This window comes from Comamonas sp. 7D-2 (assembly GCF_022749555.1).
GTDB classification, from domain to species: domain Bacteria; phylum Pseudomonadota; class Gammaproteobacteria; order Burkholderiales; family Burkholderiaceae_C; genus Comamonas; species Comamonas thiooxydans.
Genome location: NZ_CP094238.1, coordinates 57,171 through 169,715 on the forward strand (window position 1 = coordinate 57,171; position 112,545 = coordinate 169,715).

The window sequence follows — 112,545 nt, forward strand, 5'->3', positions numbered from 1 at the left end:
CGCATTGCCCCCATCCATCGTGAAGTGCTGGTGCTTTACTACTTTGACGACATGCCCACGGCCCAGATGGCCGAGGCGCTGGATATTGCACCAGGCACCGTGCTCTCTCGCCTGGCGCGGGCACGTGAAGCGCTCAAGACGGCACTGCAGGAGCCGGCGCGCCATCCCGCCGGTGCCGCCACTGAATCTTCCGCAGCTGCCAGCGTGATACCGCTGAGAAAGCGCGCACCATGAAACACCAAGACCGCCCCGAAGACACCGATTTCGACCTGCGTGCCCGTGCCGAGCTGGCGCTGGCTTTCGAGCCCGGCGAGCCGCCGGCCCATTTGCTGCGCCACACGCCATGGCATGCCCGTCGTGGCCTGCAGGTGCTGTGTGCCGCAGTGATCGTCGGCAGCGTCGCTGCGGGCAGCGTGCTGAGCCTGCGCCCGCCGCAGATGGTGCGCTCGGCCATCGAGCATGAGTATTACGAGCGCACGCTGCGTGGTCAGTTCATCCCGGAGGCCGAGATTGCCAGGCATATGGACTGGCCTGTCGACCAGAAGCTGCCTGGTTATACCCAGCTCATGCGACCCTGCGACATCGACGGCAGTCGCGCCTATCACCTGACCACTTTCTTTGAAAAAGGCGGCATCGTTACCGTGCTGGCCTTCGAGCAGCCCCAGCGGATGGCCGACGGCCAGGGCTGGTGGGCCAACAGCTACTGGAAGGTGGTGCGTTCGAGAGAAGGCCGCCCGCTGGTGCTGATCGCACAGAAGAAACAGGCTCTGGCCGTGGCATCGCGCGCTCTGGGTGCCCCTGAGAAAGTCGATGGCTGAACCGGATTTTTCGCTCTGATCATTCACCAAAATTACCGAGGAGACCCCATGCAACAACCCACCTCTCTGCCACGTCGCCGCCTGCTCGCCGGTAGCGCCAGCGCGCTGGCTGCAGCCGGTCTGGCAAGCTTCCAGAGCCAGGCCATGGCACAGGCCGCTGCACCCGCAGCCAAGCCTCTACCCGGCTATGCCGGCTTCAAGAATGCCGATGCCGTGATCGTGCACAGCTCCACCACCATCGAGACCAAGCGCAGCGCGTTTGGCTCCAGCGTGGTCACGCCCACCAACCAGCTCTATGTGCGCAACAACCTGCCCACGCCTTCCGAGTCCATCGTGGCCGATCGCGATGCATGGGCGGTGCAGATTGATGGCGTGAAGAAGCCCGCCAAGCTGACCGTTGGCGAGCTCAAGAAGCTGGGCCTGGAAACTGTGACCATGGTGCTGCAATGCTCGGGCAATGGCCGCGCCTTCTTCCCCACCAAGCCCAGCGGCACGCAATGGACCGTAGGCGCTGCAGGCTGCGTGGTCTGGAGCGGCGTGCCAGTGCGCGAGGTGGTCAAGGCCCTGGGCGGCGTGGCCGACGGCATGGTCTACATGACGGGAACGGGCGGAGAGGTGCTGCCCGCAGGCCTCGATCCCAAGAGCGTGCTGGTGGAGCGTTCCGTGCCTCTGTCGGCCATGGAGGACGCGCTGCTGGCCTGGGAGATGAACGGCGAGCCCGTGCCTCTGGCCCATGGCGGCCCGCTGCGTCTGATCGTGCCCGGCTACACCGGCGTGAACAACATCAAGTACATCAAGCAGCTGGCCTTTACCGTCAAGGAAAGCGAAGCGCACATCATGTCCCACGGCTACCGCATCTCGCCCCCCGGCAGCAAGGGCGACCCCAGCCAGCCTTCGGTGCAGGAAATGAGCGTCAAGTCCTGGATCAACAGCCCCATCCCCGAAGACGGCAACCAGGCCTCTGGCCTGGTGCAGATTCAGGGCGTGGCCTTCGGCGGCATGAACGCCGTCAAGGGGGTGGAAGTCTCCATCGACGGCGGCAAGACCTGGAAGCAGGCTCGCCTGATTGGCCCCGATATGGGCAAGTACGCCTGGCGCCAGTTCGTGCTGCAGGCACAGCTGCCCAAGGGTACCTACACCCTGGCCAGCCGCGCTACCGACGTCAAGGGCAATGTGCAGCCCGAAACGCGTGGTGAAAACCAGAGCGGCTACAACAACACCAGCTGGGCCGACCACGCCGTGACTGTCACTGTGGCCTGAGTGTCGCAATCACTGCCCATGCCCCGTGCCGGAAGAAGGGACGCAGGGCATGGGATCCAACCCCGATGCATCGCATTTCTCCAAGAACAATGATGAAGACAAACCACACCCTCGCCGCCCTGCTCTTGACCGCCTTTGCGGGCACTGCAGCCCACGCCGATCAGGCTGCCCAGATGGCGCGCGGCAAAGAGCTGTTCACCACTGCTGCAGTCCCTGCCTGCGCGGTGTGCCATACCCTCAAGGACGCTGGTGCGGAAGGTGCCATAGGCCCGGTGCTGGACGAGTTGCAGCCCGATGCGGCCCGCGTGGCGCGTGCTCTGAAGGACGGCATCGGCTCCATGCCCTCCTTCAAGGCCACAATGAGCGAAGCCGATATCGCTGCCGTTGCTCTCTACGTGAGCAAGGCCAGCGGCGCAGCCAAATAAAGCGTCTCAGCTGCGTTCTGCGCCATCCAGCGGAATGGCGTAGATCCATACCTTGTGGCGGCTATTGCCTTGCAGGCATGCCGTCGCTTCCACGCCGGGCAGCTGGAAATCCAGGCTCACCAGCCAACTGCCGGGCTGCATCTCGGTGGCAGCCTTGACCGCGGCGCGGCCCATGCTTTCGGGCCGCTGGAACAGATAGACCAACTGATAGCCGCTCCAGTCGGCCAGCCAGATATCGCCACGCCGCACGCGTGCCCAGGGGCAGCGCAGGGCGCTGGCAATCACCAGTGGCCAGCTCCATTCCAGACCATTGAGGCGGGCCTGCGGCAGCGCGCTGCGCAGCGCGCGCAAGCCATCGCCCATGCCGCATCCGGCGTCCAGCACCAGCGCCTGCACCGGCAATTGCACGACCTCTGCCAGCCCTTTGAGTGCATTTAACGGCGTTGGAAAGAGCGGGGCATCACGCCATGCATTGAGCGGGTAGATCAGCAGCAGCAAGGCCAGAGGCAGCAGCCAGCCCCAGGCGGGCAACTGGCTGGCGCTGAGCACCAGAAACGACAGCGGAAACCCGGCCGCAATGATGAGCCTGCGCCACCAGTTGGGTCCGCAGAGACTGGCTGCCGTGCTGAAGCTGCCGGCGACCAGCAGGGCCAGCCACCAGGGCAGCAGGCGCGCCAGGCCCGCAAAGATCACCCAGGCCAGCAGCCAGACGAGCAGTGCAGGCAGAGGCCAGGTCGAGGCAAGCCATTTTTTTGTCATGAGTTTTTAAATGTATCCGTCAAACACAGGCTCCAAGACACCGCAGCACAGACAAGGCCTTGTCGGAGTTTTGCATTTTGTGCGGCATACCCCTCTTTGGTGGGGTATGCGTGTTGTCAACTCGTCGTAAAAATTACTGATTTTTGCTTATGTATACTTTTCGGCTTTCAGCGGCCGAGAATTCAGAGGAGACATCCATGCGCCTGCTCGCCCCCACCTTTTCATTGGCGGCTCTTGCATTGACAGCATGCGCGGTACAGACACCGCAGGAGCAGTTGGCACCTGCTTCGCCCACCGTGCGCCTGTGCGAAGGCAATAACTGTTCCGAGCTGCCGCGCAATGTCGCGACTTTCCGTGGCGAGCCCGTCAATCCCGAGGCGGAGCGCCGCCTGGCGGCACTGGTGCAAAAAGCCGAGGCCGATCCTCGCGCAGCCTATGACCTGGGACTGCGCTATCTGCGCGGCGATGGCGTGGAGCGCAACAGCTATCAGGCCATCGAGTGGATGCGCAAGGCCGGCGATGCCGGTAACGGTCAGGCCCAGTTTGCATTGGGCCGTCTGTATCTGCTGGGCTTTGAAGAAATGGGCCCGGACCCCGCCGAAGCCGAGGCCTGGCTGTCGCGTGCTGCCGCCAAGGGCTTCAAGGAAGCCAAGCGCCTGCTGCCCCAGGCGCAAGCCGCCAAACAGAATGCTCATGCACGCTATCAGGCCATCGAGGATGAGCGCAAGTCCTGGAATGGCTGGTATGTGGGCGCGCCCTACTACATGGTGTGGGGTTCGTCGGGTTGGTATTACCGCTGAGGCGCTGTGAGCGCTGCAGCATTTTCTATTTTTTTGAAAGCATCACTATGTCCAAGAAGACAACGCTGCGTCTGGCAGCTATCGCATCGGCCCTGGCACTGGGCGGTTGCGTGACCCCCGGCGGCGGCACCATTTCCACGGGTACGGCTCCCACGGCTGCCACTGGCGCGGCGGGCGGCGCAACCAGCGTGAATGCGAACTCTACGCTCGAGCGTTGCGATGCTCCTCTGGGTACGCTGGCCGTGGACGACGGTCGCGGCAAGGAATGGTATGCCAGCTTTGGCGCCGCCACCAAGATCACGACCATCGAGCCCCTGATCCGTCTGGCCGTGCAGCAGTCCAACTGCTTTGTGATCACCTCCATCGGCAACAACCGCACCGAAAGCAAGATGTCGGCGATCACCGACAAGCAGCGCAACTCCGGTGAATTCCGCGCCGGCTCCAAGCAGCAAAAGGGCCAGCGCGTGGCTGCCGACTACTACATGGAGCCTTCCATCATCATCGACAACGATGCAACCGGTCAGCTGGCAGCGGGCGTGGGCGGTCTGTTCGGCAATGTGGGTACGCTGATCGGCGGTGCCATGCAGAGCAAGGCTTCGGTGGTGACGCTGAGCATGTTCGACATCCGTTCTGGCGTGCAGATCTCCATCTCCGAAGGCAACTCCACAGCCACCAACTTCGGCGCAGCCATGGGCGCGTTCGGCGGTGGCGTGGGCGGAGGTCTGGGCGGCTTCTCGCGCTCACCCGAAGGCAAGGCCACGGTTGCCGCCTTCATGGATGCCTACAACAACATGGTGATCTCGCTGCGCAACTACAAGGCGCAGGAAGTCAAGGGCGGCCTGGGTCGCGGCGGTCAACTCAAGGTCGGCAAGTAAAGCGCCGATCCGAGAACAGAAAAGGGCCTGCAACTGCAGGCCCTTTTTCATGGTTTGCGCGTCTTCAGCAAGCGCGAGCGAGGCTCACTGCAGCTGAAAGATCTTGCCCGGGTTCAGGATGTTCTTGGGGTCCAGAGCCTGTTTGATGGCACGCATCATCTGCACCGCACCGGCTCCCGCCTCTTCGAGCAAAAAGCCCTGCTTGTGGATGCCGATGCCGTGCTCGCCCGTGCAGGTGCCGCCCAGCGCAATCGCGCGCGCCACCAGCGTGTGGTTGAGTTGTTCGGCCTGCTGGCGCTGGGCGTCGTTGTCGGGGTCGATCAGATAGCCGAAGTGGAAGTTGCCGTCGCCCACGTGGCCGACCAGGAAGTAGGGGATGCCGCTGGCATCGGCCTCGGTCACGCACTCCAGCAGCGCATCGGCCAGGCGGCTGATGGGCACGCAGGCATCGGTGGTGATGCAGCGGCATCCGGGCACGCTGGAAACGGCCGCGAAATAGGCGTTGTGGCGCGCGGTGAACAGACGCGTACGGTCTTCGGGGCGTTCGGCCCATTCAAAGGCATTGCCGCCGAGTTCATGGGCAATGTCCTGAACCATCTCGGCCTGCTCCTTCACGCCGGTGGGGGAGCCGTGGAACTCCATCAGCAGCATGGGCTCTTCACGCAGGGACAGCTTGCTGTAGGCATTGACCATGCGCACTGAATTCACATCGACCAGTTCCACGCGGGCGATGGGAATGCCCATCTGGATGGTCTGGATCACCGTGTGCACGGCGTTCTCGATGCTGGAGAAAGAGCAGATGGCTGCGCTCACCGCTTCGGGCAGCGGGTAGATGCGCAGCGTGATCTCGGTGAAGATGCCCAGCGTGCCTTCGCTGCCCACCAGCAGGCGGGTCAGGTCGTAGCCGGCGGCGCTCTTCTTGGCGCGGTTGCCGGTGCGCATCACTTCGCCGCTGGCCGTCACTACCTCCAGGGCCAGCACGTTCTCGCGCATGGTGCCGTAGCGCACGGCATTGGTGCCGCTGGCGCGGGTCGAGGTCATGCCGCCAATCGAAGCGTCGGCACCGGGGTCGATGGGAAAGAAGAAGCCGGTGTCCTTGATGGCCTCGTTCAACGCCTTGCGCGTGATGCCGGGTTGCACGGTGATGGTCAGGTCTTCGGTGTTGACCGAGAGCACGCGACTCATGCGGCTGACGTCGATGGTGATGCCGCCTTGCACGGCCAGCAGATGGCCTTCCAGCGACGATCCGGCGCCGTAGGCAATCACGGGCACGCCGTACTGGTCGCAGAGCCTGACGGCATCCTGCACGTCCTGGGTGGATTCGGCAAACACCACGGCTGCCGGAGGGGGCGCGGAAATCGCGCCTTCGTCGCGGCCATGCTGCTCGCGCACGGCCAATGCCGTGGAGCACTGGCCGCCGAAACGTGTTTGCAGGGCCTGCAGAAATTCTTCGGGGATGGGGCGCTGCACGAAATCGGGCTGCAGCGAGGTATGGGCAACAGGTGCGTTCATCGGGGTCTCCAGAGGAGAAAAAGAATACCACCAGGCCCGGTCCGGGCGTGTACGTATTGGGTACTAGGCCATGCCGCTCAAGGTCGCAATCGCTACGCATGGCACATGCCCATTGAAGCTGGCAGAGATCGCGGTTTCGTCGTGGCGCAGCCGTCTGGCGCAGGCACATAGATAAGTTCCGCCCTAGCTAATGAGAAATCAGTGTTTAGGGTTTGCTCCTGGTGTGCCTATATTGGCAAGCCTCATGGCGTGCGCTGCAGAGCTCGCTTCAAACCAAAAGCAGTTCGGAGGGCGGAGCTATGCGCGATACGGGTCGCAGATCATTCATACAGGGGCTGGCCGGGGTGTCGGCGGCAGGCATGCTGGGCGCGGCATGGCATGTGCGTGCCGCGCAGACGCAGGCCTGGCCGGTGCGGCCCATCAAACTGGTCGTGACATTCCCGCCCGGCGGCTCCAGCGATATCGTGGCGCGGGTGCTGGCTCCCGCGCTGGCCGAGAAGCTGGGCCAGAGCGTGGTCATAGACAACAAGCCCGGCGCGGGCTCGTCGATTGGCGCGCAGATCGTGGCGCACAGCGCCAACGATGGCTACACGCTGCTGGTATCGAATTCGGCGGCGCTGTCGATAGCACCATCGCTGCTGCAAAGCCCTGGCTACGACCCCTTGCGTAGCTTCGAACACCTGGCCTATATCGGCGCGGTGCCCACGGTGTTTGCCGTGCATCCCTCGGTGCCCGCCAACAGCCTGAGCGAGCTGGTGAGCTGGATCAAGGAGCAGCCTGCCCCCGTGGCCTTTGGCAGCGGCGGCGCTGCCTCGGTGGGGCATCTGGTGGGCGAGCAGTTTGCGCAGACGCTCAAGCTGTCCATGGAGCATGTGCCTTATCGCGGTGCCGGTCCCATGCGTGCGGATCTGCTCAGCGGCCATATCAAGCTGGCCATCGATGCGCTGCCGCAGAACATCGCGCTGCACAAGCAGGGCCGGCTCAAGCTGCTGGCGCTGACATCGCCACGCCGCGTAGCCCAGGCACCGGCGGTGCCCAGCGTGGCCGAACTGGGGCTGGCACAGCTGGTCTCCGAAAACTTCGTCGGCATTTCGGCTCCCGCCGGCTTGCCCAGGGCGCTGGCCGAAAGAATCGCCAGCGCGGTGCGGCAGATCAGCGCGCGTCCCGAGTTTGCACAGACGCTCGAAGCCCAGGGATTCGTGACCCGGGATATGGAATCCAAAGCCTTCACCCAGCTGATTGCGGACCAGCATCTGGCCTGGGGAGATATCGCGAAAAAGACAGGTGCAAAACTTTAAGCAGAAGAGACAACAATGAGCAGCGAGAAACTGTATTCACCCCGTAAGCCACGCTATGCCGTGGTGCTGTTTGGCCCCGAAGGGCAGGGCAGTTTCAACGAGTCGGGACTGCGCGGAGCCCACAAGGCCAGAGATGCCGGCCATGAGGTCGATGTGCTCTGGGTGGCCGGCCAGTCGGCGCAGCAGCGCGCCGCCGAAATGTCCGCATTGTGCGGCGGCCGCTATGCGCTGATTCTTGCGCATGGCGGTCAGGGTGACGGTCCGGTGCAGATCCTGGCCGAGCGCTGGCTCGAGCAGGCCTTTGCGGTCACGCAAGGCAGCTGGGCGGCAGCCAATGTGGCGCGTTACGAGGTGCTGCAGGAGCAATCGGCATTCCTCGCCGGCGTGCTGGCCAGCCAGTGGAGCAAGACGGGCAGGGTGGGGCATTTCTCAGGCGAGAAGGTGCCGCCGGGTCTGCGTGGCCGCGCGGCCTATGCGGACGGTCTCAGGCGCGCCGGCTTCGAGGGGCAGCTGGTCACCCAGTTCTGCGGTCACCAGCATCGCCCGGGCTGGGCCCGGACCTGTGTCTCGGCAATGGTCGAGCAGACGGGCCTGGACATTGTGTTTGCCATGCTGGATGGCGGCCGCCCCGGCGTCACGCAGGCCTGCCGGGCGCATGGCGTGGCGCAGATCGGCAATGTGCTGAACTGGGTGGAACGTGACCCCGAAGTGTTTGTGGCCTCGGCGATCTGCGATTCCGGCGAGGCCTTGTTTCGCGCCGTCGAGGACCATGCCCGGGGTCTGCTGCCGCTGGGTGGCTATCGTGCCTTTGGCCTTGAGGAGCCGAGCCTGGTGCGGCTGGAAATGGGGGGGCGGGTGAGTGCTGCGCAGCGCAATCTGGTCGAAGACTGGGCGCAGCGCTTGCTGCGCCGCGAGTTCGAGATTCACCTGGACTATGTCGGGGCAGAGTTCGCCTTGCCGCAGGAGGAGCTCGGCGCTGCGGCGTGATCAGGAAAGCGCCGCGGCAGGGCCTCAGTACTGCTGAGCACCCTTGTCGAATTCGGCGCGTGACAGCTGGCCGTTGCGGTCGCTGTCGATCTCTTCGAAGCGCTGGGAGATGACAGGCAGCTGGCGTGCTTCCTGCGCACTGAGCTGACCGTCGCGATTGGCGTCGGCACGCTCGAAGGCCGCTTGCACGCTGCTTTTTGCAGTCGGCGCCTGCTGCACGCCGGTGGCGGAACCCGACTGCACGATGCGCGCAGGCTCCTTGTTGTTGCCGGCGTTGCCGCCGCCGGTTTGCGCAAAAGCCATGCCCCCGCCCAGGGTGAGCGCAGAAAACAGCACCACGCTGACGACTTCGAATGACGAGACCTTGCAATTGAGCAGATTCTTCTTGTTCATGAATGGCATTCCTTCTCTATGCGATAACAGGAGTGCATTGCACCCTGTGAGGCGGCAAAGGGCCAGCACTTTTGCCTGCTGTTGCCTCAGACTACATTTGCCTGCGGGCTGTAACGCACAATGGCGGCAGTATCTGAGGGCCGCTCCGGCCCTGAAAACTCGCAGCTTTGACAAGGGATGACCCATGGGCAACCGCCTCACGCAAATCGCCACCCGCACCGGAGATGACGGAACCACCGGTCTCGGAGACAACACCCGCGTTTCCAAGAACAGTGGCCGCCCGCATGCCATGGGCGATGTGGATGAACTGAACTCGCATATCGGCCTGCTGCTGTGCGAGCCAATGCCCCAGGAGGTGCGCGACCTGCTGATCGACATCCAGCACCAGTTGTTCAATCTGGGCGGCGAGCTGTCCATGCCGGGCTATGAGCTGCTCAAGGACGATGCACTGCTGCAGCTCGATAACGCGCTGGCCCACTACAACGCACAGCTGCCGCGTCTTCAGGAGTTCATACTGCCGGCCGGCACGCGTGCTGCCGCGCAGGCCCATGTATGCCGCACCGTGGCGCGCCGTGCCGAGCGCCAGGTGGTGGCACTGGAGCAGGCCGAGGCCATGCGAGCCGCGCCGCGCCAGTATCTGAACCGCCTGTCCGATCTGCTGTTCGTGCTGGCCCGCGTGCTCAACCGCCTCGACGGCGGCGACGATGTGTACTGGAAGAGCGAACGCCTGGCGCGCGCGCAGTCCGAGTGAGGCGGTGGCGGGAGGCCGGGCATGCGTCTGCGACATATCGAGGTCTTCAATGCCGTGATGCAGACCGGCAGCGTCAGCGCGGCCGCGCGCCTCATCAACGTCACCCAGCCCGCAGTCAGCCGCACGCTGCAGCATGCCGAGTTGCAGATGGGCTTTGCGCTGTTCCAGCGCGCGCGGGGGAGGCTGACGCCGACCAATGAAGCGCTGGCCCTGTTTCCGCATATCGAGAAGCTGTTCGAGCAGCTCGACGAGGTGCAGCGCCTGGCCGCCAATCTGCGTCATGGCCAGTCGGCCGACCGGCTCAATGTGCTGACGGTATTCGCGCTCAGCCGCGAGGTGCTGCCGCGCGCCGTGGCGGGCTTCAGGCGTCGCCATCCGCAGGTCCAGGTGCACGTGCAGGCGCTGCACACGCCGCAGGTGGTGTCGGCCCTGCTGCTGCAGGAGGCCGATGTGGGCTTTGTGATCAGCTCCGTGGGTCAGCCCGCGCTGGAGCACGAGCTGCTGGCCGAAGTGGACATGTTCTGCGTCTTGCCCAAGGGACTGCTGCCGCCTTCGCGCGTGCGCGCCGAAGGCATGGAACTCAAGGACCTGGCCGATCTGCCCCTGGTCGCGCTCGATGCGCGCGACCCGCTGGGCATGCGCCTGGGCCAGGCCTGCCGCGAGCATGGCGTGGGGCTGTCGCCTGTGGTGACGGTGCAGACCTACCATGCGGCGCTGTCCATGGCCGAATACGGGCTGGGCGCGGCCATCATGGATGGTTGCACGGCCCTGGCGGCCGACCGGCGCCGAGTGCATGTGGTGCCGCTGCTGCCGCGCATCACCGTGGGAGTGAATGCGCTGAGCCTGCCTCAACGCCCGGGCTCGGTGCTGGCGCGCGCCATGACCCAGGAAATGCGCAAGGCCCTGCAGGAGCTTCTGAGCGCCTCCTGAGCGGCAGGCCCGCGCTCAGGCAGCGTGCATCTGCGCGACCAGCCGCTGTGCCGAGCCGAAAGCCAGCGTCAGTCCCAGCGCGCCATGCCCGGTCTGCAGCCACAGATTGCGCGGGCCGCCGCGCTGGCGGCCGGTGATGGGCAGGCCCGTGGGCGTGGCCGGGCGCATGCCGCTCCAGGGATGCAGCGAGCCCTGCAGCGGCAGCTGGGCAAAGACCTGCTGCGTGGAGCGGCGCAGGCTGTCGATGCGGGCCGGATCGATGCGTGTGTCGCGGCCGATGATCTCCACCATGCCGGCCACGCGCAGGCGCTCGCCCAGGCGCGCGAACACCACCTTGCGCGCGGTGTCGGTCACGCTCACGCGCGGTGCGGCATGGGCGTGGTCGGACCCTATGTCCACGGTGATGCTGTAGCCCTTGAGCGGATAGACGGGAAGGCGCAGGCCCAGCTGGCGCGCGTGGGCTGGGCTTTCCCAGCCGCTGGCCAGCACGTAGTGCTCGGCCTGCAGCAGGCCTGCGGCGGTGCGCAGGCCCGTGACGGCGTCGCCCTGGCGCTCGAAGCCCAGCACCTCGGTGTCGTAGCGCAGCTCGGCGCCGCGCACGGCCAGCAGCGCCGCCAGCTGCTCGCACAGCTGTCGGCAGTCGGCGGCGCTTTCGCTGGGGGTGTGAACAGCGCCCGCCATGCGGCCCCTGTAGCCGGCCAGCGCGGGCTCCAGGCGCACGGCGGCGGTGGCATCCACCACCTGCTGGCTGGCGCCGCCAAGGCGCGATTGCAGGGCCACCTGCCGGGCCGCGGCATCCAGGCCCTGCTGCGTGTCGTACAGCACCAGCTTGCCCGGCGTGTGCAATGCGCAACTCAGGGACTCCTGCGCCTGCAGGCTCTCGAAGGCCTGCCGGCTTTCGGCGGCCAGCCTCAGCAGCGCCTGCGTGCCGGCCATGGAGGCGCGTGCATTGCAGGCGCCCAGAAAGCGCAGCCCCCAGGCCCATTGGGCGGGATCGGCGCGCAGACGCAGGGCCAGCGGCGAGTCCTTTTCCAGCAGCAGCTGCGGCAGCATCTTCCAGATACCGGGATCGGCCAGCGGCTGCACATAGGAATAGCTGAGCTGCGCGCCGTTGCCGCCGCTGGCGCCCGCTGCAGGGCCGGGCCCGCGCTCCAGGATCGTGATGCGGCAGCCCGCGCGCTGCAGCGCATAGGCAGTGGCCAGGCCGACGATGCCGGCGCCCACGATGCAGACATGCATTGATCGTTTCTCCATGCTGCCGCACTGTAGGCCCGTACGGGGCTGCGCAGCCATGGCATTTGGCATGCAGGGTATGCACCCAGGTTATGGTCTGCCCGCGCGATGTCGATGTATGCATGCGGCCGGGAAGCCCTCGGTTGCGGTGTTTACCCGGAGCATGGCGGTGCCTGCGCAGCCACCCATAAACCAGGGGCATGGACCAGCCCGATATTGTCATCCTCCGGAGCCTGGCGCGCTTTCTACACTGGCGGCACATCCACCACCGAAGAGGAGACACCGCATGCAACTTCACTCCACCGTGCTTTGTGCGGCACTGGGCCTGGGTTTTCTGGGCGCTGCCCATGCCGACACCCTGGCCAAGGTGCGCGACAGCGGGCGCATCACGCTGGCCTACCGCGAGTCCTCCGTGCCCTTCAGCTACCTGGACAACGGCAAGCCCATCGGCATGACCGTGGAGCTTTCGCAGGCAGTCGCCGAAGCCGTGAAGAAGGTGCTGAACCTGCCCGCGCTGGAGGTGCGCTGGCAGGCCGTGACCTCGCAAAACCGCATGCCGCTGCTGGCCAACGGCACCATAGACCTGGAGTGCGGATCGACCACCAACAACACGGTGCGGGCCAAGGAAGTGGGCTTTGCCATCAACCACTTCTACACCGGCACGCGGCTGCTGGTGAAGAAGAGCTCGGGCATCCAGAACTATGCCGACCTCAAGGGCAAGACCGCGGCCATCACCACCGGCACCACCAATCTGCAGGTGCTGCGCAAGGCCAATGCCGAGCAGGGCTGGGGCATGAACATCGTCATGGCCAAGGACCATGCCGACGGCTTTCTGCTGGTCGAGAACGACCGCGCCGCGGCCTTCGGCATGGACGACATCCTGCTCTACGGCCTGATCGCCAACGCCAAAAATCCCAAGGATTTCCACGTCGTGGCCGATGCGCTGCAGGTCGAGCCCTATGCCTGCATGCTGCGCAAGGACGACCCGCAGTTCAAGCAGCTGGTGGATGGCGTGATCGGCGACATGATGAAGTCGGGCGCCTTTGCCAGGCTCTACGACAGATGGTTCATGCAGCCCATTCCTCCCAAGAACGCGGCACTGGGTCTGCCCATGAGCGAGCAGCTGCAACGCAACCTGCAGGAGCGCGGCGACAAGCCGGCGTTCTGAGATGCGGGCAGTGGGCATTCTCGGCGGCATGGGGCCTGCAGCGGGCGCGGATTTCGTGCGCCTGTTCGTGCAGGCCTGCACCCGGCACCTGCAGGACCAGGGCCTGCCCGTGCATGACCAGGCCTATCCCGAGCACTGGCTGGTGCAACTGCCCATGCCCGATCGCACACAGGCGCTGCGTCGCGATCCGCAGTCACCTGAGGGCCCGGCTGCGCATCTGCTGCAGGGCGCGGGCCGGCTCGCGGCCCTGGGCGTGCGCAGCGTGGCCCTGGCCTGCAACACGGCCCATGCCTGGCATGGGCAGATACAGGCGCTTTTCCCGCAGCTGCGCGTGCTGCACATCGCGCAGCAGACGGCGCTGTACCTGAAGGCAGGCGGCGCGCGCCAAGCCCTGGTGCTGGCCACGGATGGCACCTATGACAGCGGGCTCTACGACGCGGCGCTAGCCGATTGCGGCATTGCCGCGCTGCGTCCCGGACAGGCGGGCCGGGCCCGGCTCATGCAAGGCATCTACGAGGGCGTGAAACAAGGTGACATGCCGCTGGCCGTGCAATGCTTCGGCGAGGTGCTGGCGCCGCTGCTGCAGCACCACGGCGCCGTGCCCGTGATCATGGGCTGCACCGAGATTCCGCTGGCCCTGCCGCAGGCGCCGCAGGCCCGTGGCGCCGAGCTGGTGGACCCGGCCTGGATACTGGCCTGCGCGCTGGCGCAGGACGCCTACGCGCATTAGTAGCGGCGAGGGAGGGCCAGAGTCCTGTAAAAAGATGAGCTGCAATCGCCTGCCACACAATAGATAGGTATCGAATAACGGCCAGATCTGTTGATGGGTGTGCGGTGCCAGCTCATCTTTTAATGGTGGTTTGCCGGTGCGTGCTAGGACTTCCGGGCGTCCCGCATCTCCGAGTCCATGGCGGCCTTGTAGATGCTTTGCCGGGGCCGCTGCATCAGGCGGCGCAGCATGGGCTCGAATTCACTCAGAGGCAGGGTCTCGGCCCGGGGATCGAAGGCCGGGTTGTCATAGAGTTCGCAGAACTCGGCCGTGCGCTGGTAGTGCGGATGTTCCCGGAACTGCTCGCGCATGTCCCTGTCCAGGCCGATGTGATGGAAGAAGTAATGGCCCTGGAAGATGCCGTGATGCTGGACCATCCAGTGATTGGCCTCGCTCACAAAGGGCTGGAGGATCGCTGCGGCTATGTCGGGGTGGTTGAAGGACCCGAGGGTATCGCCAATGTCGTGCAGCAGCGCGCACACCACATACTCTTCGTCGCGGCCGTCGCGCAGCGCGCGCGTAGCGGTTTGCAGCGAGTGGGTGTAGCGGTCCACCGGAAAGCCGCCATAGTCGCCCTCCAGCAGCTTCAGATGGGCCATCACCCGCTCGGGCAGGCCCTGGCTGAACTGTGCAAATTCGCCGCCGATCAACTGCCAGTCTTCACGCGTGCTGTCTTGCATGCGCAGAAAGTTCGCCCGTGCATTCATGCCATGTCTTTCGTGGGTTATGGTCGTTGCACTGTAGGGCGCTGGCAGGGGCTGCGCTGTCAAGGGCATGACATGCAGCCGCTGCGTTGATGCGCGAATCCTGCTTGCCGTCCACAGGATTCGCGAGGGCTTGAGGCCTCAATAGGTTTCCAGGTGCAGACGTCCTTCGCGCTTGAGTCTGGCTCCCAGTTCCTCCCAGCCCAGGCCTGCTTGCTGGGCCACGTCGCGCAGGGCCAGCACGACGCCGTCCTCCATGCTTTTGAGACCGCATACATAGATGTGCGTGTTGTCGTCGCGCAGCAATTCCATGAGATCGGCCGAGCGCTCGCGCATGGCGTCCTGCACATAGCGCCTGGGCTGGCCGGCCACGCGAGAGAAGGCGAAGTTGATGTCGATGAAATCCTTGGGCAGGTTTTGCAGGGGGCCGAAATAGGGCAGCTCCTGAGGCGTGCGCGCACCAAAGAACAGCAGCAGCTTCCCGCTGTCGAACTTGCCGCTCTTGCGCAGGCGGCGGCGCCATTCCGTCATGGCGCGCATGGGCGCGCTGCCCGTGCCTGTGCAGATCATCACGATGTGCGAGCGCGGGTGATTGGGCATGAGAAAACTGCTGCCGAACGGGCCTATGACTTGCACCTTGTCACCCACCTGCAGATCGCAGAGATAGTTGCTGGCCACGCCGCGCACGGGCTGGCCCTGGTGATCCTCGACCACGCGTTTCACGGTCAATGCCAGATTGTTGTAGCCGGGGCGCTCGCCATTGCGGGCACTGGCAATCGAGTACTGGCGCGCCACATGGGGCTTGCCGCCGGCATCCACACCCGGCGGGATAATGCCCAGCGACTGGCCTTCGAGCACAGGGAAAGGCATGGCGCCGAAGTCCAGCACGATATGGTGGGTCTCGTTGTCGAAGCCGGCCTCCGTGCAGTTCAGATTACCCACCACCGTGGCCGTCACCGCAGCCTTGGGACCATGCAGATTGGTGTAGGCATGGGCGGCAGACCAGGGCGGTGTGGTGGCTCCGTAACTGGCTGCGCGAAAGACTTCCGCAGCGCCGCTTTCGGCCAAGCCGGCAGCGGCCGCGATCACGGCCTGGGCCTGGCTCAGATCCTGCACATCGCCGACATTCTCGGCCGTCTGCGCGGCGGCCAGCACATCGGCGGAAAGCTCTTCGGGCAGGCTCTCCCAGCCCAGTTGTTCGGCCACGCTGTAGGGCTTGGTTGCCGACACCAGCCGCCAGTTGTCGATGGAGCCGGTCGGGCAGGGCGAGATGCAGTCCATGCAGCCGTTGCACTTGTCCGCCATGACCACATAGTTGTTGTCGTCATGCGTGATGGCGTCCACGGGGCAGGTCGCCTCGCAGGTATTGCAGCGAATGCAGATTTCGGGGTCGATCAGATGCTGCTTCAGGATGCCGTTTTCAATCAGCGTGATGGTGCTCATTTCGTTCTCCAAACCGTGGCAACCCAACTCAGTGACATCGAGCAAGGGCCGCCCCGCCGCGAGGATGTCGTCCCCCTTGGGGGAAGCGGCTCAGCCGCTCAGGGGGGATCAAAATTTCACATACTCGAAGTCCACGGGCTGGCGATTGATACCCATGACCGGCGGGGCAATCCAGCCGGCAAACTTGCCCGGCTCCAGGCATGGCTTCATCAGCGATGCGACAAAGCTGCGGTCGTCGTCGCTGGCCAGCCACTCGCTCTTCCTGGTCAGCCATTCCTGCTCGCTCACGGGGCGGCCGTCGGGGCTGATGCGCACGCCTGCCAGCGCGCCGATCTGGCGGTTGAAGGCCTTGTGCGGCACCGTCAGGCGAAAGTCGATGCCGGCCTTTTCCATCACCTTGTTCCAGCGGCCCACACCGGCATTGCTGTCCTTGATGTAGTCGTCGCGCAGCACCTCGTTCAAGGCGTTGAGCATGGGCACTTCCTTCTCCTGCAACTTGCCGTCCACCACCTCCAGAACCTTGTAGTTCTGGTCGTGCAGCCTGTGGTCGTCCTCGCGCTTTCCCTCTTCGTAACGGCCCTTGAGGCCCGAGCTGTAGAAGGTGGCGGCATTGCTCGACTGGTCGGCACCAAACAGGTCGATGGTCACGCTGTAGTGAAAGTTCAGATAGCGCTGAATCGTGGGCAGGTCGATGACGCCCGCGCTGCGCAGCTTGTTCACATCGTCGGTCTTGAGTTCGTTCATGACCTGGCAGGTTCGGGCCAGCACGCGCGAGACGCCGGACTCGCCGACAAACATGTGGTGGGCCTCTTCGGTCAGCATGAATTTGGTGGTGCGCGCCAGCGGGTCGAACGCGGATTCGGCCAGCGCTGCGAGCTGGAATTTTCCGTCTCTGTCGGTGAAGTAGGTGAACATGAAGAACGCCAGCCAGTCCGGCGTTTTTTCGTTGAAGGCGCCCAGAATGCGAGGGTTGTTTTCATCGCCGCTCTGGCGCTCCAGCAGTGCCTCGGCTTCCTCGCGTCCGTCACGTCCGAAATGCTTGTGCAGCAGGTAGACCATGGCCCAGAGGTGGCGACCTTCTTCCACATTGACCTGGAACAGATTGCGCAGGTCGTACATGGACGGTGCGGTCAGGCCAAGGTGGCGCTGCTGCTCCACCGATGCGGGCTCGGTATCGCCTTGCGTGACGATGATGCGGCGCAGGTTGGCGCGGTGCTCGCCGGGCACGTCCTGCCAGGCTTTCTCGCCCTTGTGATCGCCAAAGTGAATGCTGCGTTCCTGATCCGCCGGATTCAGGAAGATGCCCCAGCGATAGTCACGCATCTTGACGTAGCCGAACTGCGCCCAGCCCTGCGGATCCACGCTCACCGCGGTGCGCAGATAGACATCGTAGTTGGTCGATCCTTCGGGGCCCACGTCGTCCCACCAGCGGATGAAATTAGGCTGCCAGCTCTCCAGGGCACGCTGCAACGTGCGGTCGCCGCTGAGGTCCACGTTGTTGGGAATCTTCTGGCTGTAGTCGATGCTGCTCATGGGGTGTCTCCTGTGATGTTTTGCCGATTCAGGGCCGTTGGCTCATACCCTGTTGAAATCGAAGCCGGCTTTCTGTCCGGTGCCGTAGAGCTTCAGCGCCCCTTTTTCGCCCACCGCGTTGGGGCGGTTGAAGATCCAGTTTTGCCAGGCCGACAGACGCCCGAAGATGCGCGTGACCATGTTTTCCTGGCTGGCAAAACGCAGGTTCGCTTCCAGACCCGTGAGCGCATCGGGCGACATCGCGGCGCGCTCTTCCATGGCGATGCGGATCTCGTCTTCCCAGTCGATATCGTCAAGCGCGGCGGTGACCAGTCCAAGCTGTTGCGCGGCATCGCCGTTGAGCGGCTTGCCCACCGCTGCGCGAGCGGCTTCCAGAGGCCCGGACTCCTCATAGAAGCGACGCTGCAGACGGCTTTGATCGTTGACCAGCGGCAGCAGGCCGAAGTTGAAGGCATCGAGCTCGATGACGGGCTCGCGCTCGGGCTCGTCGGGCAGCACCAGCATGTAGGCGCGGTCGGCGCAGAAGACCAGCTCGGCCAGCATGCCGGCAAAGCAGGAGCCGGGCTCGATCAGGGCGAACAGCGAGCGCGATGACACATCGAGGCGTGCAAAGGTTCGGCGCAGCAGGCCTGTGGTTTGCTGCACCAGCCAGTGATCCTTGTGCGCAATCAAAGACTGGTCCGCCGCCAGCACGGCGCGCGCATCGCCCTCGGTCTTGAGAATCCAGGTGCCTACATCGAGCTCGTTGGTGCGCAGATGCAGTATGGCGTCGTCGAGCTCGCGGCCCATGGCCAGCGGCCACCAGGCAGCACCTGCGTTTTCAATGGCTTCAATGCTGCCGGGCTGTTCGCCACGGGGAGCCTTGACCGTGATGGTGGCGCTGCGCTTGCTGCGATCGATTTGCACGCTGACGTGGCGATAGTGCAGGCCGTCCGGGCTTTGCTCGCGCTGCAGCCTGGCGAGCTGTATGCCTTTGGCGGAAGCCGGGCGCGGGCTGCTTTCGCCCAGGGCCGTGGCACGTTGCTGCACCACTTCGGCAAACTGTGCGGGCTTGGCAATCGCGTCCACCAGCCGCCAGTCCACGGCACGCTGGCCGCGCACGCCTTCCACGCTGGTACAGAAGATGTCGGCCAGGTCGTGGCGCACATGGCGCTTGTCGGTCACGCGCGTCAGCCCGCCCGTGCCGGGCAGCACGCCCAGCAGCGGAACCTCGGGCAGCGATACGGAGGAAGAGCGGTCGTCGATCAGCACGATGTCGTCGCAGGCCAGCGCCAGCTCGTAGCCGCCGCCCGCGCATGCGCCGTTGACGGCGGCGACGAACTTGAGTCCGTCGTGCCGGGAGCTGTCCTCCATGCCGTTGCGCGTCTCGTTGGTGAACTTGCAGAAGTTCACCTTCCAGGCGTGGGACGAGACTCCGAGCATGAAGATATTCGCACCCGAGCAGAAGATGCGTTCCTTGCCGCTGGTCACGATCACGGAGCGCACCTGCGGATGCTCAAAACGGATGCGGTTGAGCGCATCGTGCAGCTCCACATCCACGCCCAGGTCATAGCTGTTGAGCTTGAGCTTGTAGCCGGGGCGTATGCCTGCGTCCTCGGCGATGTCCAGCTTGAGCCGGGCGATATTGCCATCCACTTCAAACGACCAGTGCCGGTACTGGCTGGGCTCTGTGCGGTAATCGACGTTGGTTTGCTGCTGCATGCTCGGCTCCTGCTGAGATGAAAGATAGTGCAGTTACTGACTCGGTGTTGGCACAATTATGCAGATGCATTGAAAAAAAGCACGTCAATTTAGGCACTATGTTGCATGTTTCGCTGAAACCAAGGGAAATCCTTAGGTGCTCACAGTTCGCGGAACGGCGCCGGATTTGAAGTGTTTTGGCGGCTATTCCCTTGCTAGGAAAGGGCGAGTAGCTAGCAATTACTGAGCAACCGAGCCGGATGGCTTTGATTCGCAAACCCAGCACTGGCGCGGGGTGATGAGCTGCTTGCAAAATGGATCCACCATGCTGACCTTTGCAGATATCCAAGCCGCCGCTGCGCGCCTGAATGGCGCCGTCCTTCAAACCCCTTTTGTGGAATCACGCACGCTCTCGCAGATCACGGGGGCGCAGGTCTATCTCAAGTTCGAGAACCTGCAGTTCACTGCATCCTTCAAGGAGCGTGGCGCGCTGAACAAGCTGCTCATGCTCAGCGATGCCGAGCGCGCACGCGGCGTGGTCGCCATGAGTGCGGGCAACCATGCCCAGGGCGTGGCCTATCACGCTCAAAGGCTGGGTCTGCGTGCTGTCATCGTCATGCCGCGCTTCACTCCCGGTGTGAAGGTGGAGCGCACGCGCGGCTTCGGTGCCGAGGTGGTGCTGCATGGCGACACATTGGCCGAGGCGCGAGCCCATGCCTATCAGCTGGCGCAGGAGCAGCAGCTGACCTTTGTCCATCCCTATGACGACGAAGCGATTGCTGCGGGCCAGGGCACGCTGGCGCTGGAAATCCTGCAGGCACAGCCCGATCTGGATGCGCTGATCATTGCCATTGGCGGCGGCGGTCTGATTGCGGGCATTGCCACGGCAGCCAAGGCCATCAAGCCCGAGATGGAGATCGTGGGGGTGCAGACTCAGCGCTTTCCCTCCATGGTCAATGCGCTGCGCCACACAGATCTTCCCATGGGGACTTCGACGATCGCCGAGGGCATTGCGGTGACCCAGCCAGGCATCATCACCCAGGAGGTGGTGCAGCGCTGCGTGGACGATTTGTTGCTGGTGGACGAAGGAGATATAGAGCAGGCCGTGCTCATGCTGCTGGAGATCGAGAAGACCTTGGTCGAAGGCGCAGGGGCGGCGGGCCTGGCGGCCTTGCTGCGCTATCCCGCTCGCTTCAAGGGCCGGAAAATAGGTCTGGTGCTGTCGGGCGGCAATATCGACCCCATGCTGCTGGCTGCCATCATCGAGCGCGGCATGGTGCGCTCCGGTCGTCTGGCGCGTGTGCGTGTCAGCGCGCGCGACGTACCCGGCGTGCTGGCCCAGATCACGGCCACGGTGGCCGGAGCCGGCGCGAATATCGAGGAAGTCCATCACCAGCGTGCCTTCACCATGCTGGCCGCGCAGAATGTGGAGATCGAGTTCGTGCTGCAGACACGCGGCCACGCCCATGTGAGCGAGGTGCTGGAGCAACTGCGCCGCGCAGGCATGGAGGCGGCCCTGGTGTGAGGCTTGAGCCGCAGGCCTTGCTCAGGCCTGCAGGGGCGTGATCTTCTTGATCAGCGGGGTCACCAGGTCCATGGGCAAGGGGAACACCACGGTGGTGTTCCTGTCCGCGCCGATCACGGTCAGCGTCTCCAGGTAGCGCAGCAAGATGGCCTGAGGCTCCTGCGCCAGAACTTTCGCTGCCTGAGACAGTTTTTCCGAAGCCTGCAATTCGCCTTCGGCGTGAATCACCTTGGCGCGGCGTTCTCGCTCGGCCTCGGCCTGACGTGCGATCGCCCGGATCATGGATTCGGTCAGATCGACCTGCTTGATCTCCACGTTCGAGACCTTGATGCCCCAGGTGTCGGTTTGCGCATCCAGCGCCTGCTGGATGTCCAGGTTCAGCGATTCGCGCTCTGCCAGCATTTCGTCGAGCTGATGCTTGCCCAATACGGAGCGCAGCATGGTTTGCGCGAGCTGACTGGTGGCCTCCAGATAATTGACCACCTGGATCACCGCCTTTTCCGCATCCACCACGCGCAGATAGATCACGGCATTGACCTTGACCGAGACGTTGTCGCGCGAGATCACATCCTGCGCGGGGACCTCCAGGACCACGGTGCGAAGATCCACCCGTACCACCTGCTGGATGGCAGGAATGATGAAGATCAGTCCCGGCCCCTTGACCTTCCAGAAGCGCCCCAGCGTGAAGACCACGCCGCGCTCATACTCGCGAAAAATCCGGATCGACGCCGTCCCCAGGCCAATCACCAGCATCAGCAGGATCAGCCAGAACAGGAAAGAAGCGCTAACCATAGAAGCCATCCTTTCAGCGAGGGACTTCGGCGCTGCGATCTGACGCGGAACAGTGCACATCGATTTCTTAATCGGCGCCGGGTCGTCCGCAAGCCCAGCATATGCTGTTGCACTCCGAGTGCGAACTTATCTGCGCATGGTCGACATCGAAGAAGTGCTGTTCGCCATTGGCGGACATGGGATGCGGGTCTGAGCGCCAACAGCGGCTATGGCTTTCCCTGAGCCATGTCGCCAGGGCTGTGCCTAGAATGGCTGCAGAGCTTGCTTGTTTCACCGCCTGCTTTCAGGAGGAGCATTGATCACATGTCAGATGATTCCGCAGTGAACCACGAGGCACAGGACGCGGCCGAAGCCGTTGTGCCCTATATTCCCATCATCATTCCCGCCGCTGGCGCCGTGATGATGTTCCTGCTGGCCTTTATTGCCGTGAACATGGCCTAGGCATTCCAACCTTCTCGAGCCCAACCCCGCGACGCGGGGTTTTTTTACGTCTGCGCAGGTTATGAATGAATGCGATATGCATATATTGATGCGCAAAATGCATAGATATTGCCCATGATTTGCTGACAAATTCAAGGCCCCTACCTAAAATCGATCTCCCGCTGCTATTCAAAACAAGGTTGTTTTGACTATTTCAGACGGATTTCAGGCGCCAACAAGCGCTAGGGAAAGCAGGCGAGACACCTTCAAAAGCCTTTTTTCAAAGACGCAGCCGAGGATGCTTCTTTGAAAAACTGGTTTTTTAATTGAAGGACTTCCCCCATGAACGCCGCTGTGCAAAGCCTGAACATCCAGGCTCCCGACTACGTCAAGAACCCCAAGCTCATTGCCTGGGTCGCCGAAATGGCCGCGCTGTGCAAGCCTGCCCAGATCCACTGGTGCGACGGCTCGCAAGCCGAATATGACGCGCTGTGCCAGCAGCTGGTGGATGCCGGCACCTTCAAGCCCCTGGCCAAGCGCCCTGGCTCCTTCCTGGCCTGGACCGATCCTTCGGACGTGGCTCGCGTGGAAGACCGCACCTATATCTGCTCCGCCAAGAAGGAAGACGCAGGCCCCACCAACAACTGGATGGAACCTGCCGAAATGCGCGCCACGCTGAACCCGCTGTTCGACGGCTGCATGGCTGGCCGCACCATGTACGTGGTGCCTTTCTCCATGGGCCCGCTGGGTTCGCCCATCGCCCACGTGGGTATCGAGCTGTCCGACAGCCCCTATGTGGCCGTCAACATGAAGATCATGACCCGCATGGGCAAGGCCTTGTATGACGTAATCGGCACCAGCGGCGAGTTCGTGCCCTGCGTGCACACCATCGGCGCACCTCTGGCCGCAGGCCAGAAGGACGAGACCACCTGGCCTTGCAGCAAGACCAAGTACATCGTTCACTATCCTGAAACCCGCGAAATCTGGTCTTACGGCTCGGGCTACGGCGGCAATGCGCTGCTGGGCAAGAAGTGCTTTGCGCTGCGTATCGCCTCCACCATGGGCCGTGACCAGGGCTGGCTGGCCGAGCACATGCTGATCCTGGGCGTTACCAACCCCGAAGGCAAGAAGTACCACGTGGCTGCGGCCTTCCCCTCGGCCTGCGGCAAGACCAATTTCTCCATGCTGGTGCCGCCCAAGGCCTTCGACGGCTGGAAGGTCACGACCATCGGTGACGACATCGCCTGGATCAAGCCCCAGGCCGACGGCTCGCTGCGCGCCATCAACCCCGAGGCCGGTTACTTCGGCGTGGCTCCCGGCACCAATATGCTCACGAACCCGAACTGCATGTTGAGCCTGGACAAGAACGTGATCTTCACCAATGTGGCCCTGACCGATGACGGCGACGTGTGGTGGGAAGGCATGGAAAAGGACCAGGGCAAGCTGCCCGATCACCTGATCGACTGGCAAGGCAAGGACTGGACGCCCCAGATCGCCAAGGAAACCGGCGCCAAGGCCGCCCACCCCAATGCCCGCTTCACCGTGGCTGCGACCAACAACCCCGCGCTGGACGAAGCCTGGGACGATCCCGCCGGCGTGAAGATCGATGCCATGATCTTCGGCGGCCGCCGCTCCACCACCGTGCCTCTGGTGACCGAAGCCCGCGACTGGACCGAGGGCGTGTACATGGCAGCGACCATGGGCTCCGAAACCACGGCCGCCGCCTTTGGCGCGCAAGGCGTGGTGCGCCGTGATCCCTTCGCCATGCTGCCTTTTGCCGGCTACAACATGAGCGACTATTTCCAGCACTGGCTGGATCTGGGCGCCAAGATCGAAGGCCAGGGCGCAACCCTGCCCAAGATCTTCACCACCAACTGGTTCCGCAAGAACGCCGAAGGCAAGTTCGTCTGGCCCGGCTACGGTGAGAACATGCGCGTTCTGAAGTGGATGATCGACCGTCTGGAAGGCCAGGCTCAGGGTCAGGAAACCGCCTTTGGCATTGCTCCCCAGTACGCCGAAATCAACTGGAGCGGTCTGGACTTCGATGCTGCCCAGTTCGACAGCGTGACCAATATCGACAAGGCGGCCTGGGCCGAGGAAATGAAGCTGCACGGCGAGCACTTCGACAAGCTGGCCTACAACCTGCCCAAGGCCATGCTGGATACCAAGGCCAAGCTCGAAGAGCGTCTGTCCGCCTGAGCCTTTGACAGAATAAAAAAGCCCTGCAGGCCGTTGGCCGCAGGGCTTTTTGTTTTTGAACCGTTGTGTTGATAGCTGTTGGCGCCTGTCGGACAAGGGGTTGACGCCGATTTCATGAGACGCTGAGCGGGCATGAAAAAGCCGCTGGCCTTGTGGGCAGCGGCTTTCTTCGGAGAGGCGCGGAGCTTAGCGGCTCTGGCGATCCATCGCGCGGGCCAGATCGGCCATCAGGCGGGCATCTTGCAGCGCGGCGTTCCAGACGCGTTCATCGGCTGCAGCTTGCTGGCGGCTCTTGACCCAGGCGCGGTAGCCGGTGCGCACCAGATTGATGGCACGGCGTGCGGGAGTGGAGAAGAGGGCAATGCTGGCAAAAGCCATGGCCCACAGAACCATCCAGGCAGCCATCATATGACCGTCGCTCCAGGTTTCGGTGGCCTGGAAGACGCCGGCGGCCAGGGCGGCCAGCACCACAGCCAGCACCATCCAGTACGACCTGGACTGGGATTGCGCCTCGTGCTCGGCGGCAATGGCTGCCATGCGTTCATCGCTGGCTTGATAGATACGCACCACACCAGGGTGCTCGACACAGTAGGAGTTGTAAATAAAGTTGCTCATGGCAGTTAACCCTTTGACCCACGCTTTTGGCGAATTGCCCGGGGAATAGGTGTAACTATAGGGATTACCCTAGGTGTGTTCAAATTTATATTTTGAATCTGTAGCATTCACGGCAGTGATGTATTGGGTGATGCCATGTCTTTGAACTTTCGTTCTCTGGATCTCAATCTGCTGCGCGTCTTCGATGAGGTCATGTCCGAGCGCAGCCTCACGCGCGCGGCGCACAAGCTCAGCATCACCCAGCCGGCAGTCAGCAATGCCATGCGCCGACTGCGCGAGGTCCTGGGCGACGAGCTGCTGGTGCGCCAGGGACAGGGCGTGGAGCCCACGCCGCGTGCCCAGGCCCTGTGGCCGGTGATACGCGAGGCCTTGCAGCATCTGGAGGGTGCACTCGCACCCGATGAGTTCGATCCCGAGACGGCCGCCACCACGTTCGTGATCGCCATGGCCGATGCCACGGCTGCCACGCTGATTCCGCCGCTGTACCCGATTCTGGCGCGCGAGGCACCGGGCCTGGGCATACGCCTGCTGCCGCTGACCACGCGCGATCCAAGGCCCTTGCTCGATGATGGCGAGGCCGATATGGCCGTGGGCTATTTCCCCGCCGTACTGGCCGACCTGACGGCGCGTGCCCAGGCTGGCGGGCTGGTGGCGTTTGACAGCCGCCGTCTGTATGAGGGCGAGTACCTGTGCGTGATGCGCAAAGGCCATCCGCTGGCGCATGTTCCGCTGACGCTGGACAACTATTGCGCGGCACGCCATATGCTGGTCAGCTTTTCGGGCCGCTCCTTCGGCTTCATCGACGAGGCCCTGGCCTCGCTGGGACGTTCGCGCGAAGTGGTGCTCACCGTCAACCAGTTCTTCACCGCGGCGCGCGTGGTACTCAACTCCGATCTACTGACCATCTTGCCGCGCCATTTTGTGCCCGTGACCGGCATGAGCGACCAGCTGGAGCTGCGCGATCTGCCCTTCGATGTCACGCCCGTGCATGTGGATGCACTGTGGCGTCGGCGCGGCCCGCACCCGCAGGCCTATGACTGGCTGCTGAAAACGCTGACGCGCTCGGCCGAGATCACCTTTGCCAACGGTTCGGCCCAGGTCACTCACCATGGTTGACTAAACTAGCCACATGAAGATCCAGCTGCTGTCCGACCTGCACCTCGAAGTCCACCCCCAATTCGTGGCCCAGCCAGCCGCGGGCGCCGATGTGCTGGTGCTGGCCGGCGACATCGGCTCCTACCAGAGCAGTACCCAGGTCGACGGCGAGAACTTCGGGCTGGAGCGTTTCTCGCCGCTGCCGCAATACGCCAACTGGCCCACACCCGTGCTGTTCGTGCCCGGCAATCACGAATACGACATGCAGGACTTCGACGAGGCAAGGCTGCGCCTGCAGCGTGTGTGCGACAGGCTGGGTCTGATCTGGCTCGATCGTGAAACCGTGGTCATGGACGGGGTGCGTTTCATCGGCACCACGCTGTGGAGCGACTTCGACGCCATGGCCATGCATGAAGGCGTGAGTGATGCCACGCGCTTGCACAAGCTGCGCGAGAAGGCCTTTCGCGCCGCCAATTTCTATCTGCAAAAGACAGGTGGCAGTCGCCAGGGCGAGCCGTTTCTGGCCGCGCCCATGCGCGAGGAAAGCCTGCTCTGCCAGGACTGGCTGCGCGCTGCGCTGCAGCAGCCTTTTGACGGACCCACGGTGGCCGTGACCCACTTTGCGCCCAGCCTGCGCAGTGCCGATCCGCGCTACGGCCTGGTACCCGGCACGGCCGGTTTCTGCAATGTGATGGACGACTTTCTGCCCCATGCCCAGCTCTGGCTGCACGGCCATCTGCATTGCGCCAGCGACTACATCGCATGCGGCCAGCGCGAGGACGGTAGCGAATGGCAATGCCGTGTGGTGGCCAATCCCCTGGGCTATGCCCGCAAGGGAGAGCAGGATGACTTTCTGCCGGCATCGACAATTGACTTGAGCCAAGTCAAGATGCTGACTGTCCCCAGCCCTTAGGCTTGAGACATCAACAAGGAGAAATTGGTATGAAGATCTTGCTCGCCGTGGACGGCAGTGCCTATACCCAGAAAATGCTGGCCTATCTGACCTCGCATCAGGAGATGCTGGGCACGGGCCATGAGTACACCATCATCACCGTGCAGCCGCTGCTGCCGCCTCGTGCACGCGCTGCGCTGGGCAAGGAAGTGGTGGAGCAGTACTACGACGAAGAATCCGCCAAGATCCTGCAGCCCGTGCTGGAGTTCCTGAAGGGGCGTGGCGTCGAGGCGCAAAGCATCGCCAAGGTCGGCCCCATTGCCGACACCATCATCCATGCCGCCCAGGACGGCAAGTTCGACCTGATCGCCATGGGCACGCACGGCCACGGCGCGCTGGGCCGTCTGGTCATGGGTTCGGTCAGCTCGCAGGTGCTGGCGGGCTGCACCATCCCCGTGCTGCTGATTCGCTGATTTTCATAGCTTCTTGCGCTTGATTTACATACGTATCAGGCGTAAATCAGCTTAAAATCAAGGTTAGATGAGCGTCCACAGCTACAAAAACCAAAGTACCTCCGTTTGACATCAAGCTCTCAAGGCCGCGCTGCAAAGCACGGCCTTTTTTCTTGTCTGCATCAAACAGCTTGCAGCACTTGCCGGGCCTTGCCCAGCAAGGCCTGGCTGACACGGGCCAGCACGCGTGACTCCAGATTCCAGCAATGCCAGAACAGCGCGATGGACAGCGCATGGCCTGTTGCCACGTCGATCAGTTCACCGGCATCCAGTGCGGGCTGCACCAGCAACTGCGGCAGCACGCCCACGCCCCAGCCGGCACGCACGGCGCGCACCTGCGCCTCGCAGCTGGGCAGCAGAATCTGATGCTGCAGCGACACATTGCGCAGACCCAGGCAACGCGCCACAAATTCGGCCTGCATATCGTCCTTGCGGTTGAAGGATAGATAGGGCAGCTGGTTGAAGTTCTTGCGCGTCAGCCCCTGCGGCAGTCTTTGCTGCGCAAATTCGCTAGAGGCCACGGCCACATAGCGCATGGCGCCCAGAGGCTGCACGGTGCAGCCGCGCATGGCCTGACTCAGCGTGGTGACGCAGCCCATGACCTGGCCCGAGCGCAGCAGCTCCTGCGTGAAGTCCTGATCGTCGACCACCACCTCCAGCGGCAGGCCGCTCTTCACCAGCTCGTCCAGAGCCGTCATGGCCCAGGTGGCAATGCTGTCGGCATTGATGGCGATGGAGACGATTTCTCCGGCCAGACTCTGCCCGGTCTGCGGTGCCAGCTCCTGCAACTCATGAGCGAGATCGGCGCGCAGCAGGCGCAGCTGCTTGGCATGCTTGAGCAGCAGCCGCCCGGCGCTGGTGGGCTTGACGGGACGCGTGCGCTCCACCAGTACCGAGCCCACCTGGGCTTCCAGTGCACGCAGGCGCTGGGACACGGCCGACTGGGTGATGTGCAGCCTTTGCGCCGCGCGCTCGAAGCCGCCTTCTTCCACGATGGCGGCCAGGCATTCCAGCGCAACAGGGTCCCAGGAGCTCATGGCAACTTCATTAGCATTTCTGATGAAACTGCTGAAAATTTAATGCTGCTTTTGTTTGCCCGCAAGAGTGCAGACACTGGCCGCATGAACATCATCGTCCTGGGCGCCGGCATCATCGGCATCAGCACCGCCTGGCATCTGCGCGAGCGCGGTCATCAAGTCACCGTGGTGGACCGCCAGAGCGGTCCGGCCCTGGAGACCAGCTATGCCAATGGCGGCCAGATCTCGGTCAGTTACTGCGAGCCCTGGGCGAATCGCCAGGCACCCTGGAAGGCGCTCAAATGGATGTTCGACAAAGAGGCTCCTCTGCTGCTGCGGCCCCAGGCCGACAGCGCGCAATGGCGCTGGTGCCTGCAGTTCCTGGCCCAGTGCAATGACCGCGCCTTTGCGCGCAATGTGCAGCAGATCGTGGCGCTGGGCGCCTACAGCCATCTGGCGCTCAAGGACATGGTCCAGAAGACCGGTGTCGAGTTCGAGCGACTGGAGCGCGGCATTGCCCATTTCTACAGCAGCCCGCAGGCGTTTGCCGAGGCCGCCGAAGGCGTGGAGCTGATGCGGCAATACGGCGTGCAGCGTCGTCTGGTCAGCCGCGAAGAGCTGCTTGCCATCGAGCCTGCATTCACGCCCTATGCCGCGCAGATTGCGGGCGGCACCTTCACTGCCACCGATGAGTCCGGTGATGCGCGTCTGTTCACCGAAAAGCTGGCCGGTCTCTGTGCCCAGGCCGGTGTGCAGTTCCTCTACGGCCACGACATCCTGAGCCTGCAGCCGGCGCGCAGGGGCAGGCCTGCCCAGGTGCAGATTCGCGACCGCAGCGATGGCACCCCGCGCATGCTGAGCGCGGATGCCGTGGTGGTCGCCTGCGGCTCCTACACGCCGTTGCTGCTCAAGCCTTTGGGCGTGAAGGTTCCCATCTATCCGGGCAAGGGCTATAGCGCTACCTTGCCGCTGCTGCAGCCCGAAAAAGCCCCCATGGTCTCCACCATCGACGACAGCCGCAAGGTGGCCATGAGCCGTTTGGGCAACCGACTGCGGGTAGCCGGCACCATAGAGCTGGGAGGCTTCGATCTGAGTCTGGACACGCCCACGGCCAGGGCGCGCTGCGAGATGCTGGTCAGGCGCGTGGAGGAGCTGATGCCCGGCGTCTGCGACACGCGCCTGCCCGAGCAGGGTGGCGATCCGCAGTTCTGGTGCGGTCTGCGGCCCGCCACGCCCAGCAATATTCCCTGCATCGGGGCCACGCAGGCAAGAGGCATCTGGGTCAATGCCGGGCATGGCACCCTGGGCTGGACGCATGGAGCAGGCTCGGGCAAGGCCATGGCGGCGCTGATGAGCGGCGAGCGCCCGGCGCTGGATTTCCGGTTCTGGGATGAGCCGGCACCCGAGGTCGCTCGCGGCGCGCGGATTGCGTCGGCCTGAGACAGGGCACAGGACTGCAGGACGAGTACGGGCTGGCTGACTCTTTTGCCCGGATTGACGGTATCGCTGCGTGGGGCTCTTACATACAATTACGCCAGCAACTCGTCCATGCCATGATCCAGCACGACATCACTCCTGCCCTTGAAACCTCACGTTCCTTTGCGCGCTCATTGCCCATGGCTTTGCTCAAGGCCCGCGAGGCGGTCATGGTGCGCTTTCGTCCCTCGCTGCGTGCGCACGGCCTGACCGAGCAGCAATGGCGCGTGCTGCGCATCATGTGGGTGGCCGACAAGCGTTTGCGTCCCATGGAGCTGTCGCAGCTGACCTTCATCAGCATGCCCAGCCTCTCGCGCCTGCTCAAGACGCTGGAAGGACGCCTGCTCATCAAGCGCGGCCGCCATGTAGCCGATCTGCGGGGTTCCGAGTTCGCCCTCACGCCAGCCGGCCAGGAGATGGTGGCCCAGATCGTGCCGCATTTCGAGACCATCTACACCGAGATCGAGGAGCAACTGGGCAGCGCCGAGAGCGAGCAGCTGTTCCGCATTCTCGAGCATGTGGTGCAGAGCCTGGGTCTGCCCGGCGAAGACGAGCTGGGTCAGGACTGAGGCGCCTGCCACGGCAGAATGCAGTCATGAGTGCTGCGATTGCCGTCATCGACTTCGAAACCACGGGCATGACGCCCGCCCAGGGTGCCAGGGCCACCGAGGTAGCCATCGTGCTGCTGGAGCAGGGCCGCGTGGTGGACCGTTTCCAGAGCCTGATGCAGACCGGGGCCTGGGTCTCGCCCTTCATCACCGAACTCACCGGCATCACCAATGCCATGCTGCGCACGGCGCCGCCCGCCGCCGAGGTGATGCGCGATGCGGCCCGCTTTGTGGGCGCTGCGCCCATGGTGGCCCACAACGCATCGTTCGACAGCAAGTTCTGGCAGGCCGAGCTGGCGCTGGCGGGCGAAGCCGCCCCCCAGCTGTTTGCCTGCACCGTGCTGCTGTCGCGCCGCATCTACCCGCAGGCGCCCAGCCACAGCCTGGGCAATCTGGCACGCTATCTGCACCTGCCTTCCACGGGGCGCGCCCACCGGGCGCTGGCCGATGCCGAGATGGCGGCAGCCCTGTTGGCGCGCATGCAGCAGGACCTGTGCGAGCGACATGCCTTGCCCTGGCCCGAGCACGAGCTGCTGATGCAGCTGCAGCGCTGCAGCAAGGCCAGGGTCGGCAGCTGGCTGGCGCAGCAGGCCGGCCAAGGGCTGCTGGCAGTTCAGACCCAGGATTGATAGATTTTGGCCTGCAGGCCTTTGTGTTGCTGCGCAAGAAGCTATCAAAATTGATGATTCTGGCCTTAAGCCCTTACGGATTGTGACCGGCAAGGTTCAAGTTGATAATTGATCAAGTCCTGCAGATGCTCTTTGGGTCTGCTGATCTTGAACCGTGGCGCACCGTTGTGGTCGCTGACCTGAGCTCTGAATTTCGTGAACTCCGCCTTGCCTACCTCCGTCTTGCGTTCGGCCTTGCCTTTCTCGCAGCGCGAATTTCGCGATGCGCTGGGGCAATTTGCCACCGGCGTGACCATCATCACGGCGCGCAGTGCAGAGGGCCATGCGGTGGGCTCCACGGTCAGCTCCTTCAACGCACTGTCGCTGGCGCCCTCGCTGGTGCTATGGAGCCTGGGTCTGAAGGCCAACTCACTGCCCGTGTTCCGCCACTGCACGCATTACGCGATTCATGTGCTGGCGGCTTCGCAAAAGCCGCTGGCCGAGCTGTTTGCACGCAAGGGCGCGGACCGTTTCAGCCATACCCAGCATCATGACTCCGAGCATGGCGTGCCGCTGCTCGAGGGCTGCAGCGCGGTCTTCGAGTGCCGCAATCTGCGCCAGCATGAGGAGGGCGACCATCTGCTCTTCATCGGCGAGGTGGAACGCTGCGAGCACCATGCCGACCGCGCGCCGCTGCTCTACCACTCGGGCCATATGCACGCCCACGGCTTCGTCAGGTAAAGCCGGCTGCCGACTGGGAGCCCTACCTAGTCGGCTTGAACGATACCGATCTCCAAGGCCCGCCCTAGATTGCCCCCAGGCCTGCTGCGTCAGGCCCGAGGACAGTGGTTACAACGCTTTGGAGACACATCATGATTGATTGCGAAGACAGGCCGGCCCATACCCGGCTCAAGGTGGCCGCGGCAAGCAGGACGGGGATCGAGCTCAGGCGCATCTCCCCCGCCATCGGCGTGGAGGTTTCGGGCATAGACCTGCGCCAGCCCATGAGCGAGGAGCAGGCGCGCGAGCTGCGTCAGGCGCTGGTGGCGCACAAGGTGCTGGTGTTTCGCGAGCAGAACATCACGCCTGCCCAGCATGTGGCGTTTGCGCGCCGCTTCGGCGAGCTGGAGCTGCATCCGGTATTTCCCCATCACCCCGACCATGCCGAGCTGGTGCTGCTGGGCGGCAACAGCAAGATCCCGGGCACCGAGAACGTCTATCACACCGATGTCTCCTGGCGCGAGACGCCTTCCATGGCTTCGGTGCTGCGCTGCGTGGAATGTCCCGAGGTCGGCGGCGACACGGTCTGGATCAATATGGAGCAGGCCTACGAGCAACTGCCCGAGACGCGCAAGCAGCAGATCGCCGGCCTGTATGCCGTGCATGACATCCTGCCCTCGTTCGGCGCGCGCATGACGCCCGCGCAGCAGGCCCAGGCCCGCGGCAAATACCCGCCCGTGGTGCACCCGGTGGTGCGCACCCACCCCGAAAGCGGCCAAAAGATTCTCTACGTCAACGAGACCTTCGTCACGCATTTCGCCAACTTCAGCTCGAACTTCGACAGCTTCCGCTCGGCCAACGAAATTCATGCCCAGCAACAGGAGCTGATGAACTATCTGCTGCGCCAGCCTGCGATTCTGGAATACCAGATGCGTCTGCACTGGGAGCCCAACACCATTGCCATGTGGGACAACCGCTCTACCCAGCATTACGCGATTCAGGACTATTTCCCGGCCGTGCGCCGCATGCATCGCGCCACGGTCGTGGGCGACAAGCCGTTCTGAGCCGCCCGCCAATCAAACTGGGTCGTGCAGGTGGTTTAACGCTGCGTTAAACCACCTGCGGCAGTCTTGTCTTGTAGAGTTCAAAGCAGCAAGCATCTGCTTTGACCCTCCCAAACAGCGAGACAGAACATGCAGCAACAAGACTTTGATTACGATTTTCTGGTCATAGGCGGTGGCTCGGGCGGCGTGCGCGCCAGCCGTGTGGCTGCCGGCCTGGGGGCCCGTGTGGCTGTGGTGGAAGCTGCCCAATTGGGAGGTACCTGCGTCAACGTGGGCTGCATCCCCAAGAAGCTGCTCAGCCATGCCGCGCACTTCAGCCAACTGGCCGAGGAGGCCCGGGGCTTTGGCTGGCAGCTGGAGCGGCCGCGCTTCGACTGGCCCACGCTGATTGCCAACAAGGACCGCGAAATCGAGCGCCTGAACGGTGTCTACGGCCGCATGCTGGCCGGGGCAGGCATTACCCTTATCCATGGCCGTGCAGCGCTCTCGGGGCCGCATAGCGTGCTGGTGAACGGCCAGACCATCCATGCCCGCCATATCCTGATTGCAACGGGCGGAACGCCCAGCCTGCCCGATATTCCTGGCGTGGAGCATGCCATCAGCTCTGACGAGGCCTTCCATCTGCCGCACCTGCCCAGGCGGGTGGTGGTCGTGGGCGGAGGCTATATCGCCGTGGAGTTCGCCTCCATCTTCAACGGTCTGGGCGCCGAGACGACCCTGCTGCACCGCCGCCAGCAGTTGCTGCGCGGCTTTGATGCAGACCTGGGTCTGCATCTGGGCCAGGAGATGGCTCAGCTGGGTGTGAACTTTCGCTGGGGCGAAGAAATACAGGCCATCGACAAGCAGGCGGACGGCCTGCACCTGCAGCTCAAGAGCGGCGAGCAGCTGGTCGTGGACTGCGTGATGTATGCCACGGGTCGTGTGCCCCTGATCGAAGGCCTGGGGCTGGAGGCCGCGGGTGTCAAGGTCAACGACAAGGGCGCCATCGAGGTGGATCAGTATTTCTGCAGCAACCTGCCCTCCATCCATGCCGTGGGCGATGTGGTCGATCGCATGGCTCTGACGCCCGTGGCGCTGGCCGAGGGGACAGTGCTCGCCCATCATCTGTTCGGCCAGGGCGGCAAGAGCGCTCCCGACTATGAGCTGGTGCCGACGGCGGTGTTTTCCCATCCGCAGGTGGGCACCGTGGGCCTGTCGGAGGAAGTGGCGCGCGAGCGCTTCGGCGCAGTGCAGGTTTTCCAGTCCGGCTTCAGGCCGCTGACCAACCGCATGGGGGCCGAGCCCGAGAATGTCTTCCTCAAGCTCATCGTCTCCAAGGCCGACCAGCGCGTGCGTGGCGTGCATATGGTGGGAGAGGGCGCGGGCGAACTGATGCAGGGCTTTGCCGTGGCACTGCAATGCGGCGCGACCAAGCAGCAGTTCGATGCGACCATCGGCATACACCCGACCGTGGCCGAGGAGCTGGTGACCATGCGCGAGCCGGTGCGCGAATGAGAAACGACCCCCCGCGCTTTCGCAGGGGGCAGGGCCGCGCGGCGGCATCGCAATGAAAAATGGGCCTTTTCAGGCCCATTTCCTTGTCCATCAAGCGCTAGCGCTATGGATAGATGAGTTGGTATCAGCCGCGCGCGGCGTCCGGCAGCTCGATCTTGACTTCCAGAACCTCAAGGTTTTCCTGGCGCTCCAGCTGTACCTTGATGTCATTGGGGTTGATGTCCACATACTTGGAAATCACGGCCATCAGCTCTTTTTGCAGGGCGGGCAGATAGTCGGGCTTGCCACTTTCGCCGCCCACGCGCTCGCGCGCGAGAATGATCTGCAGTCGCTCCTTGGCGACCGAGGCGGACTTCTTCTTCTCTCCGAGCAGAAACGACAACATGGACATCAGGCTTACCTCCCGCCAAACATGCGCTTGAAGAAACCGGGTTTGACGGCTTCGGTAAAGCGCATGGGTTTTTCTTCGCCCAGGAATCGGGCCACCACGTCCTGATAGGCCTCTGCCACATCCGTGCCTTGCATGTGCACGGCGGGAATGCCCTGGTTGGAGGCCTGGAGCACGGTTTCGGATTCGGGGATCACGCCGATCAGCTCGATGCGCAGAATGTCCTGGATATCCTCCAGCGACAGCATCTGGCCGTCTTCCACACGATTGGGGTTGTAGCGCGTGATCAGCAGATGCTCCTTGATACGCTCGCCCTTGACCGCACGCTCCGTCTTGGAGCTGAGCATGCCCAAGATACGGTCCGAGTCTCGCACCGACGAGACTTCGGGGTTGGTCACCACCAGGGCCTCTTCGGCATAGTGCATGGCCATCAGTGCGCCGCTTTCAATGCCGGCGGGCGAGTCGCAGATGATGAACTCGAAGTCCATGGCGGACAGATCGTCCAGCACCTTCTTCACGCCTTCCTGCGTGAGGGCTTCCTTGTCTCGGGTCTGCGAAGCGGCCAGCACGAACAGGTTTTCGCACTGCTTGTCCTTGATCAGGGCCTGGTTCAGATTGGCTTCGCCCTGGATGACATTGATGAGGTCATAGACCACGCGGCGTTCGCAGCCCATGATCAGATCGAGATTGCGCAGACCCACATCGAAGTCAATCACTGCGGTCTTGTGGCCGCGCAGTGCGAGGCCGGATGCGAAGCTGGCGCTGGTGGTGGTCTTGCCGACACCGCCTTTGCCAGAGGTCACGACGACGATTTTGGCCATGTTTGCACGATTCCTTTAAGACAAATGGGGCAGGTTGATAGGGTGTCCGGTGTGTCTCTCATACCGGCTCGATAACGATTCTTTCTCCCTCCAGGCGCACCTTGGCAGCTTTGCCGGCGACGTCCTTGGGGAGATCGGTTTCAATTGTGCGGTAGATACCTGCGATGGAAAGCAGTTGCGCCTCCATGCAAGTGCTAAAAATTCTTGCGCTGGTGTTGCCGCTGGCCCCGGCCACGGCGCGGCCGCGCAGCGGCGCATAGACATGGACGTTGCCGTCGGCAATCACCTCGGCACCATAGCTGACCATGTCCAGAACCACAATGTCGGTGCCTTTGGCATAGACGCGCTGTCCCGAGCGCAGCGGCCGGTCCACGATGACGGCATCGGCCAGCGGAGCAGGCACCTCGACCTCCACTTCGCGAATGATTTCGTGGATTTCCGGCTCGGTGCGGCGCGTCGGCATGGCATCGGGGGCTGCGCTCAGACCAAGGGCCTTGGCTGCTTCCATCTGGGCCTCGCTGCCGCTGCGCACGGCAACGGGCACTGTGCGGTGGTTGCGCAGGGCCTCGATCAGGGCCGGGAAGTCGATTTCTTCCTCTGCTTCGCGCACCTGGCTGAGGTCGATCAGCACAGGGTCGTTGTCGAAGAAGTCCGGGTCGTCGGCAAGACGGCGGGCCAGATCCTGGGCCAGCGCCTGCATGTCGGTGCTGCGAAGTACCACGGAAAGCACCGGCAGTTGTGCGCTCTTGAGGTCAAAGCTGGGGCGCTCGGCGCCGGTCGATTCAACAGACATGGATGGGATCAGCGCACATCAGGTGCTCTATGAGGACGACAAAGTGTACCTGCCTACCGGTAAAAGATATGGTCACCGAGTGTTTGCACTGCAACACTTGATGCACCTCAGAGGCCTGTGTCTGTGCAGGTCTGGATGAAAATACAGTCATGTCTCCAGAGCTTTTGATCCAGGGCGCCTGTGCCAGCATCACCTTGCGCCGTCCCGAAGTTGCCAACAAACTGCTGCCCGAAGACCTGATCGTGCTGCGCCGTCAGATCGACGAGGTCAATGCCAGCCCCGCGGTGCTGGTGCTGACGCTGCAGGCGGTGGGCAGGCATTTCTGCAGCGGTTATGACATTGGCGAGATCGCCAACAGCCAGAACGAGGGCAGCTCCTTCGGCGAGATGGTGGATGCCATCGAGAACTGCCGTCCCGTCACCATTGCCGCGATTCAGGGCGGCGTGTTCGGCGGTGCCACCGATATGGCACTGGCCTGCGACTTCCGCGTGGGCGGGGCCAACAGCCAGATGTTCATGCCCGCCGCGCGGCTGGGCCTGCATTTCTACCTCTCGGGCCTGGAGCGCTATGTGACCCGCCTGGGCGTGGATACGGCCAAGCGCCTGTTCCTGAGCTGCGAGAAGCTGCAGGCCCAGGCCATGAAGGACTGCGGCTTTCTGACCGATCTGGTGGACGGCACCGATATCGGCGAGCGCGTGATGCAGCTGCAGACCACGTTGGCCGGCATGGCGCCGCTGGCCTTGCTGGGAATGAAGAAACATCTCAACGCCATTGCCCGTGGCGTGCATGACAAGGCGGGCGTCGATGCCGCCGTGCAGGCCACCATCGCCTCAGCCGATCTGAAGGAAGGCGGCGCGGCCTGGCGCGAAAAGAGAACTGCCCGCTTTCAGGGGCACTGATCCCCAAGAAGGGACGGTAATCCTTTGCAAGGCGGCGGAGGCCACTCAGGCCCTCGCACCGCGCCTGCTGTGTCAGGACACTGTGCCTGCTCCTGCCCGGGCCAGATATTCCCTGGCAAAGCCCTCGTACCAGTCCAGGCAGCCTGGGTTGGCCATGGCGTCCTTGTTGACCACCTTGGCCAGCGGCTGGCCCAGCAGCAGCTTCTTGATGGGCAGCTCCTGCTTTTTGCCGCTGAGCGTGCGTGGTATCTCGGCCACGGCAAAGATATCGTCGGGCACAAAGCGGGGCGACAGCGCCGAGCGGATGGCCTTGTTGATGCGCTCGCGCAGCGCCGCATCGAGCTCCACGCCCGGACGCAGGGCCACAAACAGCGGCATATAGCTGTCCTTGCCCAGATATTCGAGATCCACCACCATGCTGTCCAGCACCTCGGGCAGGGCCTCGACGGCGCTGTAGATCTCGCTGGTGCCCATGCGCAGGCCATGGCGGTTGATGGTGGCGTCGCTGCGGCCGTAGATGATGCAGCCGCCCTCGCCAAGCAGCTTGATCCAGTCGCCATGACGCCAGACCGGCCCCATTTCGGCGTCACCATCGCCGCCGCCCGGTTGGCGGCCATGGCCGGCCGGGTACATATCGAAGTAACTCGACAAATAGCGCTTGCCGTCCGCATCGCCCCAGAGAAACAGCGGCATGGAGGGAATGGGCTGGGTGCAGACCAGCTCGCCGACCTCGTCCATCACGGGCTGGCCCTGCTCGTTCCAGGCCTCGACGGCGGCGCCCAGCTGGCGGCACTGCATGACGCCGGGCACCAGGGGCAGATCGCGGTTGCCGCCAATGAAGGCCCCCGCGAAGTCGGTGCCGCCCGAGAGGTTGTTCCACCAAATGTCAGGGCGCCCAAGCTTGGCAAACTGCTCCGTCCCCCACTGCTGTACCTCGGCGGACAGCGGCGAGCCCGTGCTGCCCAGCCCGCGTATGCGCGACAGGTCGCCGCAGCTGGACAGCTCAAGACCGGCTTTCATGCAGTTGGCATAGAAGGCTGCGCCCGAGCCAAAGCTGGTCACGCCGGTCTCGGCCGCGAAGCGCCACAGCGTGCCCCAGTCGGGCTTGTCCTTGCTGCCGCCAGGGCTGCCGTCGAAGATCACGCAGCTCGTGCCGCCCAGCAGGCCCGAGACCTGGGCATTCCACATCACCCAGCCCGTGGAGCTGTACCAGTGGTAACGCTCGCCCCAGCTATTGGGCTCGTAGCTGCAGCCGATGTCGTTGTGCAAGGCCTTGAGCTGCAAGGCCACCAGCACCATGCCGCCATGGCCGTGGACTATGGGCTTGGGCAGGCCCGTGGTGCCGCTGGAGTAGACGATCCACAGCGGGTGGTCGAACGCCAGCCACTCGGGCTCAAAGGCAGCGGTATCAGCGTCATTTCTCGCTGTAACGCTTGTGTAGTCTGCGGTGTCGGCTATCTTTATCGAGGTATCCAGATTGGGCACCAGCACCACGTGCTGCACGCTGGGCAGGCCCTGGCGCAGCTCCTGCAGGACCTCGCGGCGGTCTATGTCCTTGCCTGCATAGTGCACCCCGTCCACGGCGATCAGCGCCTTGGGCGCTATCTGCTTGAAGCGGTCGAGCACGGCATGGGTGCCCATGTCGGGCGCGCAGATGCTCCAGATGGCGCCCAGACTGGCGCAGGCCAGAAAGGCGACGATGGCCTCGGGAATATTGGGCAGATAGGCCGCGACGCGGTCGCCCTTGGCAACGCCCTGGGCACGCAGATGCAGGGCCAGGGCCGCCACCTGGCGCTGCAGCTCGGGCCAGCTCAGCTCGCGCTGCAGGCCCTGCTCGTTGCGGCTGATGACGGCCGGCATGCCGGCGGCATGGGCCGGCTGGACATGGCGCAGCACCTGCTGCACATAGTTCACCTGCGCGCCCGGGAACCACTGCGCGCCGGGCATGGTGTTCCTGGCCAGCACCGCGCTGTGCGGCGTGGGCGACTGCAGATCGAAGTAATCCCAGATGCTTTGCCAGAAGGTGTCGAGATCGCTGGTCGACCAGCGCCACAGCGCGTCATAGTCGGCAAAGCTCAGGCCGCGCGTTTCATGCAGCCAGTTCTGGTACAGCCGGATCTGAGGGATATAGGGAGCAGGGTGTTGCGGTGCGGAAGACATGGGTCCAGCCTAGCGCTGCAGCCCTTGCAAGTCATTGGTGGTGGCCCCGTCAGATGTCACCTGTGCAGCAGCGCGGTCGGCTGTATGGGCGCACACGAGCACAGCTGAGCGGTCAAACCGATAATCGGGGCCTGTCTACACCGTCAACGGCGCATGCCGGCGACCCGCACCCCATGTCCGCTTTGCCCACCCGCGTGCTGGCCGTCATTCCGCCGATGACGCAGCTCAACACTCCCTACCCCTCCACGGCCTACCTGACCGGCTTTCTGCGCTCGCGCGGCATCACCGCCATGCAGGAAGACCTGGCACTGGCACTGGTGCTGCAGCTGCTCTCGCCCGATGGCCTGCGCGCAGTGGCCGAGCGCATCCAGAGTCTGCCTGCCAGGCAGCACACGCCTGCCGTCCAGTCCTTTGTCGCGCAGCAGGAGCGCTATCTGGCCACGATCGCGCCCACGATTGCGTTTTTGCAGGGGCGAGACTCCACGCTGGCCCATCGCATCGTGGGGCGCCACTTTCTGCCCGAAGGCCCACGCTTTGCCACGCTCGATGTGTATGAGGACGAAGAGGGCGGCGATCCGCTGGGATGGGCTTTCGGCGCTTTAGGCCTGCAAGACAAGGCCAAGCATCTGGCCACGCTATACCTCAACGATCTGGCCGATGTGCTGCGCGATGCCGTGGACGAGCGCTTCGAGTTCGTGCGCTATGCCGAGTCGCTGGCCGGCAGCCAGCCCAGCTTCGATCCGCTGGCCAGCGCACTGGCGGCAGAGCCGAATCTGGTGGACGAGGTGCTGGAGCGCCTGACGCTGGAGGCCGTGGAGCGCCACCAGCCCACGGTGGTGCTGCTGTCCGTGCCCTTTCCGGGCTCGGCCTATGCGGCGTTTCGCATTGCCCAGACCATCAAGCGGCGCTTCCCGCAGATCGCCACCGTGCTGGGCGGCGGCTTTGTCAACACCGAGCTGCGCGAGCTGGCCGAGCCGCGCGTGTTCGACTACTTCGATTTCGTGACACTGGATGCGGGCGAACGCCCGCTGCTGGCGCTGCTCGAGCATCTGCGCGGCGAGCGCGGCAGATCGCGTCTGGTGCGCAGCTTTGTGCGCGGCGACGACGGCAAGGTGCAGTACGTGAACATGATGGAGTCCGATATCGCGTTTGCCGAGGTCGGAACGCCCACCTGGGACGGCCTGCCGCTGGACCGATACCTGTCGCTGCTGGACATGCTCAACCCCATGCACCGGCTCTGGAGCGACGGGCGCTGGAACAAGCTCACCGTAGCCCATGGCTGCTACTGGAAGAAGTGCAGCTTCTGCGATGTGAGCCTGGACTATATCGGTCGCTACGAGGGCGCCAGCGCCGCCGTGCTGGCCGACCGCATCGAGGCCATCGTCGCCGAGACCGGCCAGACCGGTTTTCACTTTGTCGACGAGGCCGCGCCGCCCAAGGCGCTCAAGGCGCTGTCGCAGGAGCTGATTGCGCGCAACGCCGGCATCTCCTGGTGGGGCAATGTGCGCTTTGAGAAGACCTTCACGCCCGAGCTGGCCGAGCTGATGGCCGACAGCGGCTGCATCGCCATCTCCGGCGGTCTGGAAGTGGCGTCCGACCGGCTGCTGGCGCTGATGAAAAAAGGCGTGACCGTGGACCAGGTTGCACGTGTGACCAAGGCGTTTTCGGAGGCCGGCATCCTGGTCCATGCCTATCTGATGTACGGCTTTCCGACGCAGACCGTGCAGGACACGGTGGACGCGCTCGAGTATGTGCGCCAGCTGTTCCTCAACGGCTGTATCCAAAGCGGCTTCTTTCACCGCTTCAGCTGCACCGTGCACTCGCCCGTGGGCCTTAACCCCGAGGAATACGGCATCGAGCTGCCGCCGCTGCCCGAGGGCAACTTTGCCAAGAACGACCGTCCCTTCATCGACCCCACGGGCGTCGATCACGACGCACTGGGCGCGGCACTCAAGAAGGCCATCTACAACTTCATGCACGGCATCGCGCTGGAGGAGGATGTGCGCATGTGGTTCCCGTTCAAGGTGCCCAAGCCTACGGTCAAGCGCGATCGCATTGCGCGTGCGCTGCAGCAGAAGCAATGAATTTGATAGCTTTTTGCGCTTGCTGATCAATCACTTCATATCTATTTATCAATGAAATCATTGATGGGTTGGCGCTGGAAGCTATGTATTTGATAGTCTGACGTTCTGCCGCCGTTTTCCCGCGTGTGCAAGAGACCACAGTCCCTGGTTTACCAGTGCTTGCACGACCCCAGCGGGCAAGCACTGCTTGCCATAATCTGCTCCGTTTTTGATATCTCCAAGGAGCGATGGGATGGGAATGTTTCAATGGACGGAGCGATCGTCCGATGTCTTGCAGGGCGGTGGCGTCATCGGCCCCGATGAGCGACTGCCCTGGACGCAGACCGGTTTGATGGGTATCCAGCACGTGATCGCCATGTTCGGCTCCACCGTGCTGGCCCCCATCCTCATGGGGTTCGATCCCAATCTGGCGGTGTTGATGAGCGGCATCGGCACGCTGATCTTCTTTCTCATCACCGGCGGCAAGGTGCCCAGCTATCTGGGCTCTTCCTTTGCCTTCATCGGCGTGGTCAACATCGCCACCGGCTACGTGGCCAGCCAGGGCCCAGCCAACGCCAATATCGGCGTGGCGCTGGGCGGCATCATTGCCTGCGGCTTTGTCTACATGCTGGTCGGTCTGCTGGTGCAGATGGTGGGCACGGCCTGGATCGAACGCTTCATGCCGCCCGTGGTGACGGGCGCCGTGGTGGCCATCATCGGCCTGAACCTGGCCGCGATTCCCATCAAGAACATGGCGTCCAACAACTTCGAGTCCTGGATGCAGGCGCTGACCTTTGTCTCCGTGGCGCTGGTGGCCGTGTTCACGCGCGGCATGCTGCAGCGCCTGCTGATTCTGATCGGCCTGATCATTGCCAGCGTGCTCTACGCCGTCTTCACCAACGGCCTGGGCTGGGGCAAGCCGGTGGACCTGAGCGGCGTGCTCAATGCCGCCTGGTTCGGCATTCCCAGCTTCCATGCGCCGGTGTTCACCAGCAATGCCATGCTGCTGATCGTGCCCGTGGTCATCATCCTGGTGGCTGAGAACCTGGGCCATATCAAGGCCGTGACCGCCATGACGGGCAAGAACCTGGACCAGTACATGGGTCGTGCCTTCATCGGTGACGGCGTGGCCACCATGGTCTCCGGCGCAGCCGGCGGCACGGGCGTGACCACCTATGCCGAAAACATCGGCGTGATGGCGGCGACCCGCATCTACTCCACGGCCGTGTTCTTTGTGGCGGCCTTGCTGGCCGTGCTGCTGGGCTTCTCGCCCAAGTTCGGTGCGCTGATCCAGGCCATTCCCCTGCCCGTGATGGGCGGTGTCTCCATCGTGGTGTTCGGCCTGATCGCCATTGCCGGCGCCAAGATCTGGGTGGACAACAAGGTGGACTTCTCCGACACCAAGAATCTGATCGTGGCTGCCATCACCCTGATCCTGGGCACCGGGGAATTCACGCTGAGGTTCGGCGAATTCGCGCTGGGCGGCATCGGCTGCGCCACTTTTGGCGCCATCATCCTGTATGCGCTGCTGACCATGGGCGAGCGCAAATCTGAAACCAAGGTACAGGCCAAGTGAGTGCCAACATGTAATCGGGGGAACATTCCCCTGACAGCAGCGCGGGGCCTTTGCCAAGAATCCCGGTATTAATGTTCCGCGCTGGTAACATTTCTCTCTGGAGATATGCCGCCCTACCCGGGCGGTTTTTTTTGGAGGTGCCAGCCTGAGCGCCGAGCATGAGCCGCAAGAATGCCAGCGCGTTGGCGCCGGTCAGGCTCGCGTGCCGGGCCGGGGCCTCTGAGTTTGGAGCATGCAATGTCCATCGCAGATCGCGTACGTTACCCAGAATTCCTCTCGCGCGTCATGACGGCCGAAGAGGCCGCCGCCCTGATTCCCCACGGTGTCAATGTCGGCATGAGCGGCTTTACCGGAGCCGGTTATCCCAAGGCGTTGCCACAGGCCATAGCGGCCCGTGCCAAGGCCGAGCATGCCCAGGGCAAGCCCTACAAGATCAATGTCTGGACCGGCGCGTCCACCGCCGCCGAATGCGACGGCGTGATGGCCGAAGCCCATGCACTGGGTCAGCGCCTGCCCTTCAACACCGATCCCATCGCGCGCAAGGCCGTGAACTCGGGTGAGATCGACTTCATCGACATGCACCTGTCCCATGTGGCGCAGCATGCCTGGTTCGGCTTTCTGGGCCATATGAACATCGCCGTGATCGAGGTGCTGGGCGTGACCGCCGACGGCCTGCTGATACCGTCGACTGCCGTGGGCAACAACAAGACCTGGCTGGAGATCGCCGACAAGGTGATTCTGGAAGTCAACACCAAGCCACCCGCCCGGATGGAGGGCATGCACGACATCTACTACGGCACGGCCATCCCGCCGCGCCGCATGCCCATCAACATGACGCATGCCGACGACCGCATCGGCGATGCCTACCTGAAGGTGGACCCCACCAAGGTCGTGGCCGTGGTCGAGACCCACAAGGGCGACCGCGACAATGTGTTTGCCACACCGGACGAGAACTCCCAGAAAATAGCCGGCTACATCATCGACTTTCTGGCCCACGAGATGAAGATGGGCCGCCTGCCAAAGGAAATGCTGCCCATCCAGTCGGGTGTGGGCAATGTGGCCAATGCCGTGCTGGCAGGCTTGCTGACCGGCCCGTTCGAGAACCTGCTGGGCTTTACCGAAGTGCTGCAGGACGGCATGCTGGATCTGCTGCGCGCGGGCAAGATGAGCAAGGCCTCGGCCACCTCCATCTCGCTGTCTGCCGCGGCCTACAAGGACTTCGAGGACAACATCGACTTCTACCGCGAGCGCATCATCCTGCGCCCGCAGGAAATCTCGAACCACCCCGAGCTGGTGCGCCGCCTGGGCATCATCGCCATGAACTCGATGATCGAGGCCGACATCTACGGCAACATCAACTCCACCCATGTCATGGGCACAGGCATGATGAACGGCATCGGCGGCTCGGGCGACTTTGCTCGCAACGGCTATCTGTCCTTCTTTGTCACGCCTTCGGTGGCCAAAGACGGCAAGATCAGCTGCATCGTGCCCATGTGCTCGCATGTGGACCACACCGAGCATGACACCCAGATCATCGTCACCGAGCAAGGCCTGGCCGATCTGCGCGGCCTGTCGCCCAAGCAGCGTGCGCAAGTCATCATCGACAGGTGTGCCCATCCGGACTACCGCGCCCAGTTGCAGGACTATTTCGACCGCTCGCGCCAGCAGGGTGCACAGCACACGCCGCATATCCTGACCGAGGCACTGTCCTGGCATCAGCGCTTCATGGACAAGGGCGATATGCGTAGCTGAGCTACCCCCTGAGCCGCTGCACCTGGGCGGCTCCGCGGCTTCCCCCCAGGGGGACGACACCCTTGCTGCGGGGCGGCGGGGCCGCCTAGGCCCTTGCTTGGTGTCTCTGATCTGGTAGCTGGTGAACGGGTCGCCGTGTACTAGTCCGCTTGGTGCTGGCGTCTGCTGCTCCAAGTCCTTAGCATCGAAGGACGCTCTGCAAGGAGCGTCCTTTTTTCATGCACCACAAGGACTGGTATGGCGATCTGGACCCGAGAGCTCGATCTGAAAGCGCTGAACGCAGGCAGCGCAAACACTGCAATTTCCCACCTGGGCATTGAGTTCACCGAATACGGCGACGACTATGTGCGCGCACGCATCCATGTGGATGAACGCACCTGCCAGCCCTATGGCATTTTGCACGGTGGTGTCAGCGTGGTGCTGGCCGAGACGCTGGGGTCGATGGCCGCGGCCTGCAGCATTCCCGAAGGCTACCGCTGCGTGGGCCTGGGCGTGACTGCCAATCATGTGCGAGCAGGCCGCAAGGGCAGCTGGATCACCGCCACGGCGCGGCCCACGCACCTGGGGCGCACCACGCATGTCTGGGCGGTGGAGCTGCGTGATGAAGAGGGCAAGCTGACCTGCAACTGCATTCTGACGATGGCGATCCTGCCGCCAGAGGCCGCAAAGAATGTGCGACTGGATGCGGCTTCGTTGGGTGGGGTGCAGTAGGTTTTTGGTTTGCGAGACCGCTTTGTTTTGAGGATATAGGCCGGGGCGAGTCCCGGCCTCTGTCCATAAATCAGGTACCCAGTTTCACTCCAAACATCAAACAGAGGAGGTCTCAAAAGCTTATCTATCAGACGTGAACAGCTATCAAAACAAGACGACAGTCAAACTCCCAACAACGCCGACAGTTTCTCCGGCTGCTGCAGCAGATCCACGGACTGAGCCTGCAAGGCCAGTCGGCCTTTTTCCATCACCACGGCTTTGTCGGTATGGGCCAGCACCTTCTTGTAGTCCCGGTCCACGATCAGCGTGGAGATGCCGGTTTCCCGAATCTGGGCAATCACGCGCCAGATTTCGGCCACCACCAGCGGAGCCAGGCCCTCGGTGGCTTCATCCAGAATCATGAGGCGAGGATTGGTCATCAGTGCGCGGCCGATGGAGACCATCTGCTGCTCGCCGCCCGAGAGTTGATCGCCGCCGTTGGACAGTCGCTCCTTGAGACGTGGAAAGGTTTCCAGCACACGTTCGTAGGTCCAGCCCCGGCTGCCGTCCAGGCCGGCTCTGGCGCTCATTAGGAGGTTTTCCTTGACGGAGAGATTGGGGAATACGCCGCGCCCTTCGGGGACATAGCCAATGCCAAGACGCGCCATTTTCTCGGGGGCGGAATTCGTCACCTCCTTGCCGTCGGCAAACACCCGGCCCGAACGTGCCGCCACATAGCCCATCAGCGTGCGGATCAGCGTGGTTTTGCCCATGCCGTTGCGGCCCAGCAGGCCCACGGCCTGGCCCTGGGGCAGATCCAGCGAGATGCCGTGCAGGATATGGCTGTCGCCGTAGAAGCTGTGCACCTCTTGCAGGCTGAACATGGCATGGTTCGAAGCCCCGGAAAGTGGGCGCGTGCCTGTGCCAGAGGCACCAAGCAAGGGCTGCCCCGCAGCGATGGTGCCGTCCCCCGAGGGGGAAGCGGCAGAGCCGCTCAGGGGGGGCTTTGTTTCAAGCATGCTCTTCCTCTCCCAGATAGGCGGTGCGCACGACCGGGTCGTTGCGAATCTGATCGGGCGTGCCCGTGGCCACCACGCTGCCGTTGACCATGACGGTGATGCGATCGGCAATGCGAAAAACGGCATCCATATCGTGCTCCACCAGCAGCACGGCATGCGCGGATTTGAGCTCCTGCAGCAGCTCCAGCATGCGTTCTGTCTCTTCGGCGCCCATGCCTGCCAGAGGTTCGTCAAGCAGCAGCACGCGGGGTGCTGTGGCCAGACACATGGCGACCTCCAGCTGGCGCTTGGCGCCGTGGCTGAGGCTGCCGGCGATGCGCTCGGCATGCTGGGCAAGACCTGCGCGCTGCAGCGCAGATTGCGCCCGCTGCATGCTGGCTGCGCAATGCTGGGCCGATTCCCAGATGCGCCAGGGCCTTGGTAGGGCCTGGGCCTGGGCCGTGAGGCGACAGTTCTCCAGCACCGTGAACTCGGGAAAGATGGTGGTGCGCTGATAGCTGCGCCCGATGCCGGCCTTGGCGCGCTGCGGCTGCGGCATCTGCGTGACGTCCCGGTCTTCAAGCGCAATGCTGCCGCTGCTGGCCGCTATCTCGCCCGAGAGCATGTTGATCAGCGTGGACTTGCCTGCGCCGTTGGTGCCGATGACGGCATGGACCTCGCCCTGGTGCAGATCCAGGTCCACATTGTTCACGGCCACCAGCCCGCCAAAGCGCCGCGTCAGGCCGCGCACCGACATCTGGGGAGCATTTTCCGCATCAGCCATGATCTGCTCCTTGCTGGCCAGCGCTTGCCGACTGAGACTTCTGCGCTGCAGCCTTCTTCTGCCATTTGTCGTTGATGCCCACCAGACCCTTGGGCAGCAGCGCGACCAGCGCGATGATGGCGATGCCCAGCGTCAGCTGCCAGTGGTCTGCTGCATTGCCAACGATGGCATGTGTGCTCAGCAGCTCCTTGAGCAGCACAAAGGTGATGGTGCCCAGCACGGCACCGCGCAGCGAGCCCACGCCACCCAGAATCAGCATCAGCAGTACCTCGCCGGAGTGGTGCCAGGCCAGCAGCTCTGGGTTGACCACGGCATCGCGTGCGGCCAGCAGAAAGCCCGCCAGACCCGCCAGCGCACCGGCAATCACAAAGCCGGCGAGCTTGTAGCCGTAGGTGGCAAAGCCGGCAGCGCGCATGCGCTGCTCGTTGACGCGAATGCCGGCCAGCGCATGGCCGAAGCGGGAGTGGCGCAGCATGGCGATGAAGGCATAGACCAGCACCAGCGCGGCCAGTACCACGAAGTACTGCGTGCTGCTGCTTTCCATGTCCAGTGCGCCTATGGCCGGGCGCTGCATCAGATAGATGCCGTCGCTGCCGCCGAAATAGCCCACGTCGTGCACGACAAAGAAAGCCAGTTGAGCGAATGCCAGCGTGACCATGATGAAGTACACGCCCTTGGTGCGCAGACTCAGGGCGCCCACCACCAGCGCATACAGGCCCGAGACACCGACGGCGGCGCCGAGCATGACGAGAAAGTTGCTGCCGTCCTGGCCGGCGGCCTTCACCGCAGCATAGGCACCGAGCCCGAAGTAGGCCGCATGGCCCAGGCTGACCAGCCCTGCGCCGCCCACCAGGATATGCAGGCTCAGCGCAAAGATGGACAGGATCATGATCTTGACCACCAGATCGGAGAGATAGGCCGACCAGAAGGGCTGTGCGGCAGCCAGCAGCGCTGCAGCAGCCAGCGGCAGCACCACAGCTACCCACACGCTTTTGGCGCGAATGGGGCGGCTCTGGTTGGTGACGGCCGGTGCTTCTGCATAGGCCTGATTGGATTGCGGCAGCGGCGTATAGGAGGTATCGCTCATATCAGTGATCCTTGACACTGCTTGCAGAACTGGCGTGAGCCAAGCAGGGGACATGGGGCAAGGGCCTGGCCGGCCGCCCCGCAGCGAAGGTGTTGTCCTCCTCCCGCGTGGCGAGCGAGGGGGGAAGGCGCGAAGCGACTCAGGGGGAACTTCATCATCTCTTGCCCATCAGGCCTTCCGGGCGCCATACAAGGATCACGGCCATGAGCAGATAGATGCTCATGCCGCTGAGCTCCTGAAAGAACACCTTGCCGAAGGTATCCACAAAGCCCACTAGCAGCGAGGCAATCAGCGCGCCGGTGATCGAGCCTATGCCGCCGATGACCACCACCACAAAGCAGATGATGAGCACGCTGGAGCCCATATTGGGGTAGACCGAACTCATGGGCGCCGCGATCATCCCGGCCAGGGCCGCCAGGGCGACGCCCACGGCAAAGACGATGCGGTACAGGCGCTTGATGTTGATGCCCAGGCCGCGCACCATGTCGCGGTTGCTGGCACCGGCACGAATCATCATGCCCAGACGCGTGCGGTTGACGGTGTAGTACATCAGCAGCGCCACCAGCAGGCAGGCAGCGGCTGCAAACACGTTGTACCAGGGGTACTGCATCATGCCCATCAAAGGGAAGCTGCCGGCCAGCCAGGCCGGCTTTTCCACACCATGCACATCGTTGCCCACGAGGATGGCGCGCAGGCCTTCAAACACCAGAATCAGGCCATAGGTCATCAGCACCTGCTGCAGGTGATCGCGTTCGTAGAGAAAACTGAAGAATGCCCATTCGAGAAAATAGCCCAGCACCACGGCCAGCACCACGCCGGCCAGCAGCATGATGATGAAATGCTGGCCCAGGTACGGTGCGAGCGAGAACGCCACATAGGCACCAATCATGTAGAAGCTGCCATGGGCGAGGTTGATCACCCCCATGATGCCGAAGATCAGCGTCAGGCCAGAGGCCAGCAGAAACAGAAGCAGTCCGTACTGAACAGAGTTCAGACACTGCACCAGAAAAGTGGCGAGATCCACGGCAATCCTTGTTGAAGCAGGAGGCTGCAAAGCGAGACATACAGCCCGGCGAATCGTCGATTCGCGCTGGAGACGAGGCGCTCTGTCGCAGGCGGCACCGAAGGTGCGGCAGGACAGAGCAACCAGGTATCGAGGGCGGTATGGCTCGCGTCTATTACATGCGGCAGCCGCGGGCTGGGTCCGCCAGAGCCTTCACTGCCACGCTGATCTTCTTGTTCTCCTTGCCGTCAACCTTGCGCAGATAGATGTCCTGCACGGGATTGTGTGCCTTGCTCAAGGTGAAGTCGCCGCGCGGGCTGGCAATAGTGGCTTTCTCGATGGCTGTACGGAAGACGTCTTTCTTGCCGATGTCGCCACCGGCGGCCTTCAGGCCCACGGCCAGCATCTGTGCGGCGTCATAGCCTTGCACAGCATAGACATCGGGCTGCAGCTTGTAGTTCTTGGCGTAATTGGTGCGGAAGGCCTGATCGCGCGCCGTACCCAGTTCGTCGGCATAGTGCAGCGTGGTCAGCATGCCCTGGGCGGCCTCGCCCTGAGCGTCCAGCGTGCCGTCGGTCAGAAAGCCCGGTCCGTAGAGCGGAATGGTCTTGGACAGGCCCGAGGCGTGATAGTCCTTGACGAATTTCACGGCACCTGCGCCCGCGAAGAAGGAGAACACGGCATCGGGCTTGGCCGCTGCGATCTCGGTCAGCAGAGCCTGGAATTCGACGTTGGGAAACGGCAGCGTCAGCTGCTTGCTGACCTTGCCGCCGCTTTTCTCGAAGCCTTCCTTGAAGCCGTTGACGGCCTCTTCACCGGCGGCGTACTTCCAGGTCAGGGTCATGGCATTTTTCTTGCCTTCCTTGGCTGCGACCACGCCCATAGGGTAGGCCGTCTGCCAGTTGGAGAAGGAGCTGCGGAAGATATTGGGAGCGCACATGGGGCCGGTGACTGCATCGGCTCCCGCATTGGGCACGATGAGCACGGTGCCGCTTTCCTTGGCGGCCTTGGCCATGGCCATGGCCACGCCGGAGTGCACGGTGCCGACGATCACATCGACCTTGTCGCGCTTGATGAGGCGGTTGACGTTGTCCGTTGCCTTGGCGGGATCTGACTCATCGTCGACCTTGAAGTATTCGATCTCGCGCCCGCCCAGCTTGCCGCCTTGCTCGGCTACCTGCATGCGAAAGCCGTTCTCGATCGCCACGCCCAGGGCTGCATAAGTGCCGCTGAAAGGCAGCATGAAGCCGACCTTGATCTTCTCCTGCGCGATGGCGCTGCTGCCGCTTGCGGCGGCAGCCAGTGCGATTGCGCTCCATATTGCCCATTGCTTGCTCATGCTTGTCTCCTGCTGGTTGATGGACGAATGCCGGCTTACTCTCAGATCAACGGTTATGACTGGCTGTGGTGCTGGGGTTGGCACTGATGCACGAGCGCACTCTAACAACTTTAGGTTTAAAGCAATACCAGCGATTGCCCTAGTTTGTGACTACTGTTTTGATAGCTTCTTGCAACCTTGCGATAAGCAATTAGCGCGGCTTGGATTCCAGCTCACGCAAACGAAAGCGCTGGATCTTTCCTGTCGCGGTCTTTGGCAGCTCATCGACAAATTCAATGAGGCGCGGGTATTTGTAGGCGGCCAGCCGATTCTTCACAAAGGCCTTGAGTTCGGCCTCGCTGGCGCTCTGGCCGGGCTTGCACACCACATAGGATTTGGTCTTGGTCAGACCCTGTTCGTCGGTCACGCCGATCACGGCCGCCTCAAGTACGGCAGGGTGCTGCTGCAGCGTGGATTCGACCTCGAAGGGCGAGACATAGATGCCGCTGACCTTGAGCATGTCGTCGCTGCGGCCTGCATAGGTGTAGTAGCCGTCGGCATCGCGCACATATTTGTCGCCGCTCTTGAGCCAGGCACCCTGGAAGGTGTCGCGCGTCTTGTCGCGGTTGGCCCAGTACATCAGGGCCGCGCTCGGGCCCTTGATGTAGAGGTCGCCGATCTCGCCATCGGCCACGGGCTGTCCGTCCTCGCCGCGCAGCTCCACCGCATAGCCGGGCACAGGTTTGCCGGTGCTGCCGTAGCGTATATCGTCCGGGCGGTTGGAGAGGAAGATATGCAGCATTTCGGTGGAGCCGATGCCGTCCACGATATCGGCGCCGAAGTGGGTCTTGAAGCGATGGGCAATCTCGGCCGGCAGAGCTTCGCCCGCCGAGGAGCACATGCGCAGGCTGACCTGTTCGCGTGCAGGCAGGGTGGGGTGAGCCAGCATGCCCGCAAAGCCCGTAGGCGCTCCGAAAAACACCGTGGGCTGGTGTTCGGTCCAGCGCCTGAAGGTGGCTTCCGGCGTGGGGCGCTCGGCCATCAGCACCACGCTGGCTCCCACGCTCAAGGGGAATGTCAGGGCGTTGCCAAGACCGTAGGCGAAGTAGAGCTTGGCGGCGGAAAAGCAGACATCGTTTTCGTTCAGGCCCAGCACCGGTTTGCCATACAGCTCGGCCGTCCAGTAGGGGTTGGCGTGGGTATGCACCGCCCCCTTGGGTTTGCCGGTGGAGCCCGAGGAATACAGCCAGAAGCCGGGGTCGTCGCCCATGGTTCTGGCGGCATGAGCGAGCGGCGTTTGCTGCTGCAGCCAGGGCTGCAGCGGCTCGAAGGCCGGCGGCAGGCCTTGCGGTGCTTCATCGGGCCTGGCGACCCAGATATGGTTGACCTCATGCTGCGCCTGCTCCAGGGCCTGCTGCACCACGGCAACCAGCGCGCCATTGGTCACGATCGCCTGAGCACGGCAATGCTCGAGCATATAGGCATAGTCGGCGGCCGTGAGCAAGGTATTCACCGCCACCGGCACCACGCCTGCGTACATGGCTCCCAGAAATGAGACCACCCACTCGCGCATATCGTGCATGACCAGCAGCACGCGCTCCTCGCGATGGATGCCGGCAGCGAGCAGGCCATGGGCCAGGCGGCGCGCCTGCTCCTGCAGCTGGGCATAGCTGAGCGTGCCCTGGTCATCGGTGTAGGCGTTCTTGTCTCCCCGCAGCTGGTTGAGATCGAACAGATGCTGGGCGAAGTTGAAGGGCTGAGTGAAGTCGGTCATGGCTCATGCTCCCGTCGTTTCGGCCAGCGCCTGCAGAAGCTGTGGTGCGGCTTGTATGGCGCTTTTGCGATGATAGAAGTCCAGTGCCCGCAGGCCGCCGAGTTCGGAGCCGCCGCCGGCGCGGCCCGGACCGCCATGCAGGGACTGGGGCATGACATTGCCGTGGCCGGTATGCAGCCTGGCGACAGCGGGGGTTACTACATGCACGCGGCCATGGCTGGCTGCGAGATCGGTGGCGGCTGCGGCCAGTGCCTTGTCGTCATCGCCATAGATCGAGCAGACCAGCGAGCCCTGTCCGCGATGTGCAAGTGCCAGGCCATGTGCCAGGTCACGGTAGGGCATGAGAGTGGCCACGGGGCCAAAGACTTCCATGTCATGCACGAGTGCACTGCCATCGGGGTCCTGTGTTCCCAGCAGCACGGGCTGGGCGCAGGCGGCAATCGCCGGGTCGGCATCGATCAGCGCATTGCGCCGGCCGTCATGCAGGGCCGTGGTGTGCTCCAGCAACCGGCCCAGGCCCTGCTGCACGCTGTCGTACTGCTCGCGGTTGACCAGAGATCCCATGCGCACAGCGTCGTTGCGCGGGTTGCCTACGGTGATTTTGGCCAGTTGTGCACCGATGGCCTGGGCCACACCGTCGTACAGAGCTTGCGGTACCAGCACGCGGCGTATGGCCGTGCATTTCTGGCCGGATTTGACCGTCATTTCTCGCACCACTTCACGCGCCAGCAAGGCGCTGGCTTCGCTGTCCGGGCCATGGCCGGGCAGCAGCAGCGCGCAGTTCACGCTGTCGGCCTCGATATTGCTGCGCACCGAATGGCGGCTGATGGCCGCGTGAGAGCGTATGGTCGCAGCCGTCTCCGCAGACCCTGTGAACGAGACCACATCCATGGGCTGCAGCTGATCGAGCAATCCGGCGGCACTGCCGCAGATGACGGACAGCGCCCCCGGCGGCAATATGCCGGCATCGATCACATCCCTGACCATGCGCTGGGTCAGCCAGGCGGTGGCCGTGGCCGGCTTGACGATGACGGGCACGCCCGAGAGCAGGGCCGCAGCCGCTTTTTCCCACAGCCCCCAGGCAGGGAAGTTGAAGGCGTTGATGAACAGCGCCACGCCGCGTGTCGGGACCTGGATATGCCGGGACAGAAAAGCGCCGTCCTTGGCCAGCGCCACGGCTTCGCCGTCGCTCAGATGCTTCGCATCGCCGAGCGCCGCGCCCCATCTGGCGTATTGATTCAGGGTGTAGATGCCGCCATCCACATCGACGGCGGTATCGTTTCTGACGGTGCCGCTGTTGGAGGTGGAAATCTCGTAATACGCATCGCGCCGGCTTTGCAGCAGGGTCGCGATATCGGCCAGCAGTCTGGCGCGCTCCGCATAGCTCAGCGCGCGCAGCGCCTTGCCGCCAGTATCGCGTGCGAAGGCAAAGGCGGCGCCCAGATCAAGCCCTGTGGCATCGACACGCACCAGCTCTGCTCCCAGTACCGGGTCGCGTAACAAACTGCCCGGGCCGCTGCCGGTTTGCCAGCGGCCAGCCACATGGTTGGCTAGTAACTCGGTCATGGGGGTCTCCTGAAGTGCTGTTCTGATCAGCATCAAATCCTTGATGAAACATGCAATATTGTGCGTGCAATCAAAAGATAAATACGTGACAATGCAGTGTCAAGCAATATATTGCATGATTCGCGTTAACCCCGACTGTTTATCATTCACGGCCTCTGAGGAGCTTTATGGATCAGTTAGACATGGCATCCGCGTCGGTTGCGGAAGGGGATGAAGCGGGCAAAAGCCCGCTGCTGCAGGCCTTGGGCGAGAGGGTGCGCAATCTGCGTGCGCGTCGCGGTCTCACGCGCCGCGGGCTGGCTTCGGCGGCCGTGGTGTCCGAGCGCCATCTGGCCAATCTCGAATACGGCACGGGCAATGTCTCCATCCTGGTGCTGCAGCAGATCGCGCATGCACTTCAGTGCAGCATGGCCGAGCTGCTGGGCGATGTGACGACGGCCAGTGCCGAATGGCTGTTGCTGCGCGAATTGCTGGAAGGCCGCAGCGAGGCCGATTTGCAGCGCGTGCGACTGGCGGCCGGAGAGATTCTGGGAACGGCGCCCATGGGCGATCCGCACCGGGCTTCGCGCATTGCCCTGATAGGCCTGCGTGGCGCGGGCAAGTCCACGCTGGGGCGTATGCTGGCAGAGCAGCTGAATGTGCCGTTTCTCGAGCTGAACCAGGAGATCGAGCGAGTGGCCGGTTGCAGCGTGCGCGAGATCTATGACCTCTATGGAGCTGGCGCCTATCGTCGTTACGAGCGCCGTGCACTGGAAGAGGCCGTACAGATCTACAGCGACGTGGTGATTGCCACGCCGGGAGGCATTGTCTCGGACCCCGCGACCTTCAACGAGTTGCTCAGCCACTGCACCACGGTCTGGCTGCAGGCCCAGCCCGATGAGCATATGAGCCGTGTCGTGGCTCAGGGCGACACGCGGCCCATGGCGGCCAATCCCGAGGCCATGGATGATTTGCGCCGGATTCTGGACGGCCGATCGGCCTTTTATTCCAAGGCTGACCATGTGCTGGACACCAGCGGAAAGAGCGTGGCGCAAAGCCTCAAGCAGCTGAAAGTGCTGGTCGCAGCCTGACGGTATTCACAGGGGCAGGGCACGCTCCAGCACGGCGGCGATGTCCAGCCCAGCCGGGTCGAATGCTCCGACCACCATGGCCCCGTTCTGCGCGCCCAGGCGGGTGTGGATGAAGCCATCGGCCATGGGGTCGGGCGCATGTCTGTGCAGGAGGCAGGCCTGGGCCAGCAGACACAAGTCCTGCACCAGTCGACGGGCCTGCGGCTCCAGTGCCTCGGGGGAAGCGGACAGGCGTTTGGCCAGCGATTGCGCCGTGGACGTCAACAGGGGCTGGCCGGCAGCCATATCGCCGAGATCCTGCAACAGCAGGCGCGTGGCCTCGGGCTCTCGGCCCATGGCGCGCAGCACGTCGAGACACATCACATTTCCAGAGCCTTCCCAGATGGAGTTGACCGGCGCTTCGCGGAACAGGCGCGCGACTATGCTGTCCTGTACATAACCGTTGCCGCCAAAGACCTCCATGGCTTCGCCCGTGATCTCCACCGAGCGCTTGCAGACCCAGAATTTGGCGGCCGGAGTCATGATGCGCTTCCAGGCGCGAGCCAGCAGATCGCCTTCGGCCTCCAGCTCATAGGCCTGAGCCAGATGCATGGCGAGCTGCATGGAGGCTTCGCTTTCGAGTGCCAGGTCCGCGAGCACGGTGGCCATCAGGGGCTGATCCGCGAGATGTCTGCCAAAGGCCGAGCGCTGGCGCGCATAGGCAATCGACTGCACGGTTGCGCTGCGCAAAATGGCCGCGCTGCCCAGCACGCAGTTCAGCCGCGTGTAGCTGGCCATTTCGATGATGGTGGGAATGCCTCGGCCTTCCTCGCCCATGAGAATGCCCCAGGCGTCCTGCAGTTCCACTTCCGAGCTGGAGTTGCTGCGGTTGCCTATCTTGTCCTTGAGGCGCTGCACACGCACGGGGTTCTTGCTTCCGTCAGGGCGCCAGCGCGGCACGAAAAAGCAGGCATGACCGCCGAGCTCACCGCTTGCCGTGGCCATGCGAGCCACCACCAGATGGGCGTCGCACATGGGGGCCGAGAAAAACCATTTGTGGCCGCGCAGCAGATACTCGCCGCCGCGACCTCCCTCATGCACGGGGCGAGCCACCGTGGTGTTGGCGCGCACGTCCGAGCCGCCCTGTTTCTCCGTCATGCCCATGCCTATCCAGATGGATTTTTTCTGGCTCAAGGGCAGATCGCGTGCGTCGTACTCGTGGCTGAACAACCGGGCCTGCAACTGGCTCCACAGCTGCGGCTCTTTTTGCAGCACGGGGATGGCCGCGGTGGTCATGGTGGCTGGGCATAGCGTGCCTTGCTCCACCTGGCCGTGCAGGTAAAAGCCGGCGGCCCAGGCGCTCCAGCGGCCGCGGCTTGGGCTCTCAAAGGGCAAGGAGATCAGGCCCTGTTTGCGATACAGCTCCATGAGGCGGTGCCAGCTGGGGTGGAATTCCACGGCATCTAGCACACGCCCGCGTGCGTCAAAACGCTGCAGCTCGGGCGTATGGCGGTTGGCGAGTTCGGCATGCTCCCAGTTGTGCTTCTCGCCAAGCTGTTGCGCAAAGCGGTTCAGAGCCGGCACAAAGCCCTGCGCCTGCTGGCGCTGCAGCACTTCCTGCAAGGCCGCATCGGCCTGCAGCAGATTGATGCCGGTCAGCTCATCGAACTGGTTAAAGACGTCATGGGTGTCCAGGGCCTGCATGCGATCACTCCTGTGGCTGTGCACTCGTCACAGGCCAATATAGAGCGCCGCATGGCCGACGCAAAGCGGGTTTTCAGCCGCCTTGTCGCCGGTGTTCAGCGCCTGCGTGCCTGCTCGTACAAGCCCATGACGCGCGGCACGTTACCCTCCAGCTGGCGTATGCGATCGGGGCCCGTCGGATGCGTGGAGAGAAAGCCTATGCCGCCTTCGCCCGTGGCCTGGCCCATTTTGCGCCACAGACTCACGGCGGCCTGCGGGTTGTAGCCGGCGCGTGCGGCCAGTTCCAGTCCGACCAGGTCGGCATCGCTTTCGTCATTGCGGCTGAACTTGAGGCTGAGCAATTGCCCGCCCAGGCGTGCAGCGGCATTGCCGATATCGCCCAGACCCAGCAATTGCGCGCCCAGCGATATGCCTATGCTGGTGGCCTGGTTCTTGGCCAGTTGCTCGCGCGAATGCTCGCGCAGGGCATGGGCCATCTCGTGGCCCATGATCATGGCGATCTCGTCGTCCGTCAGCTTGAGCTGGTCGATGATGCCTGTGTAGAAGGCGATCTTGCCGCCGGGCATGCAGAACGCGTTGATCTGCTTGCTGCCTATGAGGTTGACTTCCCAGCGCCATTGGCTGGCGCGCGGGTTCCATTGCGCGGCATAAGGGATGAGGCGCTGGGCAATGCTGCGCAGGCGCTGCAGCTGCGGGTTGCCGGCGTCTGCCAGCGCGCCCTGGGCCTTGGCCTTTTGCAGCAGCTCCTGGTATTGCTGGGTCGCAGAGTTTTCCAGCGTCTCGGCCGGCACCAGCTGGCGCATCACCGATGCCTTGCCGACCTCCACCTGCGCCTGCGCTGGCGCGTGCATCAGCGCAGCACAGACCAGTGCGGGCAGCAGGCAGTTGCGGGTGGCGGGCAGGCGCAGGGATGAGATGAGGGCGTGCATAAGCGCCAAGTCTATGCGAGCTGCAGTCTGCCTCGGGTCAGACGGTTTCTGCAGTCTTGCGCTCTGCCTGCACTACCAGCCACAGACCGCCGATCACGCCGAGCAGACCGATCACGGACCACCAGGCGGGGCGCTCGCCGACCACCAGCAGCGACAGCGCAAAAGCGGTGATCGGCTCGGCCTTGCTCAGTGCCACGCCGGTCGCGGCAGACATGCCGCGCAGGCCCACGGAGAACAGCAGATAGGCAAAGCCCGTGGCGAACATGCCCAGATAGATCACCACTGCCCAGCCGCTGGCGCTGATCTGCAGCGGCCCGCCCAGCCAGGCCGAAACGGGCAGTGACAGCAGGGCCGCGCAGGCAAACACCCAGGCATTGACCGTGGCCACGCGCGATTGCAGCACCAGTGCCTGGTTGACCAGCGCGTAGGCGGCATAGGACAGACCGGCGAGCAGACACAGGGCCATGCCCGCCCATGGCAGATGCTGTCTGTCGGTGGCGGCCAGCGCCATGACAATGCCTCCGCCCACGCCGGTGCAGGTACCCAGCCACCATTGGAGACTGGGCATGCGCTTTTGCACCACGGCCTGCATCAGGCCGGCCCAGATGGGACCGCTGCCTATGGCCAGCGCCGTACCCAGGGCCACGCCGCTGGCCTTGACGCCGGCAAAGAAGCTGAGGTTGTAGATGGCCATGCAGAGGCCGCAGAACACGATACGCGCCCAGCGCATGGGCTGGCGCGCATGGCCTCGATCCAGCAGCAGCGCCAGCGCGCCAAAGAACAGCGCGGCCATGACCATGCGCAGGCCGCCCACCCAGTAGGGCGAGAGCTGTGCAGGCGCGAAATGCTGTGCCGTGCCCGTGGTGCCCCAGAGCATGGCAGCGGCCAGCACCAGGCCGACAGGGCCCAAGGCGCTGCGGGGTGATGGGGAAGAGATAGCGGAAGTGACAGACATGAGTGAGCCATCATGCGCGGGCCCGGGCCACCCATCTGTCGAGAAACGCTTGAAGTGAGGGGGCGGCTCAGCGGCGCTCACGCAACTGGCGCGATGTCAGGCCGCGCTCGCGCCGCAATGCATAGGCCAGGGCGCTGGCCGATGCGTAGCCGCAGCGCAGAGCGGTCGCTTCGAGTGCCGCCCCCTTTCTGAGCTGCAGCACGGCAGCGTCCAGACGCAGGCCGCGAAGCCAGTCCTGCGGCGTGCGATCCGTCAGCTCCACGAAACGGGCATGGAACTGGGCCACGCTCAGATGCACCAGGTCCGCCAGCCGGGCCGTGGGCCAGCTTTCATGCAAAGCCGCCTGCACTTGGCGCTGCAGCCACAGCAGATCCATGCCGCGACGTTGCAGCAAGGTGGGAGCCTGCAGCACCAGAGCCATCTGCGCGGCAACTGACAGGCTTGATTGGGGAAAGCGCAACGCCGGGGGCACGGCAAAGCGGCGCAGCTTGTCCAGCCCCTGGATCATGGGCGCATCGATCACCAGCACCTGGGTTTGCGGTGCTGCCAGATAGCCGTGGCCGGTACCTGCGGGAATGACCATGCCGCAGGCGCTGTCCACAAAGCTGGGCCTGCCACCCACCTCCAGCTCCATGCGGCCCTGCAGCGCAAACAGAATCTGGGCATGGTCATGGGCATGGGCCTGATGCTCGCCGCTGTAGCTGCGCACCGATGCCTGTGCCTGGTCAAGCACGGGGTGCGGGGATGCGGTGTCACGGCTCATGGCTAATCTTGCTTGCTTACAGAAAGAGACGGTGATCCGGCCAATGGTAGCGTCCGGCGACTGGCGTGGGCAACCGATAATGCCCTCTGCCTCAGAGAACCAGACCATGACCGAGTCGTCCCAAACAAGTCGCAACCCCTCCTCCGCAGATGTCGTCATCAAGCCCAAGCGCAGCTGGAGCCAGGCCTTCAAGGTCTATGCCCAGCCCACCAGCTTGCGCATGCTGGCTTTGGGTTTTTCGGCCGGCCTGCCGCTGTTGCTGGTGCTGGGCACCTTGAGCTTCTGGCTGCGCGAGGCCGATATCGATCGCACGACGATTGGCTTCCTGAGCTGGGTGGGTCTGGCCTATGCCTTCAAATGGGTGTGGTCTCCGCTGGTGGACCGCTTGCCCTTGCCTGCACTGACGCGCATGCTGGGGCGTCGCCGCAGTTGGCTGTTGTTTTCGCAGCTGCTGATCGTGGCGGGCCTGCTCGGCATGTCCTTCATGGACCCCAAGCAATCCCTGCAGCCGCTGGTGTTATGCGCGGTGCTGGTGGCTTTCGGCTCGGCTACGCAGGATATCGCGCTGGATGCCTATCGCATCGAGTCCGCCAAGGTCGACGATCAGGCGGCTCTGGCGGCCACCTACCAGACCGGCTATCGCCTGGCCATGATCTGGGCTGGCGCCGGCGTGCTGTGGGTGGCGGCCCAGGTTCAAGGTGATGTGCAGGGCTATATGGTGCAGGCCTGGCATGTGGCCTACACGGCCATGGCGGCGAGCATGCTGGTGGGCATGATCACGGTGCTGCTATCGCCCGAGCCTGAAGCTCGTCCCATGGCACCGGCACGCAATGCGGCCGAGTGGATCAAGGGCGCGCTGATCGCTCCGTTTGCCGACTTCATAGGCCGCTACCGCTGGCAGGCGTTGCTTCTGCTGGCGCTGATTGGTCTGTATCGCGTGAGCGACGTGGTCATGGGCATCATGGCCAATCCGTTCTATGTGGACATGGGCTATACCAAGGAAGAGGTGGCTGCCGTGACCAAGGTGTTCGGCGTCATCATGACGCTGCTGGGTGGCTTTGTGGGCGGCACCATGGCGGTGCGCTGGGGCGTGATGCGCGTGCTGATGCTGGGCGCCGTGCTGTCGGCATGCACCAATATTCTGTTTGCCTGGCTGGCTACGCGCGGCCACGATGTCTCGGCGCTGGTCTGGGTGGTCAGCGCCGACAATCTCGCCGGGGGAATCGCCTCGGCGGCCTTCATCGCCTATCTCTCGGGCCTGACCAACGTGCAGTACTCGGCCACGCAATATGCGCTGTTCAGTTCGATGATGCTGCTGGCCCCCAAGTGGCTGGCGGGTTTCTCGGGGGCGTTTGTCGATGCTTATGGTTACGAGGCGTTTTTCCACACCACGGCGTTGATGGGCTTCCCCGTGCTGCTGCTGATTTTCCTGGCATCCAGAGTAAAAATTGGCTCTGACGCTTGATGAACAAGCACTGACAGCTATTGTTTTTGAGCGACTCGGCGTTTACCCAACTTTACGCACCAGACAAGAGCAGGTCACCTGCGTGCTGCAGCATGGCGTCTTGAAGAAATACCGAGGCGCGAGCATGACTACACTGCCCCCTATGAGCACGCACCAACTTCTGATGATTGAGGACGACGTTCGCCTGGCGCAAATGGTGAGCGATTACCTGGGCAATAACGGCCTGGAAGTGACCCATATGGCTGACGGCAAAAGCGGCCTGGAACAGCTGCAGCCCGGCGATGGCGGCTCGGTCGAGCTGCCCGATCTGGTGATCCTGGACCTGATGCTGCCCGATATGGACGGTCTCGAAGTCTGCCGCCGCATACGTTCCATGCCTGGTGCCCCCGCACAGGTCCCGGTGCTGATGCTGACCGCCAAGGGTGATCCCATGGACCGCATCATCGGTCTGGAGCTGGGCGCCGACGACTATCTGCCCAAGCCTTTCGAGCCGCGCGAGCTGCTGGCCCGCATTCGCGCCATCCTGCGCCGTAAAGGCAGCGAGAGCCAGGCGGCCCCCGCCAATGCCGTCATGCGCTTCGGCAGCCTGGAAATCGATCGTGATGCCCGCACCGTGTCGGTGGGCGAGCAGCAGGCCGATCTCACTTCCTACCAGTTCGACCTGCTCGTGGCACTGGCCGAGCGCGCCGGTCGCGTTCTGACGCGCGACCAGATCATGGAAGCCGTGCGCGGCCGCGAACTGGAGGCCTTCGACCGCTCCATCGACGTGCACATGGGCCGCATCCGCGCCGCCATCGAGGCCGACCCCAAGGCTCCCAAGCGCATTCTCACGGTGCGCGGCGTGGGCTATGTCTTTGCCAAGCAGCAAGACTGATGAAGCTGCTGCACATCTTCTCCCAGCGCCTCTATCTGCGCATCTGGCTGGCCGTGGTGGTCGGCGTGGCCGTGCTCACGCTGTGCGTGGCCTGGGCCTGGAATATTGCTGAAGAGCAGCGCGCACAGAACAGCACCACGCCTCCCTCGCGCGAGATGGTGCTCAAGGGCCCTGAGGGCGAGGTGCTGGTGGAGGGACGTGGCAACCGCATCTCCGGCTCGCCCGTGGATGGCGTGCGTTTTGAAATTGCCGCCAGAGACGGGCAGGTCTATGAGCTATGGATGGCGCCACGCGAGTGGCGTGAGGGCCGCCCTCCCCCGCGTGACGGTGCCGTCGCCTTCTGGCTGCGGCCGCCATTCGGCTTTCTGTGGATGCTGGGCCTGGTCGGCGTGGCGGTGGTTGTGGGTGTGTTCCCCATCATTCGCCGTCTGCTCAAGCGTCTGGAAAACCTGCAGCGCGGCGTCAAGCGCTTTGGCGAGGGTGATCTGTCGGTGCGCGTGCCCGAGCATGGGCATGACGAGGTGGCGGATCTGGCGCACCAGTTCAACGCTGCTGCAGCGCGCATAGAGACCTTGATGACCTCTCACAAATCTCTGTTGGCCAATGCCTCGCATGAACTGCGCTCGCCGTTGACGCGCATCCGCATGGGCCTGGAGTTCATGGGTGACGACCCGGCCAGTGCACGCGCCAAGGCCGAGATTCAGCGCAATATTGGCGAGCTTGACCAACTGGTCGACGAGATCCTGCTGGCCAGCCGCCTGGATTCCAGCGAGGTCGATGTGGGCACGGTGGAGTCGGTCGATCTGATCGGTCTGGCGGCCGAGGAGTGCGCGCGCATCGATGCCGATCTGGAGATGCAGACCGATGGTCCGCTTGAGGTGCAGGGGATCGCGAAACTGCTGCGCCGTGCCGTGCGCAATCTGCTGGAGAATGCGCGCCGCTACAGCGAGGGCGAGATCACTCTGTCCCTGTCCAAACAGGATGGCATGGCGTTGATCCGTGTCGAGGATCACGGCCCCGGGGTTCCCAAGGCGCAGCGCGAGCGTATCTTCGAGAAGTTCTATCGCCTGCCCGGGGCCAGCGAGCGCTCCGGCGGCGTGGGCCTGGGCCTGTCGCTGGTGCGCTCGATTGCCGAGCGCCATGGCGGCACCGTGCACTGCGAGGCGCGCCAGGACGGCCGCAGCGGTGCGAGCTTTGTGATCTGCCTGCCGCTGTCCTGAGCCGCTGCCCGGAAAAAAGCCCCGCAGGTTTCTGCCTGCGGGGCTTTTTGTTTCAGCGCGGCTGCTGGGCGGGGCGGCCTATGGAGACATAGCCCAGGCCATGGCTGGCAGGCAGGGCAGGCTCGTAGAGGTTGCGGCCGTCAAAAATCATTCTGTCGTTCAGTGTTGTGGCCAGCAGGTCGAAGTCCGGCGCACGGAAGATCTGCCATTCGGTCACGATGGCCAGACTGTCTGCATCCTGCACGGCAGCCAGGGGGCTGTCCACCAGCTCCAGGTCGGCACGCTCGCCGTAGATGCGACGGGCTTCCTTCATGGCAACGGGATCGTAGGCTTTCACCTTGGCACCGGCGGCCCAGAGCGACTCCAGAAGATTGCGGCTGGGCGCTTCGCGCATATCGTCGGTATTGGGCTTGAAAGCCAGGCCCCAGACGGCGATGGTCTTGCCCTCAAGCTGGCCGCTGTAGAAGGCGCTGATGCGCTCGAACAGCACATTGCGCTGGGCATGGTTGCGGTCCTCTACGGCATTGAGCAGCAGAGGCTCGAACTTGACCTCCCTGGCTGTGTGGATCAGCGCCTTCACGTCCTTGGGAAAGCAGCTGCCGCCATAGCCCACGCCCGGGTAGATGAAGTGGTAGCCGATGCGCGGGTCACTGCCAATGCCGCGGCGCACGGCCTCCACGTTGGCACCCAGCTTTTCCGCCAGGTTGGCAATCTCGTTCATGAAGCTGATCTTGGTCGCCAGCATGGCATTGGCCGCATATTTGGTCAGCTCGGCGCTTCGGACATCCATCATCACGATCTTGTCGCGATTGCGGTTGAAGGGAGCGTAGAGCTCGCGCAGCTTGGCTTCGGAAGCCGGGTTGCCGGTGCCTATGATGATGCGGTCCGGGCGCTGGCAATCGCCCACTGCCGCGCCTTCCTTGAGAAACTCGGGGTTCGACACCACATCGAAAGGGTGCTGCAGATTGCGCTGCGCAAGGCCTTCGGCAATCACGGCCGAGACCTTGTCCGCCGTGCCCACGGGCACAGTCGATTTGTTGATGACGATGCGCGGTCCGTCCATGTGCTGGGCGATGGTGCGGGCCACGGCCAGCACATATTGCAGGTCGGCGCTGCCGTCTTCGTCGGGCGGCGTGCCCACGGCCAGAAAGATCAGCTCGCTGTGCGCCACGCCTTCGGCGGCATTGGTGGTGAACTGCAAACGACCCAGTTGCTGGTTGTTGATGACGAGTGCATCGAGGCCTGGTTCATGGATGGGAATCTGGCCAGCCTTGAGTGCCGCGACTTTCTTCTCATCCACATCCACGCAAAGCACCTGGTGGCCGACATCGGCCAGCACGGCACCTTGCACAAGACCGACATAGCCGGTACCAAAGACAGTAACTTTCATACGCGATAAAAAGAGCGATACCAATCCACAAAATGCTGCACGCCCGTGGCCACGGGCATGGCTGGCGAGAAGCCGACCCAGGCTTGCAGGGCACGTGTGTCGGCCGAGGTGCTGTGCATGTCGCCGGGCTGTATGGGGAGCATTTGCTTGCGGGCGGTAATTTGCAGGGCGCCCTCCAGTGCCGCGATGTAGTCCATCAGCACGGTGGGCGAGTTGTTGCCGATATTGAAGATGCGATAGGGCGCGGTGCTGGTGCCGGGATTGGGATTCCGGCTGTCATAGCCGGCGTCGGGCGTGGCGGGCTTGTCCAGCACGCGCATGATGCCTTCGACGATATCGTCGATATAGGTGAAGTCGCGCACCAGCTTGCCTTCACCATAGACATCGATGCTCTCGCCCGCCAGCATGGCCTTGGTGAACTTGAACAAGGCCATGTCGGGGCGGCCCCAGGGGCCGTACACCGTGAAGAAGCGCAGGCCTGTGGTGGGAATGCCGTACAGGTGCGCATAGCTATGGGCCATCAGCTCATTGGCCTTCTTGGTGGCCGCGTAGTAGCTGATGGGGTGGTCCACCGCGTCGCTTTCGGCAAACGGCATCCTGGTGTTGCCGCCATAGACGCTGGAGCTGCTGGCATAGACCAGATGCTCGACCTGGTGCTTGCGGCAGCCTTGCAGGACATTGCCAAAGCCCAGCAGATTCGAGTCGGTATAGTCGTCGGGCTGATCGATGGAGTAGCGCACACCGGCTTGCGCGGCCAGGTGCAGAACTTTGCTGGGGGCTACCTCGGCAAACAGGTCGGCCATGCCTTGCCGATCCGCCAGATCGAGTTCCACAAAGCGGAAGTGGGCGTGTGGGCGCAACTCGGCGAGGCGGGCATGCTTGAGCGCCACGTCGTAGTAGTTGTTGAGGTTGTCGATGCCAACCACGGTCACACCTTGCTCAAGCAGTCGCTTGGCGCAATGCATGCCGATAAAGCCGGCACAGCCGGTGATCAGAACAGGATTCATGGGGCAATCCAGAGATATTGGTATTGCGCAGGTGTTGCGCTGGCAGGCATTTTCTCGAAAGGGATGCTCAGTGTCTGCAGCGCGGTTTTTGCCTGGGTGGTGAAGATGCCGTCCCACCAGCCCGCGACGGGCTTGTCGGCGCGTGTGATCAGCAGCAGGCCGCCTGCGGTATCGGCACCGGCCTGAGACAGGCACTGCCTCAGCTGGGAGCCATCGGAGCAGCCCAGGGCGTAGGTTTGCGGGAACTGCGAATGCAGCATGGCCGCCAGCATATGGTCCGAGCCGACGATGACTCCCTTGCCGCTGTAGCCGGCCTGGCTCAGTTCCTGGGCCAGCGCCTTGACCGGATGGTTGAGTTCGTCGGGATCGTTCTTGCGACCGCCCTGCCAGGGGCGCAGCGTGGCCATGATCAGAAAGATCAGGGCAAAGACGATGACGAAGACGGTGAACATGCGGCCCACGCCCTGTTCCAGCAGTGCCGGGCGCCAGACATAGAGGGCCAAGGGTGCAACAGCCGTCAGAGGCAGCATCCAGCGCTGCTTGAAGTCCGTGACATCAGCTGCCAGCACCATGCCCAGCAGGCAGACGGCAATGATGAGCAGGTAGTTGCGCAGCAAAGGCCTGGCCCATTCCTGGCTGGGCAAAGACGCGTCGGTGCCGGGCTTCCAGAGCCTGGAGCGATAGCTGAGCACGGCGGCAATCAGCCACAGGCCCAAGGTCGAAAGCAGGGCCTTGAGCAGATTGCCCAGGCCTTTCAGATGCGAGGCCTCGGTGGAGATGGACATCTTCTGTACGGTCTCGGTGGTTGCCATGCCCCAGTGCGAAGCCAGCCAGAAGGCATGGGGCGCAAACACCAGCAAGCCCACCAGCGGAGCCAGCCACCAGCCCCTGGCGAAGATGGCAGAGCGGACCTGTGCCACCGTCATGGAGGCCACGAACAAGGCCCCAATGAGCATGGCATAGCTGTATTTGGACAGCATGCCCAGACCGCAGAAGAGGCCGATCAAAACAAAATTGACGGCCTGCGGCTTTTGAACCTGGCGCAGCACGGCCCACCACAAGCCCATGGTCATGGCTGTCACCATCACCGTATGAGTCTGGTCGCGCAGCGAGTCCCAGCCGAAGGGCGGCATCAGCAGCAGACCTGCGGCAACCCACCAGGCACCTTTTTGATTGAGCAACTGCCGGCCAGCCAGCCATGCCAGGCAATAGGCCAGGGCAATCAGCAGATGTTTGAGCAATGCCAGAGCCAGCACCGAAGGGCCGAGAAGCTGACAGACCGCCCATTGCATCCAGGTATACAGAGGCGGCTGCGGGCCATAACCCAGCTGCAATTGCTGGGCCCAGAGAATCTGTTCGGATTCATCCCATTTCATGCCTGCTGAAATGCTGATACGGGAAACGATATGGGCACAAACTAAAAGAGCCAGCCATATCCATGGCTTGGCATAAAGAGTCTGCTGCCAGTCTGGGCGAATAGAAGTCGAGGAGTTTGATGCCATAGGATTTGGCGGGTGCACATGTTTTGATAGTGCGCACTTACGATTGCGCTTGGCTTTGCAGGCCAAACAATGGGCCTGGCGCAAATGGCACCTAGGGTATTCAGTTAGTATAGGTGACTGTTATCCAAAATCATTGAGCATGACGTCCGTGCACGATTCCAATCCCGAAGTTTCCATCGTTGTTCCTGTTTATAACGAGTTCGATAATCTGCCCGATCTGGTGGCCCGCATTGACGAGGCCATGCGCACCCAGTCACTGAGCTACGAACTGATTGCGGTGGACGATGGGTCGACGGATGGCAGTGCCAGACGTCTGCGCGAGCTGGCCGAACAGCATCCCTGGGTGCGTGCCGTCTGTCTGGTGCGCAACTACGGTCAGTCCAGTGCCTTGCAGGCCGGTTTTGACCGGGTGCGCGGCCGGTATGTGGTCACGCTGGATGCCGACCTGCAAAATGAACCCGGCGATATTCCGCTGTTGCTGGAACGTCTGGAAAACGACCCCGATGTGGACATGATCTCGGGCTGGCGCAAGAACCGCCAGGACAAGGCCCTGTCGCGCCGCCTGCCCTCGGTGCTGGCCAACCGCCTGATTTCCAAATTCACCAATGTGCAGCTGCATGACTATGGCTGTGCATTGAAGGCCTATCGCCGCGAAATCATTGACCGCATTCGCCTCTATGGCGAGATGCACCGCTTCATTCCCTCACTGGCGCGTGATGCCGGTGCGCGTATCACGGAGATTCCGGTGCGTCACCATGCACGCACGCGCGGTGTTTCCAAATACGGCATAGATCGCACCTTCCGGGTGATTCTGGATCTGATCTTCATTGTCTTTTTCATGCGCTTTCGCCAGCGTCCGCTGCATGCCTTTGGCGGTATGGGACTGTGGATGGCAACGCCTGGCGTGCTGATCCTGCTGTGGCTGCTGGCACAGAAGATCATGGGCGAATCGATTGGCGGCCGACCCCTCTTGATGGCGGGAGTCATGCTGGTGCTGATGGGCATGCAGTTCATCGCAGCGGGCCTGATCGGCGAGCTGCTGACGCGTATCTATTACGAGTCGGGCAGTGGCCTTCAGTACCACGCCAAGGATTACAGCGCAGCCAGGCACAAGCCCGAAGAAAAAACAGCGAAAACCGAGACTACGGTCCTGTGAGCAAGGCGCGTAAGGCGGTTGTCCGAGCCCTGATGGGCATCGCTTTGCTGGCCGCCGTTGTCTATCTCGCCAACCCTGTGCAACTGTGGGGCCGGCTGCAGCAGGCCAGCCCCTGGTGGTTGCTGGGGGGCTTGGGGATTTCCATTGCCTCGAACGCGGTGTCGGCATGGCGCTGGCGTGCCATGGCGCGGTGGCTCGGGGCCGAGATGTCGCTGGCCTCTGGCATACGCTGGTACTTTCAGGCCATTGGCCTGAATGTGTTGCTGCCTGGCGCTGTTGTGGGCGGTGATGTCTATCGTGCGATTGCGCTGCAGAAGACCGGGCAGGCCAAGGCGGCAAGCAATCTTTCGGTGATTCTGGATCGCGTCAGCGGTCTGTGGATGTTGTGCGCGATCGGTGGCCTGGGGGCGGTGGCCTGTGCTTCCACACTGGCCCCCTGGATACACATGAACACCACGGTTTTCATCGCTCTGCTGCTTGTCGTCATCATGCTGTGGTTGCTGCTGCCTTGGGCTGCTCTGCAGGGCCTGCGCAGCAACTGGCTCAAGTTGCCTGGTGCATGGATGGAGCCTGTGCGCTTGGCGGCAAGCAGCCCGAACTTCCTGCTGCAACTGTGGGTGCAAGCCGCATCCTCGGCATTGGTGCAATTGCTGTCTGCTGGTGCGCTGGCCTGTGGGGCCATGGCTCTGGGCCTGCATTTGCCGCTGGCCGTATGGGCCTTTGTCATCGCCCCCGTGTTTTTGATGGCTGCACTGCCTGTCAGTGTGGGCGGCTGGGGCACCCGTGAAGCTGCTGCTGTGGCAGCCCTGGCTCCCTTCGGAGTCCCTGCGGTACTAGCGGTTGGGGTTGGGCTCTTGTATGGTGTCTTTGCCCTGGGCCAGGGGGCTCTGGGAGCTCTGGCCCTGGGTTTGCCGGGCAGGTCTCAGGACTGAGTTTTGGTGACTGCAGACTGGGTTTCCATTCTGCAAATACCGCCCCAGAGCACGGCGAGGCTGAAAATATAGAACATGTTTCCGCTGTTGTGCGCGAAGAACACCTGGGTCCAGCCAAAGCCGAAGTAGGCCAGCGGCAGCAGCGTGGCGGCCGCGCGCAGAGCCAGCAGCTTGGAGCGCTGCGCCGCATCGGCATGCGCCAGACGGCGCTGCGTGGGCCAGAAAATGGCTGCAGGCACGGCATAGAACGCCAGCAGCAGGATCAGACCTGGCAGCCCGCGCTTGACCCACATATCCAGGATTTCATTGTGCGCATGCCCATATTCCATGACCGAAGGGTGGGCCAGGCCTTGATCGACCATTTGCTGCTTGGCCGCAGGGTAGCCAGCCAGTCCCCAGCCGCTGAAGGGGCGCTGTTCGATCAGATGTATGGCAAGCCGCCATTGCTCCAGACGCTGGCCGACAGAGGTCACTGCATATTTCTGCGGGTCTTGCAGATACTGTGAGACTTCCCGAGCAGCTTCGCTGCTTCGTTGTTCCAGCTTCTGGTAGGCCGGCACTGCCACGATCAGCCCGAGCAGCAGCATGGCTGCCGCCGTCATGCTGGCCAGACGCTTGTAGCCATTGAGCCATGCCATCAGCCAGATGGCCGCGATCAGCAGCGGTATCGCGACCCAGGAGCCGCGGGAGTCGGAAAGAAAGGACGCATAAATACCGCATGCAGCCATTAGCCCCAGAGCTGCTGTTTGAGACTTGCTCCAGCGGCCCAGCAAAGCCAGGGACAAGGTGGCAAAACCCATATACATGGCGATGCCACCATACTGGATGGCATTGGTAAAGCCGGAGACACGTAGCATCTTGAGCACGCCGGCCTGATACGCAGCAATCGCCAGAGCACCCACACTCCCCAGAGCCAGGCCCCAGACAATGGCCGTGAGCCGGATACCTGTTTTGCTCAGATACCAGAGGCAGAGAGCGGCCAGCGCGTATTTCGCGCCATAACCCCAGCCCGCCGCCGAGAACCAGTGGTCGAAGGACAGGCTCCAGAGCAGGCCCAGCACCAGCAGAAGCCCCGCCAGCACGAAAGTCTCGCGCCTGGCAAGGCCTTGGGGGCGGGCCGCGATACAACCGGCGAGAGTCAAAAGAGCCAGGGCCGTGGATCCGTAAGAGTAGCCAGAGGGGACGCAAAGACTCAACGCAAAGAATGCAAAGCAGGCGGCATCCAGGGCATGCGCAAGAGCAGTCGCCCGCTTGCCGGTTCGAGGTGTGACTTGTGTAGGCACATTCATAGTTGTCAATCAGGTTCTCCTGCGAGGCAGTTGGCTTCAACCTACACTGCAGGTCTTGTATTCGGTGCAGAAGTGTATGTCGTCATTACCCATTGTCTTTATCAATCTGTCCAAGGATGCAAAGCGCCGCGAGCGGATGACAGCCCAGTTCTCGCAAATGGGGTTGACAGCATCGCGCTTGCCTGCAGTGTGGTGGGCGGATCTGTCCGAGGCCGAGCAAAAACGTTACTTCTGTGCGCCGCAAAGCCATGGCCGCTACTTCAAACCCCTGAGCAACGGAGAGAAGGGCTGTTACGCCAGTCATCTGAGGTCATGGCAGCAACTCATGGATAGCGACGCTCCTGCCATGGTTGTCTTCGAAGATGATGTGCGGCTTCTGCCGGATTTGCCCCAGGCGCTGGCCGCGATTGAAGCACTGCCCGCCGATGGCAGCTGGGACATGATCAAGCTCTACGGGCGCGAGCCGGAAAAGATCGCGGATCAAGGTCCGTTGGTTCAGGGATCTTTGCAACTGATCTCCTATCAGCGGGTGCCCAGCTTTGCTGCCGGCTATGTCATCAGTCGATCCGGTGCCCGCAAGATGCTGGAGGCACGTGTTCCCTTCGATAGACCAGTCGATGTGGATATTCGCTTCTGGTTTGAGAACGACCTGCGTGTGTACGGGGTCTACCCCTCGGTCATTTCTCTGGATGACACCAGCGAGATCAGCAGCATCTGGGCCCAAAAAGAAGCACCGGCGAATCGTTTGCAAAAAATGCGCAAATTCAAGATGAAGCTGGCTTTGAGCTGGGGGAACTTTCGGGCTTCAAAGCCTCTTGTAACGGCAGTTCTCAAGCGCTGACCGGCAGCAGTCTTTGATAGTGGGACCACATCTGTTCTCGTCCGTAGTGGCTTAGTGCGTGGACGCGCGCCGCTGCGCCCAGGCTCTGGGCCAGCGCTGGATTCTGGAGCAGTCTTTGCAATGCGTCGGCCATGGAGTCGGGGTCTGACTCCCGCACCCGCAGGCCGTTCACCTCGGGGGTGACGACTTCCCGGGCTCCGATGACATCGGACACCACACAGGCACAGCCTGCGGCCATGCCTTCCACCAGCGCCAGAGGCATGCCTTCCCAGTGCGTAGCCAGAACAAAGATCTGAGTTCTGGACAGTCGCTGGGGCAGGTCCGAGACATTGCCCAGGAAGCGAACCTGCTGCTCAAGTCCCAGCTCAGCCACCAGCCGCTCGGCTCTGGCCCTGAGCGAACTCTTGCCTGCGCCGGCCAGATAGAGTGTGGGCGTCAGGCCGCGTTGCCTGAGCGCGGCCAGAGCCCTGATCAGCGTGTCGTGATCTTTCTGGCGCGCAAAGCGCGACGCCATGTAAATGGCCGGCTCGCGTTCCTGCCAGCGCTGGGGCATGGCGTCTTGAGCAAAGCGTGTCAGGTCGATGCCGTTGCAGATGGCAATGCATTTTTCGGCCGGGAAACCTCGTTCGACCAGACTGGTTCTGACGCCTTCAGAGACGCCGATATGGGCCTGGGTGAACGGCTCCAGCGCCAGGGCCTGGCGCAGACGACGCGGCGTGTAGCGCTCACGCGAGTTGTGCTCCACATGAAAGATATGCGCCACACCCTCGGCTGCAGCAGCGCGCCTGCCCCAGATATGGTCGCTGAAACCATGGGCGAACATCGCATCGGGCTTGAAGTCTCGAATGACTTTGCGCAACTCCCAGACGGTGAGTGCATGCAGCCAGTTGGACACCACCTTGACCTGCAGGCCTTGCTGGCGCAGGGAATCGATCTTGCGCTCATCCGTGCTGGGCTTGCGGCGCAGCACCAGCAGAACTTCATAGCCTGGCGTGTGTAGTGCGGCCAGACTCAGGTCTACCGCGACCTGGGTGGCGCCGGAAAACCCTCCGGTCACGAAGTGCAGGATTCGGATCGGCGTTGTAGCGTCAGTTTTTGGCTCAGGGAAAGAGTGTGAGTTCATTGTTCTGATGGACAATCTGCACAGATCATTTGCGTCTATTGTTTCTTTTTGTTCTCCGCACCATGACCCGGATTCCTGCCCAATTATTCAAAAGCGCATTGAAGCTGGTTCAGCCCCGGACGCTGAAATCCTCAGCAAGCTATTGCGACGCAATACCGGTCATTGTCGAAGGCAAGGTAGCTGCTCCCGCACCGCAATTAGCGGCGTCGCCGGGCGCTGCGATTCCCAGGAAATTGTGGACCTACTGGAACCATGCTCAGCCCGACTCGTTTGTGCGCGAATGCATCCAGAGCTGGCGTTTGCAGTGTCCGGATTATGAAGTATGCCTTGTGCATCCTGGCAACCTGGCCCAGTACGTGGCACAAGAAGCTTTGCCTGCCCGGTTCCATGAGCTGCATCCCACCAAACAATCTGACTGGCTGCGCCTGTACCTCGTGGCCCTGCATGGAGGCTTCTGGCTGGATGCCAGCACCCTGCTGACGCGCTCGTTGGGCTGGATGCAGGCAGCCGTCGACTCCAGGACTGAGTTTGTGGGTTTCTATCTTGAGAAATTCACCACCCAGGTGCAGAGGCCTGTGATCGAAAGCTGGGCATTTGGCGCTTTGGCGGGCTCCGATTTCATCGTCGCCTGGCAGCGGGAATTTCACCAAGCCTTGATTGTCGAGGGAACCGAGGCCTATCTGCAGCGGCTCCAGGCACAGCCCGATTGGGTCGATATCCGGCAGAACATTGGCGATCCTCATTACCTGCTGATCCATGTCACGGCACAGCAGGTGCTGCGCCAAAGACAGTATTCACGCATGGCATTGTTCAAGGCCGAGGACTCGGCTTATTACTATCACCATGCCTTGCGCTGGAAATGGTATTTGCTGTATCCCCAGTTGTGTCGGGTTCAGGGGCCGAAGATCAGTGCTCCCATCGTCAAGCTCAGAGGCGGAGAGAGGCGGCATTTCACGGAAATGTTCAAAGCCCATGGCGGGGCAGTGCCAGGCAGCACCTGGCATCGGGCTCTCAATCCCGAGGCATAAAAAAGAGGCTCCTATCGGGAGCCTCTTTCATGAACGGTGGTTGCTTCAATGCCCGCCAGCAAACACCTCACCGGCCTTGAGGCGGTAGGTCGTGCCGCAATAAGGGCATTTGGCGTCGCCGGTCTTGGCCACGTCCAGATAGACCTTGGGGTGGCTGTTCCACAGTTTCATGTCGGCCTTGGGGCTGGGGCAGAACACGCCACCTTGTGCGTTGAGGTCTTTGGCGGCCAGTTCGACGACGGCATTCGTGGTCATTTCTCGTGTCTTTCGTGTTTTCAATAATGAAGCATGGCCGGAAATACTGGCGCAATTGAGGTCAGAAGCACCAAGCAAGGGCCGTCCCGCAGCGACGGTGCTGTCCCCCGGGGGGGAAGCGGCAAAGCCGCCCAGGGGGTGATTTATACCAAGGTCAGCCAGTGTGCGTACTTGGGATTGCGGCCGTTGACGATGTCAAAGTAGGCCGCCTGGATTTTCTCGGTGATCGGGCCGCGGCAGCCTTCGCCGATCTGCACGCGGTCCACTTCGCGGATGGGCGTGACTTCTGCGGCAGTGCCGGTGAAGAACAGCTCGTCCGAAATGTAAAGCTCATCGCGGGTGATGCGCTTTTGCACCACTTCCAGGCCCAGGTCCTTGCAGATGTGCAGCACGGTGTTGCGCGTGATGCCGTTGAGTGCGCCAGCGGACAGGTCGGGGGTGTAGATCACGCCATCCTTGATCACAAAGATGTTCTCGCCCGATCCTTCGGAGACAAAGCCCGATGCGTCCAGCAAGATGGCCTCGTCGTAGCCGTCGTCCAGAGCCTCGGTATTGGCCAGGATGGAGTTGGTGTAGTTGCTCACCGCCTTCGCCTGGCTCATGGTGATGTTCACATGGTGGCGGGTGAAGCTGGAAATCTTGGTGCGGATGCCGCGCTGCATGCCTTCCTCGCCCAGATAGGCGCCCCAGGCCCAGGCCGCCACCATCAGGTGGATGGTGTTGCCCTTGGGCGAGACACCCAGCTTGCGGTCGCCGATCCAGGTCAGCGGGCGCAGATAGCAGGATTTGAGGCCGTTGGCCTTGACCACCTCGACCTGAGCCTGGTTGACCTGCTCCTGGCTGAATGGGATCTGCATGCGCAGGATCTTGGCGCTGTTGAACAGGCGCTTGGTGTGCTCTTCGAGGCGGAAGATGGCCGTGCCCTGTGCGGTTTCATAGGCGCGTACGCCTTCAAAGGCGCCGCAGCCATAGTGCAGCGTATGGGTCAGCACGTGGATCTTGGCATCGCGCCACTCCACCAGCTGACCATCCATCCAGATCTTGCCGTCGCGGTCGGACATCGAGGGAACAACAGGGCTCATAAAACCATCCTCTATGGGTTGTGTGTTCGGCGGGCGCTGCTGCCGGGTCGGCGGCAGCGCTTGTCTCCTGAAGCTGCCATTTTAGGGGGAGGTCGGGGCAGATGTCCGGTCTGTTGCTTGCGCATCAGCCGCCGCAGAGTCTTCCTTTTGCTCGGGACGCTGCAGCTCCCACTTCATGAGACGGCCAGCGACAAATTCGCAGGTCACATGGGACTGTGTACCGTCAGTCCAGCGGTAGATTTCCGGGCTCTGGCCCTCTTCGGACAGACGCTGACCCAGGGAGCGGGTCATGGCCACCACATGGACCAGAGGAGCCTTGGGCTTGAGCTTGGCATTGAGCATCACGGCGCTGCCCACATAGCCGATAGGCCGGTCCGACGCCTTCTTCATGATGGACATCAGGCGCGTGAAGTGCAGCAGCACCCACATGATGATGCCGCCTGCAACGGCCGCCACGCCGGGCCAGCCCGCAGAGTTGTAGGCCGCGATCACCAGCACGATCAAGCCCAGGGGAACCAAAATATTGCGCAAATTCATGGGCTTATTGTCATACGAGGGTATGGGTTTGAGTGTGCGGACAGTGCGTATGCCCGTACAGGCTGCTGTGATCAAGGGGTTTTCAAAAACAGTAGCTGCATGCGTATTTAGAGAAACGACTTCAGATTATTTACTACCTGATGTCGATGATTCACAAGCGCAGGCAGCTATCAAAATACATCAGCCAATGCCGCGCACGATGTTGATGGCTTCATCAACGCGCTCCACGGCATGGATGGTCAGGCCGGCGATGGGCTTCTTGGGGGTATTGGCCTTGGGAACTACGGCGATAGTGAATCCCAACTTTGCCGCCTCCTTGAGTCGCTCCTGACCGCGAGGGGCGGGGCGCACCTCGCCGGCCAGACCGACCTCGCCAAACGCGATAAAGCCCTTGGGCAGTGACTTGCCACGCAGGCTGGAAGTGATTGCTAACATCACCGCCAGGTCGGCTGCAGGCTCATTGATGCGCACGCCGCCCACTGCATTGACGAAGACATCCTGGTCGGCGCAGGCCACGCCCGCATGGCGGTTGAGCACGGCCAGCAGCATGGCCAGCCGGTCGCGGTCCAGGCCGACGGAGAGGCGGCGCGCGGCCGGGCCGCCCTGGTCCACCAGGGCCTGGATTTCCACCAGCATGGGGCGCGTGCCCTCCAGTGTCACCAGCACGCAGCTGCCGGGCACGGGCTCGCTGTGCTGGCTCAGGAAGATGGCGCTGGGGTTGGTCACGCCCTTGAGGCCTTTTTCTGTCATCGCGAAGACGCCGATCTCGTTGACGGCGCCAAAGCGGTTCTTGATGGCGCGCACCAGGCGGAAGTTGCTGTGCGTGTCGCCTTCGAAATAGAGCACCGTGTCCACCATGTGCTCGAGCACGCGCGGGCCGGCCAGCGCGCCGTCCTTGGTCACATGGCCCACCAAAATGATGGTGATGCCCGTGGTCTTGGCCGCGCGCGTCAGATGGGCCGCGCACTCGCGCACCTGGGCCACGGAGCCCGGTGCCGAGGAAAGCTGGTCCGAATACACGGTCTGAATCGAGTCGATGACCACCACGGCGGGCTGGGTGGCCTCCACGGTGGCCAGGATTTTCTCGAGCTGGATCTCGGCCAGCACATTGACCTGGCTGTTGTCCAGCCCCAGCCGGCGCGAGCGCAGCGCCACCTGGGCGCCGCTTTCCTCGCCCGTCACATAGAGCGTGGGCAGACCGATACGATGCAATGCATCCATGGCTTGCAAAAGAAGTGTGGACTTACCTATTCCGGGATCTCCGCCAATCAGCACCACGCCGCCTTCGACCACGCCGCCGCCCAGCACGCGGTCCAGCTCCTCGATACCGCTGGGGGTGCGCGCCACATCCTGGGCCTCGATGGCCGACAGCGGAGTGACGGGCTGGGCATTGGCCAGACCTGCATAGCCTTGGGGCTGGCTCAGGCGGTTCTTGCCGCCCGAGGCGGAGTCGGCCACGGTCTCGACCAGGGTGTTCCAGGCGCCGCAGCCAGGGCATTTGCCCAGCCAGCGCGGGCTGGTGCCGCCACAGGCGTTGCAGGTGAAAGTGGTTTTCTCTTTGGCCATGGGCGGCAACTATACCGACTGGCATGGGCGGCAATTGCTGCTGCCCATGGGGAGCTGGCGACAAATCTCAGAGCCAGTAACCATAAAAAGCGCGTGTTTATATAACTGCTCCGCATGACAGGCCGATTTAGGCTACAATTGCGCCTATCGACACAGCGACTGCTGTTGAGAAACAAATTACCGCGCGATGGAGCAGTCTGGTAGCTCGTTGGGCTCATAACCCAAAGGTCGGAGGTTCAAATCCTTCTCGCGCAACCAAACAAAAAGCCTTCTGGAAACAGAAGGCTTTTTTCGTTTGGGCCTCAAAGCCGCTTGCCCTCTCCAAGAGACGGCAAGCTAGGGCCGGACCGATGGCGAAGCCGGTATCCCCCTTCCGGTTGATGCCAGAGAGGGGGGAAGCGGCAAAGCCGCTTCAGAGGCAGATCATGGATACAGGCCGCGCGCCTCGCGGGCATGGAGAATGCGCTTGCAGGCCACGATGAAGGTGGCGGTGCGCAGTGTCACCTTGTGCTCCTGGGCCACGGCCCAGACGCCGGCAAAGGCTTCCTGCATGATGCGCACCAGACGGGCGTTGATTTCGTCTTCGGTCCAGAAGAAGCTGGAGAAGTCCTGCACCCACTCGAAGTAGCTCACGGTCACGCCGCCGGCATTCGCAATCACGTCGGGCAGAACCAGCACGCCTTTTTCGCTGAGGATGTCGTCGGCCTCAGGAGTGGTGGGGCCGTTGGCACCTTCGATCACGAGCTTGGCCTTGATCTGGCCAGCGTTTTCCTCGGTGATCTGGCCTTCCAGTGCCGCCGGGATCAGGATGTCGCAATCCACGCCCCAGAAGGCGGCTGCATCCATGGCCTCGCCACCGGCAAAGCCACCCACGCCGCCGGTATTGCCCACATGCTCCAGCAATGCCGTCACATCCAGACCATTGGCGTTCTGAATGGTGCCTGTATGGTCTTGCACGGCCACGACCTTGGCACCGGCATCGGCAAACAGCTTGCCCGCAGTGCCGCCCACATTGCCGAAGCCCTGCACGGCCACGCGTGCGCCCTGCACATTCAGGCCGGTGAGCTTGGCTGCTTCCACGCCCACGGTGAACACGCCGCGGCCCGTGGCCTCGACGCGACCCAGCGAACCGCCCAGATCCACGGGCTTGCCCGTGACCACGCCGGTGGCCGTGGCGCCCGTGTTCATGGAGTAGGTGTCCATCATCCAGGCCATGACCTGGCCGTTGGTGTTCACGTCAGGTGCCGGAATGTCCTTGGTGGGGCCGATCAGCAGACCGATTTCGCTGGTATAGCGGCGTGTCAGGCGCTCCAGCTCGGCCTTGGACAGCTTTCGCGGGTCGACACGGATGCCGCCCTTGGCGCCACCGTAGGGCACGTTCACGGCGGCATTCTTGATGCTCATCCAGGCCGACAGTGCCATCACTTCAGACAGCGTCACATCCTGGTGGAAGCGCACACCGCCCTTGCCGGGACCGCGGCTCAGGTTGTGCTGCACGCGGTAGCCCTCGAAGTGGGCGATACGGCCGTCGTCCATCTCGATGGGGACATCGACGATCAGGATGCGCTTGGGGCGCTTGAGCGTTTCCACCCAGCGGGCCAGCGAGCCCAGGTAGGGGGTGACACGGTCGACCTGTTGCAGATAAATGCCCCAGGGACCGAGATGATCGGAGTTGAGGTAGGAGGGCAGAGCATGCGCTGTGGACAGCGCTGAAGAGTCTTTGGCTTGCATGATGTAGGCCTGGTTGACTGAGTGGAGCAAGGTCGTTGTAAGCCCTTGCTGTCCGGGATTCACAGTGTGCGCGCGCCGAATTTTCCTGTCCAAGGCTTCTTGTTTGCGATGCTATGCATTTTGTGCATAACCATCTGAAAGCCGCTCTGGATGTGGGCCAAGCACTGAATTGCTGACATGGAGACCGGAAATTTGCCATCATTGCCGTCATGTCTGAAAACAATGATTGCAAAAGCGGCTGGTGCGGCCCGGCACCGTTTGCCAATACCCCGCCCATAGGTCTGGCTCCCGAGTTGCAGACGCAGGACGAGGTGCTGCCCGACTGGAAGACGTTGTGGCCCGAATTGCCCGAGGACAGCTATGCCACGGCCGATGCGCTGTGGTGGTCGCGCAAACTGGGCACGGCTCAGGCCCAGGGCGCCGACGTGGCGGCGCTGATGCGCGATGCCGCCGATGCCCGTGCCGTGCAAAGCGCGCTGGCGCGTACCTGGAACTGGTGGCCCGCCGATCGCGCGCCGCGCTACTGGAAGTCCGGCGGCCCGGGCCGCAACGCCGCGCTGCTGCATGTGCCGCTGCCCGAGGACGGCATTCGCCAGGGTGTGAATCCGGTGCCTGCGCCCGACACCGTCTTCAATCTGCGCTGTGCCGAGGCCGAGATCGCCCTGCGCATAGGCCTGGATGTGAGCGCCGATCAGGCCGCAGCCCTTGATTACGACAGCGCGCTGGCGCTGGTGGATGCCGCCTGCGTGGCCGTGGAATGGGTGGATGTGCGCTGGCGCGACGGCCTCAAGGCCCCGGCCCTGGCCTTGCTGGCCGACGGCCAATGCCATGGCGGACTGGCGCTGGGCGAGTGGCAGAGCGCTTCCGTCATCGCCGGCCGCGACTGGGCCCGGCAGCTGTGCACGGTGACCGTGAATGACGGCCCGCCACAGCGCTTTACCGGAACGCACAGCCTGGGCGATCCGGCCTGGCTGCTGGTGGACTGGCTGCAGCATGTGGCGCGCGAATACGGCAGCGTGCCTGCCGGCACAGTGGTGACGACGGGAACCTGGTGCGGCTGCATGCCGCTTCAAGCCGGCGATCGCTTCGAGATGGAGTTCGACGGCCTGGGCGCACTGGGCTGGCAGTTCTGATCTGTCCCGGTAGTTTTCAAAAACAGGAGCTGCTAGCGCCTTTTGATGAATGACTTCAGATATTTTTCAATCTGAAAATCATTGAACACAAACGCTAATAGCTCTTTTTTTGAGAGCGATGTGCGAGCTCTGATGGCGGCGGCAGCTGTGTGCGTCACCGGACCTTGATGTGATCCAGCGCCGGTGCCCCGGGCGGATACTTGAGCTCCAGATTGCCCATCACCTCGCGCAACACCGTGGCCACCATCAGATTGCGGTGGGTCTTGGAGTCGGCGGGCACGATGGTCCAGGGTGCCCAGGGTGTGTGCGTGGCGCCCAGCAGCTGGCCGTAGGCCTGCTGATAGTCGTCCCACTGGGCGCGTACCTTGAGGTCGTTCTCGTCGAACTTCCAGTGCTTGCAGGGGTCGTCCAGCCGCTGCTGCAGCCGCTCGCGCTGTTCGTCCTTGCTGATGTGCAGCATGAACTTGACGATCACCGTGCCGGTCTCGCTGAGCATGCGCTCGAAGTCGTTGATCTGTGCATAGCGCTGGGTCTGCTGCTCGGGCGTGAGCCAGCCGTTGACCACAGGCACCAGCACATCCTCATACTGGCTGCGGTTGAAGAGCACGATCTCGCCCGCACCTGGCAACTGCTGGTGAATGCGCCACAGGTAGTCATGCGCCTTCTCGGTTTCGGTGGGCGCCTTCCAGCCCACGGTGCGCACGCCCAGTGGCGACATGCGACCGAAGACCGCGCGCAGCGTACCGTCCTTGCCTGCGGCATCCATGCCCTGCAGGATGACCAGCAGCTTGAAACGCCGGTCGGCATAGAAAATATTCTGCAGCCCGTCCAGAGCCTCGGCCAGCTGGTTCACGCTGTCCTTGTCATATTGCTTGCCCTTGTCGGAGGAGAAGGGCTTGGCGGACGGGTCGAACTTCTGCAACTCCACTGCGGGCCGAGGGTGTCCGGTGGTCGAACGACTGTCCCGTGGCTGGCCCGGTTGCCAGGGCTGCCATAGCTTGCGCAGCGCCTTGTCCTTGGTCTCGAAAGGATAGACCAAGGACAAGGCGGGCGCTTTTGCCGTGGGCGCAGCGGTCCGGCTCACGGTTTTGGCGGCAGGCTTTTTGCGCGGCACAGGCCGGGAGGGCGATGGCATGGCTGCCTTGGAGGCCTGTACCGATTCACTGGTCGGAAACGGCAGGCGCTTGCGCGCTGGCTGGCGATCGGATTCGGCCTGCACGGCAGACGAGGTAGCGGGGGCGGCTTTGGCGGGCTGACGGGGCATGTATTGAAACTCCTGTGCAGTGCAAATTGATTCGCTATGGAATGACTAGCGGCTGGCGCTTGTACATTCTGCTCCTTAAGCTTTTTTGTCTTCAAGACCAGATGTTGGAGGCCAGCCCATGGCGGTTCAGCGCTCGCGCAGCAGTTGCACAAAGCGCCTGGCCGCCAGACCCTGGGCCCGCTCCTTGGACCAGACCCAGTCCACGAACAAGGTCGTGCCGTTGCTGATGTTGAGCACGGGAATTTCCATCAGCGCACCGCTGCCGATATGCGACTCCACCAGGCCCTTGGGCAGCCAGCCCCAGGCCAGGCCTGCACTTATCAGCGAAAGCGCTGCCTGGTGGCTGTCCGTGCGCCAGAGCTGTCGCGCAAACACAAAGCGCGGATCTGTCTGCTGCGGGTCGCGGCTGGCCACCAGTACCTGACGCGTGGCAGCCAGTTGCTCCACCGTGAGCTGTGGCCGTGTGGTGCGGCCCTGCTCATGCTCGGCCAGCGCCTGCTGCCAGAGTTCGAACTGCGGCGACATCACGGCTACCAGCGTCTCGCGGCCCATTTCCTGGAAACCCTCGCGCCCGTCAATGGCGGGCCGCTCGAACACCAGGGCCAGATGGGCGCGGCCCGCATGCAAAAGCTCCAGCGCATCTGCCTGGGGAGCTGCCAGCACCTCAATGGGCAGCGCAGGAAACTCGCGCACCAGCCGGTTCAGCGGTTCGCTCCAGTGCGTGGCCAGCAGTTCGGGGGCGATGGCCAGCGTCAGCCTTTCCTCCAGCCCGGCATGCAGTGCCTGAGCCTGCCAGTTCAGCAACTGCAACTGCTCGGCCAGCAGGCGCGCCTGCGGCTCGAGCGCGCGGGCGGCGGCGCTGGGCACGGGCTCGCGTCCGCTGCGGTCAAACAGCTGCAGGTCCAGCTCTGCCTCCAGCTGGGCAATGGCCATGCTGACGGCCGAGGGCACACGCCCCAGCTTGCGTGCAGCCGCTGAGAAAGAGCCGGCATCGAGCACGGCAAGAAACAGCGGAACCTGGTCGGCGCTAAAGGGCATGGTGTCGATCTGTCAGAAAAATTGAAAGGAACTGACTTTTATCTTCAATTTATAGAACATACACTGCAGCCCATGTCTCAACAAGCCTCAGCGATGGCATCCGCTTCTTCCTCTGCCGTTTCTCTCAAAAATACCGCCGCTTTTGCCACCCCCGCCAAGGCCAAGGGCCTTCAAGGTCCCAAACGTCGCATCCTCTATGTGGGTCTGTACGAAATCATTGCCATCATCGTCTCCAGCCTGATCTTCATGGCCATCGGCCAGAAGGCCAGCGATTCCGGCGTCATGGCCGTGGCTGCTTCGGTGATCGCGATCTGCTGGAATCTGAGCTTCAACCACCTGTTCGAAAAATGGGAATCGCGCCAGAGCGTCAAGGGCCGCTCCCTGATGCGCCGCGTGGTGCACGCCATCGGTTTCGAAGGCGGCATCGCCGCCATGCTGATCCCGCTGATGGCCTGGTGGTTCGGCATCTCGCTGTGGGAAGCTGCAGTGATGGAAGCCGGTCTGCTGGTGTTCTTCATGGTCTACACCTTTGCCTTCAACTGGGCCTTTGACCGCATCTTCGGCTTGCCGGCTTCGGCCCAGGCCGTGGCTGCATGACCGGAGTCAGATATGTCTCTGGCGCTTTTCCATAAAGCGTGAATAGCTATGAAAAAAGGCGTGTTCCTGTTTGACAGGAACACGCCTTTTTTGTGGGCGCAAGCTGCGATCAGCGAACGATGCTGATCATGGCCTGCAGCACAAAGGCGTTGATGATGTCGATGAAGAAGGCTCCGACCAGGGGCACGATCAGAAAGGCCTTGTGCGACGGGCCGTACTGGTTGGTGATGGCCTGCATATTGGCAACGGCCGTGGGTGTGGCGCCCATGCCGAAACCGCAGTGGCCGGCAGCCAGCACGGCGGCGTCATAGTTCTTGCCCATGATGCGGAAGGTCACAAATGCCGCATACAGCGTCATGACGATGGCTTGTGCGGCCAAGATGACCATCAACGGGCCGGCCAGGTCGGTCAACTCCCACAGCTTGAGCGACAGCAGGGCAATAGCCAGATAGATGGATAGCGCGGCATTGCCGAAGACATCGATGGCGCGGTCAAACACCTTGAAGCCGAACATATAGTCCAGCACGTTGCGGATGACCACACCGCCCCCCAGCGCCCAGACAAAAGTAGGCAGCTGGATGGCCGTGCCCTTGGTCAGGCCGGTCATGAATTCGGCAAAGGCCAGGCAGCCAGCGAAGAGGGCCAGTGTTTCCACTGCAGCATCAGCCGTGATCAGGCGCGGGGCCTTGTTGGGTGACTCGAAGTTGGCGACCTCGCTGCCTTCGCTCACCGTGGGAGCATCGGCGCGCAGTTGCTCGGACTCGGTCAGCGGCTGGGCCAGCTGATGGCGCGTGATCAGCCGCTTGGCCAGCGGTCCACCCAGCAGGCCGCCGATGACCAGGCCGAAAGTGGCGCAGGCAATGCCCAGGGTGGTGGCTCCCGTGAGACCGTATTGGTTTTCCAGCACCGAGCCCCAGGCTCCGGCCGTACCGTGACCGCCTACCAGTGTGATGGAGCCTGCGACCAGGCCGATCAACGGGTCCAGTCCCAGCACGGTGGCCAGGCTTACGCCCACGATGTTCTGCATCATGATGAAGACGGCAATCACGCCCAGGAAGATGAACAGCGCAGAGCCGCCCTCACGCAGCTTCGCGAAGTTCGCACTCAGGCCGATGGACGAGAAGAACACCAGCATGAAAGCCGACTGCAGACTGCCCTCGAAGCTCAGTGCCAGTCCCGTGGTCTGATGCAGCATGAAAATGATGGCCGCCACAACCAGGCCGCCGGAGACAGGCTCGGGAATATTGAAGTCGCGCAGAAAGCGGATATGCCTTGTCATGAGCTTGCCAAGCATGAGCACAAGCACGGCCATGATGAGGGTGTAGTACGCGCCGAAGGTCACGTTCATAGGATCTCCTGGGTGTTCCATGCGAGGGCTGAATGGCCTGCCTGGTCATGGCTGGCAATCGGCTGTGCACGGCTGAGCACATGGACCAGACATTTGCTGTCGATGGTGCCAAAGACTCAAAGATAGGGGCTGTAGGTGCTTGTCCACTCATGGCAGGCGGCCCCGTCGGTGCCGGGCTGCCTGAGAGCAGGAAAGCGATGTGCGCCATTCCTTGCGGATGCGCACCATGCCGGGAATATGCTTGAAATGAGATGGTTGCATTCGTGTTTTGCGAAATTACCTTTTGCCCTGCTCCTGTTTTTGGGGTGCGGAAAGTCGAATCTGCTATAGCTGTTCGCAAAGAGCTATCCTGCACAGCCGCGGGGCAAAGCGCCTTGAAGCCCCGATTGCCCGCCCTCGCCGTAGAATGACGGGCTTCACCCCGAGGAGCGCTGCAGCCGGTCATCCCAGAGATGTTTGACCCGTCAGGCTCGGGGTCGCAGATCCGGTCGACGATCTGCTGGCACTCACAACGGCGCTCACCTGTTTTCGATTCTGTTTCTGGTTTTCACACAGGTGAGCTGATGTCCGCTGCTACCCCTTCCACTGCCATTCCTCCCATGCGCCTGTCGGGCCTGGAGCCCGTCTTCATCGGCGATGAGACGCTGTTCGTCAACGTGGGCGAGCGCACCAACGTCACCGGCTCCAAGGCCTTTGCGCGCCTGATCCTCAACGAGCAGTACGAAGAGGCTCTGGCCGTGGCGCGCCAGCAGGTGGAAAACGGCGCCCAGGTGATCGATGTGAACATGGACGAGGCCATGCTGGACAGCAAGGCCGCCATGGTGCGCTTTCTGAACCTGATTGCCTCCGAGCCCGATATCGCCAAGGTGCCGGTGATGGTGGACAGCTCCAAGTGGGACGTGATCGAGGCCGGTCTGCGCTGCCTGCAGGGCAAGGGCATCGTCAACTCGATCTCCATGAAGGAGGGCGTCGAGGAGTTCAAGAAGCACGCCAAGCTGGTCAAGCGCTATGGCGCTGCCGCCGTGGTGATGGCGTTTGACGAAAAAGGCCAGGCCGACACCTTTGCGCGCAAGATCGAGATCTGCGAACGAGCCTACCGCATTCTGGTTGACGAAGTGGGCTTCCCGCCCGAGGACATCATCTTCGACCCCAACATCTTTGCCGTGGCCACCGGCATCGAAGAGCACAACAACTACGGCGTCGATTTCATCGAGGCCGTACGCTGGATCAAGCAGAATCTGCCCGGTGCCAAGGTCTCTGGCGGCGTCTCCAATGTCTCGTTCTCGTTCCGTGGCAACGACCCCGTGCGCGAGGCCATCCACACGGTGTTCCTCTATCACGCGATCGGGGCAGGCATGGACATGGGCATCGTCAATGCCGGCATGGTCGGTGTGTATGACGACCTGGAGCCCCAGCTGCGCGAACGCGTGGAGGATGTGGTGCTCAACCGCCGCCCCGATGCGGCCGAGCGCCTGCTCGAGATCGCCGACAGCGCCAAGGGCGCGGCCAAGGACGACAGCAAGAAGCTCGAGTGGCGCGGCACGCCCGAGGCACCGAAGACCGTGGGCGAGCGTCTGTCGCACGCCTTGGTGCACGGCATCACCGACTTCATCACTGAAGACACCGAAGAGGCCTACCAGCAGATCGTGGTGCAGGGCGGCGGTCGCCCGCTGCACGTGATCGAGGGCCCGCTGATGGATGGCATGAATATCGTCGGCGACCTGTTCGGCGCCGGCAAGATGTTCCTGCCCCAGGTGGTCAAGTCCGCGCGCGTGATGAAGCAGGCCGTGGCCCACCTGGTGCCCTATATCGAGGAAGAGAAGCGCCAGCAGGAAGCGGCGGGCCTGGACGTGACCAGCAAGGGCAAGATCGTCATCGCAACCGTCAAGGGCGACGTGCACGACATCGGCAAGAACATCGTCACCGTGGTCCTGCAGTGCAACAACTTCGAAGTCATCAACATGGGCGTGATGGTGCCCTGCCACGAGATCCTGGCGCGTGCCAAGGCCGAGGGGGCGGACATCATCGGTCTGTCGGGACTGATCACTCCCAGCCTCGAAGAGATGCAGTATGTGGCCGGCGAGATGGACAAGGACGACTATTTCCGCATCAAGAAGATTCCGCTGCTGATCGGCGGCGCGACCTGCTCGCGCGTGCATACGGCCGTGAAGATTGCCCCCAAGTACGACGGCCCTGTGGTCTATGTGCCCGATGCCTCGCGCTCGGTCAGCGTGGCGCAGAGCCTGCTGGGCGACGGCAAGCAGGCCTATCTGGACGAGCTGAGCGCCGACTACGACAAGGTGCGCACCCAGCATGCCAACAAGAAGAAGACGCCGCTGTGGACGCTGGAGCAGGCCAGAGCCAATGCCGCCGTGGTGGGCCATGCGCCTGTGGTGCCGCGCACCCTGGGCCGCCGCGTGTTCAAGAACTTCGACCTGGCTGAAATTGCCCAGTACATCGACTGGGGCCCGTTCTTCCAGACCTGGGATCTGGCGGGTCCCTACCCGGCCATCCTCGACGATGAGGTCGTGGGCGTGGAGGCGCGCAAGGTGTTGGCCGATGCCAAGCTCATGCTGCAGAAGATCATTGACGGCCGCTGGCTGCAGGCCAATGGCGTGATGGGCCTGTTCCCAGCCAATCGCGTGGGCGACGACATCGTGTTCTACACCGACGAATCGCGCAGCCAGGTGCTGACCACCTGGTACGGCATGCGCCAGCAGACCGAAAAGCAGGCCGTGGACGGCCCGGATGGCCGGCCCGTGATGCGCCCCAGCCGCTGCCTGGCAGATTTTGTGGCCGCCAAGGAGTCGGGCATTGCCGACTATGCCGGCCTGTTTGCCGTGACCGCCGGCATCGGCGCCGAGAAGAAGGACAAGGAATTCGAAGCCGCGCTGGACGACTACAGCGGCATCATGTTCAAGGCCCTGGCCGACCGCCTGGCCGAAGCCTTTGCCGAGTGCCTGCACCAGCGCGTGCGCAAGGATCTGTGGGGCTATGCCGAAGACGAGAACCTGAGCAACGAGGAGCTCATCAAGGAAGCCTACAAGGGCATTCGCCCCGCGCCCGGCTACCCTGCCTGCCCCGATCACACGGCCAAGATCGACCTGTTCAAGGCGCTGCAGGCCGATGAAATCGGCATGACGCTGACCGAGAGCCTGGCCATGAACCCGGCATCCAGCGTGAGCGGTTTCTACATCGGCAACCCCGAGGCCAGCTACTTCAACGTGGGCCAGATCGGCGAAGACCAGCTCGCCGACATGGCTCAGCGACGTGGCATGGATGTCGAGGAACTGCGCCGCTATCTGGCGCCGAATCTGGGCTGAACCAGCTTCGAGATCGCACTTCGCAAATGAAAAAAGCCAGGGTCGACCCTGGCTTTTTGGTTTGGAGAGCGTTGCTCAGAGGCGTTGCTTGAGCACGGGGGCGAGCGTGGCACGCAATCGGCCGCCGGGCTCCTCGGTCTCGGTCGCACGGATTTCCAGCGAGCGTTCCACCATGCCTATATGTTCCAGCAGCAGCGCCTTGGCACCCTCGGTGTCGCCGCGTTCCAGGGCGGCCACGATGCGTTCGTGCTCGGCGCAGGACTGGCTGGCGCTGTGCGTGGATTGGTAGAGCGTGGCAGCCAGGGTGGTGCGTGCCGTCAGATCGCGCAGCGTGTCGGCCAGCAGCCTGTGGCCCATCTGTTCGGCCAGGCAGACATGGAAATCCGCAAGCAGGAAGGCACGCGTGGCGCTGTCCGCCCCGGCGATGGCTTTCTGCTCCTGGGCGATATGGCGGCGCAGTCTGGTGATGACGCGCTGCAGCGGCTTGCCGGCTTCCTGCAATATGCCGGTCTCGATGATTCGCCGTGCAGAGAATGCATCCATGGCCTCGGCAGCCGAGGGCTGGACCACGTACCAGCCCCTGCGGGCCTGGACCTGGACGAAGCCGCGAGCCTGCAGTTGCATCAGCGCTTCGCGCACCACGGTGCGGCTGACGTCGAAATTGTTGGCAAGCTCCTGCTCTCCCAGCCGCTCCCCGGGTGCCAGTTTCTGGGCCAGGATGGCTTCGACGACGCGTTCCGCGATGTGCTGTGGAGAGGCAGGAGTCATTGCTTGGTTCAGTGGCTGGAGTGAGGGATGGGGACTACGACAGGCGGCACGATAGCAGATGCATGGTCTTCTTCTTCGGTCAGTGGCTCGGCCTTGCCGTCAAGTACCGCATGGGCACGTTCGCGGTCGATGTCTCCCTCCCAGGCAGCAATCGCCACGGTGGCCACGCAGTTGCCGATCAGATTGCCCAGGGCGCGTGCAATACCCATGAACCAGTCCACCGACAGCACCAGCACCAGGCCGATCGCAGGGATGGCGGGAATGGCATGCAGGGTGGCGGCCAGCACCACGATGGCCGAGCCTGGTACGCCGTGTGCGCCCTTGGAGGTCACCAGCGCGATGGCCAGAATGGTCAGCAGGTCGGACATGCTGATCGGGGTGTTGGTGGCCTGGGCGATGAAGACCGCAGCCAGTGTGATGTAGATGGAAAACGCGTCCAGGTTGAACGAGTAGCCGGTGGGAATCACCAGGCCCACGGTGGAGTCGCGCACACCCATATTGCGCAGCTTGGCCATGATCTGGGGCAGCACGCTGTCGGAGGAGGTTGTCGCGAAGACGATGGTCAGCTCCTCGCGCAGATAGCGCAGCAGCTTGATCAGGCTGAAGCCTGACAGGCGCATCACCAGACCCAGCACCACGAACACGAAGATCAGCACCGAGACGTAGAACAGCGCCACCAGCATGCCCAGCTGCTTGAGCGAGCCTATGCCGTACTGGCCCACGGTGAAGGCGATAGCGCCCAGCACGCCCAGAGGTGCCAGCTTGATGATGATGCCCATGACCTTGAACAGAGCCATGGACAAGGCGTCCACCAGCGCGGAGACGGGCTTGCCGCGCTCACCCAGCATGGTCAGCGCGCAGCCGAACAGCACGGCGAACAGCAGCACCTGCAGCACGTCGCCTTTGGCGAAGGCTTCCACCACGGTGGTGGGAATGAGCTTCATGAGAAAGTCCACCGTGCCGCCGCTGGTCAGCTTGTCGGCATTGCTGGCATAGGCCGCCATGGCCGAGGCGTCGAGCTTGCTGGTGTCCACGTTCATGCCCACGCCGGGCTCGAAGACAAAGGCAAGCACCAGGCCCATACCCAGGGCGATGGTGGTCAGAACCTCGAAATAGATCAGAGCCTTGACGCCCACGCGGCCTACGCGCTTGAGGTCGCCTGCACCGGCAATGCCGTGCACGACAACGCAGAACACCAGTATGGGGATGATCATCTTGATGAGCTTGATGAAGCCATCGCCCAGGGGTTTGAGTTTCACGGCCCATTCAGGGGCCAGTAGTCCGGCGAGCACACCCAGTATGAGTGCGATCACCACCTGTCCGAACAGTGATCTGACAAAGCGGCGCATAGTCGTCTTTCGCAAGTTGTGGAATCTTGTATGCAAGTTGTCTGCAACTTGCATACAAGAATGTAGGCAAGCGAAAGGCGTGCCAGCAGAGGGTATTCCTGCAGATTTGTGTAAATTAGGGGAGGATCAGCCCTGACTTTCACGTATGAAATAAAAGGGCGTTCCGCCTTGGTGCGAGTGGGTCACCAGTGTGCACGCGCGTGGTGCGCGGGCTTTGGGCATGCCCAAAGCCAGGGCATGGTGCTTACAGCAGCGGGCTCAGGGCGCCCAGCAGATTGTCCCAGATGCGCTTCCACCAGGGAGCCGAATGCACCTGTGCCAGCGTCACCACATCGGAATCGCGGAGATAGCTTTGCTGGCGCTGACGGATGGCCTCGGTAATGGCTTCGTCGTGCAGCAATACATTGTTTTCGAAGTTCAGGTCAAAGCTGCGCAGATCCAGATTTGTGGAGCCGATCAGGCTGACCGATCCGTCCAGGCAGAGGGTCTTGGCATGCAGCAGGCCAGGGCGGAATTCGTGGATGTGGACGCCGGCGCTCAGCAGCCGCCAGTAATGGCTGCGGCTGACGGCACCGACTATCCATGAGTCATTGCGGGCGGGCAGGATCAGTGTGACCTGCACCTGGCGCAGCGCGGCGGCGCACAAGGCATCTAGCACCGTGCTGTCGGGCACGAAGTAGGGGGTGGAGATCACGACCTCGCGCTGCGCACAGGCCAGCAGGCTGGCAACCAGCTGGGGTGTAGAACGTGCCCTTTCTGTAGGCCCTTCGGCAATCGCAACGGCATGGAAGCCGTCGTCAGCGGCAGCGCCGGCCTCGATTGTCGGTGGTGCAAGGCTCGCATCGGACTGCGCCCAGTCGCTGGCAAAAGCCTGCTGCATCTGCATGACCACCGGACCCTGCAGGCGCAGCATGATGTCCACCCAGGGGGCATAGCGAGCCTTGATGCGAAAGCCTTCGTCGGCGCAGTTCTGGCTGCCGCAATAGTTGATCCTGCCGTCTATGAGCGTGATCTTGCGGTGGTTGCGCAGGTCGATGCGGCTGGTCAGCATGACTTTGAGCAGATTGCTGATGGGCAGGGCAATCGCCAGGTGCACGCCGACCTGCCGCATCTGCTGCCACAGTGGCGAGCGCGTCAGTGCGCGCGAGCCCAGACCGTCGACCATGGCCCGGCAGGTCACGCCGCGCTGCGCGGCACGCATCAGGGCATGGGCCACATCGGTGCCGGTGCTGTCGTCCAGCCAGATGTAGTACAGCACATTGATCTCGTGGTGCGCGGCATCCATGTCGGCCAGCATCTGCGCACGGGCATGCGCGCCATCGCGCATGAGCTCGGCCCTGTGGCCGGGCAGCGGTACAAAGCCGTTGATGGACGAGGCATAGCGGAAGGCCGGCAGCCATTGATCGGGAATGGCGGGCCGTGCCTGCGGCGTGGGGCCGGGGGCGGTCGCAAGGGCGCTGCCCCGGGTCTGACAGAACTCGCGCACATTGAGCCTTCTGCGGCCTGGTACACGGCCCAGGGCCACTTCCCCAAACAGGTAGTACAGCAGGCAGCTCACATAGGGCAGCAGCACGATGACCATGAGCCAGGCCAGCCGCACATCGGGCCGCATGTCTCTGCGCAGCAGAATGCGCAGGCCGAAGCCGGCAATCAGCAATACATGAAGAGTCAGCAGCAGCCAGGTCATGAATCAGTGCAGCAACGATGGACCTTGTCGAGCATAACGGGCTCAGGCCTGAGCACAAGCTGCCCGTCGTGATTCTCATGAAACAGGCGCAAAGACCTTGATGGGTCAACGCATGCTGCTATCCATCATGAAGCATCGACAGATCGACATGGCACTGGCATGGAACCTGCTTCCTTTTTTTGTCAAAGCAAACAAGCAGGGGGGAGTGCATGGAAATGGTGCCATTGACTGCCATCGACAAGGCAGATACCGGTTGGGTCATGGTCGCGTCGGCGCTGGTCTTGCTGATGACCTTGCCGGGCATTGCCCTGTTCTATGCGGGGCTGGTGCGGCGCAAGAATGTGGTCAACACCATGGTGGCCGTGTTTGCGGTGGCCTGCGTGGTGACCCTGACCTGGTTCGGCCTGGGCTACTCGCTCGCGTTCACCGCCGAGTCTGCCTGGCTTGGCAATCTGGGACGAGCCTGGTTTGCCTCGCTGCACTTCGATGGCCGGCGCAGCATGATCTCGGTCAGCCATCTGGCACCGCATCTGCCCGAGGCGGCCTATGCCCTGTTCCAGGCCGCATTCGCCATCATCACCACCTCGCTGATCGTGGGGGCCGTGGTAGAGCGCATGCGCTTTGCGGCCCTGCTGGTGTTTGCCGCGCTGTGGAGCGTGGTGGTCTATGCGCCGGTGGCCCACTGGGTGTGGGAGAGCGGGGGCTGGCTGAACCAGCTCGGCGCACTGGACTTTGCCGGCGGTGCCGTGGTGCATGTGAATGCGGGCGTGGCGGCACTGGTCTGTGCCTTCATGATGGGGCGCAGGCGCGGCTATGGAACCGAGCCATTCGAGCCGCACAGCCTGGGCTGGACGGCCATGGGCACGGCGCTGCTGCTGTTCGGCTGGTTCGGCTTCAACGCGGGATCGGCCCTGTCTGCCGACGGGCGTGCAGCGCTGGCCTTTGTGGTCACTCTCGTGGCGGCAGCGGCTGCCGGTCTGGCATGGATGGTGGTGGAGTGGCTGGTTCGCGGTGCTCCGACCTTGCTGGGCCTGCTCTCGGGCATGGTGGGCGGACTGGTGGCCATCACACCGGCTGCGGGCTTTGTGCAGGTGGGCAGTGCGGTGTGGATAGGCCTGATTGCGGGCGCCGTCTGCTTCTGGGGCGCAACCTGGCTCAAGCGCCGTCTCGGGGCCGATGACTCGCTCGATGTGTTCGGCGTGCATGGCGTGGGCGGCATTGCGGGCTCCATCCTCACGGCGGTGTTTGCCGACCCCCTGATTGCGGGCACAGGCGCCACGGTGATGAACCAGTTGATTGCCGTGGCCGCGGTGGCTGCCTACAGCGGCGCAGCCACGGCCGGGGTGCTGGTGCTGATCCGTCTGCTGATGCCTTTGCGTGTGGATGCCGTGCAGGAAATGGAGGGCCTGGATATCAGTCTGCATCTGGAGCGTCAGCACTAGTGATCCATCAAAGACAGGAGCGGTGTATGGAGGACAGCGAGCGAGTGGCGGTGGCCGCACATCTGCATGTGGTGCTGCGGCGCAGGACGGGCCGGGTGACCGATACCGAATGGATGGCCTGTAACCAGGCCTATGCACAGGCCATGGTGGCTTTTGCGCTGGAGCATGCACGAGAGCAACAGGACGAGGAGCTGACGCGCCTGGCCCGGCGTCTGCAGGACAGCTGGAGCGGCGACAAGCCCCGGCATGCAGCGCCTGCCGAGACTGCGCAGAGCGACAGCTCCGTCACCGCCAAGGCCGCCGAGATACTGCGCACCTCGGCACGCTATATCGGCGGGCTGCGCTGAGGCACAAGCAGGTCCTGAGGCCGGGACGGCCCCGGCGCTCAGGCCGATGCTGGCTACGAGCCTGGCCTATGGCTTTTTCAGCTCGGCGATATAGGCTTCGCGAGCCTTGACGCCAGCAGCAGTGAAATCGGTGAATACGCCATCAATGCCCAGGCGGTAGTAAGCGAGGTATTCCTGAGCAGGGTCACCCTTGAAGATGCCAGCCAGGCGGCTGGCCTCACTGCGGAAGGTAAAGCTGTGCACCACCAGCCCTGCCTTGTGCGCGTTGGCGATCAGGCCGGTGTCCTTGAGCGTGTTGACGTCCTTGAGGCCTGCGCCGTCCTTGTAGGGAGCGACGGAATGGGCCAGCACCTGGGGTTTCCAGGGGCCGATGCCGTCGGCATAGGTCTTGATCTCGGCCAGGCCTGCCGGCGTCTGCATGACCGCGAAGCTGCGCGCATCGCCGGCCAGAGTCCAGCTATAGGGGCGGCCGCTGATGAAGGTCCATTCGTCGGCAGTGATATAGCCTACGGAGCCGTCCCTGAAGTTGTAGTCGTTGCCATCGATCAGCTGCACCCCTTTGGCCCGCATGCCCGCCTTGCGCAGATACTTCAGGCTGTCAGGGTCGAAGCTCTGGATGTAGATGGGCGCATCCTTGGTGTTGAGCCGGTTTTTTTCCAGCAGCGCCATCACGGCATCTTCGAACGGGTGATCGCCCGTGCCGCAGCTGTTGGCGATGGCCTGCTGGTTGTTCCAGTAAGGGTTCTTGGTCTCGGCGTAGACGGCAATCGTGCGGCCTGCCGCCTTGCCCTTGGCCACGGCGATATCGATCACATCCTGTGCGCTGATCAGTGGCAGCTTGCCGTTCCATTCCGTGGGGCGATCGGCGCGGTTGTCCAGCGTGGTGCCGCCCAGCAGGGTGCGCAACTCATGCAGGCTGAAGTCCGAGATCGACCAGTCGCCGGTGTGGTCCTCGCCATCAACGACCAGGGCCTGAAGCACGGATTTCTGGTTGTTGGGATCGATACGGTCGCTCAGATAGCGGGCCGGCCCGTTGTCGGGTGTCGCGGGGTATTTCACATCGACCCATACCCCGGGCGTGTTGCGCTTGCGGCCCGCCACATAGGCATTGATCTTGGCGACCTCGGCGATATTGGTGCTGTCGCTGAGCCAGGCGTTGTGGCGAGCCACCAGCTGGCAGTCACGCGTCATGTGCATGTCCAACTCGATCATGTCGGCACCGGCATCAATGGCTTTCTCATACGCCATCTGTGTCTGCTCTGGGTACAGCCCCGAATAGCCGCGGTGGGCGATGACCTGGGGCTGCTTGCCGTCCAGCGTCAGAAACTGCGGCGCAGGTGCCGGCGTCGGGCCATCTCCGCCGCCACAGGCGCTCAGGGCAAGGGCGGCAAGCAAGGTCAGAGCAAAGACGGGGTGGCGGGTATGGGACATGGTTTCAGGCATGGATGGAGATCGCCTCATGCTTGCGGTTGTTGATGACGGTTGTGTGACCGTGCCCTCAGAGCATTTCACGCTCCGAAGCACAGGGCTGCCGGGGCGGCTGCCCTGTGCGGGATGCGGCAGTTACAGTCCCAGCTTCCTGGCGACGTAATCGGCATCCTTGTCGCCGCGACCCGATAGGTTGACCAGAATATGCTGGTCCTTGCCGAGCCCCGGCGCTTCGCGCATGGCCCAGGCCACGGCGTGCGCACTTTCCAGCGCCGGGATGATGCCCTCCACACGCGACAGCGTCATGAAGGCATTCAGGCATTCCTTGTCGTCCACGGACTGGTAGTCCACGCGGCCTATATCCTTGAGATAGCTGTGCTGCGGACCCACGCCGGGGTAGTCCAGGCCCGAGGCAATGCTGTGCACGGCGGCCGGCGTGCCGTCGGCGTTCTCCAGCACATAGCACTTCATGCCGTGAATCTCGCCGGGCTTGCCAACCGACAGCGTGGCGGCATGGCGGCCGGGCTTGTCCACGCCCTCACCGGCAGGTTCCACGCCCACCAGATGCACGGACTCGTCACCCAGGAAGGCCGTGAAGATGCCCATAGCATTGCTGCCCCCGCCCACGCAGGCGGCCACATGGTCGGGCAGCTTGCCGTGCCGGGTCTGGAACTGTTCGCGTGCCTCACGACCGACGATGGACTGGAAGTCCCGCACCATCATGGGAAAGGGGTGGGGGCCGACCACCGAGCCGATGGCGTAAATGGTGTTGACGGGGTCTTGCAGATAGACCTCGAAGGCGCTGTCCACGGCCTCCTTCAGCGTGGCTGCGCCACGCGTGACGGGCACCAGATTGCAGCCCAGGATGCGCATCTTGGTGACGTTGGGGTGCTCCTTCTCGATATCCACCTGGCCCATGTGAATCTCGCAGGGAATGCCCACCAGCGCACAGGCCGTGGCCAGGGCCACGCCATGCTGGCCGGCACCGGTCTCGGCAATGACTTTTTTCTTGCCCATGAACTTGGCCAGCAGTGCCTCGCCCAGGCAGTGGTTGATCTTGTGAGCCCCCGTGTGATTCAGATCCTCACGCTTGAGATGGATCTGTGCGCCGCCCAGTTGATCGGACAGGCGCCTGGCGTGAAAGATGGGGCTGGGCCGGCCCACATAGTCGGCAAACAGCGCGGCCAGCTCGTCCTGGAAGTCCTTGCGTTTGACGATCTCCTCGTAGGCCGCGGCAATCTCGTCCATGCATCGCTTGAGCTCGGGCGGCACGAGCTGGCCGCCGTAGGGGCCGAAGAAGCCTTGCGCATCGGGCATGGCCTGGGGGTTCTGGGTCATGGCTTGTCTCCTTGGTGTGTGGTGCAGCAAAGCTGCATTCATAGCACACGGCGGGCTCAAGTCGCTTGCAGGCAAGTCCGGATGGAATCAGTACAGAAATGAACGCAGCCCTCAAGATGAAAGCGCTGACAGCTATTGTTTTGATATTGGCAGGCAACCTGCCCCTGCTCTGAAACACAATAGCGGCATGAAAGCCAGCTCAGCCCGCGATATTGTCTTTGCCCATGCCCTGGAAACCGCAGCTCCGCACGAGGCGCTGCCCACGACCGAGCGTTGCACGGCCATCACGCAGGAGTGCCTGCACGCCCAGGGCAAGGCCAAGGGCGGCGGCCGTGCAGCGTTCGAGAGTTTTCTGCATGAGCGGGCACAACGCGTGATTGCTGCAGCGCAGCTGCCTGCCGACATACGCGCCGTGGCCCGGCAGCACGCCGGTATTTCACGCTGGTTGGTGCTGGCCGTGATGACAGCGGCATTTGCGCTGGGCTTTGCGGGTCATGCGATCACGGACCCGCATCGTGTGGATCTGCTCTCCGCCTCCCTGATCGGCATCGTGCTGTGGAACTTGCTGGTCTATGTGCTGTTGCTGCTGTCCTGGCTGCGCAGTCTTGTTCGGCGCAGGCAAACAGTGATTGCACCGCTGGAGCCTGAGCCAGATCAGGGCGCTGCGGCACAGCGGCCCGTGGCTGCGCCCGGTGGCTGGCTGCAAAAGCTGCAGACGAAAAGGTGGAGTGTTTCGCGCGGCACGGGGCTGCGCAAGATGGCGCTGAACTTCGAGCGCAACTGGTGGCAGGTCAACCAGAGACCGCGCCGTGCGCAATGGCTTGTGTGTCTGCATCTGGGTGCGGCAATGCTGGCACTGGGTGCGCTGGCATCGCTATGGCTCACCGGCCTTACCAAGGCTTATCAAGTGGGGTGGGAGAGCACTTTCCTCTCGCCGTCTGCCGTGCAGACCTGTCTGAACATGCTGTTTGCGCCGGTGCAGCATCTGCTGGGCCAGGCACCGTGGAGTCTGGCGCAGATCCAGGCACTGCAGGGCTGGTCGGCCGGTGATGCCGCAGAGGCGGGGCCGCGCTGGGTGCAGCTCTACAGCTGGTTGCTGGGATTGATGGTGGTGGCACCGCGTCTGCTGCTGGCGCTGTGGCAAGGTGCCAGGGTCTGGTGGTTGAGCCAGCATCTGGCATTGCCGCTGCAGCAGCCCTATTTCCAGAAGCTGCAGCGTGACTGGGCGGGGCGTGCAACGGCGCTGCTGGTGCAGCCCTACAGCCTGGACATCACGCCCGAGCGCGAAGCCGTCATGCGCAGCCATGTGGCGCAGAGCTACGGCGCTGGTGCGCAGCTTGCGTTGCTGCCCGTGCTGGCCTATGGATCGCCCTTGCCGGACGTTTCGGCTGTTGACGCACAGCAGGTGCTGCTGCTCAATCTGGCCGCTACGCCCGAGGCGGAAATCCATGGCGTGCTGCTGGCGCAGGTATTGAACCGCTGGGGTGCGCATACCGATGTGTGGCTATGGGCGGCGGACTTTCGTGCGCGCAACAGCGGTGCCCCGGCGCGAGTGCAGGAGCGCGAGCAGCTGTGGCGGGAATTTGTGCGCGGCGCGGGTCTGAACGCGACCCTGGTGCCCGGCGCAGGAGTGTGATGATGAGTGAGAGCAACGAGCTGGTTCCGATTGACAGCAGCATTCAGTGGTGTCTTTTGTCGCACACCAATATCGGCAAGACCACGCTGACCCGTACGCTGATGGCCGACGATGTCGGCGAGATTGACGATGCCGCACATGTGACCACTCAGTCACAGCGCTATCTGCTTCAGAAAACGCAGCAGGGCGATGAGCTGTGGCTTTGGGATACGCCGGGCTTCGGCGACTCGGTGCGGCTTTATGAACGCCTACGGCAGCAGGGCAATCCGCTGGGCTGGTTTCTCAGCAATGTCTGGGATCGCTGGCGCGACAGGCCTTTCTATCTGAGTCAGCGTGCCTTGCTCGCTGCGCGCGATCATGCGGATGTGATGCTCTACCTCGTCAACGCGGCCGAAGACCCGGCCGATGCAGGCTACTGGAGCGCCGAGATGAACATTCTGGCCTGGATGAACAAGCCGGTCATCGTGCTTCTCAACCAGATTGGCAGCGACACCACGGCAGAGCAGACACAGGAAGATTTGCGGCGCTGGCAGCAGGCGACGCAGAGCTTTCAAAGCGTGGTGCGCGATGTGCTGGTGCTGGATGCCTTCACGCGCAGCTGGTGGCATGAGCGCAAGATGATGCAAAGCATTGCGCCTTTGTTGCCTCAGTCCAAACAGTCTGCCTATCAGCGCCTGCTGGAGCAGCGAGCTTTGCTGCAGCAGCAGCGCGAGCAGGCGAGCCTGGGGGTCATGGCGGATCAGCTGATAGCTGCGGCAGGTCTGCATGAAAAGCTCGATCCCGAGCAAGGCAAATTGCTGGCGCGTGCCTGGCAAAGCCTGAGCCAGCTCACCGCCAAATTGGGTAAATCGGCAGAAGGTGAAGAGCGGCTCGGAGCCCAGGCCAGGGCAGCCGTTCAGCGGCTGATGCAGGCTTTGCGTCAGGCCGATGTGCAGGCCACCCAGCGCTTGCTCGAGATTCATGGACTCGACGGTCAGGCGGCCAGTCAGATACAGGAGCAGTTGCGCAGCCAGCTTCAGATCACCACGCCGGTCGATGCGCAGGCGGCCAGCTTGTGGGGCGCGTTGACTGCCGGCGCAGCCACAGGACTGGGGGCCGATCTGATGGCAGGAGGTTTGACGTTGGGTGCCGGTGCCCTGGTGGGGGCGCTGCTGGGGGCCCTCACCTTTGGCGGTGCGGCCTGGGGAGCGAACAAGATGTTCGACCAGGAGCAGCAGAGCTTTCAACTCTCGACCGACTATCTGAACGCAGCAGCTGGTCAGGTATTGCTCAAGTACCTGCTGATCTCGCATTTCGGCCGTGGTCGCGGTCGCTACACCAGCCCTGCGGCGCCCAGTCAATGGAGTGAGCTGGCCCAGGGCTCGGTGCAGACGCATGCCGCGCAATGGACAGCACTCTGGGCGCAGCTGCGCGAAGCACATGCCGCAGGAGCGGCTGCCGATGCGCAGAGAGTCGCCATGGTGGAGCTGCTCTCGCAAAGCCTGCAGCAGATCATGGCCGACCTCTATCCGGGACTGAATGCAGAGTGCGGTGTCAGAGACGGGGAAAGCGCACGGTAAAAAGCGCGCCGCCACGCTCGGATATGCCCGTGCTGACGGTGCCGCCCTGCGAGGTCACCAGAGCCTTGACGATGGACAGGCCCAGGCCAGAGCCTTCCCGGCGGCGCTTTCCTGGGGCCTGAACAAAGCGCTGGAACGGATGGGCCTGAACTTCGTCAGCAAGGCCGGGCCCCGCATCGCCCACTTCCAGGATCACCCATGACTGGTTCTGGTGGTCGGAGCTCGCATGCACCCGGATGCTCAGCCAGTGGCCGCTGCTGGCATGGCGCAGCACGTTGCTGATGAGGTTGGTGGTGATCTGGCGCAAGCGATCGGTGTCGGCCTTGATGTCGGTGCTGCCATCGCCGTCCTGCATGGGCAGATCCAGTGACAGGGCCATGTCCAGCTTCTGCAGCTGCGGGTGCAAGTCCTCGACGACATCACCGACCAGTGCGGCGAGGTCTATGCGTTCCTTGCGCAGAGACAGCTGTCCGGCGTCGGCCATGGAAAGGGTGTGCAGATCGCCGACCAGCCGTCCCAGATGCTCGACCTGAGCCAGCAGCGTCTTCATCTCGGCTTGGCTGGAGTCGATGACGCCGTCGCAGATCGCATGCAGTCTTGCCTGCAGCACCGTCAATGGGGTGCGCAGCTCGTGGGAGATGGAGGCGGCCGTGGCCAGACGCTCTGCTTCCAGCGTCTCCAGCGAATCAACCATGCCGTTGAAGGCATCGATCATTTCGGCCATCTCGCCATGGGCATTGCCCTTGACGGCTCTGGAGGCCAGATCGCCACGCTCCACGCGCGCAGCCACTTCCACCATGGAGGCCAGCGGACTGGTGATGCGTCGCGAAATCCAGAAGCCCACGGTCATGCCGAAAGGCAGGCTGACAGCCAGGCCGATGACCAGCGACCATTTCTCGCCAAACAGGCGGTCGCCTTCCCAGTACTCGGAGTAGATCTGCAGGGCTCTGGGGCTGTCTTCCAGATCCTGGGACTTCAGCGCCTCCAGCTCGGTTTTGACGGGGCTTGGCAGGTGGCGGTAGAACTCGCGGTACTGCAGCTCGGAAAACGCCAGCACGCCAATGGCCAAAGAGGCAATGGCCAGCAGCACGGCGGCCGTGATCCACAGACCAAAGCGGACCCAGATGCGGTTCAGTCCCAGGGCCATAGACGATAGCCAATACCGCGCACGGTCTCGATCAGCCCGTCCTGGCCGGCCAGTTGCAGCTTGCGGCGCAGTTTGGATAGGTGGGAGTCGATCACCCGCTCCAGCGCATCGCTTTCCGGCAGGCAGTTCTCAATCAGGTAGGCACGTGAAAAGCAGCGGCGTGGCTGGGCCGCCAGGCAGGCCAGCAGACGGAACTCCGTGAGCGTCAGCGCCAGAGGCACGGCCTGGCCTGCATCGTCATAGACGGCTGCACTATGGGCTTCCACGTCGATCTCTATGGGGCCGACGCGAATGGGAGCGGCCACCGGCGCAGGCTTGGCCTGGGTACGGCGCAGCACGGCACGCACCCGGGCCACCACCTCGGGAGGGTTGAAAGGCTTGACCACATAGTCGTCCGCCCCCAGGCGCAGTGCCAGCAGCTTGTCCACATCGTCTGCCAGGGCCGTCACCATGATGACGGGGACATCGCTGTCATTGCGAATCATGCGCAGCACATCCACTCCATCGACCTTGGGCAGATGAATGTCTAGCAGCACCAGGTCCGGGCGCAACTGGCGAAAGCTCTGCAGGGCTTCCTCGCCATCTTGCGCCATGCGAATGCGCAGGCCGTCGCGCTCCAGATAGGCGCTGAGAACGCCGGCAATTCCGGGTTCGTCTTCGACTACAAGCACCATGGGCGTGGAAGCAGGTTGAGCAAAAGTAGTCATGGTTTTGTGTGCAGCAAAGTCATGCATCTGCTGGACTCCCTGAAACTTGTTATCTGCACATTATGTGCGTTGCCGCTGCAATAGCCGAATGGCGGAGGCTCTCCATAATTCCTACATAAACCCTGCAATCTGGCGAAAGCTTGCTGCCGTTCAATGGCGAGGATGGAAAGCTGTTTCCGCTTTCTGCAGCTTCCCGGGTGACACCTATAGCTTGAGCCAACTGCGCTGTGATATTTCCTTCCCACGTCTCGCGTCTTCGCATGGGCAGTCTGTGTCTGTGTGCCTTGTCGTTGCTGGCAGGCTGTGCTGCGCCCGAGGCAGTCAAGCTGGACCGGACCACGCCACCTCAGTGGCAGCAGCAGGAGTCGGCTCAAAAGTCGGACCCTGCGGCATTGGCCCACTGGTGGCGCGCCTGGAATGACCCTGCTCTCAATGTGCTGGTGGACGCGGCGCTTGCCCAGAACCTTGATGTGGCTCAGGCCGTGCTGCGTCTGCGTCAGCAGCGCTTGCTGGCGGGTACGGCCGATGCGGCTTTCCGCCCCATAGTCAGCACCGGAGCGCGGACCCTGCAGGATATCGCGGCAGTTGATACCTACTTTCATGCCAGCATTGATGTGAGCTGGGATCTTGGCCTGTTTGGTGACTCCGAAGCGGCGCGCCGTGCAGGCACGGCCGGCGTGCTGGATGCGCAAGCCCAGCTGCATGCAGCACGGGTAGCGCTGGTGGCCGATGTGGTGCACCGTTATCTCGATATCCGGCTGGCCCAGGTGCAGCGCAGCCTGGTCGAGAGGCAATTGCAGCAGGCGCAGCGACAGCTGCAGCTCTTGCAGATTCGGCATGAGCAGAGACTGACAGATGCCCAGTCTCTGGAGCAGCAACAGCTGCAGCTGCGCACCGCAGAGTCTCAGCTGTTCACCCTGAACGAAGCCCAGGCGCGTGCTGCCCATGCGCTGGCTGCCCTGCTGGGACGTGAGCGCGCCGAGCCGCAGTGGCTGCAGCCCAGGACGGATGCCGCGTTGCCCGCAATGCAGGCGCTTGCCGTACTGCCGGCAGACCTGCTGCGCAACCGCCCCGATATTCAAAGTGCCGAGGCTGCGGTGGAGCAGGCTGCGGCCGAGGTCGGCGTGTCGCGCGCGGCGCTCTATCCGCGGTTGACCCTGACGGGGTCCCTGCTGTATGCATACAACCTGACGCGCAATCACCGCACGACCTCGGACTCCATTCCCATGGTCGGTCCGCAGATCGACATTCCGCTCTTTGACTGGGGTCGCCGCCGTGCCGTGGCGGACGGCAAGGAGCTGGCGCTGCAGGCCAGCATCAAGGCATACCGCCAGGCCGTGCTTAATGGCATTGCCGAGTCCGAAACTGCCCTGGCAGCGGTTGCCGCCCAGCAGCAAAGGCAGCAGCAGCTGCAGTCCCAGCAGCAGATTCATGCCGGGCGCGAGAAGGCTCAGGCAGTGCGCCAGCAACTGGGCCTGTCCAGCGAGCTTGCTGGCATCGATAGCGCCCGCGCCAGCCTGCAAAACCAGAGCGAGCTGGCAACCGCCAGGGCTGCCGAGGCGCTGGCCTATGTGGCTCTCTACAAGGCAGTGGGTGCTGCGCCTGTCGATGCCGCGCTTGTTACCCGGACCACAGAGGCTCAGCCATGATTGCCCTGGCGCGCAAGACGCTGATCCATGAGTGGAGACGCTTTGTCCCTTCGGTGTTCGCCGTGGGCTTTTCGGGCGTTCTGCTGGCCATGCAGGCCGCCTTGGTGCTGGGCATCTTCGGCTCTGCCGCGATCTACGTGACGGCCTCTTCGGCCGATCTCTGGGTGGGCTATCCGGGCACGCAAAGCGTGAACTTCGGGCGCAATATCGGCAGCGATGTGGAGATGCGCCTGCGCATGGACCCCGATGTGGCGGCCGTGGAATCCTATGTCTGGGTCGATGGCGACTGGCGCGCGCGCGCCGGTGCCCAGGGCGCGACCGGAGGCGGAGTCTCTGTCTATCTCTCGGGCGTCAGCACTGCGGACAACTCCATGATGTTCACCAAGGTGCTCACCTCCTGGCAGCGGCAGCTGCTGCGCGAGCCCGGTGCCGTGATTGTTGACAGGGCGGACCTGGGGACTCTGGGCGCGCAGGAAGGCAGCACGGCCTGGATCAACAACCATGCGGTCAAGATCGTGGCTGCCGTAGACGGCTTGCGCGGCCTGGGTGGCGTCAACGTGATCTCCTCGCTCAGCACGGCCCGCGAAATTGCAGAAACCAGTGCCGAGCATGGCAGCACCTATTTCGTGGCACGCCTGAAGCAAGCTGCCAAGGCAGGCGAGGCCCAGGCGAGATTGAGCCAGTCCAGCAGCAGCTTCGGCCCGTACGAGGTCTGGACGGCCGATGCCTTTGCGCGCCGCTCTCAGCGTTACTGGATGCTCGATACCGGAGCCGGTGCCGGCGTGCTCTTCATGGCCGTCATCGTCTGCCTGGTGGGCGCCATCGTGACCAGCCAGTCGCTCAAGGCGGTGGTGGCAGGGTCCGCCCGCGAGTATGCGGTGCTCAATGCTCTGGGCGTGAGCCGAGCGGCACTGGGCCGCGTGGTGGTCGAGCAGGCCTGCTGGATTGGCGGCCTGGGCTTTGTGCTGGCGGCACTGACCAGCGCGGTGCTGCTCAGCATTGCATCCAGCTACCGCGTCCCTGTTGCCCTCAACCTGTCAGCGGTACTCGCTTGTGGCTTTCTGGTGGCCGTGCTGTCGCTGCTGTCGGGTCTGGGCGCCATGCGCAGCCTGCTGCGTGCCGACCCGGCAACCCTGTTGCGTTAAGGCCTGAAACATGCAAGCCGAGACCATGATGGAACGCATCAAAACGCCTGCTGCAGCCAAGGATGCAGCGCCCAGCCTCGAGGCCGTGCGTCTCGACAAATCCTTTGTCTCGGGCATCGTCCAGGTGCATGTGCTGCAAGGGCTGTCCGTCAGCCTCTATGCGGGGGAGCTGAGCCTGATCTCCGGCCCTTCGGGCTGCGGCAAAAGCACGCTGCTGTCGCTGATGTCGGGACTGCAAAAGCCCGATGCCGGTCACGCGATCGCACTGGGCGAGGACCTGGCCAAGCTCGGCACGGCGGCGTTGGAGAAATTTCGTCTGCGCCATACGGGCTTCGTCTTCCAGGGCTTCAATCTGTTTCCGGCCTTGACGGCACTGGAGCAGGTGCAGTTGCCGCTGGGCTATATGGGGCTCAGAAACGCCGAGACATTGCGCCGTGCCAGGGAGGCGCTCGACGAAGTGGGGCTCTCGCACCGCAGTCATATGCGCCCGGCCCAGCTGTCGGGCGGCGAGAAGCAGCGTGTGGCCATCGCACGTGCCATGGCCAAGCAGCCCCGCCTGCTTTTCGCCGACGAGCCCACCAGTGCGCTGGACGCCGAGAGCGGCCAGCGCGTCATTGACTTGCTGCACCGTGCGGCGCGCACGCACGGCACCACGGTGCTCTGCGTCAGCCATGACCCGCGTCTGGTGCGCCACGCCGATCGTGTGCTGGGCATGGAAGACGGCGCCATTCGCAGCGACTGGCGCCAGAACAGCCCCATCAAGGAATAAACATGAACCCAAGCCCATTTCGTCTCAGCATTGTGTCGGGCGCGCCGCTGCTGGCGGCGGCCGTGCTGATGCTGGGCGGGTGCTCTCCGTCTCAGGATGCTGCCTCCGTGATCACGCCGGCTGCAGCCCAGATCAAGCCTCAAAGCCAGGTAGCCGTTGCGCGGGGCAAGATCGACGTAGAAGGTGGTCTGCTCGATCTCTCCTCGGCCGCATCGGGCGTGGTGCAGCAATTGCTGGTCAAGGAAGGCCAGAGCGTACAGAAAGGCCAGCCGGTGCTGCGTCTCGCGGATGATGCGGCGCGTGCCGATCTGGCCGTAGTGGAGTCCGAACTGCTGCTGGCGCAGACCAAACTCAAGACGCGCCAGGATCGCCTGCCCGCGCTCAAGGCCACGCTGACGCGCTGGCAGGCTGCTGCCAAACAGGGGGCAGCGGATCTGCAAAGCGTGGACGAAGCCGTGCAGGCCCTGCGTGATGCGCAGTCCGAAGTGGATATTGCGGCTGCAGAAGTCACGGTCGCCAAGCGCAAGGCCGAGCAGTTGAGGGCTCTGCTGCAGCGCCACGAGCTGCGTGCGCCCGAAGCCGCAGTCGTGGTGCGTCTGCAGGCACAGGGCGGCAGCATGCTGCAAAGCGGCAGTCCGGTGGCGGTGCTGCTGCCCAAGCGCCCCTTTATCGTGCGTGCCGAAGTCAACGAAAGCTTTGTGACGGCGATTCGCGAAGGCATGAAGGCCCTGGTGACGGTGGACGCAGACGGCAGCGCTGCCCGCCAGGAGTTTCCCGCTGCGACCGTGCTGCGAATCAGCCCCGTCTACGGCACGGCCAGGCTGCAGGACGATGCACAGCGTGGCCCGGTAAGAGTTGTGGAATGCGTGCTGGCATTTGACCAGCCGCCCGCCAATGTCAAGGTCGGTCAGAACGTGAGGGTCAGTTTCCATGAATAAGCGCATTCAGATTTGCCCGTCGCCGGCAGGGACAGCTTCGGCCGGCTGGATGGTGCAAAGCGATTTCGACGGCACCATCAGCCTGCTGGACGTGACCGATACCCTGCTCAACCGCTTTGGCAAGCCGGGCTGGCAGGAGCTGGAGGACGCCTGGGAGCGTGGCGAGATCGGCTCGCGCGAATGCATGAAGGGGCAGGTGGCCCTGCTGGACATGAGCGAGGTCGAGCTGCAGAACCATCTGGACAGCATCGAGATCGATGAGCACTTTGCCGGCTTCGTGGCCGAGGCCGGGCTGCATGGTATCAAGGTGCAGGTCGTCAGCGACGGCATTGACTATGCGATTCGCCATGTGCTCGCACGCCATGGCCTCGGGGATCTGGAAGTCATCGCCAACCATCTGGTTCAGACGGGCGAGCGCAGCTGGCGACTGGATTCGCCCTGGGCCAGCAATCGCTGTACACGGGCCAGCGGCAACTGCAAGTGCGAACGTCTGGCCGAGCAGCAGGCCGTCCATGGGCGGGTGCTCTATATCGGCGACAGCACGTCGGACTTCTGCGTTTCCGGCAAGGCGGATTTCGTGCTGGCCAAGTACAAGCTCATCGACTATTGCGAGAGCCAGGGGATTGCCCATGCGCGCTTCGAGCATTTTGCGCAGGCCACCCAGTTGCTGGAGCAAGTCATCTTCGGCATGGAGCAGACTGCATGAATGCCTCTGATGGATTTGGGTTGCTGCAGCAGCCGGATTTGCAGCAGCTGTGTGTGACGTCGCATGAATTCGTCATGCCCGGCGAAGGCAGCAATGCCCGCACGGGCGTGCTGCTGATCCATGGCCTGACCGGCACGCCGGCCGAGATGCGCCTGCTCGCCAAAGGTCTGAACAAGCAGGGTTTCACGGTCTACGGGGTGCAGCTCGCAGGACATTGCGGCAGCATGGAGGACTTGGTGGCTGCCCGCTGGACGGACTGGCTGGCAAGTGTGGAGTCGGGTCTGCAGCGCTTCTTGCAGCATGTGGACCATATGGTGGTTGGCGGTCTATCCATGGGGGCGCTGCTGTCGCTGGCCGTGGCCGAGCGCCATCCCGACAAGGTGGCGGGCGTCTGCGCGCTGTCCACCACCTTCCGCTATGACGGCTGGAGCATTCCGGCCTATACCAAGCTGGCGTTCCTGCTGCCGCTTTTTCGCCTGCTGGGCATTGGCCGCAACAGTGTCTTCATGGAGGCCCCACCCTACGGCATCAAGGACGAGGCCCTGCGCGCGCGCGTGGTCGAGCAGATGAACAGCGGCGACAGCTCTGCCGCAGGCCTGCCTGGCAATCCCTGGTGGAGCGTCATCGAGCTGCGCGCCCTGTCCGCGAATGTGCAGGCCGGACTGGCGCAGCTGCGCTCGCCCTGTCTGGTCATTCATGCCCGGGAAGACGATATTTCCTCGGTCAGCAATGCCCACGATATCCAGCGCGGCGCGGTCAACGCCCATGTCGACCTGGTGCTGCTGGACAATTGCTATCACATGATCACCATCGACCGCGAGCGCCGCACAGTGATTGCCAAGCTCAACGAGTTCATCGCGCGCATCGCCAGCTCGGCGGCGCCTGCCAGGGGTGCGAATGGGTAGTGATCTCTCGCCCCTGGTGGTGACGCTGTGGATACTCAATGTGCTGGTGGACAGCGGGGGGCAGTTGGCCTTCAAGGCCGCGGCCAGCGAGCCGGGGCATCGCAATGGCACGGAGCGCTGGCGCTTCATGCTGGCCAGGCCCTGGCTGTGGGTGGGCATTGCCTGCTATGTGGCGGAGTTTCTGGTCTGGCTGGCGTTTCTGTCGCTGGTGCCGCTGTCGGACGGGGTGCTGCTGGGCTCGATCAACATCGTCGCCATCATGATTCTGGGGCGGGTGCTGTTTCGCGAAAAGCTCGCGCCCATGCGCGTGGCCGGCATCGTGCTGGTGTCCGTAGGCGTGGCCATCGTTGGATTGCACTGAGGGCCGTCGGCTATGAAGCGTTTTTACATTGTCGGCTTTCTGGTACTCATGGCCTTTGACACGCTGGCGCAGCTCAGCTTCAAGCAGGCCGGTGATTCCGCACTGCCGCTGGAGTTCTCCACCGGCTGGCTGCTGCGCGTGTTCAGCCAGCCCTGGATCTACGGTGCATTCGTTGGCTACATCGGTGCCTTTTTCACCTGGATGAGCCTGCTCAAGCACGCTCCCATCGGCCCGGCATTCGCGGCCTCGCATCTGGAGATCATCTCGGTGCTGGCGATCTCGTACTGGCTGTTCAACGAGCCCATTGGCTGGCCGCAGATCATTGGCTGTCTGTTCATCGTGGCCGGCATCATGTGCCTGGCGGTGAGCGAGAAGCCAGAGGCAGAGCAGGCCGCCTGAGATGCGCCAGCCCACAGTGCCGCCAACGGCAGGACTGCCACTGCAGCTCGGCGATCTCTGGCCCTCGGGTGCGGGCAGCCTGGCAGGACAGCTGGCCGCATGGCTGGGCGTGGAGGCTGTGCAGCTCGAATGCTCGGGAACCTCGGCCCTGATGGTGGCATTGCGAAGCCTCAAGACCCTCAGTCCGGGGCGCAGCGAGGTCGTTGCACCGGCCTATACCTGTCCGCTGGTGGCGCTGGCGATTGCGCAGTGCGGGCTGCAGCTGCGCCTGTGCGATCTGCGCGCCGACGCGTTGGACATGGACCCTGTCTGCCTGCAGCGCCTGTGCAGCGACCGGACGCTGGCCGTGCTGCCCACGCATCTGTGCGGGCGTGTGGCAGAGGTGGACGCCGCCCTGCAATGCGCGCGCGCCGTGGGCGCCTATGTGATCGAGGATGCCGCCCAGGCGCTGGGAGCGCGCAGCGACGCAGCTTCGGTGGGCCTCAAAGGCGATATCGGCTTTTTCAGCCTGGCCGTCGGCAAGGGGTTGAGCACCTTTGAAGGTGGCGTGCTGATGGCGCGCGAGCCTTCCATGCGTGCTGCGCTGAGCGCAGCTGGCGCCGCCACCCGGTTCAGCCTGTGGTGGGAGCTGCGCCGCAGCATCGAGCTGCTGGGCTATGCCATGCTCTACCGGCCCTCGGGTCTGCGCATGGCCTATGGCAAGCCGCTGGAGAAATCATTGTCGCGTGGTGACTGGGTAGAGGCCGCAGGCGATGACTTCGACGATCTCATTCCCCAGCACAGTCTGGGGCGCTGGCGCCAGAGCGTGGGGGCCAGGGCATTGCGACGGCTGGAGGGGTTTCAGCAGCAAGCATCCGGGCAGGCCGGCCTGCGCATCGCTCAGTTGCAGGCTCGCGGGCTGGAAGTGGTGCAGGATGCCGTGCCCCGGGCGCAGGGCGTGTGGCCGGTGATCCTGCTGCGCATGCCGAGCCAGCAGGCCAGGGATGCCGTGCTGCGCGCGCATTGGGGCGGTGGCTGTGGTCTGTCTCTGCCCTTTGTCCATGTGCTGCCCGACTATGGCCGCTACGACCATGTGCTGGGTGCTGCACGCGACGACGCGGTCAGCCAGGCGCGCGACTGGGCGCAGCGCTTGCTCGCCATCAGCAATAGCCCATGGCTGGATGACGAGCGCTTTGCGGATTTGCTGGACACGCTGGCAGCACGCTGATACGCCTACGCCTGCAATCTGTCTGCAATAACGATATAGAAATCCATTCGTTCTGTTTTCGCCGGCTCGTTTCTACACTGAACTTGAACGGACTGCATGGCCTGTTGCCCCGCAGATCAAGGCACAAGGAGTGGTGAAAATGGGAGTAGGAAAACGCTCAAGGCAAGCGCTGTCAAGCGCGGCGGGGGCCTGCCAGCACGATGTGGATGTTCTGGTTATCGGCGCTGGACCAGCAGGGGCATGGGCTGCCATCAGCGCAGCCAGCCAGGGGGCAAACGTGCTGCTGGTCGACAAGGGATATTGCGGAACATCGGGCGCAACTGCACCTTCGGGCTGCGGCGTTTGGCATGTCGACAATACCGGGGATTTGCGTGAGAAAGCCAAAGCCAGTCGTTACACCATGGGGGGCATGCTGGCCGAGCAGGCATGGATGGATCGGGTGCTGGAGCAGACCTGGAACAACATCGAGCTGTTGACTGAATGGGGCTACCCGTTCCCTGTCGATGTGGAAGGCAAGCTGCGGCGCAACTCCCTGCAGGGCCCTGAATATATGCGTTTGATGCGCAAGCAGGTCAAGGCTGCCGGCGTACGTATTCTTGACCATAGCCCGGCGCTGGAATTGCTCGTGGATGACGCTGGCACGGTATGCGGCGCAACAGGTGTGCGCAGGCAAGCCGAAGATACCTGGGTTGTGCGTGCAAGTGCAACCATCATTGCCACCGGTGGCTGCGCTTTCCTTAGCCGCGCGCTGGGCTGCAATGTGCTGACCGGTGATGGATACCTGATGGCCGCCGAGGTGGGGGCACAGCTCTCGGGCATGGAATTCTCCAATGCCTATGGGCTGGGGCCGGCGTTCTCTTCGGTCACCAAGTCACTGTTCTACAACTGGGCCAGTTTTTACTATGCAAACGGCTCGCTGATCGAGGGTGCAGGGTCTTCGCGCGGGCGCAGCATCATTGCGCAGACGTTGCAGACACAGCCTGTTTTTGCGCGCTTGGATAAAGCCGATGCGAGCATTCAGGCATGGATGCGCACGGCACAGCCCAACTTCTTTGTCTCGTTTGACCGCAAAGGCATCAACCCTTTTCATGAAATGTTCCCGGTCAGCTTGCGGCTGGAAGGAACGGTGCGTGGCACTGGCGGTCTGAATGTGGTGGATGCCGACTGTGCAACCTCCGTGGCCGGGCTGTACGCTGCAGGCGATGCAGCAACGCGCGAGCTGATCTGCGGTGGCTTTACCGGAGGCGGCAGTCATAACGCAGCCTGGGCGCTCTCTTCGGGATTCTGGGCTGGTGCCGGCGCTGCGCGCTTTGCCTTGCATAACCCGATGAAATCACGGCAGCTTTACCGCGCTGGCAGTCCAGGTCTTGAGGAGCAGGGTCAAGCTCGGCTGGACAGCAGTCAGCTGATTCAAGCGGTACAGGCCGAAGTCTTCCCGTACGAGCGCAACTGGAATCGCCAATCCGATGAGTTGCAGCAGTCTCTGCAGAACCTTGATGCCTTGTGGCTGCGCCTGCGTACTGGTGTGCAGTTCCAGTCCATCGAAGAGCGCCTGCGCCTGAGGGAGGCAACTGCCATGCTGGCTACCTCGCGATGGATGTACCGAAGTGCTTTGCAGCGTACCGAAACCCGGGGCATGCATCGCCGTCGCGATCATCAAGAATTGGACCCTGGCCAGAGACATCGATTGATTTCTGGCGGCCTTGATGAAGTCTGGGTGCGTCGTCAGCGGGTCAAAGAAGTGCCGTCTTCCGAAGGAGTGCTCGCATGATCGAAATCATCAGTTCAGAGCGTTGCACCGGCTGCAATATCTGCGTCCATGCCTGTCCTACCAATGTGTTCGACATGGTCAAAGGGCAGGCTCCGCGCATTGCCCGGCAAAGCGATTGCCAGACTTGCTTTATGTGCGAGCTGTATTGCCCTGAGGACGCCTTGTATGTTGCACCGATGGCAGATGCTGCTGCCCATGTTGATGAGCTCGCGCCTGCCACGCAAGCTTTGCTGGGCAGCTATCGCGCCTCCGTTGGTTGGGGCAAAGGTCGCCAATCTACCGCGGCACTGGATGCCAGCTACGAGCTGCTGGCGCGTGCTCATTAGAAATTTAGTCATCCATGTCAGAACATGAAATCCGTTTGTCGGAAGCAGGCTCTTGTGCCGCTTTCAATCGTCGTCGATGGCTGCTTGGCGCTTTGGCGGCAAGCATTCCCATGCTGGGTGAAGCGCAGTCTCAAAGCGCGGCGCAGACCTTGCGTATCGGCTATATCGGTCCTGGAAAGAAGCCTGCTTATGCCACGGGCTGGGCGCTGCAGCAGGGCATCTTGCAGCGGGAGCTGAGCACGTTGGGCTTCTCGCAGGTCGTGACCCGTGTGTTTCCCAATGGACCGGACTTGAATGAAGCATTCATTGCCGACCATCTGGACATCGGCATCTATGGCGACACACCCGCAGTGGTCGCTCATGCGCAAGGCTTTCAAGGTAAGTTGCTGGGTTTTGATTGCGTGGGCATGAACACCTGGCTGCTGACGCCCAAGGCTGGCATCAAGACGGTGGAGGAGCTCAAGGGCAAAGTCGTTGGCGTGGCTCTGGGCTCATACATGCACCGCTTTGTGCTGGGTCTGCTCAGGCAGCATGGTTTGAGCGGCAGGGTCAAGGTGGTGCATATGCTGCCGCGCGACGGTGCACCGGCGCTGGAGCGTGGGGATGTAGCTGCGTTTGCCGCACCTATCAATATGGGGCCGTTGCTGGCGCAGCAAGGCTTTCCGGTTCTGGCAGAGGCTGCGCAATATCCGACGCTGCTGGGCACATCGGTCATTGTGATTTCTCCCAAACTGCTTGCGAGGTTGCCGCAATTTCCTGCTACCTGGGGCCGTGCACGCAGCATTGCCCTGGGGGAGATTCGTAGCGACAGCGCAGCGTATCTGGCGTTTCATGCCGAGGCCAGCGGTTTCCCGGTGCCTGCGGTCAAAGCCTCTGTGGCATTGAGCAATCTGCCCGCTCAGGCCTATCCGGAGCAAGGCTTGCATTTGATCTCCGAGGCCAAACGCTTCCTGCTCAATGAAAAGCTGGTGCGCAAGGATTTTTCCGTTGAGAGCTGGAGGATTCCCGGGTTTTCATGAGCTTTTCTTCTGACAAGATCATTGGAGTCAAGCGATATTTGCCCTTGCTTCAGTGGGATCTGTCATCGCGGAGACTCTGCATTTCTGTCCGGATTCCCTGGCTTTCAGTGCTGTCTCACGCTCGGCGATATAGCTGCGCGTGAGCGGTACGGCATCCTGTCTGCGCGCCAGCTGAACCTGGAAGATGGCGATGTCCTGATAGCGGAACGCGGTCTCCGACATGGACAGATAGAACTCCCACATGCGGCAGAAGCGCTCGTCATACAGGGCTGCGGCTTCGGCACGGCGTGCCATGAAACGCTCGCGCCACAGGCGCAGGGTCTGGGCATAGTGCAGGCGCAGCACCTCGATATCGCAGATCACCAGCCCCGTGCGCTCTATGGCCGGCGTGAACTCCGACATCGACGGAATATGGCCTCCGGGAAAGATGTAGCGCTCAATCCAGGGATTGTTGAAGTCGGGCACATCGCTGTTGCCGATGAAGTGCAGCAGCATCACGCCGTCCTCGCTGAGCAGCTCATGGCATTTGCGGAAGAAGGCGTCATGGAATCTCGTGCCCACATGCTCGAACATGCCGACGGAGACAATGCGCTCGAACGGCCCATGTGTTTCGCGATTCATGTCGCGGTAGTCTTCCAGTCGGTACTCCAGCCGCTCGCCATGGATGGATTGCGAGGCCCTGGACTGCGCGCCGGCCAGTTGCTCCGTGGACAGCGTGATGCCTGTGACATGGCCGGCACCGCCCACCTCGGCCAGATAGCGCGAGAGACCGCCCCAGCCGCAGCCGATATCGAG

The 112,545-nt window shown here is 63.1% G+C and carries 103 protein-coding genes, 1 tRNA gene and 1 riboswitch (2 of these 105 running past the window's edge); of the genes, 57 read left to right on the forward strand and 47 right to left on the reverse strand.

Going from position 1 to position 112,545, the window contains the following annotated elements; translation table 11 throughout:
* From MPZ60_RS00235 to MPZ60_RS00250, 4 genes are all read left to right on the forward strand, one after another.
* Positions 1-234: the end of an RNA polymerase sigma factor gene (locus tag MPZ60_RS00235; protein WP_034351180.1), read on the forward strand. Its footprint begins 327 nt before the window's first position; only the last 234 of its 561 coding nucleotides appear in the window; its start codon lies beyond the left edge, outside the window; it ends in the stop codon at positions 232-234.
* Positions 231-818 carry a hypothetical protein gene (locus tag MPZ60_RS00240; RefSeq protein WP_034351184.1) on the forward strand — a complete coding sequence of 196 codons (588 nt, stop codon included), beginning with the start codon at positions 231-233 and terminating at the stop codon, positions 816-818. The genes MPZ60_RS00235 and MPZ60_RS00240 overlap by 4 nt, the downstream gene beginning before the upstream one ends.
* A 48-nt stretch (positions 819-866) precedes the next feature.
* Positions 867-2,078, forward strand: coding sequence for a sulfite oxidase (locus MPZ60_RS00245; protein WP_003065262.1), 1,212 nt, complete (start codon positions 867-869; stop codon positions 2,076-2,078).
* Positions 2,079-2,167: 89 nt separating this feature from the next.
* Positions 2,168-2,503: a cytochrome c gene (locus MPZ60_RS00250; protein ID WP_034351188.1), complete on the forward strand. Its 336-nt coding sequence runs from the start codon at positions 2,168-2,170 to the stop codon at positions 2,501-2,503.
* Positions 2,504-2,509: 6 nt separating this feature from the next.
* Here the strand turns inward: MPZ60_RS00250 and MPZ60_RS00255 are convergent, their stop codons facing one another.
* A complete protein-coding gene (locus MPZ60_RS00255; RefSeq protein ID WP_034351191.1) occupies positions 2,510-3,262 on the reverse strand; it encodes a hypothetical protein in 753 nt (250 codons plus the stop codon).
* A gap of 197 nt (positions 3,263-3,459) precedes the next feature.
* Between MPZ60_RS00255 and MPZ60_RS00260 the strand changes: the two genes are divergently transcribed.
* Together MPZ60_RS00260 and MPZ60_RS00265 are read left to right on the forward strand one after the other, a co-directional pair.
* Positions 3,460-4,062 (forward strand): tetratricopeptide repeat protein, encoded by a 603-nt coding sequence (locus tag MPZ60_RS00260; RefSeq protein ID WP_003065258.1) that lies wholly within the window; start codon positions 3,460-3,462, stop codon positions 4,060-4,062.
* Positions 4,063-4,109: 47 nt separating this feature from the next.
* A complete protein-coding gene (locus MPZ60_RS00265; RefSeq protein WP_003065256.1) occupies positions 4,110-4,937 on the forward strand; it encodes a hypothetical protein in 828 nt (275 codons plus the stop codon).
* An 84-nt stretch (positions 4,938-5,021) separates the two neighbouring features.
* On the opposite strand, the gene MPZ60_RS00270 is transcribed toward MPZ60_RS00265, so the two are convergent.
* Positions 5,022-6,449: an FAD-binding oxidoreductase gene (locus tag MPZ60_RS00270; protein WP_034351193.1), complete on the reverse strand. Its 1,428-nt coding sequence runs from the start codon at positions 6,447-6,449 to the stop codon at positions 5,022-5,024.
* 299 nt (positions 6,450-6,748) lie between these two features.
* Here MPZ60_RS00270 and MPZ60_RS00275 point away from each other — a divergent pair, with 299 nt between their 5' ends.
* Together MPZ60_RS00275 and MPZ60_RS00280 are read left to right on the forward strand one after the other, a co-directional pair.
* Positions 6,749-7,747: a tripartite tricarboxylate transporter substrate binding protein gene (locus MPZ60_RS00275; RefSeq protein WP_034351196.1), complete on the forward strand. Its 999-nt coding sequence runs from the start codon at positions 6,749-6,751 to the stop codon at positions 7,745-7,747.
* Positions 7,748-7,762: 15 nt separating this feature from the next.
* Positions 7,763-8,734: a BMP family protein gene (locus MPZ60_RS00280; protein WP_034351198.1), complete on the forward strand. Its 972-nt coding sequence runs from the start codon at positions 7,763-7,765 to the stop codon at positions 8,732-8,734.
* Between the two features lie 24 nt (positions 8,735-8,758).
* Here MPZ60_RS00280 and MPZ60_RS00285 read toward each other — a convergent pair whose 3' ends face one another.
* The gene (locus tag MPZ60_RS00285) at positions 8,759-9,127 is read right to left on the reverse strand and encodes an EF-hand domain-containing protein (protein ID WP_012836573.1); all 369 of its coding nucleotides are present in this window, start codon (positions 9,125-9,127) and stop codon (positions 8,759-8,761) included.
* Between the two features lie 184 nt (positions 9,128-9,311).
* Here MPZ60_RS00285 and MPZ60_RS00290 point away from each other — a divergent pair, with 184 nt between their 5' ends.
* Together MPZ60_RS00290 and MPZ60_RS00295 are read left to right on the forward strand one after the other, a co-directional pair.
* A complete protein-coding gene (locus tag MPZ60_RS00290) occupies positions 9,312-9,878 on the forward strand; it encodes a cob(I)yrinic acid a,c-diamide adenosyltransferase (RefSeq protein WP_012836574.1) in 567 nt (188 codons plus the stop codon).
* A 21-nt stretch (positions 9,879-9,899) separates the two neighbouring features.
* Entirely contained in the window at positions 9,900-10,808 is a 909-nt protein-coding gene (locus tag MPZ60_RS00295; protein ID WP_034351202.1) for a LysR substrate-binding domain-containing protein, read from the forward strand.
* Positions 10,809-10,823: 15 nt separating this feature from the next.
* Here the strand turns inward: MPZ60_RS00295 and MPZ60_RS00300 are convergent, their stop codons facing one another.
* On the reverse strand, positions 10,824-12,047 hold the full coding sequence (locus MPZ60_RS00300; protein WP_034351204.1) for a D-amino acid dehydrogenase: 1,224 nt from the start codon (positions 12,045-12,047) through the stop codon (positions 10,824-10,826).
* A gap of 280 nt (positions 12,048-12,327) precedes the next feature.
* Between MPZ60_RS00300 and MPZ60_RS00305 the strand changes: the two genes are divergently transcribed.
* The gene (locus tag MPZ60_RS00305) at positions 12,328-13,209 is read left to right on the forward strand and encodes an amino acid ABC transporter substrate-binding protein (protein WP_034351208.1); all 882 of its coding nucleotides are present in this window, start codon (positions 12,328-12,330) and stop codon (positions 13,207-13,209) included.
* 1 nt (position 13,210) lies between these two features.
* Positions 13,211-13,939 carry an aspartate/glutamate racemase family protein gene (locus tag MPZ60_RS00310; RefSeq protein ID WP_034351211.1) on the forward strand — a complete coding sequence of 243 codons (729 nt, stop codon included), beginning with the start codon at positions 13,211-13,213 and terminating at the stop codon, positions 13,937-13,939.
* A 143-nt stretch (positions 13,940-14,082) separates the two neighbouring features.
* On the opposite strand, the gene MPZ60_RS00315 is transcribed toward MPZ60_RS00310, so the two are convergent.
* The 4 genes from MPZ60_RS00315 to boxC form a co-directional block, all read right to left on the reverse strand.
* Positions 14,083-14,685, reverse strand: a complete 603-nt coding sequence (locus tag MPZ60_RS00315) for an HD domain-containing protein (protein ID WP_034351213.1) — start codon at positions 14,683-14,685, stop codon at positions 14,083-14,085.
* A gap of 138 nt (positions 14,686-14,823) precedes the next feature.
* Positions 14,824-16,125, reverse strand: coding sequence for a benzoyl-CoA 2,3-epoxidase subunit BoxA (boxA, locus tag MPZ60_RS00320; RefSeq protein WP_034351216.1), 1,302 nt, complete (start codon positions 16,123-16,125; stop codon positions 14,824-14,826).
* A gap of 108 nt (positions 16,126-16,233) precedes the next feature.
* Positions 16,234-17,658 (reverse strand): benzoyl-CoA 2,3-epoxidase subunit BoxB, encoded by a 1,425-nt coding sequence (gene boxB, locus MPZ60_RS00325; protein ID WP_034351219.1) that lies wholly within the window; start codon positions 17,656-17,658, stop codon positions 16,234-16,236.
* A gap of 42 nt (positions 17,659-17,700) precedes the next feature.
* A complete protein-coding gene (boxC, locus tag MPZ60_RS00330) occupies positions 17,701-19,359 on the reverse strand; it encodes a 2,3-epoxybenzoyl-CoA dihydrolase (protein WP_034351222.1) in 1,659 nt (552 codons plus the stop codon).
* 304 nt (positions 19,360-19,663) lie between these two features.
* Between boxC and MPZ60_RS00335 the strand changes: the two genes are divergently transcribed.
* A complete protein-coding gene (locus tag MPZ60_RS00335) occupies positions 19,664-20,863 on the forward strand; it encodes a threonine ammonia-lyase (RefSeq protein ID WP_003065229.1) in 1,200 nt (399 codons plus the stop codon).
* Positions 20,864-20,884: 21 nt separating this feature from the next.
* On the opposite strand, the gene MPZ60_RS00340 is transcribed toward MPZ60_RS00335, so the two are convergent.
* The gene (locus MPZ60_RS00340; protein WP_003065227.1) at positions 20,885-21,655 is read right to left on the reverse strand and encodes a slipin family protein; all 771 of its coding nucleotides are present in this window, start codon (positions 21,653-21,655) and stop codon (positions 20,885-20,887) included.
* Between the two features lie 303 nt (positions 21,656-21,958).
* On the opposite strand from MPZ60_RS00340, the gene MPZ60_RS00345 reads away from it, so the two are divergent.
* On the forward strand, positions 21,959-22,096 hold the full coding sequence (locus MPZ60_RS00345) for a hypothetical protein (protein WP_003059912.1): 138 nt from the start codon (positions 21,959-21,961) through the stop codon (positions 22,094-22,096).
* Positions 22,097-22,417: 321 nt separating this feature from the next.
* The gene (locus MPZ60_RS00350) at positions 22,418-24,274 is read left to right on the forward strand and encodes a phosphoenolpyruvate carboxykinase (GTP) (RefSeq protein ID WP_242881945.1); all 1,857 of its coding nucleotides are present in this window, start codon (positions 22,418-22,420) and stop codon (positions 24,272-24,274) included.
* Between the two features lie 186 nt (positions 24,275-24,460).
* On the opposite strand, the gene MPZ60_RS00355 is transcribed toward MPZ60_RS00350, so the two are convergent.
* Positions 24,461-24,889 (reverse strand): hypothetical protein, encoded by a 429-nt coding sequence (locus MPZ60_RS00355; protein WP_003065220.1) that lies wholly within the window; start codon positions 24,887-24,889, stop codon positions 24,461-24,463.
* A gap of 135 nt (positions 24,890-25,024) precedes the next feature.
* On the opposite strand from MPZ60_RS00355, the gene MPZ60_RS00360 reads away from it, so the two are divergent.
* The 3 genes from MPZ60_RS00360 to MPZ60_RS00370 are packed head-to-tail and all read left to right on the forward strand — an operon-like array spanning position 25,025 to position 27,349.
* Positions 25,025-26,005 carry a LysR family transcriptional regulator gene (locus tag MPZ60_RS00360; protein ID WP_034351561.1) on the forward strand — a complete coding sequence of 327 codons (981 nt, stop codon included), beginning with the start codon at positions 25,025-25,027 and terminating at the stop codon, positions 26,003-26,005.
* A gap of 13 nt (positions 26,006-26,018) precedes the next feature.
* Entirely contained in the window at positions 26,019-26,897 is an 879-nt protein-coding gene (locus MPZ60_RS00365; protein WP_012836586.1) for a metallophosphoesterase, read from the forward strand.
* Positions 26,898-26,926: 29 nt separating this feature from the next.
* Positions 26,927-27,349, forward strand: coding sequence for a universal stress protein (locus MPZ60_RS00370; protein ID WP_003065214.1), 423 nt, complete (start codon positions 26,927-26,929; stop codon positions 27,347-27,349).
* 161 nt (positions 27,350-27,510) lie between these two features.
* Here MPZ60_RS00370 and MPZ60_RS00375 read toward each other — a convergent pair whose 3' ends face one another.
* Positions 27,511-28,425 (reverse strand): LysR family transcriptional regulator ArgP, encoded by a 915-nt coding sequence (locus MPZ60_RS00375; protein ID WP_034351228.1) that lies wholly within the window; start codon positions 28,423-28,425, stop codon positions 27,511-27,513.
* Positions 28,426-28,467: 42 nt separating this feature from the next.
* Between MPZ60_RS00375 and MPZ60_RS00380 the strand changes: the two genes are divergently transcribed.
* From MPZ60_RS00380 to gorA, 6 genes are all read left to right on the forward strand, one after another.
* Positions 28,468-29,844, forward strand: coding sequence for a D-amino acid dehydrogenase (locus MPZ60_RS00380; protein WP_034351231.1), 1,377 nt, complete (start codon positions 28,468-28,470; stop codon positions 29,842-29,844).
* 113 nt (positions 29,845-29,957) lie between these two features.
* Positions 29,958-30,449, forward strand: a complete 492-nt coding sequence (gene hpaR, locus MPZ60_RS00385; protein ID WP_003065209.1) for a homoprotocatechuate degradation operon regulator HpaR — start codon at positions 29,958-29,960, stop codon at positions 30,447-30,449.
* 26 nt (positions 30,450-30,475) lie between these two features.
* Entirely contained in the window at positions 30,476-31,117 is a 642-nt protein-coding gene (locus MPZ60_RS00390) for a PolC-type DNA polymerase III (RefSeq protein ID WP_034351234.1), read from the forward strand.
* A 195-nt stretch (positions 31,118-31,312) separates the two neighbouring features.
* Positions 31,313-31,837: a flavin reductase family protein gene (locus tag MPZ60_RS00395; RefSeq protein WP_034351237.1), complete on the forward strand. Its 525-nt coding sequence runs from the start codon at positions 31,313-31,315 to the stop codon at positions 31,835-31,837.
* A 131-nt stretch (positions 31,838-31,968) separates the two neighbouring features.
* Entirely contained in the window at positions 31,969-32,880 is a 912-nt protein-coding gene (locus tag MPZ60_RS00400; protein ID WP_034351240.1) for a TauD/TfdA family dioxygenase, read from the forward strand.
* 129 nt (positions 32,881-33,009) lie between these two features.
* Positions 33,010-34,374, forward strand: coding sequence for a glutathione-disulfide reductase (gorA, locus tag MPZ60_RS00405; protein WP_034351243.1), 1,365 nt, complete (start codon positions 33,010-33,012; stop codon positions 34,372-34,374).
* A gap of 124 nt (positions 34,375-34,498) precedes the next feature.
* Here the strand turns inward: gorA and minE are convergent, their stop codons facing one another.
* From minE to minC, 3 genes are read right to left on the reverse strand one after another with little or no spacing between them, the layout of a single operon-like run.
* Entirely contained in the window at positions 34,499-34,765 is a 267-nt protein-coding gene (gene minE, locus MPZ60_RS00410; RefSeq protein ID WP_003071985.1) for a cell division topological specificity factor MinE, read from the reverse strand.
* 5 nt (positions 34,766-34,770) lie between these two features.
* Complete coding sequence (gene minD / locus MPZ60_RS00415; RefSeq protein WP_003069672.1) at positions 34,771-35,583, reverse strand: septum site-determining protein MinD; 813 nt, start codon at positions 35,581-35,583, stop codon at positions 34,771-34,773.
* A 58-nt stretch (positions 35,584-35,641) separates the two neighbouring features.
* Positions 35,642-36,376 (reverse strand): septum site-determining protein MinC, encoded by a 735-nt coding sequence (minC, locus tag MPZ60_RS00420; protein WP_034351247.1) that lies wholly within the window; start codon positions 36,374-36,376, stop codon positions 35,642-35,644.
* Between the two features lie 149 nt (positions 36,377-36,525).
* Here minC and MPZ60_RS00425 point away from each other — a divergent pair, with 149 nt between their 5' ends.
* Positions 36,526-37,275, forward strand: coding sequence for an enoyl-CoA hydratase/isomerase family protein (locus MPZ60_RS00425; RefSeq protein WP_034351253.1), 750 nt, complete (start codon positions 36,526-36,528; stop codon positions 37,273-37,275).
* A gap of 72 nt (positions 37,276-37,347) precedes the next feature.
* Here the strand turns inward: MPZ60_RS00425 and MPZ60_RS00430 are convergent, their stop codons facing one another.
* Entirely contained in the window at positions 37,348-39,435 is a 2,088-nt protein-coding gene (locus MPZ60_RS00430) for an acetoacetate--CoA ligase (RefSeq protein WP_034351255.1), read from the reverse strand.
* A gap of 173 nt (positions 39,436-39,608) precedes the next feature.
* Between MPZ60_RS00430 and MPZ60_RS00435 the strand changes: the two genes are divergently transcribed.
* The 4 genes from MPZ60_RS00435 (at position 39,609) to MPZ60_RS00450 (ending at position 45,537) form a co-directional block, all read left to right on the forward strand.
* The gene (locus tag MPZ60_RS00435) at positions 39,609-41,519 is read left to right on the forward strand and encodes a B12-binding domain-containing radical SAM protein (RefSeq protein WP_012836595.1); all 1,911 of its coding nucleotides are present in this window, start codon (positions 39,609-39,611) and stop codon (positions 41,517-41,519) included.
* Positions 41,520-41,751: 232 nt separating this feature from the next.
* Positions 41,752-43,074 carry a solute carrier family 23 protein gene (locus MPZ60_RS00440; protein WP_034351257.1) on the forward strand — a complete coding sequence of 441 codons (1,323 nt, stop codon included), beginning with the start codon at positions 41,752-41,754 and terminating at the stop codon, positions 43,072-43,074.
* Between the two features lie 237 nt (positions 43,075-43,311).
* Complete coding sequence (locus MPZ60_RS00445) at positions 43,312-44,826, forward strand: acetyl-CoA hydrolase/transferase family protein (RefSeq protein WP_034351260.1); 1,515 nt, start codon at positions 43,312-43,314, stop codon at positions 44,824-44,826.
* Positions 44,827-45,063: 237 nt separating this feature from the next.
* Entirely contained in the window at positions 45,064-45,537 is a 474-nt protein-coding gene (locus MPZ60_RS00450; RefSeq protein ID WP_034351262.1) for a PaaI family thioesterase, read from the forward strand.
* Between the two features lie 161 nt (positions 45,538-45,698).
* Here MPZ60_RS00450 and MPZ60_RS00455 read toward each other — a convergent pair whose 3' ends face one another.
* The 7 genes from MPZ60_RS00455 to MPZ60_RS00485 all read right to left on the reverse strand — a co-directional run bounded on the left by MPZ60_RS00455 (position 45,699) and on the right by MPZ60_RS00485 (position 54,046).
* Positions 45,699-46,400, reverse strand: coding sequence for an ABC transporter ATP-binding protein (locus tag MPZ60_RS00455; protein WP_034351265.1), 702 nt, complete (start codon positions 46,398-46,400; stop codon positions 45,699-45,701).
* A 127-nt stretch (positions 46,401-46,527) separates the two neighbouring features.
* Entirely contained in the window at positions 46,528-47,298 is a 771-nt protein-coding gene (locus tag MPZ60_RS00460; protein WP_034351267.1) for an ABC transporter ATP-binding protein, read from the reverse strand.
* Entirely contained in the window at positions 47,291-48,385 is a 1,095-nt protein-coding gene (locus MPZ60_RS00465) for a branched-chain amino acid ABC transporter permease (RefSeq protein ID WP_034351270.1), read from the reverse strand. Before MPZ60_RS00465 ends, MPZ60_RS00460 begins: the two co-directional genes overlap by 8 nt.
* 154 nt (positions 48,386-48,539) lie before the next feature.
* Positions 48,540-49,409, reverse strand: a complete 870-nt coding sequence (locus MPZ60_RS00470) for a branched-chain amino acid ABC transporter permease (RefSeq protein ID WP_012836600.1) — start codon at positions 49,407-49,409, stop codon at positions 48,540-48,542.
* A 154-nt stretch (positions 49,410-49,563) separates the two neighbouring features.
* A complete protein-coding gene (locus MPZ60_RS00475; protein ID WP_034351274.1) occupies positions 49,564-50,727 on the reverse strand; it encodes an ABC transporter substrate-binding protein in 1,164 nt (387 codons plus the stop codon).
* 190 nt (positions 50,728-50,917) lie between these two features.
* Positions 50,918-52,480 carry a benzoate-CoA ligase family protein gene (locus MPZ60_RS00480; RefSeq protein WP_034351277.1) on the reverse strand — a complete coding sequence of 521 codons (1,563 nt, stop codon included), beginning with the start codon at positions 52,478-52,480 and terminating at the stop codon, positions 50,918-50,920.
* A 3-nt stretch (positions 52,481-52,483) separates the two neighbouring features.
* On the reverse strand, positions 52,484-54,046 hold the full coding sequence (locus MPZ60_RS00485) for a 3,4-dehydroadipyl-CoA semialdehyde dehydrogenase (RefSeq protein ID WP_034351563.1): 1,563 nt from the start codon (positions 54,044-54,046) through the stop codon (positions 52,484-52,486).
* Between the two features lie 167 nt (positions 54,047-54,213).
* Between MPZ60_RS00485 and MPZ60_RS00490 the strand changes: the two genes are divergently transcribed.
* Complete coding sequence (locus MPZ60_RS00490; protein ID WP_034351280.1) at positions 54,214-55,116, forward strand: helix-turn-helix transcriptional regulator; 903 nt, start codon at positions 54,214-54,216, stop codon at positions 55,114-55,116.
* A gap of 6 nt (positions 55,117-55,122) precedes the next feature.
* Here the strand turns inward: MPZ60_RS00490 and MPZ60_RS00495 are convergent, their stop codons facing one another.
* The 4 genes from MPZ60_RS00495 to MPZ60_RS00510 form a co-directional block, all read right to left on the reverse strand.
* Positions 55,123-56,799, reverse strand: coding sequence for an acyl-CoA dehydrogenase family protein (locus tag MPZ60_RS00495; protein ID WP_034351282.1), 1,677 nt, complete (start codon positions 56,797-56,799; stop codon positions 55,123-55,125).
* 95 nt (positions 56,800-56,894) lie between these two features.
* Positions 56,895-57,728: a M48 family metallopeptidase gene (locus tag MPZ60_RS00500; RefSeq protein ID WP_034351285.1), complete on the reverse strand. Its 834-nt coding sequence runs from the start codon at positions 57,726-57,728 to the stop codon at positions 56,895-56,897.
* A 37-nt stretch (positions 57,729-57,765) separates the two neighbouring features.
* Complete coding sequence (locus MPZ60_RS00505; protein WP_080746055.1) at positions 57,766-58,638, reverse strand: DMT family transporter; 873 nt, start codon at positions 58,636-58,638, stop codon at positions 57,766-57,768.
* Between the two features lie 112 nt (positions 58,639-58,750).
* Positions 58,751-59,446: an AraC family transcriptional regulator gene (locus MPZ60_RS00510; protein ID WP_034351287.1), complete on the reverse strand. Its 696-nt coding sequence runs from the start codon at positions 59,444-59,446 to the stop codon at positions 58,751-58,753.
* A gap of 106 nt (positions 59,447-59,552) precedes the next feature.
* Between MPZ60_RS00510 and MPZ60_RS00515 the strand changes: the two genes are divergently transcribed.
* The 3 genes from MPZ60_RS00515 to MPZ60_RS00525 all read left to right on the forward strand — a co-directional run bounded on the left by MPZ60_RS00515 (position 59,553) and on the right by MPZ60_RS00525 (position 63,005).
* On the forward strand, positions 59,553-60,911 hold the full coding sequence (locus tag MPZ60_RS00515; protein ID WP_034351291.1) for an MFS transporter: 1,359 nt from the start codon (positions 59,553-59,555) through the stop codon (positions 60,909-60,911).
* A gap of 124 nt (positions 60,912-61,035) precedes the next feature.
* A complete protein-coding gene (locus MPZ60_RS00520; protein ID WP_034351293.1) occupies positions 61,036-61,785 on the forward strand; it encodes a response regulator in 750 nt (249 codons plus the stop codon).
* Positions 61,785-63,005, forward strand: coding sequence for an ATP-binding protein (locus MPZ60_RS00525; protein WP_034351296.1), 1,221 nt, complete (start codon positions 61,785-61,787; stop codon positions 63,003-63,005). Before MPZ60_RS00520 ends, MPZ60_RS00525 begins: the two co-directional genes overlap by 1 nt.
* A 52-nt stretch (positions 63,006-63,057) precedes the next feature.
* Here MPZ60_RS00525 and MPZ60_RS00530 read toward each other — a convergent pair whose 3' ends face one another.
* The 3 genes from MPZ60_RS00530 to MPZ60_RS00540 are packed head-to-tail and all read right to left on the reverse strand — an operon-like array spanning position 63,058 to position 66,778.
* Positions 63,058-64,395 (reverse strand): UDP-glucose/GDP-mannose dehydrogenase family protein, encoded by a 1,338-nt coding sequence (locus MPZ60_RS00530; protein WP_034351299.1) that lies wholly within the window; start codon positions 64,393-64,395, stop codon positions 63,058-63,060.
* On the reverse strand, positions 64,392-65,402 hold the full coding sequence (locus MPZ60_RS00535) for an NAD-dependent epimerase (RefSeq protein WP_034351301.1): 1,011 nt from the start codon (positions 65,400-65,402) through the stop codon (positions 64,392-64,394). Before MPZ60_RS00535 ends, MPZ60_RS00530 begins: the two co-directional genes overlap by 4 nt.
* Complete coding sequence (locus MPZ60_RS00540; protein ID WP_052052658.1) at positions 65,399-66,778, reverse strand: glycosyltransferase family 39 protein; 1,380 nt, start codon at positions 66,776-66,778, stop codon at positions 65,399-65,401. Before MPZ60_RS00540 ends, MPZ60_RS00535 begins: the two co-directional genes overlap by 4 nt.
* Positions 66,779-67,043: 265 nt before the next feature.
* On the opposite strand from MPZ60_RS00540, the gene MPZ60_RS00545 reads away from it, so the two are divergent.
* Together MPZ60_RS00545 and MPZ60_RS00550 are read left to right on the forward strand one after the other, a co-directional pair.
* Entirely contained in the window at positions 67,044-68,060 is a 1,017-nt protein-coding gene (locus tag MPZ60_RS00545) for a glycosyltransferase family 2 protein (RefSeq protein ID WP_034351303.1), read from the forward strand.
* A gap of 32 nt (positions 68,061-68,092) precedes the next feature.
* On the forward strand, positions 68,093-68,992 hold the full coding sequence (locus MPZ60_RS00550; RefSeq protein WP_187771842.1) for a lysylphosphatidylglycerol synthase transmembrane domain-containing protein: 900 nt from the start codon (positions 68,093-68,095) through the stop codon (positions 68,990-68,992).
* On the opposite strand, the gene MPZ60_RS00555 is transcribed toward MPZ60_RS00550, so the two are convergent.
* Positions 68,983-70,074, reverse strand: a complete 1,092-nt coding sequence (locus MPZ60_RS00555; RefSeq protein WP_242607002.1) for an O-antigen ligase — start codon at positions 70,072-70,074, stop codon at positions 68,983-68,985. The two genes, MPZ60_RS00550 and MPZ60_RS00555, sit on opposite strands and share 10 nt — an antisense overlap.
* Before the next feature lie 283 nt (positions 70,075-70,357).
* Here MPZ60_RS00555 and MPZ60_RS00560 point away from each other — a divergent pair, with 283 nt between their 5' ends.
* On the forward strand, positions 70,358-71,122 hold the full coding sequence (locus tag MPZ60_RS00560) for a glycosyltransferase family 25 protein (RefSeq protein ID WP_034351307.1): 765 nt from the start codon (positions 70,358-70,360) through the stop codon (positions 71,120-71,122).
* On the opposite strand, the gene MPZ60_RS00565 is transcribed toward MPZ60_RS00560, so the two are convergent.
* Positions 71,112-72,245, reverse strand: a complete 1,134-nt coding sequence (locus MPZ60_RS00565; RefSeq protein ID WP_052057547.1) for a glycosyltransferase — start codon at positions 72,243-72,245, stop codon at positions 71,112-71,114. The two genes, MPZ60_RS00560 and MPZ60_RS00565, sit on opposite strands and share 11 nt — an antisense overlap.
* A 62-nt stretch (positions 72,246-72,307) precedes the next feature.
* On the opposite strand from MPZ60_RS00565, the gene MPZ60_RS00570 reads away from it, so the two are divergent.
* On the forward strand, positions 72,308-73,273 hold the full coding sequence (locus MPZ60_RS00570; protein WP_187771846.1) for a glycosyltransferase family 32 protein: 966 nt from the start codon (positions 72,308-72,310) through the stop codon (positions 73,271-73,273).
* A gap of 45 nt (positions 73,274-73,318) precedes the next feature.
* On the opposite strand, the gene MPZ60_RS00575 is transcribed toward MPZ60_RS00570, so the two are convergent.
* From MPZ60_RS00575 to radA, 4 genes are all read right to left on the reverse strand, one after another.
* On the reverse strand, positions 73,319-73,528 hold the full coding sequence (locus MPZ60_RS00575; RefSeq protein WP_003059801.1) for a zinc-finger domain-containing protein: 210 nt from the start codon (positions 73,526-73,528) through the stop codon (positions 73,319-73,321).
* Positions 73,529-73,671: 143 nt separating this feature from the next.
* Positions 73,672-74,610 (reverse strand): branched-chain amino acid transaminase, encoded by a 939-nt coding sequence (locus MPZ60_RS00580; protein ID WP_034351308.1) that lies wholly within the window; start codon positions 74,608-74,610, stop codon positions 73,672-73,674.
* Positions 74,611-74,691: 81 nt separating this feature from the next.
* Positions 74,692-75,147, reverse strand: a complete 456-nt coding sequence (locus MPZ60_RS00585) for a hypothetical protein (protein WP_034351309.1) — start codon at positions 75,145-75,147, stop codon at positions 74,692-74,694.
* A 180-nt stretch (positions 75,148-75,327) separates the two neighbouring features.
* The gene (radA, locus tag MPZ60_RS00590; RefSeq protein WP_034351311.1) at positions 75,328-76,713 is read right to left on the reverse strand and encodes a DNA repair protein RadA; all 1,386 of its coding nucleotides are present in this window, start codon (positions 76,711-76,713) and stop codon (positions 75,328-75,330) included.
* A gap of 181 nt (positions 76,714-76,894) precedes the next feature.
* On the opposite strand from radA, the gene MPZ60_RS00595 reads away from it, so the two are divergent.
* Positions 76,895-76,971, forward strand: a tRNA-Met gene (locus tag MPZ60_RS00595).
* A 165-nt stretch (positions 76,972-77,136) separates the two neighbouring features.
* On the opposite strand, the gene MPZ60_RS00600 is transcribed toward MPZ60_RS00595, so the two are convergent.
* Positions 77,137-78,444, reverse strand: a complete 1,308-nt coding sequence (locus tag MPZ60_RS00600; RefSeq protein WP_034351570.1) for a Glu/Leu/Phe/Val dehydrogenase — start codon at positions 78,442-78,444, stop codon at positions 77,137-77,139.
* Between the two features lie 209 nt (positions 78,445-78,653).
* Here MPZ60_RS00600 and MPZ60_RS00605 point away from each other — a divergent pair, with 209 nt between their 5' ends.
* A complete protein-coding gene (locus MPZ60_RS00605; RefSeq protein ID WP_034351313.1) occupies positions 78,654-79,577 on the forward strand; it encodes a fumarylacetoacetate hydrolase family protein in 924 nt (307 codons plus the stop codon).
* Between the two features lie 154 nt (positions 79,578-79,731).
* Here the strand turns inward: MPZ60_RS00605 and MPZ60_RS00610 are convergent, their stop codons facing one another.
* Both MPZ60_RS00610 and MPZ60_RS00615 read right to left on the reverse strand, forming a co-directional pair.
* Positions 79,732-80,841, reverse strand: a complete 1,110-nt coding sequence (locus MPZ60_RS00610; protein WP_187771841.1) for a PPK2 family polyphosphate kinase — start codon at positions 80,839-80,841, stop codon at positions 79,732-79,734.
* A 126-nt stretch (positions 80,842-80,967) separates the two neighbouring features.
* Positions 80,968-81,879 (reverse strand): LysR family transcriptional regulator, encoded by a 912-nt coding sequence (locus MPZ60_RS00615; protein WP_034351314.1) that lies wholly within the window; start codon positions 81,877-81,879, stop codon positions 80,968-80,970.
* Positions 81,880-81,972: 93 nt separating this feature from the next.
* On the opposite strand from MPZ60_RS00615, the gene MPZ60_RS00620 reads away from it, so the two are divergent.
* The gene (locus tag MPZ60_RS00620; RefSeq protein ID WP_003069587.1) at positions 81,973-82,476 is read left to right on the forward strand and encodes a PACE efflux transporter; all 504 of its coding nucleotides are present in this window, start codon (positions 81,973-81,975) and stop codon (positions 82,474-82,476) included.
* A gap of 109 nt (positions 82,477-82,585) precedes the next feature.
* Here MPZ60_RS00620 and gltS read toward each other — a convergent pair whose 3' ends face one another.
* A complete protein-coding gene (gene gltS, locus MPZ60_RS00625) occupies positions 82,586-83,824 on the reverse strand; it encodes a sodium/glutamate symporter (RefSeq protein WP_034351315.1) in 1,239 nt (412 codons plus the stop codon).
* A gap of 417 nt (positions 83,825-84,241) precedes the next feature.
* Positions 84,242-84,351, forward strand: a riboswitch (S-adenosyl-L-homocysteine riboswitch).
* Between the two features lie 36 nt (positions 84,352-84,387).
* Here gltS and metH point away from each other — a divergent pair.
* Positions 84,388-87,147, forward strand: a complete 2,760-nt coding sequence (gene metH, locus MPZ60_RS00630) for a methionine synthase (protein WP_072248246.1) — start codon at positions 84,388-84,390, stop codon at positions 87,145-87,147.
* 75 nt (positions 87,148-87,222) lie between these two features.
* Here the strand turns inward: metH and MPZ60_RS00635 are convergent, their stop codons facing one another.
* The 3 genes from MPZ60_RS00635 to cls form a co-directional block, all read right to left on the reverse strand.
* Positions 87,223-87,915, reverse strand: coding sequence for a GntR family transcriptional regulator (locus MPZ60_RS00635; protein WP_034351319.1), 693 nt, complete (start codon positions 87,913-87,915; stop codon positions 87,223-87,225).
* An 8-nt stretch (positions 87,916-87,923) separates the two neighbouring features.
* Positions 87,924-89,264 (reverse strand): C4-dicarboxylate transporter DctA, encoded by a 1,341-nt coding sequence (locus MPZ60_RS00640; RefSeq protein ID WP_003069580.1) that lies wholly within the window; start codon positions 89,262-89,264, stop codon positions 87,924-87,926.
* Between the two features lie 244 nt (positions 89,265-89,508).
* A complete protein-coding gene (gene cls / locus MPZ60_RS00645) occupies positions 89,509-90,951 on the reverse strand; it encodes a cardiolipin synthase (RefSeq protein WP_034351321.1) in 1,443 nt (480 codons plus the stop codon).
* Between the two features lie 209 nt (positions 90,952-91,160).
* On the opposite strand from cls, the gene MPZ60_RS00650 reads away from it, so the two are divergent.
* Positions 91,161-92,393 (forward strand): ammonium transporter, encoded by a 1,233-nt coding sequence (locus MPZ60_RS00650; RefSeq protein ID WP_034351322.1) that lies wholly within the window; start codon positions 91,161-91,163, stop codon positions 92,391-92,393.
* A 26-nt stretch (positions 92,394-92,419) separates the two neighbouring features.
* A complete protein-coding gene (locus MPZ60_RS00655) occupies positions 92,420-92,740 on the forward strand; it encodes a hypothetical protein (protein ID WP_034351323.1) in 321 nt (106 codons plus the stop codon).
* Between the two features lie 66 nt (positions 92,741-92,806).
* Here the strand turns inward: MPZ60_RS00655 and MPZ60_RS00660 are convergent, their stop codons facing one another.
* Together MPZ60_RS00660 and trpB are read right to left on the reverse strand one after the other, a co-directional pair.
* Complete coding sequence (locus MPZ60_RS00660; RefSeq protein ID WP_242608122.1) at positions 92,807-94,183, reverse strand: glycerophosphodiester phosphodiesterase family protein; 1,377 nt, start codon at positions 94,181-94,183, stop codon at positions 92,807-92,809.
* A gap of 120 nt (positions 94,184-94,303) precedes the next feature.
* The gene (trpB, locus tag MPZ60_RS00665) at positions 94,304-95,506 is read right to left on the reverse strand and encodes a tryptophan synthase subunit beta (RefSeq protein WP_034351324.1); all 1,203 of its coding nucleotides are present in this window, start codon (positions 95,504-95,506) and stop codon (positions 94,304-94,306) included.
* 187 nt (positions 95,507-95,693) lie between these two features.
* Between trpB and MPZ60_RS00670 the strand changes: the two genes are divergently transcribed.
* Together MPZ60_RS00670 and MPZ60_RS00675 are read left to right on the forward strand one after the other, a co-directional pair.
* Complete coding sequence (locus MPZ60_RS00670; protein ID WP_034351325.1) at positions 95,694-97,142, forward strand: DUF2868 domain-containing protein; 1,449 nt, start codon at positions 95,694-95,696, stop codon at positions 97,140-97,142.
* A gap of 2 nt (positions 97,143-97,144) precedes the next feature.
* Positions 97,145-98,701, forward strand: a complete 1,557-nt coding sequence (locus MPZ60_RS00675; RefSeq protein WP_034351576.1) for a DUF3482 domain-containing protein — start codon at positions 97,145-97,147, stop codon at positions 98,699-98,701.
* On the opposite strand, the gene MPZ60_RS00680 is transcribed toward MPZ60_RS00675, so the two are convergent.
* Positions 98,676-99,848, reverse strand: coding sequence for a cell wall metabolism sensor histidine kinase WalK (locus MPZ60_RS00680; protein ID WP_034351326.1), 1,173 nt, complete (start codon positions 99,846-99,848; stop codon positions 98,676-98,678). The two genes, MPZ60_RS00675 and MPZ60_RS00680, sit on opposite strands and share 26 nt — an antisense overlap.
* Positions 99,833-100,582, reverse strand: coding sequence for a response regulator (locus tag MPZ60_RS00685; protein ID WP_370545698.1), 750 nt, complete (start codon positions 100,580-100,582; stop codon positions 99,833-99,835). Before MPZ60_RS00685 ends, MPZ60_RS00680 begins: the two co-directional genes overlap by 16 nt.
* Positions 100,583-100,815: 233 nt before the next feature.
* Here MPZ60_RS00685 and MPZ60_RS00690 point away from each other — a divergent pair, with 233 nt between their 5' ends.
* The 12 genes from MPZ60_RS00690 to MPZ60_RS00745 all read left to right on the forward strand — a co-directional run bounded on the left by MPZ60_RS00690 (position 100,816) and on the right by MPZ60_RS00745 (position 111,750).
* On the forward strand, positions 100,816-102,204 hold the full coding sequence (locus tag MPZ60_RS00690) for an efflux transporter outer membrane subunit (RefSeq protein ID WP_034351328.1): 1,389 nt from the start codon (positions 100,816-100,818) through the stop codon (positions 102,202-102,204).
* Positions 102,201-103,349 (forward strand): ABC transporter permease, encoded by a 1,149-nt coding sequence (locus MPZ60_RS00695; protein WP_034351330.1) that lies wholly within the window; start codon positions 102,201-102,203, stop codon positions 103,347-103,349. Before MPZ60_RS00690 ends, MPZ60_RS00695 begins: the two co-directional genes overlap by 4 nt.
* A 10-nt stretch (positions 103,350-103,359) precedes the next feature.
* Entirely contained in the window at positions 103,360-104,118 is a 759-nt protein-coding gene (locus tag MPZ60_RS00700) for an ABC transporter ATP-binding protein (RefSeq protein WP_063662641.1), read from the forward strand.
* A 2-nt stretch (positions 104,119-104,120) separates the two neighbouring features.
* Positions 104,121-105,056, forward strand: coding sequence for an HlyD family secretion protein (locus MPZ60_RS00705; RefSeq protein WP_034351332.1), 936 nt, complete (start codon positions 104,121-104,123; stop codon positions 105,054-105,056).
* The gene (locus tag MPZ60_RS00710; RefSeq protein WP_034351334.1) at positions 105,049-105,762 is read left to right on the forward strand and encodes an MtnX-like HAD-IB family phosphatase; all 714 of its coding nucleotides are present in this window, start codon (positions 105,049-105,051) and stop codon (positions 105,760-105,762) included. Before MPZ60_RS00705 ends, MPZ60_RS00710 begins: the two co-directional genes overlap by 8 nt.
* Positions 105,759-106,667: a carboxylesterase gene (locus MPZ60_RS00715; protein ID WP_034351337.1), complete on the forward strand. Its 909-nt coding sequence runs from the start codon at positions 105,759-105,761 to the stop codon at positions 106,665-106,667. The genes MPZ60_RS00710 and MPZ60_RS00715 overlap by 4 nt, the downstream gene beginning before the upstream one ends.
* Positions 106,660-107,028, forward strand: coding sequence for an EamA family transporter (locus tag MPZ60_RS00720; RefSeq protein ID WP_003069552.1), 369 nt, complete (start codon positions 106,660-106,662; stop codon positions 107,026-107,028). Before MPZ60_RS00715 ends, MPZ60_RS00720 begins: the two co-directional genes overlap by 8 nt.
* Positions 107,029-107,040: 12 nt before the next feature.
* Entirely contained in the window at positions 107,041-107,427 is a 387-nt protein-coding gene (locus tag MPZ60_RS00725) for a multidrug efflux SMR transporter (protein WP_003069549.1), read from the forward strand.
* A gap of 1 nt (position 107,428) precedes the next feature.
* Complete coding sequence (locus MPZ60_RS00730; protein WP_034351339.1) at positions 107,429-108,634, forward strand: DegT/DnrJ/EryC1/StrS family aminotransferase; 1,206 nt, start codon at positions 107,429-107,431, stop codon at positions 108,632-108,634.
* 139 nt (positions 108,635-108,773) lie between these two features.
* Positions 108,774-110,405 carry an FAD-dependent oxidoreductase gene (locus MPZ60_RS00735; protein ID WP_034351340.1) on the forward strand — a complete coding sequence of 544 codons (1,632 nt, stop codon included), beginning with the start codon at positions 108,774-108,776 and terminating at the stop codon, positions 110,403-110,405.
* On the forward strand, positions 110,402-110,731 hold the full coding sequence (locus MPZ60_RS00740; RefSeq protein WP_034351341.1) for a ferredoxin family protein: 330 nt from the start codon (positions 110,402-110,404) through the stop codon (positions 110,729-110,731). Before MPZ60_RS00735 ends, MPZ60_RS00740 begins: the two co-directional genes overlap by 4 nt.
* Before the next feature lie 14 nt (positions 110,732-110,745).
* Positions 110,746-111,750, forward strand: a complete 1,005-nt coding sequence (locus tag MPZ60_RS00745; protein ID WP_034351343.1) for an ABC transporter substrate-binding protein — start codon at positions 110,746-110,748, stop codon at positions 111,748-111,750.
* 27 nt (positions 111,751-111,777) lie between these two features.
* On the opposite strand, the gene MPZ60_RS00750 is transcribed toward MPZ60_RS00745, so the two are convergent.
* A protein-coding gene (locus tag MPZ60_RS00750) for a cyclopropane-fatty-acyl-phospholipid synthase family protein (RefSeq protein WP_034351345.1) crosses the window boundary here: on the reverse strand, positions 111,778-112,545 show its 3' portion. 546 nt of this gene lie beyond the right edge of the window; only the last 768 of its 1,314 coding nucleotides appear in the window; its start codon lies beyond the right edge, outside the window; its stop codon occupies positions 111,778-111,780.

Bases quoted from the DNA above. Each gene is read 5' to 3' on its own strand.
- MPZ60_RS00240 (WP_034351184.1), top strand. From the start codon at position 231: ATGAAACACCAAGACCGCCCCGAAGACACCGATTTCGACCTGCGTGCC.
- MPZ60_RS00245 (WP_003065262.1), top strand. From the start codon at position 867: ATGCAACAACCCACCTCTCTGCCACGTCGCCGCCTGCTCGCCGGTAGC.
- MPZ60_RS00250 (WP_034351188.1), top strand. From the start codon at position 2,168: ATGATGAAGACAAACCACACCCTCGCCGCCCTGCTCTTGACCGCCTTT.
- MPZ60_RS00255 (WP_034351191.1), bottom strand. From the start codon at position 3,262: ATGACAAAAAAATGGCTTGCCTCGACCTGGCCTCTGCCTGCACTGCTC.
- MPZ60_RS00260 (WP_003065258.1), top strand. From the start codon at position 3,460: ATGCGCCTGCTCGCCCCCACCTTTTCATTGGCGGCTCTTGCATTGACA.
- MPZ60_RS00265 (WP_003065256.1), top strand. From the start codon at position 4,110: ATGTCCAAGAAGACAACGCTGCGTCTGGCAGCTATCGCATCGGCCCTG.
- MPZ60_RS00270 (WP_034351193.1), bottom strand. From the start codon at position 6,449: ATGAACGCACCTGTTGCCCATACCTCGCTGCAGCCCGATTTCGTGCAG.
- MPZ60_RS00275 (WP_034351196.1), top strand. From the start codon at position 6,749: ATGCGCGATACGGGTCGCAGATCATTCATACAGGGGCTGGCCGGGGTG.
- MPZ60_RS00280 (WP_034351198.1), top strand. From the start codon at position 7,763: ATGAGCAGCGAGAAACTGTATTCACCCCGTAAGCCACGCTATGCCGTG.
- MPZ60_RS00285 (WP_012836573.1), bottom strand. From the start codon at position 9,127: ATGAACAAGAAGAATCTGCTCAATTGCAAGGTCTCGTCATTCGAAGTC.
- MPZ60_RS00290 (WP_012836574.1), top strand. From the start codon at position 9,312: ATGGGCAACCGCCTCACGCAAATCGCCACCCGCACCGGAGATGACGGA.
- MPZ60_RS00295 (WP_034351202.1), top strand. From the start codon at position 9,900: ATGCGTCTGCGACATATCGAGGTCTTCAATGCCGTGATGCAGACCGGC.
- MPZ60_RS00300 (WP_034351204.1), bottom strand. From the start codon at position 12,047: ATGCATGTCTGCATCGTGGGCGCCGGCATCGTCGGCCTGGCCACTGCC.
- MPZ60_RS00305 (WP_034351208.1), top strand. From the start codon at position 12,328: ATGCAACTTCACTCCACCGTGCTTTGTGCGGCACTGGGCCTGGGTTTT.
- MPZ60_RS00310 (WP_034351211.1), top strand. From the start codon at position 13,211: ATGCGGGCAGTGGGCATTCTCGGCGGCATGGGGCCTGCAGCGGGCGCG.
- MPZ60_RS00315 (WP_034351213.1), bottom strand. From the start codon at position 14,685: ATGAATGCACGGGCGAACTTTCTGCGCATGCAAGACAGCACGCGTGAA.
- boxA (WP_034351216.1), bottom strand. From the start codon at position 16,125: ATGAGCACCATCACGCTGATTGAAAACGGCATCCTGAAGCAGCATCTG.
- boxB (WP_034351219.1), bottom strand. From the start codon at position 17,658: ATGAGCAGCATCGACTACAGCCAGAAGATTCCCAACAACGTGGACCTC.
- boxC (WP_034351222.1), bottom strand. From the start codon at position 19,359: ATGCAGCAGCAAACCAACGTCGATTACCGCACAGAGCCCAGCCAGTAC.
- MPZ60_RS00335 (WP_003065229.1), top strand. From the start codon at position 19,664: ATGCTGACCTTTGCAGATATCCAAGCCGCCGCTGCGCGCCTGAATGGC.
- MPZ60_RS00340 (WP_003065227.1), bottom strand. From the start codon at position 21,655: ATGGTTAGCGCTTCTTTCCTGTTCTGGCTGATCCTGCTGATGCTGGTG.
- MPZ60_RS00345 (WP_003059912.1), top strand. From the start codon at position 21,959: ATGTCAGATGATTCCGCAGTGAACCACGAGGCACAGGACGCGGCCGAA.
- MPZ60_RS00350 (WP_242881945.1), top strand. From the start codon at position 22,418: ATGAACGCCGCTGTGCAAAGCCTGAACATCCAGGCTCCCGACTACGTC.
- MPZ60_RS00355 (WP_003065220.1), bottom strand. From the start codon at position 24,889: ATGAGCAACTTTATTTACAACTCCTACTGTGTCGAGCACCCTGGTGTG.
- MPZ60_RS00360 (WP_034351561.1), top strand. From the start codon at position 25,025: ATGTCTTTGAACTTTCGTTCTCTGGATCTCAATCTGCTGCGCGTCTTC.
- MPZ60_RS00365 (WP_012836586.1), top strand. From the start codon at position 26,019: ATGAAGATCCAGCTGCTGTCCGACCTGCACCTCGAAGTCCACCCCCAA.
- MPZ60_RS00370 (WP_003065214.1), top strand. From the start codon at position 26,927: ATGAAGATCTTGCTCGCCGTGGACGGCAGTGCCTATACCCAGAAAATG.
- MPZ60_RS00375 (WP_034351228.1), bottom strand. From the start codon at position 28,425: ATGAGCTCCTGGGACCCTGTTGCGCTGGAATGCCTGGCCGCCATCGTG.
- MPZ60_RS00380 (WP_034351231.1), top strand. From the start codon at position 28,468: ATGCTGCTTTTGTTTGCCCGCAAGAGTGCAGACACTGGCCGCATGAAC.
- hpaR (WP_003065209.1), top strand. From the start codon at position 29,958: ATGATCCAGCACGACATCACTCCTGCCCTTGAAACCTCACGTTCCTTT.
- MPZ60_RS00390 (WP_034351234.1), top strand. From the start codon at position 30,476: ATGAGTGCTGCGATTGCCGTCATCGACTTCGAAACCACGGGCATGACG.
- MPZ60_RS00400 (WP_034351240.1), top strand. From the start codon at position 31,969: ATGATTGATTGCGAAGACAGGCCGGCCCATACCCGGCTCAAGGTGGCC.
- gorA (WP_034351243.1), top strand. From the start codon at position 33,010: ATGCAGCAACAAGACTTTGATTACGATTTTCTGGTCATAGGCGGTGGC.
- minE (WP_003071985.1), bottom strand. From the start codon at position 34,765: ATGTCCATGTTGTCGTTTCTGCTCGGAGAGAAGAAGAAGTCCGCCTCG.
- minD (WP_003069672.1), bottom strand. From the start codon at position 35,583: ATGGCCAAAATCGTCGTCGTGACCTCTGGCAAAGGCGGTGTCGGCAAG.
- minC (WP_034351247.1), bottom strand. From the start codon at position 36,376: ATGTCTGTTGAATCGACCGGCGCCGAGCGCCCCAGCTTTGACCTCAAG.
- MPZ60_RS00425 (WP_034351253.1), top strand. From the start codon at position 36,526: ATGTCTCCAGAGCTTTTGATCCAGGGCGCCTGTGCCAGCATCACCTTG.
- MPZ60_RS00430 (WP_034351255.1), bottom strand. From the start codon at position 39,435: ATGTCTTCCGCACCGCAACACCCTGCTCCCTATATCCCTCAGATCCGG.
- MPZ60_RS00435 (WP_012836595.1), top strand. From the start codon at position 39,609: ATGTCCGCTTTGCCCACCCGCGTGCTGGCCGTCATTCCGCCGATGACG.
- MPZ60_RS00440 (WP_034351257.1), top strand. From the start codon at position 41,752: ATGGGAATGTTTCAATGGACGGAGCGATCGTCCGATGTCTTGCAGGGC.
- MPZ60_RS00445 (WP_034351260.1), top strand. From the start codon at position 43,312: ATGTCCATCGCAGATCGCGTACGTTACCCAGAATTCCTCTCGCGCGTC.
- MPZ60_RS00450 (WP_034351262.1), top strand. From the start codon at position 45,064: ATGGCGATCTGGACCCGAGAGCTCGATCTGAAAGCGCTGAACGCAGGC.
- MPZ60_RS00455 (WP_034351265.1), bottom strand. From the start codon at position 46,400: ATGTTCAGCCTGCAAGAGGTGCACAGCTTCTACGGCGACAGCCATATC.
- MPZ60_RS00460 (WP_034351267.1), bottom strand. From the start codon at position 47,298: ATGGCTGATGCGGAAAATGCTCCCCAGATGTCGGTGCGCGGCCTGACG.
- MPZ60_RS00465 (WP_034351270.1), bottom strand. From the start codon at position 48,385: ATGAGCGATACCTCCTATACGCCGCTGCCGCAATCCAATCAGGCCTAT.
- MPZ60_RS00475 (WP_034351274.1), bottom strand. From the start codon at position 50,727: ATGAGCAAGCAATGGGCAATATGGAGCGCAATCGCACTGGCTGCCGCC.
- MPZ60_RS00480 (WP_034351277.1), bottom strand. From the start codon at position 52,480: ATGACCGACTTCACTCAGCCCTTCAACTTCGCCCAGCATCTGTTCGAT.
- MPZ60_RS00485 (WP_034351563.1), bottom strand. From the start codon at position 54,046: ATGACCGAGTTACTAGCCAACCATGTGGCTGGCCGCTGGCAAACCGGC.
- MPZ60_RS00490 (WP_034351280.1), top strand. From the start codon at position 54,214: ATGGATCAGTTAGACATGGCATCCGCGTCGGTTGCGGAAGGGGATGAA.
- MPZ60_RS00495 (WP_034351282.1), bottom strand. From the start codon at position 56,799: ATGCAGGCCCTGGACACCCATGACGTCTTTAACCAGTTCGATGAGCTG.
- MPZ60_RS00500 (WP_034351285.1), bottom strand. From the start codon at position 57,728: ATGCACGCCCTCATCTCATCCCTGCGCCTGCCCGCCACCCGCAACTGC.
- MPZ60_RS00510 (WP_034351287.1), bottom strand. From the start codon at position 59,446: ATGAGCCGTGACACCGCATCCCCGCACCCCGTGCTTGACCAGGCACAG.
- MPZ60_RS00515 (WP_034351291.1), top strand. From the start codon at position 59,553: ATGACCGAGTCGTCCCAAACAAGTCGCAACCCCTCCTCCGCAGATGTC.
- MPZ60_RS00520 (WP_034351293.1), top strand. From the start codon at position 61,036: ATGACTACACTGCCCCCTATGAGCACGCACCAACTTCTGATGATTGAG.
- MPZ60_RS00525 (WP_034351296.1), top strand. From the start codon at position 61,785: ATGAAGCTGCTGCACATCTTCTCCCAGCGCCTCTATCTGCGCATCTGG.
- MPZ60_RS00530 (WP_034351299.1), bottom strand. From the start codon at position 64,395: ATGAAAGTTACTGTCTTTGGTACCGGCTATGTCGGTCTTGTGCAAGGT.
- MPZ60_RS00535 (WP_034351301.1), bottom strand. From the start codon at position 65,402: ATGAATCCTGTTCTGATCACCGGCTGTGCCGGCTTTATCGGCATGCAT.
- MPZ60_RS00540 (WP_052052658.1), bottom strand. From the start codon at position 66,778: ATGAAATGGGATGAATCCGAACAGATTCTCTGGGCCCAGCAATTGCAG.
- MPZ60_RS00545 (WP_034351303.1), top strand. From the start codon at position 67,044: ATGACGTCCGTGCACGATTCCAATCCCGAAGTTTCCATCGTTGTTCCT.
- MPZ60_RS00550 (WP_187771842.1), top strand. From the start codon at position 68,093: ATGGGCATCGCTTTGCTGGCCGCCGTTGTCTATCTCGCCAACCCTGTG.
- MPZ60_RS00560 (WP_034351307.1), top strand. From the start codon at position 70,358: ATGTCGTCATTACCCATTGTCTTTATCAATCTGTCCAAGGATGCAAAG.
- MPZ60_RS00565 (WP_052057547.1), bottom strand. From the start codon at position 72,245: ATGAACTCACACTCTTTCCCTGAGCCAAAAACTGACGCTACAACGCCG.
- MPZ60_RS00570 (WP_187771846.1), top strand. From the start codon at position 72,308: ATGACCCGGATTCCTGCCCAATTATTCAAAAGCGCATTGAAGCTGGTT.
- MPZ60_RS00575 (WP_003059801.1), bottom strand. From the start codon at position 73,528: ATGACCACGAATGCCGTCGTCGAACTGGCCGCCAAAGACCTCAACGCA.
- MPZ60_RS00580 (WP_034351308.1), bottom strand. From the start codon at position 74,610: ATGAGCCCTGTTGTTCCCTCGATGTCCGACCGCGACGGCAAGATCTGG.
- MPZ60_RS00585 (WP_034351309.1), bottom strand. From the start codon at position 75,147: ATGAATTTGCGCAATATTTTGGTTCCCCTGGGCTTGATCGTGCTGGTG.
- radA (WP_034351311.1), bottom strand. From the start codon at position 76,713: ATGGCCAAAGAGAAAACCACTTTCACCTGCAACGCCTGTGGCGGCACC.
- MPZ60_RS00600 (WP_034351570.1), bottom strand. From the start codon at position 78,444: ATGCAAGCCAAAGACTCTTCAGCGCTGTCCACAGCGCATGCTCTGCCC.
- MPZ60_RS00605 (WP_034351313.1), top strand. From the start codon at position 78,654: ATGTCTGAAAACAATGATTGCAAAAGCGGCTGGTGCGGCCCGGCACCG.
- MPZ60_RS00610 (WP_187771841.1), bottom strand. From the start codon at position 80,841: ATGCCCCGTCAGCCCGCCAAAGCCGCCCCCGCTACCTCGTCTGCCGTG.
- MPZ60_RS00615 (WP_034351314.1), bottom strand. From the start codon at position 81,879: ATGCCCTTTAGCGCCGACCAGGTTCCGCTGTTTCTTGCCGTGCTCGAT.
- MPZ60_RS00620 (WP_003069587.1), top strand. From the start codon at position 81,973: ATGGCATCCGCTTCTTCCTCTGCCGTTTCTCTCAAAAATACCGCCGCT.
- gltS (WP_034351315.1), bottom strand. From the start codon at position 83,824: ATGAACGTGACCTTCGGCGCGTACTACACCCTCATCATGGCCGTGCTT.
- metH (WP_072248246.1), top strand. From the start codon at position 84,388: ATGTCCGCTGCTACCCCTTCCACTGCCATTCCTCCCATGCGCCTGTCG.
- MPZ60_RS00635 (WP_034351319.1), bottom strand. From the start codon at position 87,915: ATGACTCCTGCCTCTCCACAGCACATCGCGGAACGCGTCGTCGAAGCC.
- MPZ60_RS00640 (WP_003069580.1), bottom strand. From the start codon at position 89,264: ATGCGCCGCTTTGTCAGATCACTGTTCGGACAGGTGGTGATCGCACTC.
- cls (WP_034351321.1), bottom strand. From the start codon at position 90,951: ATGACCTGGCTGCTGCTGACTCTTCATGTATTGCTGATTGCCGGCTTC.
- MPZ60_RS00650 (WP_034351322.1), top strand. From the start codon at position 91,161: ATGGAAATGGTGCCATTGACTGCCATCGACAAGGCAGATACCGGTTGG.
- MPZ60_RS00655 (WP_034351323.1), top strand. From the start codon at position 92,420: ATGGAGGACAGCGAGCGAGTGGCGGTGGCCGCACATCTGCATGTGGTG.
- MPZ60_RS00660 (WP_242608122.1), bottom strand. From the start codon at position 94,183: ATGCCTGAAACCATGTCCCATACCCGCCACCCCGTCTTTGCTCTGACC.
- trpB (WP_034351324.1), bottom strand. From the start codon at position 95,506: ATGACCCAGAACCCCCAGGCCATGCCCGATGCGCAAGGCTTCTTCGGC.
- MPZ60_RS00670 (WP_034351325.1), top strand. From the start codon at position 95,694: ATGAAAGCCAGCTCAGCCCGCGATATTGTCTTTGCCCATGCCCTGGAA.
- MPZ60_RS00675 (WP_034351576.1), top strand. From the start codon at position 97,145: ATGAGTGAGAGCAACGAGCTGGTTCCGATTGACAGCAGCATTCAGTGG.
- MPZ60_RS00680 (WP_034351326.1), bottom strand. From the start codon at position 99,848: ATGGCCCTGGGACTGAACCGCATCTGGGTCCGCTTTGGTCTGTGGATC.
- MPZ60_RS00685 (WP_370545698.1), bottom strand. From the start codon at position 100,582: ATGCATGACTTTGCTGCACACAAAACCATGACTACTTTTGCTCAACCT.
- MPZ60_RS00690 (WP_034351328.1), top strand. From the start codon at position 100,816: ATGGGCAGTCTGTGTCTGTGTGCCTTGTCGTTGCTGGCAGGCTGTGCT.
- MPZ60_RS00695 (WP_034351330.1), top strand. From the start codon at position 102,201: ATGATTGCCCTGGCGCGCAAGACGCTGATCCATGAGTGGAGACGCTTT.
- MPZ60_RS00700 (WP_063662641.1), top strand. From the start codon at position 103,360: ATGCAAGCCGAGACCATGATGGAACGCATCAAAACGCCTGCTGCAGCC.
- MPZ60_RS00705 (WP_034351332.1), top strand. From the start codon at position 104,121: ATGAACCCAAGCCCATTTCGTCTCAGCATTGTGTCGGGCGCGCCGCTG.
- MPZ60_RS00710 (WP_034351334.1), top strand. From the start codon at position 105,049: ATGAATAAGCGCATTCAGATTTGCCCGTCGCCGGCAGGGACAGCTTCG.
- MPZ60_RS00715 (WP_034351337.1), top strand. From the start codon at position 105,759: ATGAATGCCTCTGATGGATTTGGGTTGCTGCAGCAGCCGGATTTGCAG.
- MPZ60_RS00720 (WP_003069552.1), top strand. From the start codon at position 106,660: ATGGGTAGTGATCTCTCGCCCCTGGTGGTGACGCTGTGGATACTCAAT.
- MPZ60_RS00725 (WP_003069549.1), top strand. From the start codon at position 107,041: ATGAAGCGTTTTTACATTGTCGGCTTTCTGGTACTCATGGCCTTTGAC.
- MPZ60_RS00730 (WP_034351339.1), top strand. From the start codon at position 107,429: ATGCGCCAGCCCACAGTGCCGCCAACGGCAGGACTGCCACTGCAGCTC.
- MPZ60_RS00735 (WP_034351340.1), top strand. From the start codon at position 108,774: ATGGGAGTAGGAAAACGCTCAAGGCAAGCGCTGTCAAGCGCGGCGGGG.
- MPZ60_RS00740 (WP_034351341.1), top strand. From the start codon at position 110,402: ATGATCGAAATCATCAGTTCAGAGCGTTGCACCGGCTGCAATATCTGC.
- MPZ60_RS00745 (WP_034351343.1), top strand. From the start codon at position 110,746: ATGTCAGAACATGAAATCCGTTTGTCGGAAGCAGGCTCTTGTGCCGCT.